This is a genomic window from Desulforhopalus sp. IMCC35007 (assembly GCF_005116575.1).
Lineage (GTDB): Bacteria > Desulfobacterota > Desulfobulbia > Desulfobulbales > Desulfocapsaceae > Desulforhopalus_A.
Map to the genome: position 1 here is coordinate 115,343 of NZ_SWCN01000001.1, position 115,343 is coordinate 230,685.

104 protein-coding genes (2 of these 104 running past the window's edge) are annotated in these 115,343 nt (G+C 45.4%); 68 read left to right on the forward strand and 36 right to left on the reverse strand.

The window, feature by feature from the left end:
* Positions 1-1,133 carry the 5' portion of a ubiquitin-conjugating enzyme E2 gene (locus tag FCL48_RS00505; RefSeq protein WP_169309015.1) on the reverse strand. Its footprint begins 1,273 nt before the window's first position, so only the first 1,133 of its 2,406 coding nucleotides appear in the window; it begins with the start codon at positions 1,131-1,133; the stop codon falls past the left edge of the window.
* 253 nt (positions 1,134-1,386) lie between these two features.
* Between FCL48_RS00505 and FCL48_RS00510 the strand changes: the two genes are divergently transcribed.
* A complete protein-coding gene (locus FCL48_RS00510) occupies positions 1,387-2,451 on the forward strand; it encodes a DUF4388 domain-containing protein (RefSeq protein ID WP_169309016.1) in 1,065 nt (354 codons plus the stop codon).
* 32 nt (positions 2,452-2,483) lie between these two features.
* Here the strand turns inward: FCL48_RS00510 and FCL48_RS00515 are convergent, their stop codons facing one another.
* The 7 genes from FCL48_RS00515 to trxA all read right to left on the reverse strand — a co-directional run bounded on the left by FCL48_RS00515 (position 2,484) and on the right by trxA (position 9,690).
* Positions 2,484-3,107, reverse strand: a complete 624-nt coding sequence (locus FCL48_RS00515) for an HAD family hydrolase (RefSeq protein WP_136870280.1) — start codon at positions 3,105-3,107, stop codon at positions 2,484-2,486.
* 60 nt (positions 3,108-3,167) lie between these two features.
* Positions 3,168-3,908, reverse strand: a complete 741-nt coding sequence (locus tag FCL48_RS00520) for a YkgJ family cysteine cluster protein (RefSeq protein ID WP_136870281.1) — start codon at positions 3,906-3,908, stop codon at positions 3,168-3,170.
* Between the two features lie 10 nt (positions 3,909-3,918).
* Positions 3,919-6,486, reverse strand: a complete 2,568-nt coding sequence (gene secD, locus FCL48_RS00525; protein ID WP_136870282.1) for a protein translocase subunit SecD — start codon at positions 6,484-6,486, stop codon at positions 3,919-3,921.
* Positions 6,487-6,650: 164 nt separating this feature from the next.
* The gene (gene larB / locus FCL48_RS00530) at positions 6,651-7,403 is read right to left on the reverse strand and encodes a nickel pincer cofactor biosynthesis protein LarB (RefSeq protein WP_136870283.1); all 753 of its coding nucleotides are present in this window, start codon (positions 7,401-7,403) and stop codon (positions 6,651-6,653) included.
* Between the two features lie 99 nt (positions 7,404-7,502).
* A complete protein-coding gene (gene bamD, locus FCL48_RS00535) occupies positions 7,503-8,330 on the reverse strand; it encodes an outer membrane protein assembly factor BamD (RefSeq protein ID WP_240744696.1) in 828 nt (275 codons plus the stop codon).
* Positions 8,331-8,349: 19 nt separating this feature from the next.
* A complete protein-coding gene (gene trxB, locus FCL48_RS00540) occupies positions 8,350-9,279 on the reverse strand; it encodes a thioredoxin-disulfide reductase (RefSeq protein ID WP_136870284.1) in 930 nt (309 codons plus the stop codon).
* A gap of 84 nt (positions 9,280-9,363) precedes the next feature.
* Positions 9,364-9,690: a thioredoxin gene (gene trxA / locus FCL48_RS00545; protein ID WP_136870285.1), complete on the reverse strand. Its 327-nt coding sequence runs from the start codon at positions 9,688-9,690 to the stop codon at positions 9,364-9,366.
* 326 nt (positions 9,691-10,016) lie between these two features.
* On the opposite strand from trxA, the gene hemL reads away from it, so the two are divergent.
* From hemL to rimO, 7 genes are all read left to right on the forward strand, one after another.
* Positions 10,017-11,309, forward strand: a complete 1,293-nt coding sequence (gene hemL / locus FCL48_RS00550) for a glutamate-1-semialdehyde 2,1-aminomutase (protein ID WP_136870286.1) — start codon at positions 10,017-10,019, stop codon at positions 11,307-11,309.
* An 85-nt stretch (positions 11,310-11,394) separates the two neighbouring features.
* Complete coding sequence (locus FCL48_RS00555) at positions 11,395-11,646, forward strand: AtpZ/AtpI family protein (RefSeq protein ID WP_136870287.1); 252 nt, start codon at positions 11,395-11,397, stop codon at positions 11,644-11,646.
* Between the two features lie 8 nt (positions 11,647-11,654).
* Positions 11,655-12,074 (forward strand): ATP synthase subunit I, encoded by a 420-nt coding sequence (locus tag FCL48_RS00560; RefSeq protein ID WP_136870288.1) that lies wholly within the window; start codon positions 11,655-11,657, stop codon positions 12,072-12,074.
* An 8-nt stretch (positions 12,075-12,082) separates the two neighbouring features.
* A complete protein-coding gene (gene atpB, locus FCL48_RS00565; protein ID WP_136870289.1) occupies positions 12,083-12,805 on the forward strand; it encodes a F0F1 ATP synthase subunit A in 723 nt (240 codons plus the stop codon).
* A 106-nt stretch (positions 12,806-12,911) separates the two neighbouring features.
* Positions 12,912-13,163 (forward strand): ATP synthase F0 subunit C, encoded by a 252-nt coding sequence (atpE, locus tag FCL48_RS00570; protein WP_136814690.1) that lies wholly within the window; start codon positions 12,912-12,914, stop codon positions 13,161-13,163.
* Positions 13,164-13,284: 121 nt separating this feature from the next.
* Positions 13,285-14,019 carry a nucleoside phosphorylase gene (locus FCL48_RS00575; RefSeq protein ID WP_136870290.1) on the forward strand — a complete coding sequence of 245 codons (735 nt, stop codon included), beginning with the start codon at positions 13,285-13,287 and terminating at the stop codon, positions 14,017-14,019.
* 8 nt (positions 14,020-14,027) lie between these two features.
* Positions 14,028-15,362 carry a 30S ribosomal protein S12 methylthiotransferase RimO gene (rimO, locus tag FCL48_RS00580; protein WP_136870291.1) on the forward strand — a complete coding sequence of 445 codons (1,335 nt, stop codon included), beginning with the start codon at positions 14,028-14,030 and terminating at the stop codon, positions 15,360-15,362.
* Positions 15,363-15,432: 70 nt separating this feature from the next.
* Here rimO and FCL48_RS00585 read toward each other — a convergent pair whose 3' ends face one another.
* The 5 genes from FCL48_RS00585 to FCL48_RS00605 form a co-directional block, all read right to left on the reverse strand.
* Positions 15,433-15,714 (reverse strand): HU family DNA-binding protein, encoded by a 282-nt coding sequence (locus FCL48_RS00585; protein ID WP_136870292.1) that lies wholly within the window; start codon positions 15,712-15,714, stop codon positions 15,433-15,435.
* A gap of 225 nt (positions 15,715-15,939) precedes the next feature.
* Positions 15,940-16,656 (reverse strand): pseudouridine synthase, encoded by a 717-nt coding sequence (locus FCL48_RS00590; RefSeq protein WP_136870293.1) that lies wholly within the window; start codon positions 16,654-16,656, stop codon positions 15,940-15,942.
* Positions 16,657-16,684: 28 nt separating this feature from the next.
* The gene (locus tag FCL48_RS00595) at positions 16,685-18,466 is read right to left on the reverse strand and encodes a UbiD family decarboxylase (protein WP_136870294.1); all 1,782 of its coding nucleotides are present in this window, start codon (positions 18,464-18,466) and stop codon (positions 16,685-16,687) included.
* 3 nt (positions 18,467-18,469) lie between these two features.
* The gene (locus FCL48_RS00600) at positions 18,470-18,721 is read right to left on the reverse strand and encodes a hypothetical protein (protein WP_136870295.1); all 252 of its coding nucleotides are present in this window, start codon (positions 18,719-18,721) and stop codon (positions 18,470-18,472) included.
* 21 nt (positions 18,722-18,742) lie between these two features.
* The gene (locus tag FCL48_RS00605) at positions 18,743-19,150 is read right to left on the reverse strand and encodes a secondary thiamine-phosphate synthase enzyme YjbQ (protein ID WP_136870296.1); all 408 of its coding nucleotides are present in this window, start codon (positions 19,148-19,150) and stop codon (positions 18,743-18,745) included.
* 416 nt (positions 19,151-19,566) lie between these two features.
* Between FCL48_RS00605 and FCL48_RS00610 the strand changes: the two genes are divergently transcribed.
* The 4 genes from FCL48_RS00610 (at position 19,567) to FCL48_RS00625 (ending at position 27,228) form a co-directional block, all read left to right on the forward strand.
* On the forward strand, positions 19,567-21,204 hold the full coding sequence (locus FCL48_RS00610; RefSeq protein ID WP_240744697.1) for a glycogen synthase: 1,638 nt from the start codon (positions 19,567-19,569) through the stop codon (positions 21,202-21,204).
* Between the two features lie 201 nt (positions 21,205-21,405).
* Positions 21,406-22,410 (forward strand): type I glyceraldehyde-3-phosphate dehydrogenase, encoded by a 1,005-nt coding sequence (gene gap / locus FCL48_RS00615; RefSeq protein ID WP_136870297.1) that lies wholly within the window; start codon positions 21,406-21,408, stop codon positions 22,408-22,410.
* Between the two features lie 150 nt (positions 22,411-22,560).
* Positions 22,561-26,838 (forward strand): PEP/pyruvate-binding domain-containing protein, encoded by a 4,278-nt coding sequence (locus FCL48_RS00620; RefSeq protein WP_136870298.1) that lies wholly within the window; start codon positions 22,561-22,563, stop codon positions 26,836-26,838.
* A gap of 165 nt (positions 26,839-27,003) precedes the next feature.
* A complete protein-coding gene (locus tag FCL48_RS00625; RefSeq protein WP_136870299.1) occupies positions 27,004-27,228 on the forward strand; it encodes a hypothetical protein in 225 nt (74 codons plus the stop codon).
* Between the two features lie 7 nt (positions 27,229-27,235).
* Here the strand turns inward: FCL48_RS00625 and FCL48_RS00630 are convergent, their stop codons facing one another.
* Positions 27,236-27,451: a DUF2892 domain-containing protein gene (locus tag FCL48_RS00630; RefSeq protein ID WP_136870300.1), complete on the reverse strand. Its 216-nt coding sequence runs from the start codon at positions 27,449-27,451 to the stop codon at positions 27,236-27,238.
* 46 nt (positions 27,452-27,497) lie between these two features.
* Complete coding sequence (locus FCL48_RS00635; protein ID WP_136870301.1) at positions 27,498-27,785, reverse strand: metalloregulator ArsR/SmtB family transcription factor; 288 nt, start codon at positions 27,783-27,785, stop codon at positions 27,498-27,500.
* A gap of 402 nt (positions 27,786-28,187) precedes the next feature.
* Between FCL48_RS00635 and FCL48_RS00640 the strand changes: the two genes are divergently transcribed.
* From FCL48_RS00640 to FCL48_RS00680, 9 genes are all read left to right on the forward strand, one after another.
* The gene (locus FCL48_RS00640) at positions 28,188-28,769 is read left to right on the forward strand and encodes an isochorismatase family protein (protein WP_136870302.1); all 582 of its coding nucleotides are present in this window, start codon (positions 28,188-28,190) and stop codon (positions 28,767-28,769) included.
* A gap of 78 nt (positions 28,770-28,847) precedes the next feature.
* Positions 28,848-31,502 (forward strand): alanine--tRNA ligase, encoded by a 2,655-nt coding sequence (alaS, locus tag FCL48_RS00645; protein ID WP_136870303.1) that lies wholly within the window; start codon positions 28,848-28,850, stop codon positions 31,500-31,502.
* 283 nt (positions 31,503-31,785) lie between these two features.
* Positions 31,786-32,211, forward strand: coding sequence for an ATP synthase F0 subunit B (locus FCL48_RS00650; protein ID WP_136870304.1), 426 nt, complete (start codon positions 31,786-31,788; stop codon positions 32,209-32,211).
* Positions 32,212-32,213: 2 nt separating this feature from the next.
* Positions 32,214-32,918: an ATP synthase F0 subunit B gene (locus tag FCL48_RS00655; protein WP_136870305.1), complete on the forward strand. Its 705-nt coding sequence runs from the start codon at positions 32,214-32,216 to the stop codon at positions 32,916-32,918.
* Positions 32,915-33,460: a F0F1 ATP synthase subunit delta gene (locus FCL48_RS00660; protein ID WP_136870306.1), complete on the forward strand. Its 546-nt coding sequence runs from the start codon at positions 32,915-32,917 to the stop codon at positions 33,458-33,460. The genes FCL48_RS00655 and FCL48_RS00660 overlap by 4 nt, the downstream gene beginning before the upstream one ends.
* On the forward strand, positions 33,461-34,984 hold the full coding sequence (gene atpA / locus FCL48_RS00665; protein ID WP_136870307.1) for a F0F1 ATP synthase subunit alpha: 1,524 nt from the start codon (positions 33,461-33,463) through the stop codon (positions 34,982-34,984). It begins immediately after the preceding gene.
* 17 nt (positions 34,985-35,001) lie between these two features.
* Positions 35,002-35,871, forward strand: a complete 870-nt coding sequence (gene atpG, locus FCL48_RS00670; RefSeq protein ID WP_136870308.1) for an ATP synthase F1 subunit gamma — start codon at positions 35,002-35,004, stop codon at positions 35,869-35,871.
* Between the two features lie 49 nt (positions 35,872-35,920).
* Positions 35,921-37,336, forward strand: coding sequence for a F0F1 ATP synthase subunit beta (gene atpD / locus FCL48_RS00675; RefSeq protein ID WP_136870309.1), 1,416 nt, complete (start codon positions 35,921-35,923; stop codon positions 37,334-37,336).
* A 100-nt stretch (positions 37,337-37,436) separates the two neighbouring features.
* Complete coding sequence (locus tag FCL48_RS00680; RefSeq protein WP_136870310.1) at positions 37,437-37,850, forward strand: F0F1 ATP synthase subunit epsilon; 414 nt, start codon at positions 37,437-37,439, stop codon at positions 37,848-37,850.
* A gap of 108 nt (positions 37,851-37,958) precedes the next feature.
* On the opposite strand, the gene FCL48_RS00685 is transcribed toward FCL48_RS00680, so the two are convergent.
* The 4 genes from FCL48_RS00685 to FCL48_RS00700 all read right to left on the reverse strand — a co-directional run bounded on the left by FCL48_RS00685 (position 37,959) and on the right by FCL48_RS00700 (position 43,914).
* The gene (locus FCL48_RS00685) at positions 37,959-39,848 is read right to left on the reverse strand and encodes an N-acetylmuramoyl-L-alanine amidase (RefSeq protein ID WP_136870311.1); all 1,890 of its coding nucleotides are present in this window, start codon (positions 39,846-39,848) and stop codon (positions 37,959-37,961) included.
* 411 nt (positions 39,849-40,259) lie between these two features.
* Positions 40,260-42,917 (reverse strand): DNA mismatch repair protein MutS, encoded by a 2,658-nt coding sequence (gene mutS / locus FCL48_RS00690; RefSeq protein ID WP_136870312.1) that lies wholly within the window; start codon positions 42,915-42,917, stop codon positions 40,260-40,262.
* Positions 42,914-43,420, reverse strand: coding sequence for an HIT domain-containing protein (locus FCL48_RS00695; RefSeq protein ID WP_136870313.1), 507 nt, complete (start codon positions 43,418-43,420; stop codon positions 42,914-42,916). The genes mutS and FCL48_RS00695 overlap by 4 nt, the downstream gene beginning before the upstream one ends.
* Positions 43,417-43,914 (reverse strand): metallophosphoesterase family protein, encoded by a 498-nt coding sequence (locus FCL48_RS00700; RefSeq protein WP_136870314.1) that lies wholly within the window; start codon positions 43,912-43,914, stop codon positions 43,417-43,419. The genes FCL48_RS00695 and FCL48_RS00700 overlap by 4 nt, the downstream gene beginning before the upstream one ends.
* Positions 43,915-44,346: 432 nt before the next feature.
* Between FCL48_RS00700 and efp the strand changes: the two genes are divergently transcribed.
* From efp to FCL48_RS00720, 4 genes are all read left to right on the forward strand, one after another.
* The gene (gene efp / locus FCL48_RS00705) at positions 44,347-44,910 is read left to right on the forward strand and encodes an elongation factor P (protein ID WP_136870315.1); all 564 of its coding nucleotides are present in this window, start codon (positions 44,347-44,349) and stop codon (positions 44,908-44,910) included.
* Between the two features lie 4 nt (positions 44,911-44,914).
* On the forward strand, positions 44,915-45,832 hold the full coding sequence (gene epmA / locus FCL48_RS00710; RefSeq protein WP_136870316.1) for an EF-P lysine aminoacylase EpmA: 918 nt from the start codon (positions 44,915-44,917) through the stop codon (positions 45,830-45,832).
* Positions 45,833-46,320: 488 nt separating this feature from the next.
* Positions 46,321-47,292: an ExeA family protein gene (locus FCL48_RS00715; protein ID WP_136870317.1), complete on the forward strand. Its 972-nt coding sequence runs from the start codon at positions 46,321-46,323 to the stop codon at positions 47,290-47,292.
* 25 nt (positions 47,293-47,317) lie between these two features.
* Positions 47,318-48,166: a CpsD/CapB family tyrosine-protein kinase gene (locus FCL48_RS00720; protein ID WP_136870318.1), complete on the forward strand. Its 849-nt coding sequence runs from the start codon at positions 47,318-47,320 to the stop codon at positions 48,164-48,166.
* Between the two features lie 26 nt (positions 48,167-48,192).
* Here FCL48_RS00720 and FCL48_RS00725 read toward each other — a convergent pair whose 3' ends face one another.
* From FCL48_RS00725 to FCL48_RS00735, 3 genes are all read right to left on the reverse strand, one after another.
* Positions 48,193-49,992, reverse strand: coding sequence for a YgiQ family radical SAM protein (locus FCL48_RS00725; protein WP_136870319.1), 1,800 nt, complete (start codon positions 49,990-49,992; stop codon positions 48,193-48,195).
* Between the two features lie 23 nt (positions 49,993-50,015).
* Complete coding sequence (gene nhaD, locus FCL48_RS00730; protein WP_136870320.1) at positions 50,016-51,437, reverse strand: sodium:proton antiporter NhaD; 1,422 nt, start codon at positions 51,435-51,437, stop codon at positions 50,016-50,018.
* A 162-nt stretch (positions 51,438-51,599) separates the two neighbouring features.
* A complete protein-coding gene (locus tag FCL48_RS00735) occupies positions 51,600-53,747 on the reverse strand; it encodes a SulP family inorganic anion transporter (protein WP_169309035.1) in 2,148 nt (715 codons plus the stop codon).
* 375 nt (positions 53,748-54,122) lie between these two features.
* On the opposite strand from FCL48_RS00735, the gene FCL48_RS00740 reads away from it, so the two are divergent.
* Complete coding sequence (locus FCL48_RS00740) at positions 54,123-54,872, forward strand: response regulator transcription factor (RefSeq protein WP_240744699.1); 750 nt, start codon at positions 54,123-54,125, stop codon at positions 54,870-54,872.
* A 240-nt stretch (positions 54,873-55,112) separates the two neighbouring features.
* Complete coding sequence (locus tag FCL48_RS00745; RefSeq protein ID WP_136870322.1) at positions 55,113-55,388, forward strand: HU family DNA-binding protein; 276 nt, start codon at positions 55,113-55,115, stop codon at positions 55,386-55,388.
* Here FCL48_RS00745 and lgt read toward each other — a convergent pair.
* Genes lgt through FCL48_RS00760 form a run of 3 tightly spaced genes read right to left on the reverse strand, consistent with a single transcriptional unit; the run spans position 55,382 to position 59,021 of the window.
* Positions 55,382-56,197 carry a prolipoprotein diacylglyceryl transferase gene (gene lgt / locus FCL48_RS00750; protein WP_136870323.1) on the reverse strand — a complete coding sequence of 272 codons (816 nt, stop codon included), beginning with the start codon at positions 56,195-56,197 and terminating at the stop codon, positions 55,382-55,384. The two genes, FCL48_RS00745 and lgt, sit on opposite strands and share 7 nt — an antisense overlap.
* Before the next feature lie 9 nt (positions 56,198-56,206).
* Complete coding sequence (mnmG, locus tag FCL48_RS00755; protein WP_136870324.1) at positions 56,207-58,108, reverse strand: tRNA uridine-5-carboxymethylaminomethyl(34) synthesis enzyme MnmG; 1,902 nt, start codon at positions 58,106-58,108, stop codon at positions 56,207-56,209.
* Positions 58,109-58,145: 37 nt separating this feature from the next.
* Positions 58,146-59,021, reverse strand: a complete 876-nt coding sequence (locus FCL48_RS00760; protein WP_136870325.1) for a class I SAM-dependent methyltransferase — start codon at positions 59,019-59,021, stop codon at positions 58,146-58,148.
* Positions 59,022-59,331: 310 nt separating this feature from the next.
* On the opposite strand from FCL48_RS00760, the gene rpmH reads away from it, so the two are divergent.
* The 9 genes from rpmH (at position 59,332) to FCL48_RS00805 (ending at position 66,926) form a co-directional block, all read left to right on the forward strand.
* Positions 59,332-59,469, forward strand: a complete 138-nt coding sequence (rpmH, locus tag FCL48_RS00765; protein ID WP_136870326.1) for a 50S ribosomal protein L34 — start codon at positions 59,332-59,334, stop codon at positions 59,467-59,469.
* Entirely contained in the window at positions 59,429-59,827 is a 399-nt protein-coding gene (rnpA, locus tag FCL48_RS00770) for a ribonuclease P protein component (protein ID WP_240744700.1), read from the forward strand. The genes rpmH and rnpA overlap by 41 nt, the downstream gene beginning before the upstream one ends.
* 1 nt (position 59,828) lies before the next feature.
* The gene (yidD, locus tag FCL48_RS00775; RefSeq protein ID WP_136870328.1) at positions 59,829-60,056 is read left to right on the forward strand and encodes a membrane protein insertion efficiency factor YidD; all 228 of its coding nucleotides are present in this window, start codon (positions 59,829-59,831) and stop codon (positions 60,054-60,056) included.
* Positions 60,057-60,124: 68 nt separating this feature from the next.
* Positions 60,125-61,798: a membrane protein insertase YidC gene (yidC, locus tag FCL48_RS00780; protein WP_136870329.1), complete on the forward strand. Its 1,674-nt coding sequence runs from the start codon at positions 60,125-60,127 to the stop codon at positions 61,796-61,798.
* Between the two features lie 65 nt (positions 61,799-61,863).
* Entirely contained in the window at positions 61,864-62,853 is a 990-nt protein-coding gene (locus FCL48_RS00785) for a Jag N-terminal domain-containing protein (protein ID WP_136870330.1), read from the forward strand.
* Between the two features lie 70 nt (positions 62,854-62,923).
* Entirely contained in the window at positions 62,924-64,309 is a 1,386-nt protein-coding gene (gene mnmE, locus FCL48_RS00790) for a tRNA uridine-5-carboxymethylaminomethyl(34) synthesis GTPase MnmE (RefSeq protein WP_136870331.1), read from the forward strand.
* A gap of 186 nt (positions 64,310-64,495) precedes the next feature.
* On the forward strand, positions 64,496-64,924 hold the full coding sequence (locus FCL48_RS00795) for a peptidylprolyl isomerase (protein ID WP_136870332.1): 429 nt from the start codon (positions 64,496-64,498) through the stop codon (positions 64,922-64,924).
* Positions 64,925-65,213: 289 nt separating this feature from the next.
* Positions 65,214-65,564, forward strand: coding sequence for a hypothetical protein (locus FCL48_RS00800; RefSeq protein WP_136870333.1), 351 nt, complete (start codon positions 65,214-65,216; stop codon positions 65,562-65,564).
* 90 nt (positions 65,565-65,654) lie between these two features.
* A complete protein-coding gene (locus FCL48_RS00805) occupies positions 65,655-66,926 on the forward strand; it encodes a molybdopterin molybdotransferase MoeA (RefSeq protein ID WP_169309017.1) in 1,272 nt (423 codons plus the stop codon).
* Positions 66,927-66,935: 9 nt separating this feature from the next.
* On the opposite strand, the gene mutM is transcribed toward FCL48_RS00805, so the two are convergent.
* The gene (mutM, locus tag FCL48_RS00810; RefSeq protein WP_136870335.1) at positions 66,936-67,766 is read right to left on the reverse strand and encodes a bifunctional DNA-formamidopyrimidine glycosylase/DNA-(apurinic or apyrimidinic site) lyase; all 831 of its coding nucleotides are present in this window, start codon (positions 67,764-67,766) and stop codon (positions 66,936-66,938) included.
* A gap of 289 nt (positions 67,767-68,055) precedes the next feature.
* Here mutM and FCL48_RS00815 point away from each other — a divergent pair, with 289 nt between their 5' ends.
* Positions 68,056-68,637 carry a CvpA family protein gene (locus tag FCL48_RS00815; protein WP_136870336.1) on the forward strand — a complete coding sequence of 194 codons (582 nt, stop codon included), beginning with the start codon at positions 68,056-68,058 and terminating at the stop codon, positions 68,635-68,637.
* A gap of 203 nt (positions 68,638-68,840) precedes the next feature.
* Complete coding sequence (locus tag FCL48_RS00820; RefSeq protein ID WP_136870337.1) at positions 68,841-69,194, forward strand: PilZ domain-containing protein; 354 nt, start codon at positions 68,841-68,843, stop codon at positions 69,192-69,194.
* Positions 69,195-69,222: 28 nt separating this feature from the next.
* Here FCL48_RS00820 and rfbD read toward each other — a convergent pair whose 3' ends face one another.
* A complete protein-coding gene (gene rfbD / locus FCL48_RS00825) occupies positions 69,223-70,104 on the reverse strand; it encodes a dTDP-4-dehydrorhamnose reductase (protein WP_136870338.1) in 882 nt (293 codons plus the stop codon).
* Positions 70,101-70,994, reverse strand: coding sequence for a glucose-1-phosphate thymidylyltransferase RfbA (gene rfbA, locus FCL48_RS00830; protein WP_136870339.1), 894 nt, complete (start codon positions 70,992-70,994; stop codon positions 70,101-70,103). The genes rfbD and rfbA overlap by 4 nt, the downstream gene beginning before the upstream one ends.
* A 139-nt stretch (positions 70,995-71,133) precedes the next feature.
* Here rfbA and FCL48_RS00835 point away from each other — a divergent pair, with 139 nt between their 5' ends.
* Together FCL48_RS00835 and FCL48_RS00840 are read left to right on the forward strand one after the other, a co-directional pair.
* Positions 71,134-72,492 (forward strand): phosphomannomutase, encoded by a 1,359-nt coding sequence (locus FCL48_RS00835; protein WP_136870340.1) that lies wholly within the window; start codon positions 71,134-71,136, stop codon positions 72,490-72,492.
* 48 nt (positions 72,493-72,540) lie between these two features.
* Complete coding sequence (locus FCL48_RS00840) at positions 72,541-73,956, forward strand: mannose-1-phosphate guanylyltransferase/mannose-6-phosphate isomerase (protein WP_136870341.1); 1,416 nt, start codon at positions 72,541-72,543, stop codon at positions 73,954-73,956.
* Between the two features lie 70 nt (positions 73,957-74,026).
* Here the strand turns inward: FCL48_RS00840 and FCL48_RS00845 are convergent, their stop codons facing one another.
* Both FCL48_RS00845 and mtnA read right to left on the reverse strand, forming a co-directional pair.
* On the reverse strand, positions 74,027-74,389 hold the full coding sequence (locus FCL48_RS00845) for a PilZ domain-containing protein (RefSeq protein WP_136870342.1): 363 nt from the start codon (positions 74,387-74,389) through the stop codon (positions 74,027-74,029).
* Between the two features lie 26 nt (positions 74,390-74,415).
* Positions 74,416-75,534 (reverse strand): S-methyl-5-thioribose-1-phosphate isomerase, encoded by a 1,119-nt coding sequence (gene mtnA, locus FCL48_RS00850; protein WP_136870343.1) that lies wholly within the window; start codon positions 75,532-75,534, stop codon positions 74,416-74,418.
* Between the two features lie 379 nt (positions 75,535-75,913).
* On the opposite strand from mtnA, the gene FCL48_RS00855 reads away from it, so the two are divergent.
* The 6 genes from FCL48_RS00855 to cysS all read left to right on the forward strand — a co-directional run bounded on the left by FCL48_RS00855 (position 75,914) and on the right by cysS (position 84,999).
* A complete protein-coding gene (locus FCL48_RS00855; protein ID WP_136870344.1) occupies positions 75,914-77,137 on the forward strand; it encodes an ammonium transporter in 1,224 nt (407 codons plus the stop codon).
* A 291-nt stretch (positions 77,138-77,428) separates the two neighbouring features.
* Positions 77,429-77,767, forward strand: coding sequence for a P-II family nitrogen regulator (locus FCL48_RS00860; protein ID WP_136870345.1), 339 nt, complete (start codon positions 77,429-77,431; stop codon positions 77,765-77,767).
* Positions 77,768-77,770: 3 nt separating this feature from the next.
* Positions 77,771-80,353, forward strand: coding sequence for a [protein-PII] uridylyltransferase (gene glnD / locus FCL48_RS00865; RefSeq protein WP_136870346.1), 2,583 nt, complete (start codon positions 77,771-77,773; stop codon positions 80,351-80,353).
* A 181-nt stretch (positions 80,354-80,534) separates the two neighbouring features.
* Entirely contained in the window at positions 80,535-81,863 is a 1,329-nt protein-coding gene (gene glnA / locus FCL48_RS00870) for a type I glutamate--ammonia ligase (protein WP_136870347.1), read from the forward strand.
* A 193-nt stretch (positions 81,864-82,056) separates the two neighbouring features.
* Positions 82,057-82,539 (forward strand): DUF721 domain-containing protein, encoded by a 483-nt coding sequence (locus FCL48_RS00875; RefSeq protein ID WP_169309018.1) that lies wholly within the window; start codon positions 82,057-82,059, stop codon positions 82,537-82,539.
* A gap of 129 nt (positions 82,540-82,668) precedes the next feature.
* The gene (gene cysS, locus FCL48_RS00880; protein WP_136870349.1) at positions 82,669-84,999 is read left to right on the forward strand and encodes a cysteine--tRNA ligase; all 2,331 of its coding nucleotides are present in this window, start codon (positions 82,669-82,671) and stop codon (positions 84,997-84,999) included.
* Between the two features lie 532 nt (positions 85,000-85,531).
* Here cysS and FCL48_RS00885 read toward each other — a convergent pair.
* The gene (locus FCL48_RS00885; protein ID WP_136870350.1) at positions 85,532-86,605 is read right to left on the reverse strand and encodes a D-alanyl-D-alanine carboxypeptidase family protein; all 1,074 of its coding nucleotides are present in this window, start codon (positions 86,603-86,605) and stop codon (positions 85,532-85,534) included.
* Positions 86,606-87,086: 481 nt separating this feature from the next.
* Here FCL48_RS00885 and FCL48_RS00890 point away from each other — a divergent pair, with 481 nt between their 5' ends.
* From FCL48_RS00890 to FCL48_RS00950, 14 genes are all read left to right on the forward strand, one after another.
* A complete protein-coding gene (locus FCL48_RS00890; RefSeq protein WP_136870351.1) occupies positions 87,087-87,560 on the forward strand; it encodes a MarR family winged helix-turn-helix transcriptional regulator in 474 nt (157 codons plus the stop codon).
* 89 nt (positions 87,561-87,649) lie between these two features.
* On the forward strand, positions 87,650-88,855 hold the full coding sequence (locus tag FCL48_RS00895; protein WP_136870352.1) for a multidrug effflux MFS transporter: 1,206 nt from the start codon (positions 87,650-87,652) through the stop codon (positions 88,853-88,855).
* A gap of 133 nt (positions 88,856-88,988) precedes the next feature.
* Positions 88,989-89,564, forward strand: a complete 576-nt coding sequence (gene rbr, locus FCL48_RS00900) for a rubrerythrin (RefSeq protein WP_136870353.1) — start codon at positions 88,989-88,991, stop codon at positions 89,562-89,564.
* Positions 89,565-90,198: 634 nt separating this feature from the next.
* Positions 90,199-92,370, forward strand: a complete 2,172-nt coding sequence (locus FCL48_RS00905; RefSeq protein WP_136870354.1) for an HAD-IIB family hydrolase — start codon at positions 90,199-90,201, stop codon at positions 92,368-92,370.
* Positions 92,309-93,205 carry an HAD-IIB family hydrolase gene (locus tag FCL48_RS00910; RefSeq protein WP_136870355.1) on the forward strand — a complete coding sequence of 299 codons (897 nt, stop codon included), beginning with the start codon at positions 92,309-92,311 and terminating at the stop codon, positions 93,203-93,205. Before FCL48_RS00905 ends, FCL48_RS00910 begins: the two co-directional genes overlap by 62 nt.
* Positions 93,206-93,478: 273 nt before the next feature.
* On the forward strand, positions 93,479-95,431 hold the full coding sequence (locus tag FCL48_RS00915; protein ID WP_136870356.1) for an alpha-amylase family glycosyl hydrolase: 1,953 nt from the start codon (positions 93,479-93,481) through the stop codon (positions 95,429-95,431).
* A 403-nt stretch (positions 95,432-95,834) separates the two neighbouring features.
* Positions 95,835-96,005, forward strand: a complete 171-nt coding sequence (locus tag FCL48_RS24885) for a hypothetical protein (RefSeq protein ID WP_169309019.1) — start codon at positions 95,835-95,837, stop codon at positions 96,003-96,005.
* Between the two features lie 521 nt (positions 96,006-96,526).
* Positions 96,527-96,898 carry a pyridoxamine 5'-phosphate oxidase family protein gene (locus FCL48_RS00920; protein WP_136870357.1) on the forward strand — a complete coding sequence of 124 codons (372 nt, stop codon included), beginning with the start codon at positions 96,527-96,529 and terminating at the stop codon, positions 96,896-96,898.
* Positions 96,899-97,080: 182 nt separating this feature from the next.
* Complete coding sequence (locus FCL48_RS00925; protein ID WP_136870358.1) at positions 97,081-97,656, forward strand: flavodoxin family protein; 576 nt, start codon at positions 97,081-97,083, stop codon at positions 97,654-97,656.
* A 61-nt stretch (positions 97,657-97,717) separates the two neighbouring features.
* A complete protein-coding gene (locus tag FCL48_RS00930) occupies positions 97,718-98,194 on the forward strand; it encodes a pyridoxamine 5'-phosphate oxidase family protein (RefSeq protein WP_136870359.1) in 477 nt (158 codons plus the stop codon).
* Between the two features lie 354 nt (positions 98,195-98,548).
* Complete coding sequence (locus FCL48_RS00935; RefSeq protein ID WP_136870360.1) at positions 98,549-98,824, forward strand: hypothetical protein; 276 nt, start codon at positions 98,549-98,551, stop codon at positions 98,822-98,824.
* A gap of 146 nt (positions 98,825-98,970) precedes the next feature.
* Entirely contained in the window at positions 98,971-99,558 is a 588-nt protein-coding gene (locus FCL48_RS00940) for a glycine zipper 2TM domain-containing protein (RefSeq protein WP_136870361.1), read from the forward strand.
* A 44-nt stretch (positions 99,559-99,602) separates the two neighbouring features.
* Entirely contained in the window at positions 99,603-100,289 is a 687-nt protein-coding gene (locus FCL48_RS00945) for a DUF6515 family protein (protein WP_136870362.1), read from the forward strand.
* Between the two features lie 87 nt (positions 100,290-100,376).
* Positions 100,377-100,754, forward strand: coding sequence for a hypothetical protein (locus FCL48_RS00950; RefSeq protein ID WP_136870363.1), 378 nt, complete (start codon positions 100,377-100,379; stop codon positions 100,752-100,754).
* Between the two features lie 132 nt (positions 100,755-100,886).
* Here the strand turns inward: FCL48_RS00950 and FCL48_RS00955 are convergent, their stop codons facing one another.
* Both FCL48_RS00955 and FCL48_RS00960 read right to left on the reverse strand, forming a co-directional pair.
* The gene (locus tag FCL48_RS00955; RefSeq protein WP_136870364.1) at positions 100,887-102,167 is read right to left on the reverse strand and encodes a citrate synthase; all 1,281 of its coding nucleotides are present in this window, start codon (positions 102,165-102,167) and stop codon (positions 100,887-100,889) included.
* A 289-nt stretch (positions 102,168-102,456) separates the two neighbouring features.
* The gene (locus FCL48_RS00960; protein WP_169309020.1) at positions 102,457-103,794 is read right to left on the reverse strand and encodes an acetyl-CoA carboxylase biotin carboxylase subunit family protein; all 1,338 of its coding nucleotides are present in this window, start codon (positions 103,792-103,794) and stop codon (positions 102,457-102,459) included.
* A 554-nt stretch (positions 103,795-104,348) separates the two neighbouring features.
* On the opposite strand from FCL48_RS00960, the gene FCL48_RS00965 reads away from it, so the two are divergent.
* Positions 104,349-105,161, forward strand: a complete 813-nt coding sequence (locus FCL48_RS00965) for an alpha/beta fold hydrolase (protein ID WP_136870366.1) — start codon at positions 104,349-104,351, stop codon at positions 105,159-105,161.
* A gap of 98 nt (positions 105,162-105,259) precedes the next feature.
* Here the strand turns inward: FCL48_RS00965 and FCL48_RS00970 are convergent, their stop codons facing one another.
* Positions 105,260-106,681: a glycosyltransferase family 2 protein gene (locus FCL48_RS00970; protein WP_136870367.1), complete on the reverse strand. Its 1,422-nt coding sequence runs from the start codon at positions 106,679-106,681 to the stop codon at positions 105,260-105,262.
* A gap of 433 nt (positions 106,682-107,114) precedes the next feature.
* Complete coding sequence (locus FCL48_RS00975; protein ID WP_136870368.1) at positions 107,115-108,644, reverse strand: sensor domain-containing diguanylate cyclase; 1,530 nt, start codon at positions 108,642-108,644, stop codon at positions 107,115-107,117.
* Between the two features lie 152 nt (positions 108,645-108,796).
* Between FCL48_RS00975 and FCL48_RS00980 the strand changes: the two genes are divergently transcribed.
* Positions 108,797-109,588, forward strand: a complete 792-nt coding sequence (locus tag FCL48_RS00980; protein ID WP_136870369.1) for an ABC transporter substrate-binding protein — start codon at positions 108,797-108,799, stop codon at positions 109,586-109,588.
* Positions 109,589-109,752: 164 nt separating this feature from the next.
* On the opposite strand, the gene FCL48_RS00985 is transcribed toward FCL48_RS00980, so the two are convergent.
* The gene (locus FCL48_RS00985) at positions 109,753-110,052 is read right to left on the reverse strand and encodes a hypothetical protein (RefSeq protein ID WP_136870370.1); all 300 of its coding nucleotides are present in this window, start codon (positions 110,050-110,052) and stop codon (positions 109,753-109,755) included.
* 513 nt (positions 110,053-110,565) lie between these two features.
* Between FCL48_RS00985 and FCL48_RS00995 the strand changes: the two genes are divergently transcribed.
* From FCL48_RS00995 to FCL48_RS01020, 6 genes are all read left to right on the forward strand, one after another.
* Positions 110,566-111,717, forward strand: a complete 1,152-nt coding sequence (locus FCL48_RS00995; protein WP_136870371.1) for a site-specific integrase — start codon at positions 110,566-110,568, stop codon at positions 111,715-111,717.
* 119 nt (positions 111,718-111,836) lie between these two features.
* Complete coding sequence (locus tag FCL48_RS01000; protein WP_136870372.1) at positions 111,837-112,304, forward strand: sigma 54-interacting transcriptional regulator; 468 nt, start codon at positions 111,837-111,839, stop codon at positions 112,302-112,304.
* A gap of 649 nt (positions 112,305-112,953) precedes the next feature.
* On the forward strand, positions 112,954-113,697 hold the full coding sequence (locus tag FCL48_RS01005; RefSeq protein ID WP_136870373.1) for a hypothetical protein: 744 nt from the start codon (positions 112,954-112,956) through the stop codon (positions 113,695-113,697).
* Positions 113,698-113,870: 173 nt separating this feature from the next.
* A complete protein-coding gene (locus tag FCL48_RS01010; protein ID WP_136870374.1) occupies positions 113,871-114,086 on the forward strand; it encodes an AlpA family transcriptional regulator in 216 nt (71 codons plus the stop codon).
* A 645-nt stretch (positions 114,087-114,731) separates the two neighbouring features.
* A complete protein-coding gene (locus tag FCL48_RS01015) occupies positions 114,732-115,211 on the forward strand; it encodes a RadC family protein (protein WP_136870375.1) in 480 nt (159 codons plus the stop codon).
* 40 nt (positions 115,212-115,251) lie between these two features.
* A protein-coding gene (locus FCL48_RS01020) for a general secretion pathway protein A (protein ID WP_136870376.1) crosses the window boundary here: on the forward strand, positions 115,252-115,343 show its 5' end (the start). Its footprint extends 277 nt past the window's final position; only the first 92 of its 369 coding nucleotides appear in the window; the start codon lies at positions 115,252-115,254; the stop codon falls past the right edge of the window.

Here is a 115,343-nt window from a genome sequence, read left to right on the forward strand (position 1 = left end):
TTGGCCTGCTTGAATTGGGAGCTTTTCATACTTGCTTCACACTGGTTGAAATACTGTTGGCTCTGGTTAAGAATAGATCCAGTGTAGGAATAGTATAAACCAATGGCTCCCACAGCGCAGACTCCAAGAGTGATCAGTACACCTGAAAACAATTTACTTTTTTTCTCAGTACTGTCAAAAAATGAATCCCGATGTCTCGGTTTTTTAAGAGGTTGTTCCTCTTGAGTATCCTTCTTCTTTTTTTGTGCCTTGTCTGAGACTCCTTTCTCCATTTCGGGAAGTTGGTGGGGGCCATCAAATTGATCAGGATCAAGATCACTGAGGAGCTCCAGGGTCTGTTTCACCCGTTTAATATCGGCCTCTATGGATGGGTAGTCAGAGACCGTATTTTGCACGACCTCAAAGCGTTTTAGAGCCTTTGCAGCGCTGCCAAGATTTTCAAGATTTTTGGCTTCTCTGTATAAACTTTTACACTTTTGAATTTCCTGGTCGGCAACTTCCTTCAGCTCTGCTAATTCTTCAGAGGAATGAGATATCGTTCTCAGTTTTCGTAAAAGTTCGTTGAACCTTTTTTGAAATTTTAACTGACGGAGCAGATCAATATCTTCATGCTCCTCAGAATTTGTACTCGAAAACGTGGATTCGGGACTATCGTCAACTTCATCATCTAAGGTTAAGTCAAAATCACTTTTTAGATCATCTTCGTTAAGAATGTCTATCTGGTCATCGCTTCTCCCCGATCGTAATCCAGATTCTCCACCCCAGGTAATCTTGTTTAATGGAAATCTATTGCTGTGCTTCTTGTACCAGGTGGCAGCCTCATCGTTAAAGGCGTTTTTGGCAGAAAATATTTCACCATTGATCATTTTACCTATATATAAAATGACATTGGCAAGAGTGGCATTCTGCTCCCATGCGTCTCCAAGACAGATGGCCGCCGGGTCAAAATCAGGATGAAATATCTCACTTTTGGGCTTGCAACTGGGGGGGAAATGTGGAAAACCGAAAGGAATTGATAATTCAATAATATGTTTTTCCGACTCGACCACATCGCCTTCGGCCGTCTGTTGCAACCCGGTCATGGAGTAGGTAATCGTGTACTGGTCAGGTGGTTCGCCTTTCGTAGGTTTCACTGAAATAACCGGATGCCCTTGAAAGTAGCTTTGTACCTGTTTATATACTTCTGCTAATTGATCTGAAGAACCTGACATGGGAGTTGTGGGTAAAAGTTGTCGATTTAAGTACGTTATTTAGTAGTATAACAAGTTATTTAAGCAACACCAAAAAAAAACTGATAATTGTGATCAATAGTTGTCTGAAATGACTGGTCATCTCGGACGGTTCAAGTTCGACCCTAATACTAACAACCACCTCGCTTGTTCTTTGATGAAAAATTTTAGCGCATTATTTACGATTATTGAAGAGAAAAATTGTCCCTTGTATCGAGCGGGCGAAGAGCTTCATCTTTCCGACAAGACCATCGGCTGTCCCAGGGATAAAGAGGTCTGTCTTATTCTTGTTCGAGATATGACACAGATTCTCTTTCAGATGCTGCCAAACGCCGGAAAAGTAGGTGCCGCAGATGATTTTCAGGTATACAACTGTAGCGGATGTACCGGGTTGATCAAGTTTCAGCTTGACTCAAAAGGTAATCAGGCTGGTAAAGGAAAAGATGGTACGGATGTACAGATTGATCCCGCGATGCAAATCCTCTATGACCAGGTTAGCAGTTCCGAGCTGTTTCAGTCTTTTTCAGAAAAAGAACTTTTACAGATCCTCACCCATTTCAGGGTGATTGATTTTGTGCAGGAGGGGCTCATTATAAAAAAAGGGGAACTCAACCTGAATTTGTATATGGTTGTTGCGGGAGAACTTATTGTTGAAGATGAGGGGGTATCTCTTGCTGTCCTTAAAAAAGGAGAAATTTGCGGGGAGATGAGCTATCTCGGTGCCGATGTTGCGGTATCGTCGGTGAGAGTGAGAAAACACACCAAGGTGCTGGCCATCGAGGGGAGTGATTTTGGCGAGATCATGGGTGAGAGTACAGCAGTTCAAAATTATATGGCAAAGCTGCTCGCCAGACGACTTCGTAAAACCAATGCCGCAAGAACCCGTGATTTTGAATCTTGTATGAGTGGGCGGATTGACCAAATTGCTCCGGCAGAGCTGTTGCAGATTTTTCATATGCATCAGAAAACAGGTGTGCTTTCTCTTGATTTGCCTGATGGGGAGGCACGCATCTCATTTCGAGAGGGCTGTATCATCAATGCCAGATATGGGAAGCATGCGAGTCAGGAGGCAATCTTTTCCCTGCTCGCTGAAAAAAAAGGAGTTTACCGGTTTACAACGGGCCTATCCGCCAGTGAGATGAAGGCTGCAGAAATCGGTGATTTTATGATGCTCCTCATGGAAGGGGTAAAGCGGGTAGATGAGGAGCACGGCGAGGAATAAAAAAGTTTTATTTCCCGGCCTTGATGCGTTTGTTACCGTTTAAAAGGCTTGAGATCCAGGATTTCCATGAAACTTGATACATGAAAAGTAGTGTGGAGCTGTCGATTTTTAAAGGCAATGAGGTCCACCTGACAGGCTTTTGCCTGTTGTTCATCAAATATCGAATCTCCGATAAAGATCGCCTCCGATGGGGAGCATTTGAAATGGTCGAGTATTTCAAGTAGACCATCAGGGGCCGGTTTCGGATTTTTGACGGTGAGTGCGGTCACGACTTTATCAAAATAGGATTCCAGCTTATGCTCATGCAGAAGTGGAATCATGGTGTCGGAGCGGTTCGTCGAGATGGCGAGTTTAAACGATGGTCGCACATACTCTAGAAATTCAATAAGATCTGGTTCCATCTTCATGTACTGTAAAAATGGTCCATAGCCTATCTTCGCCTGATATTGACGGATATGTTCAATCGGTATATTCGGCGCTTTTCCGAAGATATGTTTTATGGAATCTGCCACACTGCTCATGTGCACGAACTCAATCTCCTGCTCATTCATTGGGGTAAGCGAGAAATGTTCCAAGAGGTGATTGTAATAATTAATGTTTGCCTCTTTAGAGTCAAACATGACTCCATCACAATCAAATACAATGAGCTTTAACATAGTTTTCCCTGGACAGCCAAAGATGTTGTATGGCTTTTTTTTGAAGTAATTTCAGGTGGCTTATTTGAACGGAGAAAAGAGAAGTTGTTTTACCCATGCAATACTTTGTTCGAGTAAGTATTCGTCATCGGAAAGCTTGACCGCCATAATCTCTTCTGCTGAGGATAAATTGATGGCACCATCAACGACCATCTCACGAAACCGATCAAGGTCATAGAGAGCCAAGGTAAATAATTCTATCTGTTTTTTTGATGGGATAAAACCTTTGCCTATCGAATCGTGAAGGAAGATACCAGCCATCAGATCATTGAATCGATTGTAGCTGTGCAGTTCCTGGTCCGCTGTGTATTCGATGGGTGACTGTTGGGTTTTTTCAAAAAAACCCCGGCAGTGTTCTTCCTGCACAATGACGAACTGTTCCTTGAGGCTTCCGTCGCTTTGTTTTTGCACAGCCCTTCCAAGAGGATAGGTTCGGCATGCTGCGGGTCGATCCTTGTAGACAGTACAGCCGTCAGCTGAAACAAAAACACAGCTGGCCCGACCATCATCAATCATGGTGAGATAGAATCGGGGAAAGGGTTCTGCTGGCTCCTGTTCCATAATAACAAACTGGTCCAGAAGTTCAGTAGAACTCTTGCCCGTGGATTTCCTGAGACGTAAAAGGTCATAGGGGCTGAGTGCCAGCTCAAGCATTCTGCAGCACTCAGTGAAACAGGAGACCCCTTTGTGACAGGAAAAGACAAAGGGCTCTTCTGCCTGAATATTCCTTGTGCTAACTGCTAGCGGCGTATCATCGATCATAGTATTTTTCTTATGCAGTTTTTTTTGCCCACATGGTGAGAAGTGGACTTGCTATGAAGATAGATGAATAGGTTCCTACGATGACTCCTGCCAGTAGTGCGAAAGCAAAGTCATGGATAACTGTTCCACCAAGAAAATATAGGGCGAAAAGGACTATCGCGGTTGTGAGGGACGTCACAATGGTTCGACTGATGACCTGATTGATACTGTTGTTAATGGTGTCTTTCAGAGAGGTGCTGTCGGGTTTGTTCAGATTTTCACGTATTCTGTCGAAGACGACAACGGAGTCATTGAGTGAATATCCGGCGAGGGTGAGCAGTGCTGTTACAATGAGAAGGCTGATCTCAATGTCGAGCAGATAGCAGAGCCCCAGGACCACCAGTACATCATGGAAGGTCGCAGCAGCCGCTGCCAGTCCAAATCTTAAATCAAAACGGAATGCAAGATAGATGATGACTCCGGCAAGAGATATAAGAATTGCCTCGATGGCCTTATTGCGCATCTCACCACTTACCGAGGAACCGATTTCCGATTGACTTTCGAGACTAAACTCGTTGTTTGGCATTTCTGTAGAGAGAATAGCTTCTACTTTTTCTCCGAGATTGCTGACAATCTCTTCTGACTTTTTGATTTTTACAATGAGACGCTGCTCGTTTTCCACCCGTTGCAGGTTGACCTCTTTCATTCCCTGAGCCTGAAAGGCCTCCCGAACCTCGGCCATGGTAAACTGTTCTTTCGCTTGATATTGAAGAAGTGATCCTCCGGAAAAATCAACACCGAGGTTACCTTCTCCACGGGTGATCTGAATAAAAGCAATGAGGCCAATACCTACCAGAACCCCTGATATGGTGTAGGTTATATTTTTTATTTTGAGATAATCGATATTAGGCTTTTTGGCAAATTGCATGAAGTTAAGTTTCTTCATGGGCTTTCTCGAATTGATCAGATCAAATACCAGGCGGCTGAAAAAGAGAGCAGCAAAAAGGTTGAAAATGATACCAAGAGAGAGAGTGACGGCAAACCCTTTAATTGGACCGGTTCCAAACATAAAGAGTGCAAGAGCGGTAATCAGGGTCGTTACCTGAGAGTCGACGATGGTGAGAAAGGCCTTGCCGAATCCTCCTTCTATACTGGAACGCACTGATTTACCTAAGACATACTCTTCACGCATTCTTTCAAAAATCAGAACGTTGGCGTCAACCGCCATACCAATGGAGAGGATGATACCTGCAATCCCTGGAAGGGTAAGTGTTGCATTGAGGATAGCCAGACCGGAAAAGAGCAGGAGTATATTGAGAATTAATGCAGTGTTTGCAATAATGCCTGAGAGCCTGTAGTAAATCATCATAAAGCCGAGGACGATGAGCGCTCCAAAAACACCTGAAGAGAGACCTTTATTGATGGAATCCTTTCCAAGGCTGGCCCCAACGGTCATATTCTGAATGATATCAACAGGTGCTGGCAGTGCGCCCACACGCAATACAATAGCTAGGTCCGCAGCATCTTCATGGGTGAAACTGCCACTAATCTGTGCCGATCCTCCAAGGATTCTTTCTCTGATTACAGGTGCTGAGCGCACGACATCATCAAGCACGATTGCCATCCTGCGGCCAACGTTCTTTTCCGTGATATGGGCAAAGACCTTACCACCACGGCTGGTCATGTCCAGGCTGACATATGGCTCATTAAAGTTACCGCCTATACGGACCTGGGCATCTTTTACCATGTCACCCGTCATCAGCACCTTGTTTTCGAGCAGCAGTGGGATCAGGGTTTCCTGGTTGGTTTGTTTGTCGATTTCTTTCTCAAAATAAACAGAGGTGTTCTCGGGAAGCTGCCCTGCAAGTGCACGGTTGAGTTTGAGCATTGATTCGCCGTCGTGCCATTGTTTGTTGTTTTGGGCAGTGGCGATGAGTTCTCTCAGATTTATGCCTGCAGCTTCAGCCACGACTTTAAATTCAAGTTGTGCAGTGTCTCCGAGCAACTTCATTGCTCTTTTGGGGTCTTTTACACCAGGCAGCTGGATGACAATTTCGTCCGCCCCTTGACGGATGATAACAGGTTCAGCGACACCGAATTGATCGATTCTGTTTCTCAGTATTTCAAGGGACTGTTCAACCGCATTGGTTTTGATATAATCAATTTTCTCTTGTTTGAGATTAAGGAAAATCCGGGGAAAAGTCCCTTCCTTATCTTCAACCCGGACATCAAGATCGGGGAAATCTTCAGAGACAAGCGTCTGAACCTTATCAATAGCACTGGTATTTGGCAGGGTGAAGATAATGGTGTCTTTGACCGTGGAAGATGTACGTACAGCACTTATAGATTGCTCGGCGAGGGTGTCTTTGAGGTCTGCTGCAGCAAATTCAAGGGTGTTTTCTTCCGCTTTCTGCAGGTTCACCTTCAAAACCAGGTGCATTCCACCCTGGAGATCAAGACCGAGACGCAGCCCCTCCGGCGCCATATAGTTTTTCCACCAACTGGGAGTTCCTGAGTAAAAAGAAGGAACAACAGTCATTATGGCCAGTAGGATGACGGAAATGAGAAAGGCGAGTTTGAGTTTAAGTGATGTATTCATTGAAATCCCTGAAGTTATCTATATCTAGAACCGGTAATTGTCTGATGACTGAGAAATTGATGTCAAACTTTGCGATTATACCCCAATGCCTGAATCTTGCAAGGCCATCACGGTTAAAATCGGCAAATACGCGGCAATAAATGAATGATGCCCTGAGGTAAGGCTTATAAACGATTGATTGCCTCGGCCATGCAGGCAGCACCAAAGCCGTTATCAATGTTGACGACGGCAACACCGGGTGCGCAACTGTTAAGCATGCCAAGAAGTGCTGCGATACCGCCAAAGCTTGCGCCATAACCAATGGAGGTGGGAACGGCGATAACGGGTGAGGTTATGAGTCCTGCGATAACACTGGGAAGCGCACCCTCCATTCCTGCCACGACAATAATGGTAGAGGCTTCGAGAAGTCGGTTTCTGTGCTGAAGGAGCCGATGTAGTCCAGCGACCCCGACATCGTAGAGTTTTTCAACAGGGTGACCAAGGGTCTTGAGGGTGAGTCTGGCTTCTTCTGCAACGGGTATGTCAGAGGTGCCGGCTGATACTATGAGAGTCTTACCCCGATATTTTTCAGGGGATAGCGCAAGCGGTGAACCAGATATAACCTGACAGTCCGGTCTATATTCCAGCTCAGGGAGGGCCTCAAGGACAACTGCGGCCTTGGCTGAACTCACGCGGGTGGCCAGGACCGGCCCTTTTTGCCGTAACATTGTTTTTGCGATGAGGATAATCTGTTCTGCTGTTTTTGAGGCGCCATATATGACTTCAGGGATTCCTGTTCGTTGGAGTCGCTGGTGGTCAATGCAGGCATCCGTGATTGTTTCAGCATGCTGATTGGCCAATTGCTGAACGGCATCTTCAATCGAACAATCGGAGCTTTTAACCTTTGTGAGGAGGGACGCAAGTTCTTCGGGGGTCATTGATATACAGAATGTATGAATTATGTGAAAGAGGACCTGCTTCTGCAAGCATAAAAAACAGCACCGCTGTTTAACTCAGATAAACAGCGGTGCATGCATTTAACGCTGAGTTGGATCTACAGTGGTGTTTTCAGCGTCATCTCTACCAAATAATGTCCAGTCTGGCAGATTTACCTTTGGAAACCAGGATGTGAGTCTTGATCGCGGAGGGTCACCTGCTTCAATGCGGGCAAGGAGGTCTTTTGCCTGAGACGCTACCAAGGAATCGGGGTAGGCACTAAGAAGGTAATTAATGCGCACCTTTGCCTCGTCGTATTTTGCAGTTCTTGTGTAATACTGAATCACGACAAACTCGTGGTTTGCGAGAAACTCAGTGGCATTCTCAATCCGCGATTTTGCTTCCTCTGTGTAGGGAGTGTTTGGGTAGGCTTTTAGGAGCTGGCGAAAAAGTGCTATCGATTTTTCAGCTCCGGTTGTGTCCCTGTCCACACGGTCAATCTGCTTGTAATTGCACATTGCCTTTTGGAACATGACATAGGGAATGCTCTCGTTTGTAGGATGCCTGTTTTCAAACTCTTCATAGAGAAGAAGTGCCTCTGCATATCGGCCGAGATAATAGCTGCAATCGGCTGCTTTCAGCTCAGCAAGTGTTGCTTCCTTGCTGAAAGGGAATTTGTTGAGAATCTCCTCAAAAAATTCTATGGCTGTAAAGTATTTTCCCACCTCGTAATCAGCCATTCCCTGTTCTATGAGTTTTTTGGCCGGAAGATTAATGTCGCGGCTTTGTATCTCGTTACCGTCTTCATCAATGGAGGTAAAGTTGAACGTTTCTTTCAATGATGCACATCCCCCCTGAAGAATGAGAGCGGAAATGACACAGAAAACGGCCATTGCTTTGCGTGATAAAGAGTATCTCAATTGCATCATTGACCTGTTTAGACGAGGTTTATTTAGAACTTTGTAAATACGCTTCCGCTGACAATACCGCCACCGCTGCTTCGCCTGCGGCATTTACGATCTGGCGTACAGCTTTGCTGCAGATATCCCCTGCCGCCATTACTCCAGGAATGCAGGTGCGGGACTCCGTGTCTATAGGGATAAAACCCCATTTATCTGCGTTGAGTTTTTCAAGAGGTAGTGCGTCGCTGTTGGGAGTAACACCAATAAGCACAAAAACACCTTCTACTTCAAGCGTTGAGGTCGTCCCGTCTTTTTTCAGGAGCTGTAAGCGTTCTACTCCATTTTCACCTTCAATAGATGTAACGGTCGTATCCCAGATGAATTCGATTTTTTCATTGGCAAAAGCAATTTCCTGAACAATTTTTGTGGCACGAAGTTCGTCGCGTCTGTGAATAACGCTCACTTTGCTTGCAAATTTTGTCAGGTATTCAGCCTCCTGGACAGCAGTGTTACCTCCACCGATAACGGCAACGTGCATATTTCGATAAAAAGGTGCATCGCAGGTGCCGCAATAGGAGACACCTTTGCCACGCAGTTCCTGTTCTCCGGGAACATTGATAGTGTTGGCACTTGCTCCGGTACAAATAATCAGCGCACCACAACTCACCTGACTGCCATCGTCAAGAAAGAGGATTTTTTTATCTTGCTGGTCGAGATCCATTTTAGTGACGCAGGCAGTTTCTATGTTTAGATCAAAACGTTGAGCATGTTTGGTCATGTTCTCGATGAGGTCAAAACCGGACAGGCCTTCAGGAAATCCTGGATAATTGTCTACCCAGTCGGTAAGCAGAACCTGACCGCCGGGGGCGCCTTTCTCAATGAGTACATGGTCTAATCGCGCGCGTGCTGCATAGAGACCTGCCGACAAACCAGCGGGTCCTCCGCCGAGGATGATAAGCTCGTAATGTTCTTTCATTTTGTGTCAGTCGAGTTGTAACGAATAAAAAAGGCTGTACTTCACTCCGAGTTACTACAGAGCAAAAAGCACAGCCTAGACGTCTTAGTTAGCTTTTTCAATCAAGGCGACGAGCTGGGATTTTCCAACAGAGCCAGTGATCTGGTCAACAACCTCACCACTTTTGAAAAGAATAAGTGTGGGGATAGCACGAATGCCAAATTTACCTGGAGTTTCAGGGTTGTCATCAACGTTCATCTTGGCAATGGTAACTTTTCCATCATACTCATTGGCAAGATCCTCAATGACTGGTCCGATTGCTTTGCATGGCCCACACCACGGTGCCCAAAAATCCACTAATGTGGGTTGGTCGGATTGAATGGTGCTATCAAATTCTGCATCGGTTAATTGCAGGACTTTATCATTTGCCATTATTTACTCCTTTCATGCGAGATTTGTTTGGTATGAATTTGATGGTGAATACGTTTCCAACAGGTAGATACGCATCACCTACTTTACCTTCTGACCAATAAGCTGACAAGCACAAAACTGCGATTGTCTTGGGCAAAATGGCAGAACTTACGCGAATTCGTACATTGTGCATCATAAAAAAAAAATCAAGGGTCTCTGTTTGACAGAAAATCCTCGTCCGTGCTATATTAACCGTTTGCTCAATCACATCTAATATCTCTCTTTTGCCGTGTCATAAGATAGAGTTACAAACGAGATCAGCTGCGGCTGATATTTAGGAGAAAGTAATGAACTATACAAAATCTGTCCAGCTGTTTTCCAAGGCCAAACAAGTAATTCCTGGTGGGGTAAACAGCCCGGTACGTGCCTGCAAGTCAGTTGGCTGTGATCCTGTTTTCATCAAAAAGGCTCAAGGCGCAACACTCACTGACGCGGATGATAATACTTATATTGATTTTGTCAGTTCCTGGGGTCCGATGATTGTCGGCCATGCACATCCTGATGTTGTAGGAGCTATCCAGAAGACTGCCGTGTCTGGGACGAGCTTTGGGGCTCCGACACCCCTTGAAATCGATTTGGCAGAAATGGTGGTGGAGGCTGTTCCTTCAGTCGAAAAGGTCCGTTTTGTTAATTCCGGAACTGAAGCTACCATGAGTGCGGTTCGTCTGGCCAGGGGATATACCGGAAAAAAAATAGTTGTGAAATTTGATGGGTGCTACCATGGTCATGCCGATTCCTTTCTGGTCAAGGCTGGTTCAGGGCTTATAACTCTTGGAATTCCCGGTAGCCCGGGTGTACCAGATGATATTGTAAAAAATACAGTTTCCATTCCATATAATAATGTGGAGGTCCTCGAAAAGACCCTCCGTGATGAAACCTTGGATATTGCCTGCGTTATAGTGGAACCGGTGGCGGGTAATATGGGTTGTGTTCCCCCGGCTCCTGGTTTTTTACAGACTTTACGACGTCTTACCAGTGAGCTTGGTATCATTTTGATCTTCGATGAGGTAATTACCGGATTTCGTTTGAGTTATGGTGGTGCGCAGCATTATTTTAATATAACTCCCGATCTCACCTGTCTTGGGAAAATCATCGGCGGCGGTTTGCCGGTGGGGGCTTATGGTGGAAAGGCTGAGATTATGGACTGTGTGGCGCCCGATGGGCCCGTCTATCAGGCGGGTACTCTTGCTGGAAATCCACTGGCCATGGCGGCAGGTATTGCAACTTTGAAGCTTCTGCAGCGGTCTGGGTTTTATAAGGAGCTGGAGGAAAAATCTGATAAATTTAGTGATATGCTGCGTGGGGTTGCTGATAGAACAGGTATTCCTGTTCAGCTGAACCGGGTTGGCAGTTTGATGACAGGATTTTTTTGTTCCACTCCTGTCACAGATTTTGATTCGGCGATGCTTGCAGATGCCTCACGATATGCCGTACATTATCGTCAAATGCTTGGGCAGGGGATTTATCTTGCTCCCTCGCAATTTGAAGTCGCTTTTATAAGTGATGCCCTGACGGAAAAAGACCTTGAGCTGACAGCGAAAATGACTGAATGGTCATTCAAAAAAATGCTCGAAAAGTGAAAAAATATTGACTATAGTAGGGAGTCGTGCTATCAAACTCCGTTATATTGTATAGATTGTTGTACCTAAGACGCAGGTGGGGCAAATGTCGGGTGTTAAAAAAGAATTTGTTCAACTGCTTGCCAACTATGGGCACATCGGTTTTACCTTTGCGGCTGCAATAATGATTGGATTGGCTGGTGGTATTTATCTCGACCAGAAAGTTTTTGATGGCCGGACAGCTCCATGGTTTACCTTCATTGGTCTGGCGTTTGGTATTGCAGCGGCCTACAAGTCTCTGTTGGAGGTGCTTTGGCGCAACAAAGACAAAGATGAGAAGAAAGACCAGGATAAGTAGAGGGAAGTTTGACTGAAGGCTCGTTGTCTCTTGAAAAAATGCAGGTTGTTGGTGCGTGTATTCTCGCAGTAATGATCCTTGTGGCAGCGATGTTTGTTTCCCTTTGGTTTGCCTGGTCTGTTTTGGTCGGGGGGATTATCTCGATGTGTAGTTTCTGGATTGCAAATAAAGGCATCCTCAAACTTGTTGAGACAGTAACTTCTCTTGGGTCTCCCGAGGATCAGAAGGCAAAGAGCCAGCAGGAACAACGAGGCTATCTGCTCAAATTCTGGCTACGAATTATAATTATAGGTATTGTCCTGACAGTTCTTATTAAGGGGCAGATGGTCAATATCTTTGGCTTGATTTTAGGTTTGTCAACGGTGGTACTCACAGTCACCTTAATCTCGGTTCAGGTGGCCTGGGACTACTTCTTCAGAGGGAGGTAAAAGGCGTTATGGAACATCCGATACTATTTATTTCAATTATTCTTGAGAAAATGGGGTTGCCAGTCCCCCATGGACCGGTCGGGCATTCGTTGCTCGAGCAGTTGTGCGCGCCATATATGACGTACACCTGGCTTGTAATGGCATTTCTGTTTTTTGTAGCCAAGCTTACCCTCGGAGATCTGGAAATGGTTCCAGGTAAAGGGCAGAATTTCTGGGAACTGGTTATCGGCGGTATGGATGATTTTTTTGCCGACAACATGGGAAGGGAAATGACTGACAAGTTCTTTCCAATGATTGCAACTTTTGCGCTGTATATCGCTGTTGCCAACCTTATAGGGCTTATCCCCGGATTTATGTCACCAACCTCAAGCCTCAATACGACGCTTGCTCTTACACTGATTGTCTGGCTCAGCCATCATGTTATCGGTTTTAAGGCCCACGGTCTTGGTTATTACAAGCACTTTATGGGACCTGTCTGGTGGCTGGTACCCCTTCTCCTGCCTATTGAGATTATCAGTAACTTTGCCCGACTGCTTTCACTCTCTATCCGTCTTTTCGGAAACATCATGGCAAAAGAGACCCTTCTGGCAATTCTTTTTATGCTCGCCGGTGGTTTTTTCGCTCCACTGCCAATCATGATTCTCGGAGTACTTGTATCGGTTGTTCAGGCAATGGTTTTTGTTTTGCTTACCGTGGTTTATTTTTCACAGGCACAAGAACACGCGCATTAATACAGAGGTGGTGGCACCAAGCGGTGAGCACCGTCTCTTGTTTATAGTTTAGTAGTTTCGAAATTAGGAAGAAGGCCAAACTCAAAACATTTTTAAGGAGAAAACAATGGAAGGAAATCTTCAGTTAGCTTTGATTTGTGTAGGTGCAGCACTTTCAATCGGTCTTGCAGGTCTAGGCGCAGGTATTGGTATTGGTTCTGTTGGTAACGGTGCATGTCAGGGTCTTGCTCGTAACCCAGAAGTTCAGCCAAAACTCATGGTTTTCATGATTCTTGGTATGGCACTTGCTGAGTCTGTTGCTATTTACGGACTGGTAATCTCTTTGATTCTTCTCTACGCTAATCCACTGCTTGGGTAAGAATGTATTAGGTGATACGATCGCCATTTGATCGTTAAAAGGGACTGCGGATTTGCCGCAGTCCCTTTTTCCGTTTTCAGCCTATATCTCTTCATTTGTTGATGTTAAAAGGTCATTTACTATGAACACAGAAGCTGATCCTGATATCGTTATTTATCCGCGAAAAAATAAAAATGAAAAGGATATTCCAGAAGAGGGGATACTTTTTGTCAACCCTACCGAAGCCTCTATTGAACTGAACAAATGGCAGGAAAAGGGCGCAGAGCAGAGATTCTTATTCAATTCCTCGCTGTATGTGCAGGAAGGTGAAAAATTTATTTGCGGTCCGGCGATAGGTGCCCCCATGGCCGCACTTACCCTTGAAAAACTCATTGCTTTAGGGGCCAAAAAGATTATCCTCTTCGGCTGGTGTGGAGCTCTCTCAAGACAACTGCAGGTGGGCGATATTCTGGTGCCGCATCTGGCTTTATCTGGTGAAGGAACTTCAAGGTACTATGAACTCGCAGGTAGTCCAGCAGGCCCCGATGAGGTGCTACGGTCAAAAATAACAATGCTTTTGAACAAAAATGGTCTGGAAGTTCATGATGGCTGTGTCTGGTCAACGGATGCCGTATATCGTGAAAAACGAAGCTTTTTGACTATCTTGCATAAAGAACAGGGCGTTGACGCCATAGATATGGAGTTTTCCGCTTTATGCAGTGTTGCTCGTTTTAGGGGTGTGAGTTTCGCAGCTGTCCTCGTTGTTTCAGATGAGATCTGGGGTGGTTCCTGGAGACCCGGTTTTTCCAGTAAGGTATTTAAAAAGAGAACGGCTGATGCTCGTCAGCTGTTAATTAATAATATAATTGGCAGGTAGGAGAAATAATGGCAGGTAGTTTTCATCTAATTAGTCTGGGCTGTGCAAAAAATTTAGTGGATTCCGAGGTGATGCTTGGGGCTCTGGCGGCTTGTAGGTATGAACTTGAAAATGAGATTGAACAGGCTGATTTTTTGATTGTTAACACCTGTGGATTTATTCAACCGGCGGTCGAAGAGGCTATTGCGGAAATTCTTGAGTTAGTTGCTCTCAAAGAACAGTTTCCCACAAAAAAAATTGTGGTCGTTGGCTGTCTCGTCCAACGATATGGCAAGAGTCTTGCCACAGAATTGCCGGAAGTTGACCTCTTCATCGGTACCGAAGGGCCTGCACGTATCGGCAAACTCCTTGATGCTTTGGTCAAAGATGATGAAATGGAAAAAGTAGTCCTCCCGGAGAGGTATCTCATGGACAGCAACAGTCCAAGGATTCTGTCAACCCCGCGTTATCGCGCCTGGTTGAAGATTACAGAAGGGTGTAATAATAGATGCTCCTACTGCATGATACCAAGTATCAGGGGAAAGTTAAGAAGTAGAAGAGGGGGTGATCTTATCGCGGAGGCTGTGCATCTGGAAAAAATGGGGGTAAAGGAACTCTCCCTTATTGCCCAGGACAGTACTGCCTATGGGAATGATCTTGGCAAAAGCGACAGTCTTGAAAATCTCATGAATGGACTTCTCAGCTCGACCTCGATTCCCTGGTTTCGACTGCTGTATCTGTATCCGACTGGTGTCACCGACAGGTTACTTGACCTGATTGCCGAGAATGAGCGGATTGTGCCGTATCTTGATATTCCCTTCCAGCATGTGAACGATCGTGTTCTGGGATTGATGAATCGTCCCTATGGCCATGATTTTCTCGTCCGCCTTGTGGAAAAGATACGGGCGAAAATCCCAAATATTGCACTCCGTACTACCTTTCTTGTCGGTTTTCCCGGTGAAACTGAGGCTGAGTTTTTGCAAATAGAGAAATTTTTACAGGAGATACAGCTCGACCATGTTGGTGTTTTTCCCTATACCAACGAAGAGGGTGCGCCATCAGAAAATTTTACAGGTCAATTAGACGATGCTGAGAAAATCAGAAGAATGGAACATCTCCTTCAGATTCAGGCGCCTCTCTCCCAGGCCCTGCAGCAAAAATATATAGGCCAGGTGCTTCCGGTTCTTGTTGAAGGGGTATCCTCAGAAACTGACCTGCTGCTTGAAGGCAGGACGATGTATCAGGCCCCGGAGGTAGATGGCCGCGTCTATATAAATGATGGTATGGCTCAATCTGGAGATATCGTGCAGGTGGAGATCACGGATGCTCAGATCTACGATTTGGTTGGAGGTATTGTTGTCTAGGCAAAGAACAATAACACCAGATGTTGTAAATAAGAGAAGGTCCATCTGGTGTTGTATGTGTTGAAGGCTGTTACTTCCCCTTGTTAACCTTTTCCCTGAGGTCTTTTCCAACCTTGAAAAAAGGCAGTTTTTTAGGTTTTACCTGAATTTTTTTGCCTGTTTTTGGGTTTCGGCCTTCGTATGAATCATATTCTTTGATAACAAAACTGCCAAAGCCTCGAATCTCGATACTCTCACCATTTGCCAGGGCTTCTGTCATGGTATCGATTACCGTGTTGGCAATTGCAGCGGCCTCTCGGTGAGGAACATTAATATCTTGCGCCAATGCCTCGATGAGTTCTGATTTGTTCATACGTTAACTCCTGTTTCCGAAAATCAAATTAAGGGCTTATGCGTTTGCATTTCTCTAATAAAGTTACGTGAGTAGTCAATGAAACATCGGTCTTAGCTGGTGGTCCAGGGTGATAACATGCTGTAATTACAACAAAATACCGCGCCTTCTGTGATCAGTCAAACCTTGTCTGAACCCCTAACTATTTAGATTTAATCAGCTATTTTTGGATTTGTAAAGCAAATTTTACAAAAAGATACGATTTATGTCTGCGCTGCTCAATAACCTGTACTTACCAATACCGAGTTTGCCCAGACGGAGTTTTCCATAGGCGGTGCGTTTGAGTGCAATTACAGGGTGACCAATATGGGCAAACATTTTCTTCACCTGATGTTTTCTACCTTCATGGATGACAATTTCCACCAAAGTGTTGCCCCCTTTCTTTGCCAGGCGCCTGAGCCGGGCAGGTGAAGTCATTTTTCCTTCAATCATGACGCCCTTTTCCAAACGTTGAAGTGCGGAATCATTTGGATTGCCACGGACAAGCGCTTCATAGGTTTTGTCAGTAATGTGGCTGGGGTGTTGGATTTTTTGGGCCAGGTTGCCATCGTTGGTGAGGAGCAGGGCTCCTTCGGTATCAAAATCAAGTCTGCCGACGGGGAAAAGGCGCAATGGGCAGTCTGTGATAAGAGCGGTGACTATGGGACGCCCCTGAGGATCTTTTAAGGTGGTGACATAACCTCTGGGTTTGTTAAGTAAATAATAGACAGGGGGTTCCTTTTCGGCAACAACCTTGCCTTTAAAACTGACCTCTGAAATGCCTGGTACCACAGTAACACCCATTTCATGGATGATAACGCCGTCTACGGTTACGTCACCTTGCTGTATATATTCCTCCGCTTTGCGTCTTGAGCAGATACCACATTGGGCGAGAAATTTTTGCAGGCGTATTTTGTCAGACATTATTTGTATCCTGAAATGGGCATGGGGGCTATGAGCGATAACGTGCCGGTATAATTTTTGAGTATATAGAATCCACCCGGTCCTTGGTCTTTTTGTCCACTTCAAGGATATCGGTGTACCATGGTTTCATCCGGCAATCGATGGCGATTGGAGGCTCGAGTCCCACATGAAACCGGTGTACTGCGGCGGACCTGCCGTGGATATCTGCTGCCGGTTCAAAACGGGTAAAAAACGTCCAGAGAAATTCCTGCATTGATACGGTCGCAGCCTCAGAATTATCCACGAGCAATATGACAGGCCAAAGGCTTAGATCCTGATGTTCGGCGAGTTTTTTGGCAAGATCGGGAGTGTCCGTGTAGTCTGTACCCTGAACGACCAGCGTGCCAGGGAGAAACACCTTTGGGTTGATGCAGTTTGCAGGTAAACTGCCGGTGAACTCACGGGGGAGTTCACGCCTTTTGTCCTTACCAAGACCCATGAGCATTGCTTTTGACCCTTTGTTCACTGAAGGGCCGGTGTAGTCAAGGGTATCCTGGGAGACATTGGCAAAAACAAAGAGATCCTGATTCCATTGGACACGTTCGAGGGTATGGGTCCAGAGCGTGCCGAAATCGGTGATGTCGATATCGCCATCTGATAATATCAGAAATTTGGTCAGCGAGAGTTGCCCCTCGCCTAGAACCCTTAGCCCGCAGGCAAAGGCCTCACGTGGATATCTATTGGACACCTTAGCCGCAGCAAGGCAATGAAAACCTGCTTCGCCGAAGGTTTTTAAGGCTTTAACGCCTTTCATGACGAGAGGGAAGAGCGGCGATAAAAGATCCTGGAGATAGTCGCCAATGAAATAATCTTCCTGTTTAGGCCGACCCACGACTGTTGCCGGATAAATGGCGTCTTTGCGGTGATACAGGTGGCTGACCTGAAAGACAGGGTAGTCGTGCTCAAGAGAGTCGTAACCATAATGGTCACCAAAGGGGCCTTCCGGGTGACGGATATGCGGAGGAACATGTCCCTTGATGGCAAATTCCGCCTGGGCTACAAGACGGTGGCCTCCCCTAGGGTCCTTCGTCATCTGAAGTTTATCTCCTATCAGAAGCGAGGTGAGCATGAGCTCAGGGAGGTCTTCTGGAAGTGGGGCAATGGCTGAGAGCATCAGGGCAGGTGGTCCACCAATGAAAAGGGTAAGCGGCAGGGATTGATTCAGTTTTTCGGCCTCGTGGTAGTGGTAGCCGCCGCCTTTATGGATCTGCCAATGGATACCGGTTGTTGTATCACTATGTTGCTGGATTCTATACATTCCAAGATTGTGGCCTTTGCCTGCGGGGTGTTCTGTGTATACCAGGGGAAGGGTGACGAAAGGCCCCCCGTCGCTATGCCAGGAGGTAAGCATTGGTAGTGAACTGAGCCGCGCTGGGATCTGGCAATTTTCGAGGATAGGGGCGTCCTTGCTTTCTTTCAGGCCGATTTTCAACCCGTCGATAAACAGTTGTTTATTTTCCCAAAGCTTGCCAAAGGAAAGGGGCATGATTGATTCGGCGAGACGAACAACGTCTTTGACAAACTGTTGGGGTTTGTTGCCAAAAGCAAGTTCAAGTCTCTTGTTCGTTCCAAAAATATTGGTTGTTACTGGAAATTGAGAACCTTTTACCCTTGTAAATAACAGCGCAGGGCCTCCATTGGCAATAACGCGTCTATGAATTTCAGCTATTTCAAGATAAGGATCCACCTCCTCGTCTATAATAAGGAGCTGATCCTCTTTTTGAAGGAGGTCGAGATAGGATCGTAAATCATTTAACTTTGGGGAGACCATTTTCTACTCCTTATTATCGTGGTCATGGTGGTGATGATCGTTGAGGAACAGGCGATGGTACTCATTTTCACTGAAATGTTTGCGAATAAGGGCCATGACGTGATCGACGAGTGCGATGGTTTCTTCCTCCGAGACCCGTGTCGAGAGTTCCCGGGCAAATTCAGCTCGACCACAAAGTTGTAGAAAAGTAGAAAGAGACTGTTGATCCAATTCCTCTGTCAGACCAAAGCATATTTTGGAGGCGTCAAGTTTCATAGTAATCCAAGGATGGTTGCGTTAACACGCTGTGTCCGGAATATATTTCCAGTGAAGTGACCGTGTACGTGGCCCGTCATATTCACAGAAAAAGATTCGTTGCCAGGTTCCAAGTACGAGCTCTCTGCCTTCCACCTGAACCATAAGGGAGCTGCCTGTCATGAGGGTCATGATATGGGCTGGAGAGTTCCCCTCTGCGTGACGATATCTAAGCTGCGGGACGATATGGGATAGAGCCGTGATGATATCTTTTTGGACATCGTGATCCGCTCCTTCATTGATTGTAAGTCCGGCGGTGGTGTGAGGATTAAAAAGGTAGAGTACCCCAGAAACTGTAGAGCATTGCGACAGGACAGCAGCTATCTGCGTTGTAATATCCTGAAGCTCCCTTTGGCTCGATGTCTTGATTTTTAGTGAACCCTTATTCATTTTTAAGCTCTAGTTTTTGTGCGTGAATATCTTGATTTTCAGACCGTTGTAAGTCGTGTCGGAGAGGCTATCGCTGTGGAAAAAACAATATAGGGCCTTTTTAATTCTCCGTCAATCATTTGGGTTCAATGGTGGAATTTGGACTGTTTGAAACGGATCATTTACAACAAGAAGTTGAAAGTCTGAAAGAGCGATGGTATATGAAACATAAATATATTTACAATAAAATTAATTATTCTAATATGTTACCTTTTGAGCTGACTGGCTGGTGACGAACTTGACAACCTGAAATTTACATATACTATATGAAACTTAGAGCATTGATGGAAAATTAAGCACTTTCTGATGGTGCGCTGATGTTTAGTGCCATTGAATTGGTTTATTCATTTGATCTGGTAGAACTCGTAGGATAGAAGATGGTGGCAGAAAAAAGTCCCGTAAAAAAAATTTGGATGCTAAGCCGGGAGTATGGGAGCCTGGCAGGGGCCGGAGGGGTAAAAGATGTTGTTTATCAATTGTCAAAGTCACTTGCTCGCTGGAGTGGCCGATCTGTTCACGTGGTATTGCCCCTATATGGCTTTATGTCCCCGGCAAGTCATGGATTCAAACCGCTCAGGGACCCGGTGCTGCCCGAACAAAAACTGCAATTTGCGGTGGAGATGAATCTTCCTGATGAGCAGGTGCAGGAACAGGTGTCCTTCTATTATGCCAAGCTTGAGAGGGTAAATGTCTATCTCGTGGATGCAGAACGGTTTTTAGAAAAAAAATCCGTTTATACCTACACAAAGAAAGAAGAAGCGGATAAATCCTGGCAGGTTGCGTCTACCGGTCACCACGACTATTTTGCGATGAACCTCCTGTTGCAAAAGAGTGCGCTCGAACTTATGGTGATACTTGGCGAAAAACCGGATGTCATACATTGTCATGACGGTCATACTGCGCTTGCTCCAGCACTGATACGCCAACTTGCCGGTTACAGCGCATTTTTTCGAGGTACAGGGTGTCTGACAACGATACATAACGCCGGATACGGTTACCATCAGGAAATTGCTGATATTCCCTATGCATTATCGATCACCGGTTTGCCTCAGGAGACGATTGCAAACAATCAGCTGGAAAATAAATTTGATCCTCTTTTGGTTGCAGGTGCTTTTGGTCTTTTAAACACGGTAAGTGAAAACTATGCTGCTGAACTGCAAAGTTCAGAACATGACCAGCTGACCGGTTGGCTTGGGCATGAACTGAGAAGGCGGGGGATTTTACTCGAAGGGATTACCAACGGGATTGATCCTGCTGATTTTTGCCCCATGGCTGAGAAAATTCCCCCAAAATACAGGTTTGATCCTTGCGATAAAAGCGATTCACTCAGCGGTAAAAAACGATGTAAGCAGTCCTTTCTCTCAAAGCTCACAGAAGATTCTCCATGGTCGGGGATTGAACAGTTTGGTTTTCTTGATGCGGAGGGTGATGGGCCTCTGTTTACCTTTATTGGCAGGTTGAGCGGGCAAAAGGGCGTTGATATTCTTCTGGAAGTCCTACCTGTATTTCTCAGCCAAAACAGTGGGGTGAAGGTCGCCATACTCGGAAGCGGAGAGGCTGAGATAGAATCCAGTCTTATTCACCTTGCCGGTAAAGAGAGTTTTCCGGGCAGAGTCTGCTATCTTAAGGGATATAATCCCCAGGTTGCAGATGAAGTCTACTGTGCTGGGGATTATTTTGTCATTCCGTCAAGATTTGAACCCTGCGGCTTGACGGATTTTATCGCGCAGCTTTATGGCAATATTCCCATTGTTCATCATGTGGGTGGCCTGGTTAAGGTGGTAGATGGTGAAACAGGTCTGGCCTATGGGGGCTCGGATCCCGGAGAGCTGTTACATGCACTTTCCAGAGCTATGGTGCTGGAAAAAGATCCTTTTCGAAAAAGGTCTATCCAGGAAAATGCGGTTGTAACGATAGAGAAAAAGTATACCTGGTCGAAAGTCATGTATAGTTATCTTGAATTGTATAAGAGAAGTTATGTGAGGCAGTTGGAGAATTTGAACGTATCAGTATAGGGCAGCTGAAATCGTATTGTCTCGCTTGTCTTGATTTTCATCGAAATGGCCTATATTAGAAGGGATTTAATATATTATTGAACAACACTGAAAAAATGTGTTTAAGCAGGTTTTACATCTTATTAACAACCGGTCTGTTGGAAAAATGGCTGGGGATAACAGGCGCTGAAAAAACAGAAGCCTGAACTCTAGGAGGAAAATATGGCAGTTAAAATAGGTATTAATGGTTTTGGTCGAATTGGCAGAAATATTTTCAGAGCGCTGTCAAAGGATCCAGCTTTTGCAGATATTGAAATTGTTGGAATTAATGATCTGACCGATAACGCGACTCTTGCTCACTTATTGAAGTACGACTCTGTCATGGGTGTCTACGATAAAGAAGTGGAGAGTAATGAGAAGGGTATCGTGGTTGATGGCAAACAGATCGCTGTCTCTGCGCACAAAAACCCTGCTGATATTCCATGGGGAGCTTTGGGCGTTGAGTACGTTGCTGAGTGTACCGGCATCTTCCGTGACGCAGAATCTGCCCAGGCGCATATCGATGCAGGGGCCTCGAAGGTTATTATTTCTGCTCCTGCCAAAGGAAGCGTGAAAACCTTTGTCATGGGCGTTAACGAAGACGAATACGATGCAACCGTTCATCATGTTGTCTCCAACGCCTCCTGTACAACAAACTGCCTGGCCCCGTTTGCCAAAGTCATTCTTGATAATTTTGGGATCAAAAGAGGGCTTATGACCACCGTCCATGCTTATACCGGTGACCAGAGACTTCTCGATTTTCCGCATTCTGATCCACGTAGAGCAAGGGCTGCGGCGCTTTCTATGATTCCAACAAAAACAGGCGCTGCCGCCGCTGTTTCTCTGGTGATTCCAGAGCTTAAGGGTAAATTTGACGGACTCGCGGTACGGGTACCTACCCCAACTGTATCCCTTGTTGATGCTGTTATGGAAGTGGAAAGAGAGACGACCGTGGAAGAGGTTAATCTGGCGTTGAAAGCAGCAGCTAGCCGCTATCTCGGTTATACTGAATTGCCATTGGTCTCCATTGACTTCCAGGGGGATCCCCGTTCTTCAATCATTGATGCCCAGTCGACAAAGGTTATCGGTTCAACGGTAAAAGTGATGAGCTGGTATGATAATGAATGGGGTTATTCCAACAGAATGCTCGATCTGATTTTGCACATGGAGGCCAATAAGGCCCTGTAGAATGAAGAAGAGTTACTAGCATTATTTCAGCGTCTTTGGAGAGTACTTCAAAGGCGCTTTTTCGTGTTTTATGTGCAGGTAGGAGGTCTGTTTATATCTTGGGCTTTCCGGCTCTGCAGACAAGCAATCTCAATGGGGATGAAGATGGGTATGGACAACAGGACTGAGAATGCGGCGATTGAGTCGGATGCACTAAAGGCTAATCTTCTTGAGACTGCAGGTCAGGTTGTGATTGACCCTGAGCTGTATTTGCTGCTTGAGGTCGTTGAGCCCTATAAGGGGCTCCACTCCACCCTGGAAAAACTGCTGTACGAGGTTTGTCACCCCTTTCGTAACTGGAAGCTGGTTCTTCCGCAGCTCAGAAGTTTTGTCCTGAAAAATATCAATTATTATCGGATACATCCAAAAGGACCAGAGACATTTGGTCTTTTTGCAGGTTTGTTTGTTGAGGCCCTCCACGACACTGCTCGTAATCCACAATTACTTGCCCAGTCGGTGAGTGCTGTTACGACCTGGCTGGATAAAATTCTGCAGAAATTCAATGTGGAGGATATGCGGCGCTTTGGGCCGGAACTGAGCCGTCTTTTTGATACGCTCAGCGGGTTGCGGGAAAAGGATAAGCCTATCCTGATGCAATTTGTCCAAGGTCAGTATCCTCTGTCAAAGCTGTCCAGGCGACTGTTTTCCCTGGGGCTTGGAAAAGAAGATGGTTTTGATTTCACCGCTTTTGCTCGGTTAATTAAAATAACCCAGGAACTCTGCTATGAGTACTGGCTCCATGAAGATGACCCGCTTCTCTGGTTTCTTGACCGCTGTTCAATTCCTGTTGCTGATTCTAAGTCCACCGAGTTGTTCGCAGCAATTTCCCATAAGGCTTTTCGCGAACACTTGGAGGTTTTGCGCCAGCTTGACATCAAGCATGATCCGACAGGCTGTATCGAGGAAATCCTGAACCTTCCCGATCATATTGAAATAGTCAAATATTACCGGGAAATGCCCAACAAGCTTGTGGCTGCTGAAGAGATATTCTGCAAGCTTGAAAATGACTACGATGTCTCAGTTCATTTTTTCAAAGAAAACAGAAAACTGCTTTTTCTCTTTAAAATCATGGACACGGAGGGGTTGTATCTGATTCATGAAGAGACTCTCCGCGAGGTAAACAGAAGTCTGGTGCAGCTGATCCGCCAGCAGAGTTTTGAAGAAATTGAAGAATTCCTGCTTACTACCTTCAAATTGCTTAAAGCCAATGTACAAAAATATCCGCACACATCCCTGCAGTGTATCCAGGTTCTTGGAGGTGAGGTTTTTGATCGTGGAAACAGCAGGATGGTCGAGGCGTTCCTTTGGGGTGTTGTGCGCTTTGGCTTTCAGCATGCCAGCGTGGTAGGGGTTGATGAAAACTGGCAACCTCTTGCAAATCCAGCCCATCTGGCCAATATCAGGGTCTGGCTGCATCTAATCATGCGTGAGCCGAAGTGGTGTTCTACGCTCTTTTCGGCGCTTATTATCCACCTGAAACTTTCCGGTACCTGCATAAAAGATACCGATCTCTTTCAGCGTGATATTACCCAGCTGCTCAATCATCCTATTGAACCTATCTATAACCTCTCCAAACAGTTTACGAAATTGATGCCGGTTTTTTTCAATGAGATCGGCTCAGAAGGAGAGTTGCGTGATGTGTCCACCGAGCTCGATGAGATTCATAAACGAAAAGATCTGCTCATTCATTTTTTACGCAAGCAGGGGCATGTTGAAAGTTCCAACCTCATTGTAGATTTTATTCAGGCAATCATCCTGTTCTGGAAAAGTGGTGACAAGAAGCTTCTTGCCACTTTTTTGCCGGAAGAGATCTACAGTCAACTTACCAGTCATGGTCTATATGTTGATGAACAGTTTGTCCTCAGTGGCAGGTTCTGGAGTGAGATGGGATTGAAGGAAGTTGAGGGTATAATCAGTCTTGATGAACAGCGGATTTCGGCTTTTCTAGAGGAGCAGAAGGATCTTTCGTCCACAGAGGTGCGGCGCTTTGAGCTGTTGATACAGATGTATAAGCTCCTGCATAAAAAATACAATCTTGGTTTTCAGCAGCTGCGAAGTGAGATTAGTCGCGCGGTCAATGATGGTTTTCCGGAGATGGAACCCCTTCTTTCAACCCTTGAGGATTCAGACACTGAGCAATGTCTTGATGCACTGTTGACCGCCCTTGAAGGGCTCAAAGAGATAATTTTGTCGGAAGAGCATTTTGAGGCCCGTGAGGATATCTATTATAAAAGACATATTGCAGTGGACATCCCTTCTGTGTACGGCCGCTACAAGGAACGGAAGTTTGATGCCCTCAGTCTCACCTATCGTCTGGAAAATCTGGCAAATATATATCTTGAAAAACTACCCGAAACGGTCAACCTGTCGATTATCACTCAGGCGACATTTTATAATATTGTTCACTGCATGAAGATGTATATCCGGGCGTTGTCTGTTGATGGAATTACCTCAAGACGGCTTATCGCCTATTTGATGATGCTGGAAAATTCCATAAAGATCCGCCGATTTTCCTATACCCAGTATCTTGATATTCTCCGGGGAATGTCTGATGGGGTAAAAGATATTATTTACGCGTTCTACACCAATATCCATCAAAACAATCTCTCTATCATCATCCCTCAGATTGGTGAAGAGAATATTCTCGACAAGCTGCATCATCTCTATGACAGTGAGGAGATGGGTACGACGATCCAACGTATTTCAGAAGTTTTTCTGCGTGAGTTGATCTCTTCAACCTTTGGTCTGCAACATCTGGATAATTTTATTTTAAGAATCCTGCAGACACTTGAGAGTCAAAAAGATCTTCTCGATCAGAAAAAGCTTGATTTGCTGATGACGTATAATCCGGAAAGAGCACTGTCCATGCTTCATCGGCCAAATCCTTTTACCGATAACCTCATCCACCTGGGAAACAAGGGGTTTAATCTGGCTACTTTAACCCGGCACGGAAAAAAAGTTCCGCCGGCTTTTGTCATAACGACAGAGGTCTTCAGGTGCAGGGAGATAGTTTTTGGCTACACCCACACCCGTGAGGAATTCATGAACCGGGTCAGAAGGGCGCTGTCCGAAATTGAGGAGCTGACCGGAAAGACCTTTGGTTCGTCTGATGCGCCACTCCTGTTATCGGTGAGGAGTGGTGGGGCAATCTCCATGCCAGGCATGATGGCCACGGCTCATAATGTGGGTTTTAACGAAGAAATCATCACAGAGTATGTAGAAAAACACGGTAACGATTATCTTGCCTGGGATAATTACAGACGCTTTCTTCAGTCCTGGGCGATGATTTCAGGGGTTGGTAGAGAGGATTTCCAGGTCCTTATGAATGAAGCGAAAGCCGCTGCCAAAGTGTCGCTGAAAAGGCATTTTTCTCCTGAACAAATGAAGGAACTGGCTCTTTCCTACCAAAAACTCACCAGGGAACGGGGCCTGGGGATACCCAGTGATCCCTGGCTGCAACTGGTTCATGCCATTGAACTTGTTCTTGATTCCTGGGGAACCCAGAAAGCACAGGAATACAGACGTATTATGGATGTTTCGGATGCCTGGGGAACTGCTGTTATCGTCCAGGCAATGGTCTATGGCAATAAAAGCGATCAGTCAGGTGCAGGGGTCGTTTTTACGGCGCATCCTTATCGAAAGGTGCGACGGGTTGCCCTTTGGGGGGATTACGCCTTTGGTGACCAGGGTGAGGATATTGTCTCCGGTCTGGTTTCAAGCTGCGCCATCTCGGTGGAGCAGGCACAGTTAGATGGTCGATCGGTGGAGGATTCTCTGGAGAGGCGTTTTCCGAAAATATACGCTGAACTTCTGGAGATTTCCCGTGAACTGGTCTATGAAAAGCGGTGGAATCCTCAGGAAATAGAGTTTACCTTTGAAGGTCCCGAGGCAGATGAATTGTATCTTCTGCAGACAAGAGATATGATAACCATTAAAAAGAAAGAGCATCTCAATGTTTTTGTTGAAAGTAAAGAGCTTGAAGCAGCTCACCTGGGTAAAGGGGTGGGAGTCTCGGGATCGGCTCTTTCTGGTCTGGCGGTTTTTACCGAAGAAAACATCCGGGAACTGAAAGAACAGAAGCCGGATATGCCGCTTATTCTGATCCGTCAGGATACTGTCCCTGAAGATATTAAGGTAGTGAGTCTCTCTGATGGATTGCTTACCTCCCGGGGGGGCCAGACATCCCATGCATCCGTGGTTGCTGTGCGCCTGGAAAAGACCTGCGTTGTTGGCTGCGGCAGTCTTAAGGTGTATGAAACTGAGCAATACTGTGAGATATCAGGGCAGCGTATTGCTTTTGGGGATCATATCTCAATAGACGGAAGAAATGGTCAGGTGCTTTCTGGAATCCATGAAATTGTCGAAGAGTATCATATTTTGCCAATTTAATTAAAGAGGTCAGTTAAATCGGTTTTTTCATGGCGTTTGACAATAGTCAGCGTTACAATGATTCAACTCATATCTAGAAAATTGACAGGCAAAAACGGCCAAGGACTCGGCGATTAGTGGTCCGGCTGAAATAACATAATGAGGTTAGATATAAGGGAGTATCTGATGTCTGCTGATGCTTTTAAAAAAGGACCAAAGTTGTTTTCACTTGCAAGAAAAAAAGCGATAGCTCTGGGTGTTTCGCAGGAAAAAGGTATTAAACTGGCAGAGCTGATCTGCCGCATTCAGGAAAAAGAGGGGAACGAGAGTTGCTATCGCAAGAGACCTGTTTGCCGGGAGACGGGGTGTTGCTGGCAGGCCTCATGCGGTGCTGAGATCATTGCTGGCTGATTAAGATTTACTGGCTTCTTTCTTCCGCGACACCAAGTTTTTTTAAGATAAAAGCCATAGGGCAGAACTTTGTCAAGCCGAACTGAAAGAGATTTAACCCAACGAATGCTGTGAAAAACAGCCAGTAACTGCTGTGGTAAATCGGACTTGCCTCCACTCCTAATAAAAGACTGAAAAGAATAAAAAAACCGGCAATTGTGTGTATCCAATCTGTAACAATCATAGTAATTTCTCCACAGTCAGTTCAAACATGATAACCATTTTTCTGCCTAAAAATTAGGACAGAAAAGTGTTCGCATTTTCTGAATCAACTCTAAAATTCTCTTATCTACTATTTTGTTGTAGATAAAATTCGCATCTTTACGAAAATCAATAATACCCTGGCTTCGAAGGATATTGAGATGCTGTGAAACATTGGCGTTTGTCGTTTTTACCTGGTCTCTGATCTCTCCCACTGAAAGCTCTTTATCCTGCAAGAGACAAAGAATTTTTAATCGAATGGGGTGGGACATTGATTTGAGTAATTTGGACATGGCATCAATTTGTTCGTCTTGCATCCTCTCACCTGAGTAAGTATTTCATCTTTTAGTTTAATAGCTGTTTCGCTTTTGTAAAGCATTTTTCTATATTAGTATCTCTGGTACCTGGAAACTGTCTGATAACATTTCATAACAACGAATTGACAGTACAATACAGCTCAAGGCAGGGATCGTGCAATATAAAAAGACGGTGGTGATTCTTTGAATTCTGGTGCCCTGTACCATCGGAGGGGAAGCGATTGGTGTTCTGTTGGAAAACTTCTCTGGCTATTGATTTCATAATTGCAGTTTTAAGGGTATATTGCCAGCTAGGGTTCATTTTTTTGACCATTTCGCACGATTGACTTGAATCTGCAAAGAGAAAGGAGTTTATTTACGGAACTTTTAGCTTTATAAGGAAACTGTCTGAGGAGGCGAGTGATGGAAAAAAAACGACTTGAGTCCGAATCGGTGTGCCTGCATGTTGTGGATGTTCAAAAGAGTCTCATGGCCAAAATAAACCGGGCTGAGGCCGTTGAGCAAAACATTGGTCTGCTCATCCAATGCTTTAAAATATTAAAGGCACCAATTCTTTCAAACACTCAGTACTTGAAAGGGCTTGGACCTTATCTGGCATCGCTGCAAGCCCTTGTGGCAGATGTTCCTCAGTTTGACAAGGTCACCTTTAGCGCTGCAGCCGACCCTGCGACCATGAAGCATCTGAACAGTCTGAAACCGGCTCTGAAGACTGTTGTTTTGGTGGGAGTTGAAACCCATATCTGTGTATATCAGACGGCGATGGATCTCATCGATAGTGGTTTTTCCGTCTGGGTTGTAGAAGATGCAGTCTCGGCCAGAAATGTATCTGATCATAAGACTGGGCTCATGCGCATGCACAGTATTGGAGCTGCAATCGGCTCAACTGAAATGCTCATATACGAACTTTTAGGTCGGGCCGGAACCAGTCAGTTTAAGGAAATACTACCGTTTATTATTGAGCGGGATAGAAATGCATCCCACTAAGAAAATTAAGCGCTACTTCCAGGGGAATCAGACTGCGAAGTGGTAGAAAATGAACATTATCATGTCTTGTAGAATATTATGAAAGGAAATGAAATTCGCAGCAGGTTTCTTGCCTACTTTACTGAAAAAGGTCACACCGTAGTAGATAGTTCTTCGCTTGTGCCAAAAGATGACCCGACACTGCTGTTTACCAATGCGGGTATGGTACAGTTCAAAACCGTTTTTATGGGTGAGGATAAACGGGATTACAGCAGGGCGGTGACGAGTCAGCGGTGCGTTCGCGCAGGCGGAAAGCATAACGATCTTGAAAACGTTGGTTACACTGCAAGACATCATACTTTTTTTGAAATGCTTGGGAATTTTTCTTTCGGGGATTATTTCAAAGAAGACGCTATTCGATTTGCCTGGGAATTTTTAACCCGTGAGTTGGGTGTTGACGCCTCTAAACTCTGGGTCTCGATTTTTGAGGACGATGATGAAGCTGAAGAGTTGTGGAAAAAAATTGAAGAGTTACCCAAGGGACGTATTGTCCGGATGGGTGAAAAAGATAATTTTTGGGCCATGGGTGATACGGGCCCCTGTGGACCATGCTCTGAAATTCATATAGATCAGGGTATTGAAGCGGGTTGTGGCCGTGCCGATTGTGCCCTTGGTTGCGATTGCGACAGGTTTCTTGAGCTCTGGAATCTGGTATTCATGCAGTTTAACCGCGCAGAAGACGGGACCCTGACCAGGCTGCCAAAGCCAAGTATTGACACAGGTATGGGCCTTGAGCGGGTTGCAGCGGTGCTTCAGGGGAAATTCAATAACTATGAATCCGATCTTTTTACCCCGATTATTGGCCGTCTTGAAGAATTATCCGGCAAAAAATATGGCGACAGCCCCCAGTTCGATACAGCCATGAGGGTTATCGCGGACCATGCGCGGGCAACAACATTTCTCGTGTCAGATGGTGTTCTGCCATCCAACGAGGGGCGAGGATATGTCCTGCGAAGGATTATGCGCCGTGCGGTTCGTTACGGTAAATATCTGGGGCTTGAGAAACCATTTTTGGAAGATGTCACCCGTGTTGTTGTCGCTGAAATGGATCATGCCTACCCCCAGTTGCTGACGACGGATTCGCTGTTGGTAAAAGTTGTCAACAACGAGGAGGAGCGTTTTCGGGAAACCCTGGAGCATGGACTGGCTCTTCTTGATGAAGAAATGGCCCGTTTGCGTGGGGCTGGAGAAAAAACAGTTTCTGGAACATTTATTTTTAAACTGTACGACACCTTTGGTTTTCCCTTTGATATTGTTCGTGATATTGCTCTCGAAAAAGGCTACGGCTTTGATGAAGAAGGTTTTCTCAAAGAGATGGAAAACCAGAGAACCAAATCAAGAAAGTCGCGAAAAGGCGAGGGGGTGAAACTTCTCGGAGAAGGAGTGAAGAGTATTGCCGAGGCAGGCAAACGTTCATCGTTTACCGGATACAGCGAGCTTGAGGAATGGTCGACGGTCAGTGCCTTACTGGATGCATCCGGTGCTCGGGTAACGGAGCTTAAAGCAGGAGAAAAAGGACAAATGTTTGTAGATGTGACTCCTTTTTATGCGGAATCTGGTGGCCAGGCTGGCGATGTTGGAAATGTGAGTTGGGATGGTGGACGAGCACTGGTGAAAAACACCTCTGTTGAAGGTGATAAAATCATTCTCCATAGCATCGAAGTCGAGGAAGGTGTTCTTGGCGTGGGAATGAAGATCAACCTTAAGGTCTCCGTCGAGATTCGAAGAGCCTCTGCAGCCCACCATACCGCGACACATCTACTCCATGCAGCTCTTCGTCAGGTGCTGGGAGATCATGTTAAGCAGGCAGGTTCTCTGGTTGGCCCGGAACGACTACGTTTTGATTTTACCCATTTCTCTCCGGTGTCCGCCGAAGAGCTCCAGCAGATTGAATTATTGGTCAATCAGAAAATCTGGGAAAACCAGCCAGTAAATACCCGTCTGCTTGACCGTGAGGAGGCCCTCCAGGAAGGAGCAATGGCCCTATTTGGAGAAAAATATGAAGAAAAGGTTCGAGTAGTCTCGGTGTCTGACTTCAGTAAAGAGCTTTGCGGTGGAACCCATGTCAGCGCAGCAGGTGACATAGGTGTTTTTAAAATTCAGTCGGAGGCGGGGATTGCCGCTGGTGTAAGACGGATAGAAGCACTCGCGGGAAAGGTTGCTTTTGAAGACATACAGCGTGTTTATGCCGGTCAGAAAAAGGCGGTGGAACTCCTCAATGCGCAAAGCAGTTCGGATGCAGTAGCCAGGGTTGAGCAGTTGCTTTCCCATGTAAAAGAGCTGGAAAAACAGGTTGCTGGCCTGTCAAGGCAACTCGCAAGTTCAGATCTGGATTCTGTTTTGGCGGGGGGAGAGGATATTGATGGTATCAAAGTGATCGCAGCAGAGATCCCCCTCGATAGTTCCAAAACTCTTCGTGAGGTTGGAGATAAGTTGCGTGAGAGCCTTGGTTCAGGAGTGGCGGTGCTTGGTGGAGCTATAAACGGCAAAGCCGCTATTCTTGCCATTGTCAGTAAAGATCTCACTTCCAGAATTAAAGCGGGTGAACTGGTGAGTCGTGTAGCCCAGGTGGTTGGCGGTAAAGGCGGAGGGCGGCCGGACATGGCACAGGCCGGAGGACCCATGGTTGATAAACTGTCTGAAGCAATAAAGTCAGTGCCTAGCGCGGTAAAGGAGATTCTTTCTCAGAAATAATAGAAAGACTTCACTGGTTGACCACCCATGGTTGGAAAGTGCGGTATCCGCAAAACAGAGTATGGGTGGTTATCTGTAGAGCAGGGCTTGAAAGAGATAAAATAGTTGACAGAATTCTATATCTACAGTACTAATTTTTTGCTATTGTGAATGGTGGTTCATTTTATTGACAGCCATAGAACCCTCAGATATTTATCGATTTAGACCACGCGCGGTTATCATTCATTTGACGTAAATGGATGTTTAGTTTTTTTCGTTTTCTTAGTTAACTAGGAGTACTAACATGATTACGACGGATATCACCTTAGTTATTCAGATTGTTAACATGATTGTTCTCATGTTTATCCTCAATCGGGTTCTTTATACGCCAGTAAGGAACATCCTGAAAGAGAGATCTGAAAAGCTACGGGGCATGCAGGAAGAGATCTCTCTCTTTGAGAAGAATGCAAAGCTCCGACAAGAAGAAGTTGATGCGAAAATGGCACAGGCCTCTGGCAAGGCCAAGGCAGCCCTTGACTCAGCAAGATCTGAGGCTCAAGCGGCTGGAGACGCAAAATTGGCGGCAATCAAGGCGGATGCCGATGCAGCAAAGAATGAAAAACTTGCTGCACTCAGGGCTGACATCGAGAGTGCTAGAAAGAGTTTGCAAGACGGGCTTGATGATTTTGCAAATCAAATGGCAAGTAAAATTCTTGGGAGGAGCCTGTAATCATGATTGGAGTGAAAAAAATCGCGGGCCTCGTGAGCCTGCTGACATTGACACTTTGGTTTGCTCTGTCCTTTGGAACAGTGTTTGCCTCAAGTGAAGCTGTCCACGCACCGGCAGCCGCAGATCATGCGGCGGTTTCAGCTGATACTCATGGTGACGCTGCACAAGCTGCAGAGGCCACAGATGCTCATGCAGGTGGACATGCTGTATCCAATAGCCTTTCCGGAGCAAAGCTGAAAGATCTCGGCTGGAGGATTGTCAACTTCATTGCCCTGATGATCATTTTAGTCAAGTTTGGCGCAAAGCCTATTGGCTCTGGTCTTTCTGCCAGACGTACCAAAATTAAAGATGAGATCGAGAGCCTGGAAAGGAAAAAAGTCGAGGCTGAAAAATCATATAATGATTTTCAGACGAAACTGGCATCTGTCGAGTCTGAGATTGACAAGGTGGTAGATCGCGCGATAGCCCAGGCCGAAGTAGAAAAACAGAAAATTCTCGACAAGGCAGAGCAAGGTGCGGAAGAGATAATGCGCTCTGCTGAAATGGCTGTACAGAATGAAATTACACAGGCCCGTCGCATTCTCAAAAACGATGCCGCTGAGCAGGCAGCTGTGATCGCTGAGCAGCTTATCATCAAAAATCTTACCGCAGATGATCAGGTAAAGATTATTGAAAATTATTTAGATAAAGTGGGGGCCGTACAGTGAAACAGACAATCCTCGCAAAAAGATATGCTAAGGCAATTTTCACGATAGGACAGGAACAGGGGAATTATGAACAGTACCATGAGGTGCTGCAGGGACTTGCCGGTCTCTTCGCCGAAACCCCCGAATTTGCAGATGCCCTGACCAATCCCCTCTACCCCATGGAAGTAAAAGAGAAAGTGATGACAGGTATTGTCGCCTCGATGGGAGTCGATACGGTCATGGGGAACTTCCTGAATCTTTTAGTTCAGAAAAAGCGAGCAGAAATATTGCCGGAAATAGCAGACGCCTATAAGACCATGGTTGATGAAGCGAAAAACATCAGTCATGGCAATGTTATTTCAGCGGTTGAGCTGAGCGACGAATTGAAAGCCAATATTCAAACAGTTTTAGAAAAGTTAACAGGCAAGAAAGTTGAACTCTCTATAAGCGTAGATCCTTCAATCATTGGTGGTATGGTCGCCAAGGTTGGTGATCTGGTTTTGGACGGGAGCATTAAAACACAGCTTGCAGGTTTAAAAGATTCCATTAAGGGGAGAGAATAGATGCAGATCAAAGCCGCAGAAATTAGTCAGATAATCAAAGATCAGATTGGGGCCTACGAAACCAGCGTTGATCTCAACGAGACTGGAACGGTAATCTCAGTAGGTGACGGTATCGCACGTGTTTACGGCGTGCAGAATTGTATGGCTATGGAGCTTCTTGAGTTTCCGGGAGGAATCATGGGCCTTGCACTTAACCTTGAGGCAGACAACGTAGGTTGTGCTGTACTTGGTAATGTTTCAGGTATCAAGGAAGGCGATATTGTAAAACGTACCGGTAAAATTGCAGAGGTTCCTGTAGGGCCCGCAATGGCAGGTCGTGTTGTAGATGGTCTCGGAGTGCCAATTGATGGTCTTGGACCAATCAACTCTGAACTTACCTCTAAAATAGAGGTGTTAGCTCCTGGAGTTATTGCTAGAAAAGGTGTTCATGAACCATGTTACACCGGTGCTAAAGCAGTCGACGCCATGACACCTGTTGGTAAAGGACAGCGTGAGTTGGTTATTGGCGATCGCCAGATCGGAAAAACAGCTCTCTGCGTAGATGCTATCATCGCTCAGAAAAATACTGATGTTCACTGTATTTATGTCGCTGTTGGACAGAAAAAATCCACAGTTGCCCTGGTTGTTGAGGCGCTCAGAAAGCATGGTGCCATGGAGTACACCACCGTCGTATCAGCTTGTGCCTCCGACCCAGCTCCAATGCAGTACATTGCACCTTTCGCTGGTTGTTCCATGGGTGAGTACTACCGTGATAACGGAATGCATGCCCTGATTATTTATGATGATCTCTCCAAGCAGGCTGTAGCCTATCGTGAACTTTCACTGCTTCTCAGACGTCCACCAGGTCGTGAAGCGTATCCTGGAGATATTTTCTTTAACCACTCCCGTCTTCTTGAGCGTGCTTCAAAAGTAAATGATGAGCTCGGTGCTGGTTCACTTACCGCACTGCCAATCATTGAGACCCAGGCGGGTGATGTTTCCGCTTTTATTCCTACAAACGTTATCTCTATTACAGATGGCCAGGTTTACCTTGAGCCAAACCTGTTCTTTTCTGGTGTCCGTCCAGCCATTAACGTTGGTCTTTCTGTTTCCCGTGTTGGTGGTTCCGCCCAGGTAAAAGCCATGAAGCAGGTCGCCGGTACGCTCCGTCTTGATCTCGCACAGTATCGTGAGCTCGCAGCGTTTGCGGCTTTTGGTTCAGATCTTGATGCTTCCACCCAGGCAAAACTTACCCGTGGTGAGAGGCTCGTTGAGATTCTCAAGCAACCACAATATCAGCCACTGCCAATGGAAAAGCAGGTTACCATTATTTATGCGGGTTCCAATGGATACCTGGATACTCTGCCTGTTGATACTCTGGCTGATTATGAGAGCGAGCTCTATAGCTATATTGAGTCCAATGAGCCATCAATCTTCTCTGATCTGGTAGCAGAAGAAAAATTCACTGATGCAATCAAAGAGAAACTCAACAAGGTACTGACCAGCTTTGGTGATACTTTCAAGGCATCTAAAGGTCTAAAATAATCTGAAAAGGTCAAGATATGGCGAGTCTAAAAGAAGTAAAAACAAAGATCGCAGGCGTCAAAAAGACGGCCCAGATCACCAAAGCCATGAACATGGTCGCCGCGGCAAAGCTCCGCGGTGCCCAGGAAAAAATGGAATCCTTTAGACCTTATACCGCTAAATTCAACGATGCGATGTCCAACCTTTCTGGTGGCGCCAATACAAATGCATTTCCTTTGATGGAAGAGCGTGCTGTAAAGGCCGTCGAACTTGTGGTTGTAACCTCGGATCGTGGACTGTGCGGCTCGTTCAACGCGAATATCGTCAAGCTGGTAATGAAAAAGATTGACGAATATGAGTCTGAAGGAAAAACCGTTAGCTTGGTCTGTGTCGGGAAAAAAGGACATCAGCTTCTGAAAAAAACAGGAAAAGTCAGGAAAAGTTACCGTGATATAATGGGTAACTTCCAGATGTTCAATGCACGTGAAATTGCAACTGATCTGACCCAGCAGTTTCTTGGTGGTAACAGCGATAAGGTTGAGATCATTTATGGCGCTTTTCAGTCTGTAGCGCGACAGGTTCCAGCGATGTCCTCATTTCTTCCTGTTCAACCCGTTGAAGCGGAAGAAAATGCTGCGCCCAAAATATCCGGTGATTACATCTATGAGCCTTCAACTGAAGAAATTATGGATGTTCTGCAGCCACTGTATCTCAATGTCGTTATCTACCACGCCATGCTCGAAGTTGGTGCATGTGAACACGCAGCACGTATGACTGCAATGGACAATGCAACCAGCGCATGTAAAGACATCGTGGCTAATTTGACTGTTGTGTACAATAAGGCACGACAGGCAGCGGTAACAAATGAGCTTATGGACATTGTTGGCGGTGCAGAAGCCCTTAAATAATAATTTATCATATTGATAATCTAAGACTTTTTAGGAGGGGTAAGGCCCAATGAGTGAGCAAAGAATAGGAAAAATTACACAGGTTATCGGACCTGTAGTAGATGTGGAGTTTGAGCCCGGCAATCTGCCTTCAATCATGAGTGCATGTCTGGTAACCAATCCAGGTATAAATGATGTCGAGGGTAACCTTGTTATAGAGGTTGCTCAGCACCTTGGTGACAATGCATGTCGTTGTATCGCCATGGACCAGACCGATGGTCTTGTTCGCGGTATGGTCGTAACCGATACCGGTCTGCCGATCACTATTCCAGTAGGTGAAGGTGCACTCGGACGTATTATGAACGTTGTTGGACGTCCGGTTGATGGCCTTGGTGAAATTAAGTGTGAAAAGACCATGCCAATTCACCGCGAAGCGCCTGCATTCACCGAACAGGATACTGAGGTTCGTGTTCTGGAAACCGGTATTAAGGTTATTGATCTTCTCGTTCCATTCCCACTTGGTGGAAAAATGGGACTGTTTGGTGGTGCCGGTTGTGGTAAGACCGTTATCATGATGGAGATGGTTAACAACATCGCCATGCACCACGGTGGTATTTCAGTGTTCTGTGGTGTTGGTGAGCGTACCCGTGAAGGTAACGATCTCTACCATGAGATGAAAGATTCTGGCGTTCTGCCAAAAGCAGCTCTTGTTTACGGCCAGATGACAGAGCCTCCAGGAGCACGTGCCCGTGTTGCGTTGACTGGTCTTACCGCCGCTGAATATTTCCGTGATGAAGAAGGTCAGGATGTTCTTTTCTTTGTTGATAATATTTTCCGTTTTACCCAGGCTGGTTCCGAGGTTTCCGCCCTTCTTGGCCGTATTCCTTCAGCTGTTGGTTATCAACCAACTCTGGCAACTGACCTTGGTGCTCTTCAGGAACGTATTACTTCCACTAAGAAAGGTTCTATCACCGCCGTACAGTGCGTATACGTACCTGCGGATGATTTAACCGATCCGGCTCCTGCAACGACCTTTGCTCACCTTGACGGAACCGTTGTTCTTTCCCGTCAGATTTCTGAGCTTGGAATTTATCCTGCGGTGGATCCACTGGATTCAACGTCCAGAATTCTTGATCCAAACGTCATTGGAGAAGAACACTATCAGGTTGCTCGTGGGGTTCAGGTTTCGCTTCAGAAATATAAAGATCTTCAGGATATTATTGCAATTCTTGGTATGGACGAGCTCTCGGAAGAGGATCAGCAACTTGTTTCACGTGCAAGAAAGATTCAGAGATATCTTTCCCAGCCATTTACAGTTGCAGAGGTTTTCACCGGTATGCCAGGAAAATTTGTAAAGGTTGCTGATACCGTTCAAGGTTTCAAAGAGATTCTCGAAGGAAAGCATGATGAGCTCAATGAGAACTCCTTCTATATGGTTGGTTCCATTGAAGAGGCGGTAGCTAAAGACGCTGCGGCTAAAAAGTAACAGGCAAACCGCTATAGGTACCTGATTCAGATGATTTACCCTGTTCGCTACAGGTAAATCATCTTAGGGTGCTCAATTTTTTGCTAAAGAGGACAGTTCGATGGGACAACAGATAAGACTAGAAGTCGTAACACCGACAGGTGCTAAGGTTAACGAAGACGTTGATATCGTTAATGCGCCAGGTTTCGGTGGTGACTTTGGTGTACTTGCAAACCATGCACCTTTTCTGTCGACAATCAAAATTGGTACTCTGACATATGAGAATGGTAATAAAAGAGAATCCCTGATGGTCAGTGGTGGATTCTGCGAGGTCTCAAATAATAAGATCACCTTTCTTGTTGAGAGTGCTGAAAAAGGATCAGAAATTAATGTTGAAAGGGCAATGAGAGCCAAGGAAAGAGCGGAAAAACGCCTTGCTCAGGCTGCCCACCAGGCAGAAGATTTCAACCGTAAAAGAGCAGAAATAGCTCTGCAACGGGCCCTTGTTCGATTGAAAGTGGCAAAGAAGATCTGATACATTTTGTATTTTCGGTAGTTAAAAGGGGTTACTCAGTTTACTGAGTAACCCCTTTTGTATTGTGTCAGGTTGATTGCAACGAACTTGGTTGGCGGCTCGGTTTATCTACATCGCCTCGGCGCCTGAGTCCGCTTCATCCTGAGTAAAATTAAACGCCTGAAATTGAGCTGTAGTTGAGCTGACATAGTTGTGTATGCCATCGGCAATTTCCTGGGTGAGTAGTCTGATAAAGGCAGGGTCGTTGAGATTTTGAACATCATCTTTATTGGTGATAAAGGCGAGTTCGATGAGGATTGCTGGCATCTGGGCCCCGATGAGAACGTAAAACGGTGCCTGTTTTACACCCAGGTTTTTGATATCTGCGTAGCCTTTGGCTGCTGCCTCATCAAGAATTGAGTTGTGAACCTGTTGGGCAAGCCTGGAAGATTCTTCAATCTTGGAGTTTTTCATGATATCTGAGAGAATATCCTGCAAATCACTCATCTGATGGGTTGAGGTCGCATTTTCAAGTGCTGCAACTCGCATCGCTTCGGCATTGGTAGTAAGGTTCAGATAGTAGGTTTCCAGACCTCGAACCTTTTGGGAAGGATGGGCATTGACGTGTAGTGAGATGAAGAGGTCAGCATTTTCAGTGTTTGCGATAGCCGTGCGTTCTTCCAGTGAAACAAAGACGTCCTTATCTCTGGTGAGGATGACTTCACAGCCGAGCGCTTTTTCAAGTACCGGTGCTAACGTTTGTGCAACTTTTAAAACAATATCTTTTTCTTTGAGCTTAAAAGCCATGGCTCCCGGATCTTTGCCGCCATGACCGGGATCGAGAACAATCTTTTTAACTCCAAGGCCAAGTTGCTGAGCCAGGGACAGTGGATTAGTTTTTGGATCGTTCCTGGTATCCTTATCCTTTTTAGCCACAACTGAGCTGGGGGTAGTGTCACTCTCGGAAACAGTTACCGCTTTTTTCTTGCTCGGTTTTAGGACAACAATCTCCGAACTGGAAGGAGTCTCAAGTTTTGGCTTATTTTTTTGCTGTTCTTGTTCAATCTTTGGTATTTCCGTAACCGCCACCTGTTCCAAATCCTCGTGCCCTTTGCCTCGCACATCGATGACTACACGGAATGGATCCGGAAGGCTGAAGATCTTATAACTACCGATGGATTCGATATCAAGGACAACACGTACTGTATCAGGGCTGAACTGCCCTGTTCTGATCTGTTCAAGTAGTCCGTCTTTGATGGGCACTGGGGCCCGGTATTGGGGTTCGATATAACTATCTTTAAAATCAATGTAGAGTCGTCTCGGAGTATTTTTCGTCTCTTCCAGAAGAACTTCTTTATAGTTGACCGGGCCTGAGGCCATGATGACAACCCTGGTGTAGTGATCCGAAGACCAGTATTTCACAGGCAGTACGTAACTAAGGTTGTTATCTCCAGTTGCAGAAACCATTACCTTCGGCAGTGCGATGTCGTGCTCTTTAGAGAGCACTTTGAGCATATCTTCAGCTTGGGAGTGCATATCTCCATTGCTGTAATTGGTGACGATTTCCACGAGATACTCAGCAGCTTTTTTCGGTTCATTTTTCTTTATAAAAATGGAGGCAAGTTGGAAATATGCGTCGTCAGCTAATTTGTGTTGGGGAAAAAGACGAACGATATCCTTGTAGTAGGAAACAGACTCGTCGATGTCAATTGGCAGTGTAAATGCCTCAAACATGTCTCTATAGAGGCGTCCAAGCATGTACAGACAGGCTGGCGCGAAGGTTGATTTTGGGCTCGAAAGGTATATACGTCGGAAATTTCGGGTGCCCTTGAGCCAGTTATCCCGGGTGGCAGAAAGTTTCGCGTTGGTCTGCAGTTGGTTGTAATAGAATTTTGCCTCGTCATAGCGTTTGGAGACCAGTTGGGAACCTTCCACCTTAGGCTCTGCTGCTAATGAAACACCTAGAACAAAAAATATGTGGATGGTGATGAGGATTGTGATGAGTAAGGTTCGATGCATTATTTTTATATTAAACGAATCTTATGACAGACCCCGAACTGATTAGAGGACAAAGTAACATATTGAATGAAAACTAAAATAGTATACAGGAAAGCTAGGCGCATGGCAAAATTAATTGGATTGTACGCTTATTTGAAAAAAGTGGAAAATGCTGTGTACAGGCCAATGGGATTGTACGGAGTGCCTTATTGTTTTGGTGTAAAATTCAATCTGTCTTCAAATGGATTATACACCTGCGGTACGCCCGTTGTCTAACGTCTCAAACCAGGTACTTAAATGTGGATCCATCGCGAGTGGTATGACCATAAATTAGAGTTGCGGGCATGAAGCCTGTTAAAACTGCAATAACTGTTCAATAAGAACACGATGGATGAGGTGTAAATTCAAGGCGTCTGGAGCAAAGCAACACAATCAGGTATTAAGCATTTTCTTGAGCTCATAGAGGGTATCCAGTGCTTTTTTGGGCGAGCAGTCATCAAGGTCGATTTTTTTTAGCAGCAGACGAATTGGGTCTTGAGGCGGGGCAAAAAGCTGCAACTGGTCTGGATGTCTTTTGGGGGTTCCAGTAGGCGTGGATCTTTTCGATCTTGTTGTGCCGTCAAATTTACCCTGTTCAATGTCTTTTAGAATCTCTTTTGCCCGGAGGACAACCTCTTCAGGGACTCCGGCCAATGCGGCAACTTGTATACCATAACTCCGGCTTGTCCCACCTTTAACGAGTTTGTGTAAAAAGATTATGTTTGATTGCCATTCCCGGACGCCGATGGAATAATTTTTTACTCGTTTATTATTTTTGGCAAGATCAGTCAGTTCGTGATAGTGGGTGGCAAAGAGGGTTTTGACGCCAATGTTCTTTTTGTTGACGAGGTTTTCAGCGACAGCCCAGGCAATGGACAATCCATCGTAGGTGGAGGTCCCGCGTCCAATTTCGTCGAGGATAACGAGGCTGCGCTCAGTAGAGTTGTTGAGAATATTTGCCGTCTCACTCATCTCTACCATGAAAGTGGACTGTCCTTGTCTCAGGTTGTCCATTGCCCCTACACGGGTGAAGATCCTGTCGACGATACCGATGGATGCCTCCTGTGCTGGCACGTAACAACCCATCTGTGCCATAAGAACAATCAGTGCCGTCTGGCGCAGGATCGTTGACTTCCCAGCCATGTTCGGTCCTGTAATAATGAGCACCTCATCACTGGATTGATCAAGGTGCACGTCATTTGGTACAAATTTGCCGCTGGGCAGCATCCGTTCAATGACCGGATGGCGTCCCTCAACAATTCGGATGGTATCGCTTTCGCCCACCTCGGGACGCAGGTAATTATACTTGTGTGCCATTTCAGCATTGCCGAGGAGAAAATCGAGCTGGGCGATAATATTTGCGGTTTTAAGGATACGACTGCTGGCTTTGGCGAGTTTTTGGCGTATTTCGCTAAACAGTTCATACTCAAGATCAGTCCTTCTTTCTTCTGCTCCGAGGACCTTATTTTCAAATTCTTTAAGCTCCGGGGTGATGAAGCGCTCCGCATTAACAAGGGTCTGTTTGCGGATATAGTGTTCTGGAACCTTTTCAGCCTGTAGCTTACTTACCTCGATAAAATAGCCAAAAACCTTATTGAAGCCGACCTTGAGTTTTGCAATGCCGGTCTTTTCTCTTTCCTGGTTTTCGAGATTAAGTATCAATTTCTTTCCGTCTCGAAGGATTGTGATAAGGTCATCAAGCTCCGCGTTATAGCCAGCCTTAATGAGATTTCCTTCCCTCAGGGTGATTGGCGCATCATGATGAATTGATGAATCGAGGAGTTCATGAATATCTGAAAGGGTGTCGAGGTGGTCTCTCAAAGAAATCAATTTTCGGGTATTGCAATCTTTAAGGCTTATGAGAATCTGGGGCAGCCTGGCAAGTGAGTTCTTCATGGCGAGCATATCCCTGCCGTTTCCAGTACCAAGGGTCATACGACTGTTGAGCCGTTCAAGGTCGTATACCTGCTCGAGCAAGGTTCTGAGGCTCTTTCTAGGACCGCTTTCCTTGAAAAAGTATGTTACAGCATCAAGCCTGTTGTTGATCCTCTCTTTGCACTGAAGTGGAAAAAGTAGATTGTGTTTGAGTAGCCTTGCTCCCATTGGGGTACACGTATGGTCAATGACAGAAAGGAGAGAACCCTGTCTCTGCCCACCCGCAAGGGTCTGGGTGAGTTCGAGATTACGCCTTGAAGATTCGTCAATGTGAAGGATATTTTCCGATTCAATGGGAGTGAGACTCTCGATATGGTCGATGGCTGTTTTCTGGGTCTCATGGATGTAATCGAGGAGGACTCCTGCTGCTGTGATCCCCACAGAATAATTTTTACAGCCGAATCCATCAAGGCTGAGTAACCCAAAATGATCAAGAAGGGTTTCTTTGCAGTTTTCAAAGCTGAAGTGGTCCCTGTCTTTGACAGTGATACAGATATCAGAAAGCAGGTTTTCGATATCTTTTGTAAGTGCCTCCATCTGGACTGCATGATTGTCGGGAAGGAGAAGTTCTGAAGGAGTAAGGCGGGTGAGCTGGTCAAGCACCTTTTCTTCATTATTGCCGTTTGCCTGGTATTCGCCGACCAGAAACTCCCCTGTGCTCACATCGAGAAAACTGAGTCCGTAGATCCGTTGTGTGCCGTTGTCTTTATAGCTGAGAGAAGAAATATAGTTATTACTTTTGTCATCTAACAGGTGGTCATCTGTGATTACACCTGGAGAAACAATCCTGACAACCTCTCTTTTGACGATGCCTTTTGCCTCAGCGGGATCCTCGGTCTGTTCACAGATAGCAACCCTGCAGCCAGCCTTAATGAGTTTAGACAGGTAGGTCTGTGCGGCGTGATAGGGAATACCACACATGGGGACCTGAACGGTATCAGTATTCTTATTCCGTGAGGTAAGGGTGATACCGAGGATTTTTGATGCTTTTATCGCATCATCAAAAAACATCTCATAAAAATCCCCCATTCTGTAAAAGAGAATTGCATTCTCATGCTGCTGTTTAATTTCAAGGTATTGCTGCAGCATGGGGGTAAGTTTGGTTATTTTGCTCATGGATTTTCTTGTAAAAAAAGAGAGACGAAGTCCGGTAATAACGTATCAAATGTAAGGTCTATATGTTCAGGAATGGTTCTGATTTCAGATATGACTGTAATAAAATTATGGTCTCCATTCCACCGTGGAACAATATGATAGTGGAGATGGTCCGCTATACCTGCTCCTGCAATGGAACCAAGGTTGCACCCGATGTTAAAGCCATCGGGGTTGAGATGCTTTTTCAGGATGAGCACGGATTGCTGGGTGAGAAACATAATGCCTTGATTTTCCTGTTCGGTCAAAGAAGTCAGGCAATCAATATGTCTTTTGGGGGCAATCAGGAGATGACCGTTGGCATAGGGAAATCTGTTGAGCAAAACGATGCCGTTTCGTCCACGGTACAGCAGAAGGTCGTTTTTTGAAGATGTGCTTTCGCCTGGGGGCTCAAAGATACAATGGGGTACTTTGGGAGCCTTGCCAAGGACATGGTCTATGCGCCATGGGGTCCAGAGTGTGTTCATTGTAATACTGGAAGGTTATGGAGAGACCCATGCAATCCGTTGCTGTCAATTTGTAAAAGAGCGTATGTTCCGGGGCCACCATACCGGCTAGTGGACTGAAAACTCCCGGGATTTATCAGCAGGGTAGTCCCATAATAATGACAAACCGGGATGTGAGTGTGCCCGTATATAATACAATCAGCCTCCGGGAACATCTCATATACGCGCTCCTCGATATTGTGTCGGGGACCCGCACCGTGGCTTATACCAATGGTGTAACCTTTAATAGAGACTGTTTTTCTCTCAGGCAGTGTTCTCTGGGTTTGCAGGTTACACATATTTCCACGTACAGCATAGACCGTTTTACCTGAAAAAACCGAGAGTATGGAATGGTCTGTCAGGTCGCCGGCATGGATGATCGCGTCACAGTTTTTAAAAGCGTTGACACAGTTTTCCAGAAAAAAATGATCGGGCTGTTGGAGATGGGTGTCTGAAATAATACCGATGGTGTACATTTGATTCTCTCGTTAAAAGTCAGCTGTTACTCTACACAAGTGACATGCCATAGCAAAGAAATAAGTGAAATTGTGCTTGGAGCATTGTCTGGTCCGGTGAGCGCCAACCCACAAAGTGAGCAGTTTATCGTTATTTTGGTCATACTCTGCAGTATTAACAGTTGCACTCGTGAAGCAAAGGCAGGTATACTGCAATGTTGTATTTTAACATAAATAGCGTTTATTGCCCCTGTTGGAATGTCGTATTGTAGTATTTTATTCTTTTTCACTTACTGTAACACGCAAAGTTTGTCATGCGGTAGTGGTCGTCGGCTGTCTGTTCTATTGCGGCATGGCCATCGGTTTTGGAGCAGGTTATTTTTTGAAAAAGGGGCAATACGATAATAGATTGCCGGTACGCCGGTTCACACCAAAAAAGAATGGAGAAGTAGGATGCTAAGTGCCTCTGATTTACGTAAAGGTCTAAAAGTACAAATAGATGGAAATCCGTATATAGTAATAGATTTTGAATTTTCCAAACCGGGAAAGGGCCAGGCCCTGTATCGCTGTAAAATGCGCAATATGATTTCGGGCAACCAGCTGGTTCAGACCTATCGTTCCAATGATAAGTTTGATAAGCCTGATCTGGAAGAGAGAAAGATGCAGTATCTGTATAATCAGGATGATGAATTCCATTTTATGGATACTGCAAATTTCGAGCAGATTTTTTTAACCCGGGAGCAGCTCGGGGACAACATCAACTATCTGATCGATAATATGGATGTGGAGATGTTGTTTTTTGAAAGCCAACCCATCGATATAACGATGCCTATGTTTGTCAACCTGGATGTTACCAAGGCTGATCCATGGGCAAAAGGTGACACCTCCGGCAACGATACAAAGCCCGTGACCGTGGAGACAGGGTATGTACTTCAGGTTCCGCCGTTTGTTGAAGAAGGTGATAAAATTCAAATAGACACCCGTACCGGGATATATGTCACCCGGGTAAAAGAGTAACCCAGTGCTGCACTCTCGAAGATTGCGCCAACGTGCAATCCTCATGAGCAGTTTACGGTCCTTTTTTGCCGCCCGGGGGTTCCTTGAAGTTGATACTCCCATACGGCAGCCCGTTATTATCCCGGAGCGCAATATCGAGCCCTTACGTTCAGGAGATGCTTTTCTGCAGACATCTCCTGAGCTATCCATGAAAAGGCTGCTTGCTCAGGGTTGTTCAAAAATATTCCAGATCTGTCCCTGTTTCAGAAAAAATGAAAAGGGGCGGCGTCACCTTGAAGAATTTACCATGCTGGAGTGGTATCACTCTGGGGAAAATTACCAGAAGCTCATGGAAGACTGTGAGCATTTGCTTCGTCATGTCCTGCGGGAGTTGTCCGCTGCAGACGCTTTGGAGGATGCTGTCGCACCATTTTTTCCGGGTTATGATCTGCAGAAGGACTGGGAGAAGATAACAGTCAAAGAAGCCTTTCAGCGCTATAGTCCCTGTAGTCTGCAGCAGAGCCTGTCAGACAATAGCTTTGATGAGATCCTGGTTGAATATGTTGAACCCCACCTTGGTATGGGATCACCTGCTTTTCTCATAGACTATCCTTTAGAGCTTGGCTCTCTTGCAAGAGCCAAGGCAGACAACCCACACGTTGTCGAACGATTTGAGCTCTATCTTGGAGGCGTTGAGCTAGCAAATGGTTTCACGGAATTAACAGATGAAGGGGAACAGAGAAGGCGGTTTTGTCAGGAATTGAAAGAAATAGAAAATTCCTGGGGGCCTGATCTTGTCATGCCCGAGCGCTTTCTTTTCGATCTTGGCCGATTGCAGGGAGCTGCAGGGATAGCCCTTGGGGTTGATCGGCTCCTCATGCTTGCCCTGGGCATTGATGATATCAATGATGTTGTGACATTTTCGCCAGCTGACTTTTTTTAAATCCCTTCATTTAGGGTATCCTGCTTTGCTGGTTGGGACGAACAGGTTTTTTCAGGTGTGGCAAGAGTACCCCTGATTCCGCGCATCATCCCGATGAGCTGACGATGGGATCGAGTACGGATCAACAGATTGCAGTTACATCGCGTGTCAAACTAGTTCCTGGTTCGTTTGCTGCAGGAAAACATGTGATCGCTGAATTGAAATATACGGATGGATGTTCTATAGTTAAGCTCCTTTTATGCTCAGGCGCTTTCCTGTGATTTAAGTAACAGGACTCCATTGAATTTATGACGGAACTGCAAATAGTGCGTCCCACGCCACAGGGATCACAAGACTACAAGGGCAGTATAAAGACTGTCGAGTATATATGATGAAAGGCTTATAAAGGCTTTGTTGATGCAGGGGTGTTGGCTGCCAGGCTCAGGAATGCATAATATTCCACAAATAATGTAATTGGGTTGATGGTAATTGAGGTAGAATAAACAGACATGTATAGAACGCATTTTGGGCTGCATAAAAAACCGTTTGAGCTGACCCCGGATACCAAATTTCTCTTTTTAGGAGAAACCCATAAAGAGGCGCTTGGCATACTCAAGCGCGGGGTTGTTTCCGATAAAGGATTCCTTCTTTTTACGGGTGGCGTTGGCACAGGAAAAACGACACTTATCAATGTGTTATCCAAAACTCTAGAAAACCCAGGATATTTGTGTGTTATTTCTAACCCAACCCTGGAAATCGATGACTTTTTCTACTATTTTGCAGCCCAGCTTGGTCTTCTTTTTGATGGAAACAAGGCTAAATTTCTCTTTTTATTTTCGAAACTTCTCGAAGAATGTAAAAAGACCGAAAGAAAAGTACTGCTGATCATTGATGAAGCCCACGCCTTGCCCACAGATCTCCTCGAAGAGTTACGTTTGCTGGTGAATATGGCCGCGGAGATTAAGGGGGTTTTGAGTGTTTTTCTGGTTGGACAGCCGGAATTACTGGATCGATTAAATGAGGAACAACTTTCGCCTCTTGCCAAGCGCATCGCTGTTCGTTATCACTTAAGTAAATTGTCAAAGCAGGACGCCCTCCAATATATACAGTTTCGCCTGAAAAGAGCAGGTGCCGATAAGAGATCTATCTTCACTGAAAAAGCGCTCGAGCTGATTTATCTTTCAACTTCCGGTAACCCCCGTCAGATAAATATCATTTGCGATAATGCACTTCTTGCTGCCTATTTAAAAGAGGAGGACGTGGTTGAGGCGTCTGTCGTCCGTAAATGTGTTGAGCAGCTCGCAATCCCAGGTGACAACCTCTATTACCTGCCACCGGAAAAAAAGCTATGGAAACGCTGGTGGGTCTGGTTAATTATAGGAGTCCTGCTTGCCGAAATAGTTTTTGGCATTTTTGCCTGGCGACAGGGATGGCTGGATTCGTTGTACAGTTATTTGTTAAAAATTCTGCATCTGGATTGAATGACAAATGGGAAAGCTGTCGAAAATGCTAGAAAAATCCGGTTATTCCACTGACCTGGATGCATTTGTCGAGCCGGATGATGTTAAGTTCGATGCCGTTGAAGACAGTATCGCCCTCGCCAAAAAGGATACAGTACACTATGCGCGGGCTGATAGCCTTCATGGGTACCCTCTCCCCCGTGTTCCTGGAGAGGGGCAAAACAATCACCCTGAGGTCTTTTGTAGCGCTCAAAAGTTATCCGAGTCATTTCGCTTGTTGTGCTCCAAGATATTTGAGCCGGCAAACAATAAAAATATTCCCCGTTCCATAATGATAACATCTGTTGCGCCAGGAGAAGGCCGGTCGTATGTCGCTGCCAATATCGGGATGTCTCTTGCTCAACATATCGACCAGGAGTTACTGTTTATCGATTGTGATTTACGACGGTCATCGCTTGCAAATGTTATTGGTGTCACTGCAGAGGCCGGAGTGTCTGATTATCTACTCTACAAAGGGGAGCTTTCAGCCCTTATTCAGCAGACACCAGTGGAAAAAGTGGGTATTCTTCCAGCGGGCACACCACCTGATAATGCATCGGAATTACTCGGATCGGTGCGCATTCATGACCTGGTGGAGGAACTTGCTGCCAGCTACCCTGATCGCTGTTTTATTTTTGATACCCCGCCAATGGAGGTTGTTCCAGAGTCGTATGTGCTATCCCAGGCAGTTGATGGGGTGGTTCTTGTTGTTTGCCCAGAGCGTTCAGATGAGGTGAGATTGCAGCAGGTAATCTCTGATATTGGAGCCCATAAAATCCTGGGAATTATCTCGAGGGATGACGGTGGTGCCGACTGTCAGTCGCAGAGCTCCTTCAGCTTTCAGGAGCTACCATAAAGCTGTTGTTTTATCGCCGCAGTTTGCTATCTGCTGTTCTTCTTATTTCGCCGTACATTTTTCCGAAGCAATGTGTTTTTGTGAAATTCCTGCTCGATAATTTTTCGTGCCGCAAGTCGTTCAGCCTGACCTTTGGCGATTTCAATTGGTTTTTTGCTTTCTGGGGCGATTCCTGATACGTACATTGCCGTTGAGAGCGAGCCTGGGGTGGGGGTAAAATCCTGGAATTTTCGTATACTCAAGCCAAGTTTTTTCATATCGCGGACCAGTCTTACATTACTGGCCGGAGTAGATCCGGGGTGGGATGAGATAACATAGGGAGTGAGTTGAACGTCTCTGCTTCTGTTTTTTCTGCTTATTTCACGACACCTTCTGACAAATTCCACAAGCAGTTCGTGGGGCTCTTTGTGCATGAGTTTCAAGGTCTCCGGGTCGGAGTGTTCCGGTGCTATTTTAAGAGATCCCGGGGTGTGGCGGCCTATGATACGTTCCATAAGCCTTGGAGCTTTGAGCAGAAGTTCCATTCTCAAACCGGAAGAAACGAAAAGGTGCTTTATCCCTTCAATGTTTTCAACATCTTTTAACAGCTGCAGAAAAAGGTCTTCATCAATTTTTAAATTGCTGCAAACCTTTGGATAGAGACAGTCTCTCTTTTTGCAGCCTCCAATGGTGCAGGATGTGCCGTAAAGATTTGCAGTAGGCCCTCCAAGATCACTTATCGTCCCGGAGAAACCCGGACATGCCGCAATATGCTGGCATTCCTCAACAATGGATTTGCGGCTTCTGGAGACAATGGCAGGGCCCTGGTGCCGGGTAATGGAGCAAAAAGAACAGTTGCCCGAGCAACCTCTTACTATGGTCACAGAATCCTTAATCATCTGGTATGCAGGAATCTGTTGATTTTCGGGGTATGGTTTTCGGCTGAAAGGAAGTGTGTAAAGGGCGTCGAGTTCGTCTGGAGAAAGGGGGGCCGGTTGTGGATATTGAATAACCCAGTGGCTCTGCTGGCGCTGGAGCAGTATTCTTGGAGAATAGGCTCTGAGATGTTTGTCGATTTCAATTTCGGCTTCTAAAAAGAGGCGTTTGTCCCCAAGAATTTGAGCGTAGGAGGGCAGGCGGAGAAACTTACGGGCAAGTGTCAGTTCCTGCTCATCAAAATTTTCCAACAGCTCCCTGTCGGTCGCCCGGATACATGTTCCGGCTATTCCTGTGAGTGGTAGATTCTCCGTGCGTCTGCGGGCGATTTCAAGAACAGCCTTCTCGCCCATGCCATAGACCAGAAGATCCGCTTTGGCATCGGTTAAAAATGATGCTCGCAACTTGTTTTGTTTATAGTCAAAATGGACAAAGCGCCGCAGCGATCCTTCAATACCACCAAGTACAATCGGTACTGATCCATAAGCGGAGCGAGCAAGGCTGGTGTAGATGAGAGAGGCTCGGTCAGGTCTTCTTCTTTCCCCTTTTTCCCGGGCATTGCCTCGCCAGGGATTGCCATCTGGAGAGTAGGAGTCGGTGTCCCGGACCTTACCGTTGCCGCTGTAATTCGCCACAATTGAGTCAAGGTTTCCTGCTGTGATACCACAGAAAAGTCTTGGAGGTGGATAGGTCTTGAAGTCGTCTGCGTTATCAAACCTGGGCTGGGAAAGAATGGCAACCCTGTAGCCTTGTTTTTCAAGCAGGCGACCTATCAGAGCAATACCAAAGGAAGGGTGATCAATGTACGCATCACCTGTAACAAGAAGCACGTCCAGGCTCTGCCAGCCCCTTGTTTGACACTCCTCCCAGGAAACAGGCAGGGGAGGAGTGGTGGTATTGTTTGTTTGCATCAGTGACTTACGCCTGGTCTCACTTACATTTTTGCGGAATTGACAAAGAGATGGCAGAAAATAGATGCAGCATAGCCAAGTGCAATAATGGGGGTCCATTTGAGGTGGGCATTAAAGGTGTAGACCCCTCGTGCCGCACCCATGAGAGCCACACCTGCGGCGGAACCAATAGAAAGAAGGCTGCCGCCAACGCCTGCCGTCAGCGTTACCAGGAGCCATTGACCGTGAGACATGTCAGGGTTCATGGTGAGAACTGCGAACATAACGGGAATATTATCAACAATTGCTGAAAGTATTCCTACCATAACATTGGCTGTAGTTGCCCCAAGGTCGAGGTAGAGGAATTTGGAAACTAATGCCAGATAGCCAAATTGGGAAAGGCCGCCAACACAGAGAACAACGCCATAGAAAAACAGTAAGGTATCCCATTCAGCCCGTGCAACTTTTCTAAACAGATCAAAAGGATCTGGTTTTGCGTGGTAGGTCTGATGCGCAAGCGGGTTATCGTCGATATCGTAGTTTCTGTGCTCTTTCTTTTTCAGGTAGTAGGAAAAAAATCCAAGGTAGCCAAGTCCAAGCATCATCCCAGCCGCAGGTGGGAGGTGGAGAAAGTTGTGAAAAGAGACCGCCGTTGTAATGGTACAGAGGAAAAGTAATATAATTCGCTTTGCTCCCAGTTTCATAACGTACTGATCTTTGCTCGGCTGCGGCGTTTTTTTGCTGATGGCAAAATTCATGAAAAATGCAGGAACCAGCCAGTTAACAAGGGATGGAAGAAAAATTGCAAAGAATTCTGAAAATTGGACAAGGCCCTTTTGCCATACCATAAGAGTGGTGATGTCTCCAAATGGAGAGAAGGCGCCACCGGCATTCGCGCCTATGACAATGTTGATGCAGGCGAGTGAAATGAATTTCTTGTCGTTTCCACCAACCGCCATTGCCACAGCTCCCATTAAAAGAGCAGTGGTGAGGTTATCGGCTACAGGGGAGATTATAAAAGCAAGAAAACCGGTGACCCAGAAGACGGCTCGTAATGAAAACCCTCTCGTAACCAGCCAGGAACGAAGTGCCTGGAAGACATTTCTTTCATCCATGGCGTTAATATAGGTCATGGCAACAAGGAGGAAAAGAAAGAGTTCGGCGTATTCTATTATGTTATGACGTATGGCAATTTCAGCAGAGTGGGTATCCCCCATTCGAGAAAATGTTATAGCAACGAGTACCCAGATAAGCCCTGCGGCCAGCAGTACCGGCTTGGATTTTCGCAGGTGAAGCTGTTCTTCCAGAATAACCAGTGAGTAGGCAGCTACAAAAAGAAAAAGAGACAGAATTCCGTAAAATGATCCGGTAAGATTGGCCACTTCATGGCCTTTGGCACCACCACTTGCAAGAGCAATGGTCGCAGGGATCAGCGCGACACATAGGGCAAAGATCAATTTTTTCATTATAACTTTTCCTGGGTAGAATTTACTGGGGAAAGGGACAAAACTCGGGCAATTATAACAGCAGGAAAAGGGCATGGCAAGAAGTGTCCAGTGGTATGAATAAATACCACTGGACACTGGAGATCACTCCCTCTCGGTTGAGGGAGCATCTGAGGGAATATTTTAATCTGCAGCAGGGATATATTTTGTAAGCGGACAATTGTCGCAGCCCGCTTTTGGTAAATCAGTGCCGTTATGAATCCTTTCAATCAGGGCGGCTACGGCAGTCTTACTGTCAGGAAACATATGCTGTTTTCCAATCTCATCAATGAGTCCCGTTCGGTTCATGACATTGAGAACCTGCATTTTGACTCCACACATCGCAAAGCCCATGTGAGCGCTGCGTATGCGTTTAACGAGCATTTCGAGCGCCTCTTCGCCTGAAGCATCCATGTCATTAATTCCACGGGCATCAAGGAGAATGTAGCGCAGGTCTGGTTGTTCTGTTCTGAATTTCAGAACCTGTTCGTCAAGATAACTGGCGTTGGCAAAAAACAGTGCACCGTCAAAGCGCACAACAGAAATATGACGACAACCTTTCAATCGATAGTCTTCCGCACTTTTGAGGACGTTATCTTCACTCAAAGAGAGGGTCGCGACGACGGGTCTCATTGATTTATAGAGAAAGACGAGCATGGAAAGAGCCACACCAACCATGATCCCCTTATCCAGATGCGGTGCGAAATAAAGGGTAACGGCGAAACTTAATACGGAAATAGCACCATCGTACCATTGGGCCTTCCAGGCGTGGATAAAGCCTTTGACGTTCACAAGGCCGATAACAGCCATCATGATAACCGCAGCAAGGACCGCCTGTGGAAGATGATAGAGCAAAGGTGTAAAAAATAGCAGTGTTATGACGACCATGACAGAAGTGACAACAGAGGATATACCGGATACGGCTCCTGCCTGCAGGTTTACAGCAGATCGGGAAAAAGAACCGGATACGGCATAACTTGAGCCTATTGAGCCGAGCATGTTGGCAAGGCCCTGACCTATCAGCTCCTGATTTGGATCAAGCTTCTGCCCGGTCTTTGCGGCCATTGCTTTTGCAATTGCAATTGCCTCCATGAAACCCAGCAGTGAGATTATAATGGCAGTGGGAAGGAGTTTTAAAAATGATTTGAGATTGAGTTCCGGGATGGTGAATTGGGGCAAACCTTCGGGGATCTTGCCAACGACCGCACCCCCTCCCATAACAAGAAGCTTGGTGGTATCGAGTTTGGTATTTCCCACTTTAAGGCGCCAGATGTTGTTATCCGTGGTGATGCCTTGAGGAATCTCGGTCAGATTATAAAAGGTGAAATTGTCGCCGTCTTTTACACCTTCAAATTTGAGGTTACGAAGCTCGCTGCGTATAGCTTGATTTTCATCTTTTCTTTCGACAATCTCAAGCGCAAGGTGAGCGAGCTGACTTTTAAGTTCAATAAGATCAGCTGTTGTATGGTGATTCTTTTTTACTTCTTCGTCTACTTTCAGACCAAGTTCAGCTCTTGCTCTTCCAAGCTCTTCTATCTCGGTGACGGTTTTGTTGAACGCTGTAATTTTCTCAGTCAGGCCATGGGATTTGAAGGCAGCCAAATCCACACGGACATCATTGTTGTAGTGGGTGAAATATGAGATAATGGTAGTAATTGCAACTGCAATGAGGACATTCGGGATGCGCGGATTTATTTTTCGTAAAAATACCATTATAGCAACGGCAGCAACCCCATATATCAGTGTGGGGATATGGGTGTAGTCCATTGCCGCCTGCGCCACTCGTATCATTGTTTCGTAGTGGTGCGGCGCATTGTCAACGTAAACTCCGAAGAATTTAGAAAATTGAGAAGAGGCGATGATAATGGCAGCGGCGTTGGTGAAACCGTTAACAACAGGGTGTGAAAGAAAGTTCACCACAAGACCAAGCCGCAGAACGCCGAGGCTAAATTGGAAAAGTCCAACGGTTAAGGCAAGAGCGATAGAGTAGGCGATAAATTGAGAAGAACCGGCTGTGGCCAGAGGTTCAAGAGAGGCTGCTGACATCAAAGAAACAACAGCAACAGGCCCCGTTGCCAACTGGCGGCTGGAGCCAAAAAGAGCGGCGACCATCGGTGGCAGGAAGGCCGCGTAGAGACCGTAATAAGCGGGCAGGCCAGCGAGCTGGGCATAAGCCATGGACTGTGGAATTAATACCAGGGCTACCGTGAGTCCTGCAAGAAAATCCGTTTTGAATTTTCCGCCACTGTAATCTTTAAACCAATCAAGAAAGGGAAAAACTTTAAGAATCATCATGTCACCTGTTTTTGTGCAAAATACATTAAGTTAGGTGGCAATACTAAGACATATCTTTCTATGTTTTCGTGTTAGCCATATTTTCAGTAGGATAGAGCGGTTGTACAGATTCTCTGCCTGATTCGTTTATGGAGTTGGCTACGGGCTAATTTCAAAAGTTTGTTCATGGTAATGCTCCTCGTAAAATATGTTAAAATATGCACAAAAGGGATTGTAACCCTTAGGTTTGTGAAGGTTGAAAAAATGCTGATAAAAAATGAATCAACGTTCATATTTAATTGGATTAATCAAAGCGTCTTTTACTATAAAGTCAAGAAAAATTGGTGATTCCCCTTTCCGACCGGAGCACTAAATTGCATTTTTACAGAAAATATGGTTATCAGGATAGCTGGTGGATTGGAGAATTTCGCTCAACTCATGGGTGATCTGATTGAGATGGATGATGGGAGAGGAAACATGCTTTCGGATAAAAATCAGTGTGCGGTTTTGCTGGCAGACGATCATGTGTTAATTCGGCACGGAATAAAAAATATTATAAAAAAAGACGAGCGAATTAATGTTGTGGGCGAGGTGGGGAACGGTAAAGAGCTCATGGGGTTGCTGGAAGAGTTTGACGTTGATCTGATCATTCTTGACATTTCCATGCCAGATATTGGTGGCATGGAGGCCATTGGCCTTGTTAAGGAGAAATATCCCTGGATAAAAATTCTGATGCTCACCATGCACAAGAATAAGCAATATTTTTATAACGCCATGGCAGCTGGTGCGGATGGCTATCTGATGAAAGATGATTCCGATGATGAATTACTGATAGCCATTGAAAAGGTGTTGGCCGGGAAGTGTTACATCTCTCCTTACATGACTGATGAGTTTGCCGACGATGTTATAAGCATGTATCGAAATGACCGACGAAGCCCCTTTCAGGAACTCACCAAAAGAGAGAAAGAAATTCTTCAGTTTGTTGTACAGGGCCTCACCAGCAGGCAGATGGCTGAACAACTGAATTTGAGCCAACGTACTGTTGACCATCATCGATCGAACCTGTTACGTAAATTTGACCGTAAAAATAGTGTAGAACTTGTCCATTATGCAGTGCGCAATGGTTTCGTCAGCAGTGAATAATAAAGGATTCGGTAAAATATTTTGTATACCAGTACTGCAGGTTTTTATCTCTGATCTTTTTTGTCTATGTAACTCTTTTAAATTATTCAGTTCTATAAAATTCACTTTGATAACTAGGTATATATACCCAGTTATCTGTTGGGTATCAGCACCGATTGCAATTTTTACTGAAGAGGCTAGTAATACTGTCAGTTTTTTTAGTCCCTATCACGATTAACTGTACAACGAGGTGTGCCCCCTATGAACAAAAGTGAACTGGTAGCTACAATTGCTGAGACAGGTAACATGACGAAGGTTCGTGCTGCCGAGGCGTTAGATAAGGTCCTTGCCCATATGGCATCGGCCATGGAAAAGGGAGAGCGGGTGACCCTGGCCGGTTTTGGCTCATTTAAAGTTGTGGAAAGAGCGGCGCAGAAGGGAAGAAATCCCCAGACAGGCAAGGCCATAATCATCCCTGCCCATAATGTCGTGAAATTTAAGCCGGGCAAGACCCTCTCTGAAAAAGTTCGTCATTGATTTTTGTCTACAATATGGCTTCTGCGTTTGCGTAGAAGCCACATAATCAAGCCTGCTGTAATCATCCCACTGCTGAGTAACTGTCCCATGGTGATGCTGTTGTAGATAAAACCAAGCTGCTGATCCGGTTCCCTGAAGTTTTCCACAATGATTCGCACGACTCCGTAGCAGATAAAGAAGAGAGCGCAAATGGAGCCATGGGGCCAGAATTGTCTTTTTTCCCATGGCCGTTTTCTGAGACTCCAGAGTACGGCAAAAAGGATAACCCCCTCAAGAAAGGCCTCGTAGAGTTGTGAGGGGTGCCTTGGCGAAGGACCTCCGCCGGGAAAGATCATACCCAATGGTGAGTCGGTTACCCTGCCAAAGAGCTCCCCATTGATAAAATTACCGATTCTCCCAAGGCAGAGGCCAATCGGTATGGTCGCCACATAGATATCAGCTGTCTTCCAGAAATCAATGGCCTGTTTTTTACAAAAGAGCCAGCCTCCGAGAAAAAGTGCGATACAGGCACCGTGAAATGACATGCCGCCGTTCCAGGTTGCTGCAATTTCGAGGGGATGTTTCATATAGTAGGGTAAATTGTAAAAAAGGACATAGCCGAGGCGTCCTCCGATAATAACGGAAAGGATGAGGACCATGTTGAGGTTTTCAAAATGAAGAGACAGGGACTCAAATTTGAATTCCTTTATCTGCTTTTTTACAAGCATATAACTGGCAATAAAACCAATGACATACATTAGCCCATACCAGCGTATGTGTAATGGGCCCAGGCTGAAAATAATGGGGTCTATTTCGGGAAAAGTGAGCATGTTTTTCTGCTAGTCCTGTCTTGTTTTTTGCATTTTCTTTAAGTGCACCTGGAGGATGGAGATTGCCGCAGGAGTAACCCCGGAAATTCTGGAGGCCTGACCAAGAGAGTGAGGTTGTATTTTGCTGAGCTTTTCCACCACCTCATTGGAAAGCCCCGACAAGCTGGCATAATCCATATTTTTTGGCAGGATGACGGATTCGATTTTCTTAAATCTTGCGACCTGTTCGTATTGCCTGTCAATATAGCCTTTAAATTTAACCTGAAGTTCTATCTCGGGCTGTACCTGACTATGGGTAAGCGCCTCAATCTGTGCGTGTTCTTCGTCCGTCATGGGAAGGTCGCAGAAGGCCTTCAGGCTGAGTTCCGGACGACGCAGCAGTTCAGCAAGGTGGGATTTCTGTTTAAGGTCACTGGAACCAAGATTATTCAGGGCAAGATTGACCTCAGCACCTGGTTTAATCCAGATATTTTCCAGTTGGCGAATCCCGTCCTCAACCGCCGTCTGTTTCTCATGGAAAGAGATGTTTCGTTCCCTGGTGACAAGGCCGATTTTGTAGCCAATATCAGCAAGACGTACATCTGCATTGTCTTCCCGGAGCAGCAGCCGGTATTCAGCCCGTGAAGTAAACAAGCGATACGGTTCCTTGGTCCCGCAGGTAACAAGATCATCTATAAGAACGCCTATGTAGGCCTGCGACCTGTCGAGAATAAGCGGTGGGGTTCCTTTGATATAGTTTACCGCATTGATACTGGCCATCAGGCCCTGGGCCGCCGCCTCTTCATACCCCGAAGTTCCGTTAATCTGTCCGGCCAGAAAAAGACCTCGTACCTTTTTCGTTTCAAGGGAAGGTTTGAGACCCAGTGGATCTATATAATCGTATTCGATAGCATAGCCGGGCCTGATAATTTTTGCATTTTCAAGCCCTTTAATAGAGTTGACCATCTTCTGCTGGGTTGCAAGCGGCAAGCTTGTGGGGATGCCGTTTGGGTATACCTCTATTGTATCAAGGCCTTCAGGTTCAATAAAAATCTGGTGCCGGTCCTTTTCGGGAAAGCGCATGACTTTGTCCTCAATGGAGGGGCAGTATCTGGCGCCGATACCTTTTATGACACCTGCGTACATTGGAGACTGGTCTATTCCTTCTCTAATGATCTGGTGGGTCTTTTCGTTGGTGTAGGTAATGTAGCAGGGAAGTTGAGGCAGAGTGTAATTGCCCTCCGATGAAAATGAAAAATGTGCGGGAGGATTATCGCTGTGCTGATCTTCAAGATCCTCATAGTTTATTGTGTTGGCATCAAGGCGTGGTACCGTACCTGTTTTCATTCGGCCAACCTCAAAACCATTTTCCCTGAACCAGCGGGCAAGCCCTTTTGAGGCGGCGCAACCGAGCCGGCCTGCCGAGAAGTTTTTCATACCGATGTGGACAAGCCCGTTGAGGAAAGTACCCGTTGCCACAACAACGGCTTTTACAGGGATTTTTTCTTCGATTGAGGTGGTAATGCCTGTGATTGCCCCATCCTCAACTTCAAGCCCGGTGACCACGGTCTGCTTGATGGTGAGGTTGGGCTGGTTTTCTATGACCGACTTCATTCTAAGGCGGTAAAGTAACCGGTCTGCCTGAGCTCTTGAAGAGCGTACTGCCGGACCTTTACTTGTGTTGAGTTTACGAAATTGAATAGAGGTGGCGTCGATGTTTTTGGCCATTTCTCCACCGAGTGCATCTATTTCCCTGACCAGATGCCCTTTCGCAAGCCCTCCGATTGCAGGATTGCAGGACATGGCACCAATGGTATCCACATTGATTACTGTGAGAAGAGTCTTAAGGCCAAGTCTTGCGGCAGCAAGAGCGGCTTCACAACCAGCGTGACCTGCTCCAATAACTGCTATATCGTAGTGTTCTGAAATCATTTGAGATATGTCTGTGTTTTTAAATTATTAATGGAGATCACCTGATCAGTATCTCGTCCGGAGCTATAGATCGGAGCGGCGTGTCTTGTTTCTGCCACCAGATCAAGGCCCACTGTATAGGGCTGTTGCGTCGGACGCTGATGCCGTTATCTGAGGTCTTGATGATATTTTGTTCTACATATTCGAGAAGAAGCTGTTCTTCTGTTGTGCTGAGATCCTGAAACATCCAGCGATAGGATGCAAGGGCTTCTTCAATTGACCCATATAATGTTACAGGATTGGGACGAAGTACAGTGATGTTTGGATAAATTCCGATCTTGTAGAGCAGATTTACGGTGTAAATATAATCAGGGCCTGGATCAAACGGTCGGCCTATTGCCCGGAAGGCCTCGGCCTCAAAAGGAGTTGCGCCGATGCGATCACTTATAAAAACATATTTTTTGGCAAAGGCGTTGATTTTTTTGAGTGAGGACTCAAGATCCTCGACCCCAACCGACCGTGAGGCGATGGCTATGTCATGGGAGGTAATACCTTTTGCCTGCCAATCATCTTCCCAGGCACACTGGATAGTTTCAATATTATAAATGTTTTCTTGTGCGGCATTTTGATTGAGGATTTCTAGCATACCGGGCGAAAAATCAATAGCCGTCACTTTCTGGACCTGATGGGCGATGGGGATGGCAAGGGTGCCTGGGCCAGCACCAATATCAAGGACGGAGTAAGACTGATCCAGGGGAAGCTCACGTATAAAATGGTCTACATAATCATTTTTTTTTATGCGACTGGAAAAAGAACTGGCTTTGGAGTCCCATTCCTTGGGGCTTTTTCTTTTCCAGCCTTTTCGGGCCATTGCATTTTTTCGGAGCAAGGACCAGTCGATGTCTTCGTAGGTCTGAGTAGTTGAATGAACCATGAAATAAAACTCTTATAAAAATAAAACGACGTAATAAGTGAAAAAATAATGATATGAGAATAGCACAGCCCATGGGGATTAGCAATAAACCCATGGCGGGCCACAGCAAAAATGTTTGACACATTGAGGTGGATATGGTTAATATTCTCCTTTTGTAATTTTGTAATTTCACAGGTACATGTGGTGTGCTTGTGAGAGAAGTTGACTTTAAGGAGGCTAACAAACCTTCAATGAGAATATTCTTAAAGTCTCTAGAGTATAACCAAAGTCCATGTATCTATCATGGGTTCTACAGATGAGGATGTAAACAATGAGTAAGCGAACTTTTCAGCCAAGCAGAATCAAGCGTGCACGTACCCATGGATTTCGTGAAAGAATGAGCACCCGTGCCGGTCGTGCGATTATCCGTGCCCGCAGAGCAAAGGGTCGCAAAAGACTCTCAGCTTAAGTTGACGAGTCTACGGCTTTTGAAAACTTCCCTGCTCCGTAAGGGGTGGGAGTTTGAAAAAGTTTACAGCAGGGGAAAGCGTATACACGGCAATGGCTATACTCTTATATGTCTGGAAAACGGCTCAGTCGACAGCAGACTCGGTATAAGTGTCCATCGGAAAGTTCGTGGTGCAGTGAAGAGAAACCGCATTAAACGAATTATCAGGGAGTCGTTTCGGCTTGAACGAAAACAATATCCACAGGGTGTTGATATTGTTTTTGCTGTGCGTCCAGAGTTCTCCTGTAAGCATCCGGGTGATATTTGCAGAGCTGTAGGAGAAACTACAGCCAGATTCGCTTGTGGGCAGAGCAGATGAAATGAAAATAACTCGATTACCTGGAAAAGCATTTGTCGGATGTGTGAAAGGGTATCAATATTTGATCTCACCTCTGTTACCACCGTCCTGTCGTTTCACTCCCTCCTGTTCCACATACACCATCCAGGCAGTTGAAAAATATGGCCTTCTACTTGGGGGCTTAAAAGGGTTGTGGCGCCTGTTGCGTTGTCATCCATTTTCACGAGGCGGTTATGATCCGTTGCAATAAACAGGTCTTCCGCCATTTTTTATTAACTGACATTTTAACCTTCTTCGTCATTTATAAACGGACAGTTCATGGACACATATAGAGCCTTTTTGGCAATAATCATCTCCTTTGTCATCCTCGTCGGTTATCAATATTTCTTTGTTGGCTTTGATCAGCCAGCGCCCGTTGAAGAGCAAACCACACAGACTGCTACATCGCAGACCACCGCAGCAGAGCCCGTTGCAAGCGCGCCTGCCCCGGTGGCGGCACCTTCTCTGAATCCTCCGGTTAAAGCCGTCAGCTATGATAGAGAACCAAAAAATATCAGCATCGAAACAGAGTTGTATCGTGCCACTCTGTCTGAAGATGGTGGGATGATTACAAGCTTTGTCCTAAAGAATTACAAAGAAACCCATGATGCTGATTCACTTGGAATGCAGCTGGTTAAAACGGATAAATCAGAAGGTTTTCCTCTACTGTTTTCCTGGGGGAGCGCTGTAAACGAGAGGATTCTTTACAGCAGTGATGTCAGCTCTGTGAAACTTACCAAAGATCAGGCCAACGCTCAGCTCGTGCTAACGGCCGATGCAGGTAACGGGCTGACTGTCGTGCGGACCTACACATTTAACAACGATACCTATCTGTTAGATCTCGGTGTTAAAGTGATTAATGCATCCGGCGCTATTCTTCAGGGTGTTCCACAGATCAGTCTAGTCAACAAACGCTTTGAAATAAGTGAAAGCCCTGCAAAACGATTTCTTTTTGCAGGTCCTGCTGCATATATCAGCGGCCAGCTGAATGAAGTCAAAGCCAGCGAATTTGAAGAGGGCCCTAAGGTTCTTCAAGGAGCCATTGACTGGGCTGGGTATGGGAGTAATTACTTTCTGTGTGCTGTCGTTCCGATGGATGGAAATGGTGCATCTTTTACCATGAGTGGAAATGATGAACTTGCCAGGACGCAGCTTGCAGGAAATCTTGACACCATCCAGGCAGGTACGGAAAAAGAGTATGCATATCATGTCTTTTTCGGGCCCAAAAAACTGAAGATGTTAAAAAATATAGGCTATAATCTGGACAGTTCAGTGAACTTTGGCTGGTTTGATGTTATCGCCAAACCTGCATTGTGGCTTTTGAATACTTTTAACAGTTTTTTCCATAACTACGGCATTGCCATTATTCTTGTGACGGTACTCTTTAAAGCTGCTTTCTGGCCGATTTCCCAAAAAGGTATGAAGTCGATGAAGAATATGCAGAAACTTCAGCCCAAGATGGTAAAACTAAAAGAAAAATATAAGAATGATCCAACCAAGATGAATCAGGAGGTAATGAATCTTTATAAAACCTATAAAGTCAATCCTCTTGGTGGATGCCTGCCGATGGTTTTACAGATTCCCGTGTTTTTTGCGCTCTATAAAGTACTGCTCCAGTCTATTGAGCTTCGCCATGCTCCCTTTATGCTCTGGATTACTGACCTTTCAGCGCCGGATAGATTGTATATGGGCTTTGATTTACCGTATCTTGGAGGTTTGCCCGTGCTCACATTGTTGATGGGAGCATCGATGTTTTTTCAGCAAAAACTCAGTCCCACCACTGCTGATCCTACCCAGGCTAAAATCATGATGTTTTTGCCAGTGATTTTCACGTTTATGTTTCTTAACTTTGCTTCTGGTCTTGTTCTCTATTGGTTTGTTAACAATCTGCTCTCTATTCTTCAGCAGGTATTGATCAACAGAGATACAAAGAAATCAAGTGCAGCTGCCTGAGATGTCGGGTACAGCTCAGCTTTTCGAGACCGTAAAAAGTGAGATTCAATAAAAAAGGTAATCCAATGTCTTTAGCAAAAAAAGATTTCTACGGAAAAGAAGTTACCGATGCCATCAAAAAGGCATGTGATAATTTTGGAGTCGCGCAGGAAAAACTGGAAATTGATGTCATAGAAACAGGTTCCACAGGAATATTTGGGTTAATTCGCAAGAAAGCGCATATCAGGGTGAGTCTCAGACAGGAGACTGAGGAAGAGAAAAATGACTTTTCCATGGAATCTCTGCTTCCAGCAAAGGAAAAACCTGTGCGGGCCAAGAAAAAAGCTTCCCCTCGAGTTGAAGTTGAGCCCCAGAAGCATCCTGAACCAGAGAAATCTGCCCCTGCTCCGGTAGTTGAAAAAAATATTCAACAGGAGCAAGTAACGGAGACTGTTGAACAAACGAAACAGGCTGATCGAAGCGTGGTTGTTGAACAGGTGGTTCAGAACACTGAAGAACCTGTTGAAGTGGCTGTAAGTCAGGAAAGCCTTGAGATCGTAAAAAGTGAGTTGAGTCAGATTGTTGCTTTGATGGGTTTTCCATCCACAATTGAGCTTGAGGTAGAAGGCTTGTCCGTTGCCTGTGTACTTCGAGGAGATTTTGAAGAAGAGTTGACAGGCGTCGATGGAAAAGTTCTTGACAGTATTCAATATATTCTTCGTAAGATTGTAACCAGAAAGGTGTCTGAGAAATTAAGAATCTCTATAAACGTGGGAGATTTTCGCGAAAAACGTCTGGAAAACCTCAAAGACAAGGCCATTGAACTGGCGGGCCAGGTAAAAGAGGATGGTAAGACCCAGGTCCTGCCCGCCCTCAATCCTTCAGAGCGTCGGGCAATCCATATGATTCTCCAGGAAGATAAGGAAATCCGCAGCAGATCTGTTGGAGACGGCCTTTTTAAGAAAATTCTTATTTATAAGCCAGGTAAGAATAACCGTGGTGGACGTAAAAAAACACAGGGCAAGGGCCGCCAGAACAAAAGCTCAGAGAACTCAGAACCTCAAAGTGATTCCTGATACGCGAGTTTCTGCTATTTCTCTTCGCCCTTGCCTGAAGATTTCATAGAATCAGGAGACTGGTGATATTATGAATCTATCAGCTGTTGAAGAAACAATCGTTGCCATATCTACTCCTCCCGGTGCCGGGGGGATTGGTATTATCCGCATGAGCGGTTCCCGATCCGTCGAATTCATACAAGGCATCTTCACTCCTAAAAGTCCCACCTGCTCTTATAAAAGCCATCGGTTTTATTACGGCCATATCCATCACCCTCTAGACGGGAAACTTCTCGATGAGGTTATGGTTGTGACAATGAAGGCTCCCAACTCCTATACAAGAGAAGATGTTGTTGAGATTCACTGCCATGGGAGTTTTCTCCTCCTGCAGAATATTCTCGATACTATTGTGTCCCAAGGTGCGACACTTGCCGCACCAGGTGAATTTACCAAGAGGGCCTTTCTCAATGGCCGTATTGATCTGACGCGGGCTGAAGCAGTTATTGATATCCTCTCCGCCAAAACCAGAAAAGGCATTGATCTGGCCCAGGAACAGCTTGCGGGTGCCCTCTACCGACAAATTGAACCCGTTCAGAAAAGCCTTACCCAAATGCGGGCTGTTGTTGAAGTGGCGATAGACTTTCCCGATGAGGATCTTGATATTGTTGATCGTCAAAAATTGAGCGCCCAGCTGGAAGCTGAGGTCAAAGCGCCATTAATGAAGCTTTTGGGTAATGTTTCCCGGGGACGCTTATATCGTGAAGGTATTTCTCTTGTGATTGTGGGCAGGCCCAATGTCGGTAAATCGAGCTTATTGAACACTCTTCTTCAGGAAGAAAGAGCTCTTGTTACTGCGATACCTGGTACGACCAGAGATTCGATTGAGGAAATCATTGATATCGAAGGTGTTCCTGTACGTATTATTGATACGGCAGGTATCAGAAGTGGAGCCGAAGAGGTTGAAGAGCTTGGAATCATGCGGACCAAAGAGCTGATGAACAAAGCGGATCTTGTCCTGTTTCTGATCGATGGCTCCACTTCACTTTCCCGGGAGGATAACGCTCTTTTTCAAGAGGTCTCCCATAAACCTGTTTTAACTGTAGTGAACAAAAGTGATTTATATTCTGGGCCAAGGCAGGAAGTCACCCTCTGTCAGGATGGGAGATGGGTTGAAATTTCAGCGAAAAGCCAGCTTGGCATCGACGCACTGAGAAAAGCAATTTTTGAGAAAATAACAGGCGGGAAAGAACAATGGGAAGAAAATGGTTGTTCTCCTAACCTCAGACACAAGGTTGCATTGCAAAAAGCGATATCTGCAAGTGGGAGTGCCATTGAGACGCTTAACACGGGACTTACGAACGATCTGATAGCTGTCGATTTACAAGAGTGTCTTGATTGTCTTGGAGAAATTGTCGGCGAGACAACAACGGACGATATTCTTGATGTCGTTTTTGAACAGTTCTGTCTCGGTAAATAATCTGTACATATTACGTTAGAGGTTCCTGTCTCAATCAACCTGTGAAAAGGATTGGAAAATCCATGCACAGCTATTTCGAGCAGGACCCTTTTCACCGTCACCCTGTTGGTGACAGGAGAATCGTAATACACGAGAGGAGGGGTGTTAGCCCTCATTTTTTAATTATATATTTTGATGGAGTAAAACATGGCTCAAATGCAAAACGGAGATAAAATTTCCGTTCACTATACAGGTAAACTTGCCGATGGAAGTATTTTTGACTCTACAGCAGGAGAAGATCCTTTTGTCTTCACTTTAGGTGAAGATGATCTTATTGACGGATTTCTAACTGCAATCCAGTCAATGAATGTCGGCGAGAAAAAAACCGTCACTATTGGTGTTGAGGATGCCTACGGAGAGTGGCATGAGGATATGGTTATTGAGGTTCCTCGTTCTGAAATGCCAGCTGATCTGGACCTTGAAGTTGGTGATGAACTTGAAGTCACCGATGAAGAAGATGAGCCTATGATTGTAAGTGTGAGTGAGATTACAGACACTACTGTTACCTTGGATGGCAATCCTGCGCTTGCAGGTGAGGTGTTAACATTTGACCTTGAGCTGGTGGCTATTAATTAGTCCCTGTCAGGTTGTCAAATAAGAAGCAAAAAAGGGGAGGTCCGGAAGGATCTCCCCTTTTTTGTTGTAATGCTCAGGCAACAAACCATTTTACTTCGATAAAGCAATAAAATATCGAGCCATGATGCTTAAAGAATTTGTTGGAAAGATCACGAAAAAGATCACCATGGCATCGACAACAGTGAGTAAATAAGGTATCCATTTATGTTGTTACTGTAACTGGTATTACGTAATTGTTATCGGTAGTGTGATCGTTTCGATGCTGTCTCACCCCACAATGGAAAGTGCGATGAACTGTAAACATCTGAGCCTGGAAGCTAGCGGTATACTGATTAAAGCGAGAAAAATTTCTCAATATCTTGCATGCGACTTTGAGAGGTTGGTTGCTGAGAGTCCCTGTGAGAGCGAATATCTCACGAGAGCCTGTTGCCTGTTAGAAGAGATAGTCCTTGACCCTGTGCAATATTCAGATGACTGGCTGCTGGAAGAGTGTTTTGATGAAAGTAAACTGAGAGAATTACTCCAGTATTCTAAAGCTGTACAACTGATGCCACAGACCGTCAAAATCTATGATAGCGGTTATAAGCAGTTGCACACTACAATTGGTCCTGCAGATAAACTTTCTGGAGTGATTGAGTAGGCCGTAATCTGGCACTAGGTGTGGGCAAGAAGCGCGCCTTGTAGGTTTTTTGAGGTTGGCTATTATTGAAATTTTAAATGCATGGTTCTGATGAAAAAGGTTCACCAAGAGGCTGGAGAAGAAGCCGCTGTAGCAACGGAAAACACTCATCACTCTGCCCATGCCCAGCTTTTCGAGATCAGGCGAAGGATCTTTTCGCTTCCCATGGTTCTGAAGAGAAAAGAGGATGTCCTCCTTCGAGATGCCATCTCGAGGGTCGCTGCTGAAAATCTACAGGCGAAGCTTGATGTGCCACTCTTTGATGAATCTCTTCGCGATGGTTTTGCCATTTCTGCCGGGGAAAAGGTTGCCTGTGATGGTGAAACATGTTTTCAGATCGCCGGTGTAACTGGTGCTGGAGATGTTCTTGATAAAGCTCTGAAACCGGGAGAAGCCTGGTTGGTTATGACCGGAGGCAAGGTTCCTGGAGACTGTACACGTATTATTCCCAAGGAGTGGTGTGCGGTTGAAGGACAACGGGTAACAATCCGATCAAAATATCTTACAGGCCCCTCCTATATTAAAAGAAGGGGGGAAGAACGTCAAAAGGGAGCGATTCTTGTAGAGGCCGGAGAGGTTATTACTCCTGCATCGCTTGTAAAAATTGCCGAAGGTGGATGGCATAAGCTTGCAGTCTACAGGCGTCCAAGGGTCAGCTTTTGCTGTACAGGAAAAGAACTGGTTGAGTCCGGAGTATTACCCGAAGATGCGCAGAAGATTTCTTCAAATAAATACCTGTTGGTTGCCTTGATTGAGCAGTGCGGCTGTTTAGCCCATGACTACGGGATCGTCACGGATGAGGAAAAGATGGTAGGTCAGTTTTTTACGGACTGTCTTGATGGTTCCAGTGATCTTGTTCTTACAACCGGTGGCACAGGGGGAGGGGATTTCGATCTTGTCGAGAAGGGTTTTTTAGATGCCGGTGGCACCTTGACGTGCACATCTCTTGATCTGCGACCTGGAAGATCAACGGTTGCAGGAGAAAAAAATGGAGTTTTATATGTCGGACTTCCTGGACCACCAAAAGCCGTGCACACTGTTTTTCTTGAGGTTGTAGCCCCATTGCTGCAGGAGATGAGCGGGGTTCGACCTGCTGGACCCCGTTGTATTGAGGCTTTTGCTGGTGAAGATATTACAGCTAAAACCAAAGGGGCACTGCTTATTAAGGAAGGTGTGTTGTCTTGTATAGGAGGGCAGGTTCTGGTTCAAAGGGCCACCAGAAATGAGCATCCTAACTGCAATATCCTCATTGCCCCTGGAAGAGATCATATCAAAAAGGGCGAAATCGTTGAGGTGCATCTGCGCCAACCTTTATGGGGCTGACCATCGCGGCTATTTCTGGCAGTGCTTGCAATAAAAAGTGGCCCGCCCTCCGAGCTTTGATTTGAGTAGAGGTGCACAGCAATGGGGGCATGGCTGCCCATCTTTTCCATAGACTGTAAAATTCATCTGGAAATAGCCCTGCTGCTGGGAGGCGTTGACAAAGTCGCTTATGGTGGATCCGCCACAGTCAATGGCATGATCGAGGACCTTTCTGATTGTAGCTATGAGATGCTGCCATTGTGGTTTTGTAAGGGAGCTGATCTTTTTCTCAGGCGAAATTCCCGCTCGAAACAGGCTTTCATTGGCGTAGATATTGCCAATGCCGACAACAATTTTTGAATCCATTATACACTGTTTGATGGTAAGACTTTTTCCTTTAGACAGGTTGTAGAGGTAGTCGGGAGAAAAACGATCATCAAAAGGCTCAGGCCCACTTGTTGTAAAAAAAGTCTTTTCCCGCTCTTTTGCCTCAACAGGTGAGAGGATATGAATCGAGCCGAAGCGGCGGATGTCATGGTAGCGGAGCTGATTTTCGTCCCCGAGCAACCATTGAAGGTGATCATGCTTTGCCAGGGGGGTGTGTTTGGAAAATATTCCGAGGTTTCCGGTCATACCGAGATGGATAATCAACACAGCGCCACTGTTCATGTGTATCAGAATATATTTGGCACGGCGCTCTACTGCAACAATTGTCTGTAGAATGACTTCTTTTCTGATGTTGACAATATCAACGGGTTTGCGCAGGGATTTTTGATTGTAAAAGACCTGGGTGATCATCTGGCCAATGAGATGTGGTCGGAGACCTCGGCAAATGACTTCCACTTCAGGGAGTTCGGGCATTTTGGTGTCTTGTCTGGCAGAAATTTATAGAAATAAATATTGTAATAACTCTATCTTATAACCTTAAACCGTTGTCTTCTGTTGGCAAGGTGGATTGAGATTTCTACTCTTTATATCCAGGCAATGAGCGCGGCAACCATGTGATGGCTCACTATATTTAACAGTTCGAAATTGATGATTTTTTTCTTCCAAGAGAAAAAGCTTGCAGTTTGTGGGCTTCTTTCTCATTATTACTTCATTCGCATAAAGGATTAAATATTTTTCTATACTCGTAATAGCAGGTGAATGAATGGATGGATTTGGAAGTTTGACACCATACGACATGGTCATTCTCGGACTGTTTGCCGTTCTGATTGGCCGGGGCATCTGGTTGGGGTTGTTAAAACAGGTCACAGGTCTGGTTGCTCTTTACCTAGGGTATTTTTCGGCCAGCCAGTATCATGATGTTATTTTCCCTGTTCTCAAAAATGTATCGGACAATCCTAAGGTTGTTTTTCTCACCAGTTATGTCCTGCTGTTTGTCGTCACCTATGTTGTTGTTATGCTCTTTGGCAAGGCGCTTGGTTATGTGATAAGTCTTACGATCACTTCCTGGTTTGATAAAATTCTAGGCGGGTTGGTCGGTTTTGCCAAGGCGCTTATTTTAGCTGTGATGCTTCATATGATCCTTGGAACAGTTCTGGCACCTGAGAATCAGATGTTGAGGGCATGTATGACCTGCGATGCACTCAATGAGGCGGCCGATTTTACCAGAAAATTTATTCGTGATGAGAATGTACGGCAGTCCCTGCTCCAGCAGGAACCCGCAATTGCGATTGACTCCGTGAAAAAGTATCTTACCCCCACTCCAACAGATGAAAAAAGTGAGTAAGTTTTTTAGTACCAGCGAGCTGTACTTGATGGTATCAAATTAGTAATTGCGGCTAAGATATTTTTATTTCTTTACAGGTTAGAGGTGGCAAGGCTTTGCTTGTATCAAGGCAATAGTCTTGTTATCGGCAAGAAAACGTGTGTGTAAAACAAAGGCAAAGAGAGTAAAACCGGCTCATATCTCGGATAACAGGGTGGAGAACAATGGATTTACGGCTGGCTGATCGTAAGTATCTGGTTTTTTATCTTAGAGTTTTCGATGGTACAGGTAACAAGATTCTTGGCCATCTGGTAGATATTTCGGAAAAAGGTGTTCTGCTCATGACAGATGAGTTGGTGGCACTCAATGAAGAACATCTGCTGCGTCTGCGTTTACCCGCTTTCATTCGTGACAGAGAAGAAATCCTGCTGCAGGGTACCTGTCGCTGGTGTCATAAGGACACGAATTCTGATTTTTTTCTTACCGGGTTTCAGATACATGATGTGGATGCATCAACAAAAGAAGTTATTATACATCTGATGGCTGAGTTGGGATATAAAGAAGCCACAATCAAGTGACTCCTTTTCTGTGGTATAATCTTTACGGTTATCCCTGTCTGGCCTCTGCGAGTAACTGCTCTCTATATTGCTGCACAAAAGTCTTTATATCTTCTTTCCAGTCGATAAACGTCGAGAGTCCGGCGTCTTTTAACACCTTATTTTCAAGAATAGAGTTTGCCGGCCTGTGAGCGGGTGTGGGGTATTCTTCTGTCGTGCAGGGTCGCATTTTGTAGGGCACTTCCATGGTTTCAAGAAAATAGCAGGCGGCTTCATACCAGGTTGAGTAGCCTTCGGAGGTGGTGTGAACAATCCCTGTGAGATCAGAATGGAGAAGTTTTTTGATCTGCAGAGCGAGAGTATAAGACCAAGTCAGAGAACCGTATTGATCGTTTACTACCTTGAGTTCTCGAGCAGGGTCTTGGATAACCAGCCTGAGGATGGTTTTGAGAAAATTTTTGCCCGTGGCTGAATACAACCATGCCGTGCGCAAAATAACATGGTTGCTGCAGTACTGTGCAACAGCTTCCTCCCCTGCAAGTTTACTTTTTCCGTATTGTGAAAGTGGATTTGGTGTATCTGATTCGTAGTATGGTTCAGGGGCTGTTTTTTTGCCATCAAATATGTAGTCTGTGGAGACCTGTATGAGGCGGGCACCGATTTTCTCTGCACCTTGAGCGAGATATTTAGGGCCTTCTGCATTGACCTTCCAGGACAAATCAAGTTGAGATTCACAGCCATCAACCGCTGTGTAGGCCGCACAGTTGATAATGACTTCCGGTTTCATCTCATTCAGACAGACATCGACGCTTTCTTTGCTGCTGATATCCACTTTGGGAAAATCGCAACCTTTAGTCTCGTTGTCTGGGGCAAGCAGTGTGCAGCAGTCTGATCCTAACTGCCCTCCTGACCCAATTATCAATAATTTCATTTGTTTCTTCTATCCTTTTCTTTCTGTTCCGCTATGAAGTCTGCGAGATATTGACCGTATTGATTTTTTAACATATCAGAGGCGAGATGCTTCAGCTGCTCAAGGTTTATATAGCCGAGATCATATGCAATTTCCTCGATACAGGCCACCTTGAGGCCCTGACGCTCCTGTACTGCCTGAACATAGCTGGAGGCCTGCTGGAGTGATTCGTGGGTACCTGTGTCGAGCCAGCAGAAACCGCGTCCCAGCGGTTCGACTTTAAGCTTTCCTCTTCTAAGGTACTCGTTGTTTACATCGGTGATCTCAAGCTCTCCCCTTGAAGAGGGCTGGACCGCTTCAGCTATGGAGATGACATCATTATCGTAGAAGTAGAGGCCAGGTACGGCATATTTTGACTTTGGTTTGTCGGGTTTTTCCTCAATCCCGACAACCTGCCTGTTGTTGTCAAATTCAACAACGCCGTAGCGTTTGGGGTCCTTGACCAGGTAGCCAAAGATAAGTCCTCCCTCTTCAAGCTTGGCGCTGGTTGTGAGGATCCTGGAAAAGCCCGGGCCAAAGAAGATGTTGTCACCTAAAATCAGGGCAACGGAATCACCGCCAATAAATGATTTCCCTATGATAAAAGCCTGAGCCAGGCCTTCCGGACGCGGTTGAACTTCATAGCTGATGGCCAGGCCAAGCTGTGAACCATCGCCGAAGAGCTCTTTGAAATGGGGCAGGTCATGGGGGGTTGAAATGATAAGAATATCCCGGATACCAGCAAGCATAAGGACGGAGAGTGGGTAGTAGATCATGGGTTTGTCGTATACCGGAATCATCTGCTTGCTGATGACTTTGGTCAGAGGATAGAGACGGGTGCCGGAACCTCCGGCGAGGATTATTCCTTTCATAGGAGTATTCGAATCGTTTATTGAGGAATTTATTTGTTTGGCTGTTGATGTTATCAGCCGAATAATTTACATTTTGGCACTTATACGAAAGCAGCAAAGAGACGAATATAACGAAGCGCTATGAAAAAGGAAATAAAAAATGAGCCAGCATCTTCTTCCATGTTTTAAGGCCTATGATATCCGGGGACGTGTTCCGGATGAACTTAACCCTGATCTTGCACGAAAGATTGGTCAAGCCTTTGCTTTAGTTTATGATCTGAAAAAAGTGGTGGTGGGCAGAGACATCAGGTTGTCCAGTAACAGTTTGGCTGCAGCTCTCATAGACGGTCTTTGTGATACGGGATGTGAAGTGCTGGACCTTGGCCTTACCGGTACTGAAGAAATATACCATGCCACGTTCAGTCTGGAAGGTGAGGGGGTGGACGGCGGAGTGGTTGTTACCGCAAGCCATAACCCTGCTGACTATAATGGAATGAAATTTGTAACCCGGGGGGCCCGGCCTGTTACCGGAGAGTCGGGGCTGCAGGCCATGTCGGGGATGATCTCAGGTGGTAGGTTACCCGCTTTAGGGGAAGTTCGTGGAAGCTGCCAGGATTTCGATAATAAAAAAAACTATGTCCAGCATCTCTTGGGTTATGTTGATGTGGAAAAACTTAAGGCTCTGAAAATTGTCGTGAACAGTGGTAACGGCTGTGCTGGTGCTGTGGTCGACCTTTTGGAAAAACACCTGCCCTTTACCTTTATAAAGGTGCAGCATGAACCGGATGGAACCTTTCCCCATGGTGTTCCCAACCCTCTGCTTGTGGAAAACCGTGAAATAACCACCAGGGCGGTGAGGGAACATAATGCCGATCTGGGTATTGCCTGGGATGGTGACTTTGATCGCTGTTTTTTTTGGGATGAACATGGTGATTTCGTAGAGGGGTACTATATTGTAGGTCTGCTCGCAAAGGCTATGCTGCAATGTGAACCTGGGGCGAAAATCCTCTACGATCCCCGTCTTACCTGGAATAGTCAGCAGGTAATAAACGAAAATGGTGGTGTTCCTGTAATGACCAGAACCGGGCATGCCTTTATTAAAGAAAGGATGCGTCAGGAAAATGCCCTTTACGGTGGCGAAATGTCTGCCCATCATTATTTCAGAGACTTTGGTTACTGCGATTCCGGAATGATTCCCTGGTTGTTGGTGGCATCGATGCTAAGTGTTGCCGATACAACGCTGTCATCTCTTGTGTCTGCGCGAAAGGCTGCATTTCCGGTTTCGGGAGAGATTAACCGCAAGGTGGGAGACGCGGATGCAGTAATTTCCGTCATCGAGAAACACTATGCAACCGGAACGAAAGATTATACCGATGGACTCTCCGTCGAATTTAAGGACTATCGTTTTAATGTCAGAAAATCAAATACAGAACCGCTGTTGCGATTGAATGTGGAAACCCGTGGCGATGTAGAGTTGCTCCAGGAAAAGACCCGCGAACTACTGTCTTATATGCGCTGATAATATTCATACAGTTTTAAGTTCAATACTATTTAATACGAGGAAAACGTGACGAAAATACAACCCGTTATTTTAGCAGGTGGAACAGGATCAAGGCTCTGGCCTCTCTCTCGAGAGTTATATCCCAAGCAATTGTTGCGCTTGACGGCCAACACCTCACTTTTACAGACAACCCTTCAGAGAGTAGCCAAAATCCCTGATGTGTTGCCGCCTGTCATCGTTGTAGGGGAAGGCCATAGATTTATCACTCTTGCCCAGGTGGAGGATCTCGGTGATGTTGACTCATTTTCAATTTTATTGGAACCCGAGGGCAAAAATACGGCTCCGGCCATATGCGGGGCGGCTCATTTTTGCAAAAAGACCCATGGGGATGTAATTCTTCTGGTTTTGCCGGCGGATCATGTTGTGATGGATGAGGTCGGCTTTGTCGAGGCGGTAGGGCGTGCAACCGAACTGGCAGCCAAGGGGGCGGTGGTGACTTTCGGTATCCAGCCAATATCCCCTGAGACCGGATATGGATATATTGAGCAGGGTGAGGGGGTGCAGGTCGCTTCTTTTAAAGAAAAACCCGATGCTGAAACGGCCAGGAAGTATGTTGAGCATGGGGGCTATTATTGGAACAGCGGGATGTTCGCCTTCTCCCTTCCAACAGCGCTGGGTGAAATTGAGAAGTATGCACCGGATATTTATAGAGCAATGGAAAAAGCTGTTGCAGACGGCGAGTATGACGGGCATTTTTTCCGTTTCGAAAAAGAGGCAATGGCCACTTGCCCAAGCGATTCCATCGATTACGCCCTCATGGAAAAAACAGACAAGGCTGCCGTTGTTGTGGCGGATATTGGCTGGAGTGATATCGGTTCCTGGAAAGCATTATGGGAGGTGATGGAAAAGGACACGGATGGCAATGTTACAACAGGAGATGTTCTTTTAACCGAGACCAGAAACTGTTTTGTCAAGGCTGAAAGTCGTCTTGTCGCAACGGTTGGAATGGAGGATACCCTGGTTGTGGAAACGGCCGATGCTGTGATTGTCTCTCCGCTTTCTCGATCTCAGGATGTTAAAAAGGTCGTGAAGAAACTCAAAGAGCAAAACCGTGAAGAGTATAACGTCCATCTCACGGTATATCGTCCGTGGGGAAGTTACACCGTTCTGGAGGAGCAGAGTCGATTTCAGATTAAAAAAATAACAGTCACTCCTGGTGCAAAACTTTCACTGCAAAAGCATCATCACCGCAGCGAGCACTGGGTCGTGGTACGGGGAACGGCTGAGGTGACCAACGGTGATGAAGTGCTTCTGCTCCATGAAAATCAATCCACCTATATTCCGGCCGGAACCATGCACCGTTTGGGTAACCCAGGGGTGATTGAGCTCGAATTAATCGAGGTGCAAAACGGCAGTTATCTTGGAGAAGACGATATTGTACGTTTTGATGATGTGTACGGCAGGGAAAATGACCAGGTGTGAAAAGTCTGTCTTTATGTCAAAATGTAGCTTTCTGCGCCCCCTCTTCTTTAAGTGGGGGCGCTTCTGATTTTCAGGCGCTCAATCGTTCGTTTTGCCGCTGACGGAAGGCTTCAACGTATTTTGCAAAGATGCGTCGTCCTTCTTTGCTTATTTTGACAAAGGTTATTCCCGAGAGAAAGCGGCCATTAAATGGGCGGGCATGGGTCGTCCGGCCCTGGAGTTCAATGAGGTCATCCTCAATACCTACGGTTACAGCGAGCTGGGTGTTTGCTTTCAGGGGCTGTGATGTTTCCAGTTTTAACCCATCTACACTGACATCTATTGTTCTTCCCATTGAATAGACGCCCGGATTTCCCTCATCGTCAAAAACCAGGTAATCCAGAAGATGAAGGGAGTCATACCTGATAAATTTTCGATGTTCTGCTGGTGTCATCTTTCTCTCCAAAGTCTTTATTACTGTTACAATGCTGTTTGGCCCTGGGCGAAAAGGCCGTGTATTTTTTCTTTCTCTGCCGCTACCACACCTCTTTCTGTAATAAGTCCAGTGACCAGACGAGCCGGAGTAACATCAAATCCATAGTTTGCGGCTCTTGTTCCAGGAGCACAGAGTTGGACCGTTGTTATTTGCCCTTCATCATTGAGACCCATAACGCTGGTAATTTCTTCCTCCTCTCTTTGTTCTATAGGAATATCATGGCCTTTGTCAAGTTCCCAATCAATTGTAGATGATGGTAAGGCAACGTAAAATGGAATATTGTTGTCTTTCGCTGCGACGGCTTTGAGATATGTTCCTATTTTGTTGGCGACGTCTCCGGTATGGGTGGTACGATCGCTACCCACAATGATCATGTCGACCAGGCCATGTTGCATGAGATGGCCTCCGGTGTTGTCACATATCAGGGTATTGGCAATACCTTCCTGTTGAAGCTCCCATGCGGTCAGCCGTGCACCCTGATTCCAGGGGCGGGTCTCATCTACCCAGACGTGTACTGGAATGCCTGCATTTCTTGCAGCGTAGATTGGGGCGGTGGCACTTCCATAATCAACAAACGCCAGCCAGCCGGCGTTGCAGTGGGTGAGGATGTTGACCGGCTGTCCCTTTTTTTTCTCACTTATCTTTTGTATCAATCCCAGGCCGTGTTCTCCAATTCTTCTGCAGAATTCGGCGTCTTCATCTGCTATCTCAGAGGCCGTTGCAAATGCAATTCTTCGTTTATCGTCTGAATTTTCTGCGCCAGCCATTGCCCTGATGATCCGATCGATGGCCCACTTCAAGTTTCGGGCAGTTGGGCGGCTATTGTTGAGGATTCTGGCATAGCCCGCCATGTATGCGTCAAATTCAGCCAGGTTGTCCGGTGCACTGATACTTGCCAGATACATGCCAAAGCCTGCTGTTGCACCAATTAAACCGGCTCCACGCACATACATATCTTTAATTGCCTTTGTTGCCTGTTCTTTTGTGACAAGTGTCTCTATGGACACTTTATGGGGCAACAGTCTTTGGTCGATGATGCAGATCTCTCTTGGGTTTTTTGGGTTGGGCCAAATGGTACGGTGTGGAATTCCGTTAATTTTCATAGTGAGGTTGTTCTTGGTTGATGTTGAGTGGCGCAGCACTGGTTTTGATAACGAATTCAAAGAGCCTTTCGTTAATAAAATATTCTTTTTATGGCCTATTGTAAACAGGGCCTTCTTTTTTTTGGTCGGGTCATCTTTCGCCATTTCTGTATATGAAATCGACATAAATGTAATAAATCGCCACAAAAAACACAAAAATGTAACGCATGGGGTTCGTTGATTTGCCCGGAATTCTTTGGTGCTGTGAATATGACTAAGTGCAGAGAGGATAAATGATATGGCACGAAGGTTGTAACGGAAGTATGAGAGCAATTTTTTATAGAGACAAGGATACAGGAAAAGATGGTTGCACTCTGACATTAAATTTAAGGAGAATTAGATGAACAAGGCGGATACCGCATTTATCCTGGCCGCAGCAGGGCTTGTACTGTTAATGACCCCGGGACTGGCTCTTTTTTATGGAGGAATGGTTCGAAGGAAAAATGTTCTGGGAACCATTATGCAGAGCTTGATTCTCATTTCACTGATCACCGTGGAATGGGTTTATCTTGGCTACTCTATGTCTTTTGGCCCTGATGTCGGCGGAATTGTCGGAGATCTGTCCTGGTTTGGCCTTGCTACGGTGACCAATGAGCCTAGTATCGATTATGCGACGACTATTCCGCAAACAGTATTTATGATTTTTCAATGCATGTTTGCCATCATTACTCCGGCGCTGATCACAGGAGCATTTGCCGAGAGAGTACGGTTTGTTCCGTTTCTGATTTTCACCTTTTTCTGGTCAATTCTTGTGTACAACCCTGTCTGTCACTGGGTGTGGGGAAAGGGGGGCTGGTTAGGAGGGCTTGGCGTTCTGGATTTTGCCGGGGGGCTTGTTGTTCATGCAACCTGTGGAGCTGCAGCACTTGCAGGTGTTCTGGTGCTCGGCAGCCGTAAAGGTTACGGGAGGGCCAGTTTTATGCCTCATAATCTTCCAATGTCTATGCTGGGCACAGGAATTCTATGGTTTGGCTGGTTTGGCTTTAATGGTGGTTCTGCTCTGGCTGTGGACGAGGTTGCGGTAACGGCCTTTGTTGCAACCCATTTGGGTGGGATGGCTGGTATGTTTATGTGGGTAGTTATGGAGTGGCTTACTCAGAAAAAGGCAACAACTCTTGGCGCTGCTTCCGGGGCCATTGCAGGTTTAGCGACCATTACCCCCACGGCTGGCTTTGTTGGCCCGAACAGTGCAATACTTGTTGGCTGCCTGGCGGGTGTTGTCTGCTACCTTGCCGTCAATGCCAAATCCAGACTGGGACTCGATGATTCTCTGGATGTTGTGGGTATTCATGGTGTCGGAGGGGTTGTTGGAACATTGTGTCTTGGTCTTTTTGCCTCAACGTCAGTGAATCCTGCTGGAGTGGATGGGCTGTTTTTTGGTGGTGGGGTAATTCAGTTTTTCAAGCAGCTTTTTGGTGTACTTGTGGTAAGTGGCTATACCTTTATCGTGAGCTGGTGCCTCTTTAAACTGATCAATAATTCTCTGCAAATGAGAATGGGAGAGGATGCCGAAGTGGAAGGAATGGACTCTACGGAACATTCTGAAACTGCTTACAATAACTGAGTCTGGTCGGAGAGAAAGAGGCGAGGATATGAGTCTTGCTACGAACTTCAAGTTGTTGATGTTAATACTACTCTTAGTTTTCTTCATTTTAAAAGGAGTGTTCTGGTGTAAGCTGTTAAACCGCTACTTGCGGTATGCAGATTTTGATCTATTATGTTACCTTTACTTGAGAGGGAAGGACGGTTTATGTTCTGTGTAATGGTAATGTAGTTTTTCGGCTGCAGAACATAGGTCTTGTTTTTTTGCGGAGTTTACGCAAGAGAAAATCATCTTAACCACGAGAAGGAATGTATGAAAAAAATTGAAGCGATCATTAAACCATTTAAGCTAGATGATGTGAAGGATGCACTTAACGGCATTGGTATCACAGGCATGACCATCTCTGAGGTGAAAGGGTATGGGCGTCAGAAAGGTCATACTGAAATTTATCGAGGAGCCGAATATGTAGTTGATTTCATTCCGAAAATAAAAATTGAAATCGTAGTGGGAGCGGATCAGGTTGAACAGGTTGTCGAGACGATACGTTCTTCTGCCAACACTGGTAAGATTGGTGATGGTAAGATTTTTGTTTTACCGATAGAGCGTGTCCTTCGGGTTCGTACAGGAGAAGAGAATCGTGATGCGGTGTAATGGATGATAGAGGAATTTCGTGCTAAGCGTCTCGCATTACAAAAAAAATGGGAGCAAGGTCTGGGGGCTGGGCATGTTCTTTGCGGGCTCTCGGATATTATCGATGAGTATATAGAAAATATTTTTCACTCTATTTCTGTTGACGGAGTAGAGGATGTTGCTCTGGTTGCTCTTGGTGGGTACGGACGAAGGGAGTTTTTTCCCTCTTCTGATATCGACCTGATGATCCTGTACCGTCCTAAGGTAAAGAAACAAATTAGCAAAATTTCTGACTCGGTTCTGTATCCACTCTGGGATACAGGACTTGACGTCGGTCACGGCGTACGAACCGTGGCTGAATCTATTGTCCATGCAAAAGAGGAGTATTTCTTTCTTGTAGCCCTTCTCGATGCCCGTCTAATCTGTGGGAGTAAGGACCTGTTTGATGAACTTGTCGCCCAATACAGAAAGAAATATATAGATGGGCATCGAGAGCGTTTTGTCGAAACCATGAAGGAGTACCGGGTGGATCGGCGGGATCGGTTTGGCAGTCATAGTTACCTGCTTGAGCCTCACATTAAAGAGGGGCGCGGTGGGATGCGTGATATTCAGGCCATGATGTGGACAGCTCGGGTGGTTTTTGGCCTGAATGGTCTGGAGGATATTCAGGGGGCTGGCCTGCTCATAGAAGACGAAAAGAAAGAATTTCAAGAGGCAAGAGATTTTCTGGTTAAACTGCGCTGTGGGCTGCATTTCATTGCCAAACGGAAAAATGATCAGCTCTATTTTGAGCAGCAGTCTGAAGTGGCCTTGTTGTTTGGCTACAAAGACAAGCCGCACCTTCTGGCTGTAGAACAGTTTATGCGTGATGTCTATGGTGCTCTTCAGTCCGTTACTGTGATCACAGATCTGTTCTTTGACCATGTTGATGAAGTCCTGGGCTTTGTTGGGAAGGGGCGGACGGAAAAAGATAAGGTCATTGAAAAAGGAATCGAAGTCAAAGCCGGAAAAGTTCACCTGACCGCTTCAGAGCAGGATCTCCGGGCCAGGCCTCAAACTCTTCTCCGGGTTTTTCTGGCAATGTCCAGGACCGGGCTTGCTCTGCATCATCGCTCCCGTAAGCTGGTAGCATCCCATGTCGATATCATAACAGATAAAGAACGAACATCACCACGTCTGGCCAAGACGTTTTTCACCCTGTTGATTGAAGCGAGAGATATTTTGAATGTTCTGGGCACGATGCTTGAGACAGGGGTGCTTGAAGCTGTTATCCCTGAATATGCCCGTATTAACCGTCTTGCCCAGCACGATTTGTATCATATCTATACCGTCGAACGGCATTCGCTTCAGGCTGTGGCTGAGCTGCATGAAATTATCCAAAATCGGCAAACCGTAGTCCAGGACGTTTCAGAACTCAAGGTTCTTTATCTTGCCGCACTTCTTCATGATATTGGAAAAGGTTCCGGCAGGGACCATTCCCTGGAGGGGGCTGAAGTGGCCGCCGCCATAGGAGAAAGGCTGTGTTTGACAAAAGAGGAGTGTGAGGCGCTTTGTTTTGTGGTCCGGTATCATCTGTTTATTCCGGAAAACGCCTTGCGCCGTGATCTCAATGATACCATCTTCATCAAGAGGTGCGCTGACACGATTGGTGATCTTAATCGTTTGGCAATGCTCTATCTACTCTCTGTTGCTGACTCCAAGGCCACTGGGCCGTCTGCCTGGAGTGACTGGAAGGCAACGCTCATGGAAGAGCTCTATCTGAAGGTGTTTCCCCATCTTGATCATGGTCACTATGATGTTTCTGATGTGGATGCCCATGAAGAGCAGGGGGTAGAATGGTTACGGGAGCAGATACGACTACAGCTCAAAGGGCATAAAGACCTGAAAATTGCCTATGAAGATCTGAGTGCAGACTATGTACTGACATTTTCTCCTGAAGTCATCGCAGGGCATGTGTTAACCCAACGTGATAATTACCAGCGCATAAGGCAGAAATCACTTGTTGTGGTCGACAAAAATTCAGATGGTGATGGAAGTTGGCGGTTGCTGGTGATGACTGTGGATCGTCCTGGTTTACTGGCGAAGATCTTTGGTGTGATGACTCTCAATAATCTCACGGTTTCAAAAGCTCAGATTTTCACCTGGGATGATGGTACGGTTGTGGATGTTGTTAATGTTCGTCCAATAGATGGCCTAAGTTTTGCAGAAAGAAACTGGGAAGGGTTGAATGATCACCTTGATCTGACAATTGAACATAGAATGGGATTAAGTCATCGTCTCTATACGAAGCTATCGTCGGTATATGGAAGGCGGGCACAGATAGTGGCAGATGTCTCGTCTAAGGTGGTGATTGATAATGATGCTTCGGATTTATATACCGTCATAGAAGTGTATGCTCCTGATACTCCGGGTCAATTGTACTATGTGACACAGACTATGGCGGATTTTGGTATCAACATTTTTAAGGCATATATTGCAACCGAAGTCGAGCAGTTGATTGATGTATTTTATGTGCTCGACGCTCAGGGTAATAAACTTGTTGATGATCATTTTTGTAAGGAAATAACACAGGGAATACTCCACGCCATACAACGTCAGGGTTTATAAAGAAATGAATGTTAGAATTTGTAAAGAGGTATGTTACGCCGCAAAAATGACAAACATGTAATGAAAATTCATTTGTCTATTGCAAAAGATGTCAGAAATGTTATTTTGCTGCAAGTGAAGTGCTTGTCGTAGAATAACTAACAATGGGAATACTATTACCGAATAAGAAGGAGATGTGCACATGACTAGAGAAGAAATAATGCAAATCATTGAAGACGAAAATATTCAGTTTTTTCGTCTCCAGTTTGTCGATATCTTCGGATTTATGAAAAACGTAGCGCTTCCAAAAAGCCAGATCGAAAAGGCACTGGATGGCGATATGATGTTTGATGGTTCTTCCATTGATGGGTTTGTTCGCATCAATGAATCAGATATGTATCTGAAGCCAGATTACGACACCTTCACAGTACTTCCATGGAGAAATAAACTGGGTGTTGCCGCTGCTCGAATTATCTGTGATGTTCATAAGTCAGATGGGACCCCTTTTTCAGGATGTCCACGCGTTAACCTGAAACGTGTTCTGGCAGAAGCAAAAGAGCTTGGTTACACCATGAATGTGGGTACCGAAGCTGAGTTTTTCCTCTTTGAAAAAGATTCTGATGGTTTGGCAACGACCATAACCAACGATGTTGCGGGCTATTTCTCACTTGATCCAGAAGATACGGGAAATGATTGCCGTCGTGAAATTATCGAGACCCTCGAGAAAATGGGATTTGAGATTGAGGCATCCCACCATGAGGTTGCAGAAGGTCAGCATGAGATAAACTTTAAATATGCTGATGCTCTTACAGCCGCTGACAACACCGTAACTTTTAAGTGGGTTGTAAAATCAATTGCTGCTAAATATGGTCTGCACGCGACCTTCATGCCAAAACCGATTTTTGGTATCAATGGTTCCGGTATGCATACCAACCAGTCTCTGTTTAATCTCGATGGTACCAATGCATTTTTTGATGAGTCTGGTCCTTTGAAACTCTCAAAGACCGCATATTCATATATTGCTGGTGCCTTAAAGAATGCACGTGCATTTGCCGCAGTAACGAATCCGCTGGTAAACTCTTATAAGCGTCTTGTCCCAGGTTATGAAGCCCCTGTTTATTGTGCATGGTCTGCTTCCAACCGTTCAGCGCTGGTTCGTATTCCAGCCGCTCGTGGGCTTTCAACCAGAACTGAGATCCGTTGCCCAGATCCAACCTGTAATCCATATCTGGCCCTTGCAATGATGTTGAATTCAGGGCTTGATGGGGTGAAAAATAATCTGACCCCACCAGATGCGGTAAATAAGGATATCTTTAAAATGACCCCTGATGAGATGGCAGAAGTTGGTATTGTTGTATTGCCCTCTAATCTGAAAGAAGCGATCGAAGAATTAAAGGTCAGTCAAATTGCCAAGGATACCCTTGGTGACCATATTTTCGGTAAATATATTGAAGCAAAAGAAAAAGAGTGGGATGCATACAGAACTGCTGTAACCGACTGGGAACTTGACGAATATCTTGGTATATACTAATTAATTCGTATCATTAGTTGCTTTATTGCCCGAATTCTTCATTTGAGGAATTCGGGCTTTTTTGTTTGATCATTATGGCCAATCTTGCCAATGGTTTTTTTTTTAGGTAGAAAGAGAGATTGTCTTTTGGATGCAATCCGTCGAGGTGACAAAAAGAGACTCCAAAGCGATTGGGAAAACAGGTGACAAGGTCATGGTTGGAAAGAAAAAAAATAGTGCGGCAAATGTGGCGGGCTTGCTCCCTTCACTGTTGCGACAAAAGGGTTGGGAAAAACAGCTCGATTTGCATTCGGTCTTTCCCAAATGGAAAGACCTTGTCGATGAGGATTTTGCAGGGCATGCTGTCCCGCTGAAAATAGAAAGAGATGTTCTCTGGCTCGAAGTGGAGAACTCTTCGTGGTTGCAGCAACTGCAGTATGGTAAGTATGAACTTTTGGCTGATTTGAATGATTTCCTGCGGTTAGGCCAGTTGAAAGATATCAAGATGGTGCTTCCTTCCCCAAAAGATAAACTGTCATTTGATCCTGATGATAAAGGTCCGCCCGTTTGTTTTGAACGTCCTTCTCCTGAAAAAATTGCATCTTTTCAAAAGCAGGTGGACTGTATTGGAGATGAAGAATGCAGGGAGGCTTTGATGCAGTTCTGGTATCTCGCCAATGCCTGCAAGAAGAAGTAATGAGTAAAGACAGTTTTTGTTAACGGCTGTTTTGCCGTTTGCTGTCAGTTGTTGAGTGTTGACTTGCTTCTGCAGGTGAGTTGCAGGTGTAAAATTCTGAATTTTTAAAAGGGCTTGTCGGGTTAGATAATGTTACACAAAAATATTCTCAGTGCCATCGGTGAAACACCTCTGGTAAAGATCAACCGACTTTTTACAAGTGAAAAGGTTGTTCTTTACGGCAAGATTGAATCCAGTAATCCTGGAGGTTCGGTCAAAGAGCGTGTTGCGCTTTCCATGATAGAGGCTGGGGAAAGGTGCGGAGAACTCACAAAAGATAAGATCGTACTGGAGGCAACCAGTGGTAACACCGGTATTGGTCTTGCCATGGTCTGCGCCGCCAAGGGGTATCGTTGTGTACTGGTGATGCCAGAATCGGCGAGTATAGAGCGAAGAAAGATCATGCAGGCCTATGGCGCCGAGATTCTGCTCACTCCTGCAAACCGGGCGACCGATGGAGCCATTGAAAAATCCTATGTGATGGCCCGGGAGTTTCCCAACAGGTACTTTTTAACCGATCAGTATAACAATGAGGCGAACTGGAGGGCACATTATGACCATACAGCACCTGAAATCTGGAGACAGACAGAGGGAAAGCTCACACATATAGTGGCAACCCTTGGTACCTCCGGTACCGTGATGGGACTTTGCGCCTGGTTTCATCAATATCAGCCCCATGTGAAAATCATAGCGGTTGAGCCACACCTGAACCATAAAATTCAGGGGCTTAAAAATATGAAGGAATCCTATAAGCCCGGGATTTTTGATAAATCAGTGCCTGATGAAATCGTCCTGGTGGAAGACGAGGATGCCTTCCACATGGCAAGGCAACTTGCAAGCCAGGAAGGTCTGCTTGTTGGGATGAGCAGTGGTGGCGCCATGTCTGCTGCTATTGATTATGCAAGAAATCTGGAAGAAGCGATGGTGGTTGCAATTCTTCCTGATGGTGGTGAAAGGTATCTGTCCACACCTTTATTTACCCCCCCTGAAAAAGAAGATCTGAAGAAGAACCGGTTGCGTTTCTTTAATACGATGACCAAGAAAAAAGAGATCTTCAAGCCTCAAAAAGAAAAGCAGGTCACCTTTTATTCCTGCGGGCCTACCGCCTATGAAGTAGCCAACTTATCCCTGTGTCGCAGATTTATTGTTTCTGATCTTATCACCAGGACCCTTGAGACAAAGGGTATGCAGGTGGATGCCTATATGAACTTTACAGACATCGATGACAATACCATTGCTGGTGCTGAGAAGGCAGGGCAGGGCCTCACCGAATTCACTGAAGGTTATATAAAAGGCTTTCTTGAGGACATGGACACCCTCGGGGTGAAAAGGGCGAAGGGTTATCCGAAAGCCTCTGAAAATGTTGGTTCAATGGTCGAGATTGCCCATGAATTGCTTCACAAGGGTTACGCCTATGAAAAGCATGGTTCCATCTATTTTGATATTTCCAAGTTTAAAAAATATGGCAGACTCTCCGGCATTGATCTCGGCAAAATTCAGTTGGGCAAAACCGTCGATCTGGATAATTATGAAAAGGATAATCCAAGAGATTTTACCTTGCTGAAACGCTCAACACTTGGAGAATTGAAAAAAGGCATCTTTTATGAGACGGATTGGGGGAATGTGAGGCCAAGCTGGCATGTGGAATGCTCCGCCATGGCCACCAGAAACCTTGGCTCAACCATGGACATTCACACTTCTTCCCGGAACCTCATTTTCCCGCACCACGAGAATGAAATTGCCATAGCCGAGGCTTTGACAGGTAAACCCCTCGCAAACTACTGGCTTCACTCTGAGTTGGTTCTGGTTGATGGTAAAAACATGTCCAGTGACTCTGGCAATAATGTGACCTTAAAAGAGCTGCTGGATAAGGGGTATACCGGGCGGGAGGTCCGTTTCATGCTGCTCTCTGTCCATTATCGCAAACCGCTGAATTATTCGATAAAAAGGCTCAATAATGTACGAACGGCCCTTCGAAGAATCGATGAGTTTACCTGTAAATTAAACTGCCTGCCCTCAGGGCGGCCCCATCCGGAAGTTACGGCCTTTGTCTCTCTTATGCAGGAGCAGTTTTTCAAGGCTATGGATGATGACCTGAACGTCTCACAAGGTATGGGGGCGGTTTATAATTTTATAAAAAAAGTTAATCCTATTTTGCAGATGAATAATCTGGACAAGGATCAGAAAAATTATATCCTTGAAAACCTTGAAAAGGTGAATCAGGTTCTGGGTGTCTTCAGGCTTAAAGGGTGTCCGCTTGCACCCGATGTAAACGCTCTCATCCAGAAAAGGGAAAAGGCAAGATATGAAAAGGATTGGGTGGCCGCTGATCAGGCAAGAGAAGAGCTTGCCGCAAAAGGTATCGTGGTGATTGATACAATTAACGGCCCTGTGTGGAAAAGAGTAACAGATATTGAGTAGTGGATAAAATCTGGTTGCTTTTTGAAAATCTTTGAGTATTATGTCCTCCTTGAATTGATTTTATCATTCAAGAACAAAAATAGTCCTATGCGCCAGTAGCTCAGCTGGATAGAGCAACGGCCTTCACAAGGAGTGCCTTTGGGGAAACCCAAAGAGTAGAACCAGCCAAATTCGGGGAAACCTTCACTGCTCATGGCAGAATGGCAATCCCGAGCCAAGCCCAACAGAAATGATGGGAAGGTGTAGAGACTAGACGGTTGGCACCTAAACTCAGTATGTCACTGAGTATGGTGAAGGGATAGTCCAGACCACAAACTTGCCAATATGGGCAAGGCGGTGAAATCCGAAGTGGTAAGCTAAGCCGTAGGTCACAGGTTCGAATCCTGTCTGGCGTACCAATATAAAAAAGCCACCTTCTTTTGAAGGTGGCTTTTTTTTGTGCCGACCACACACACAATTTCTTTCTGTTCAGGATGTTGTTTCCTGCTGATAGCCTGCACCATCTATTGCGATAACCTGTCTTTCAGCAGGCTTAAATATACCTGCTTGATCGTTTATTACTTCTTTTCATCCTGGTGATAACAAGAAACAGGAATGGCAGGAGTCCTACGCCGACACCGAGGAAAAACTTATACCAACCATTTCCTGTCTGTTCTTTTTCTTTTACCTCTTCTTTTACGGGTAGAGCAGCTTTGGTCTCTTCTGGTTGGGGAAGTGGTTGAGCCTTTTGAACTGCTGGCTCTACTGTAACTTCCGGCTCGGGTCTTTGGGTGACTTGACTGAAGCCTACTGTAAAGAGTTCCTGGGCTTTCGCGTCCCTTACTTTTCTGTCTTTGCTGCCGAGGACCACCACGATTAAGCGTACACCTTTTTGCCGGGCGGTTGCGACGATTGAAAATCCTGCTGCCCTGAAATACCCTGTTTTAAACCCATCACATCCAGCAACACTTTCCAGAAGATGGTTATGGGTTCGCATAATAAACTCCCCACTTCGAAATGCCTTCTCCTTTGTTCCGGTAAATTGAAAGGTTTCCTGCTTTTTTGCAAGGGCCATGGCAAGAATCGAGAGATCTCTTGCCGTGGTTGTATCCACCTGCTGTCCCTTTGATGGAGGCAAGCCATGTACGGAGTGAAACTGGGTGTCGTTCATTCCTAGAGCAGCCGCTCTTTCATTCATGAGCTCAATAAAATTCTCCTTAGAGCCTGAGATATGAACAGCAAGGGCCACAGCTGCATCATTTGCTGACTGGATCATGAGGGCATAGAGGAGATCCTCCACGGAAAACTGTTCCTTAGGATCAAGGTAGACCTGGGAACCGCCCATACGAGCGGCCTCTGGGGTCACCTGGACCATATCTTTTAAATCCAGAGCATCTTTTTCTATCTGTTCGAGAACCACGAGCAACACCATCATTTTCAAAACTGAGGCGGGGTAGGCTTTCAATGTGCTATTTTCATCTATCAGGGTTTTCCCGGTATCAGCATCTATTACAAGGGCTGAAATATATGGATCCTTGGAGATATCCTCGATTTCTTCTCGAGCGGCCCATGTTGATTGGGCAATAAAGATAATACAGAAGATAACAGGGAGCAGACGACGTTTCATGATTGTTCCTTATTTGAGATTTTTCATATTGAAAAAGTATTAACAACTGTTCCGATCAAAATGGAGAGCCAGCAGGCTGCTCTTTGATTTCCTATTGGCTTTTTTTACCATTTATCTTTCCTACATGATATGAAATTTACTCATCTCACATAAAACTCACAAGGAAAACAAAGGGTGTTTCCAGCTGCCAAGGGGGCTCCTTTTTTTCATGCCTTTCTAAAAACTAGAACAGCAGCTGCTCTTTGGTGGTCTGGTTGTTTTGAGAGTTTTTCTCATTGTATGCTCTTTAAGCCCTTGTTTGTGCTGAGCCATAATTTTTGCACAATATTTTGATAGCCTTCCTGGGCTGTCAAAGATCAGGGTGAGATGCCGTTTTATATCTGGTAGACGAAAGTAATCCAACATTTTTAAGTCAAGAAGCGCTCTTCTGATATGTATTGGATTGACAGGCTTTGTCGATATACTTATCTAGTTAAGCATTATGCCAAATCTAAAGAACATAAATGACAATCCCAATCAAACCTATGACGTGGATGAATCTTTCCCTATATTGATGGCTACCTGTGTTAAGTACATGCGGGAGGCGCTCAATGCAAGTTTTGCGGAGAGAGGATATGCGATCACCTCAGAGCAGTGGATATTGTTATGTCACCTTGCCAGTCAAGATGGGGTTTCACAATTGGAACTCGCCAGACGTTCTGATAAAACAGAGGTTTCGACTCTGAATCTGCTCAAAAAATTAGAGGTAAATGATCTGGTGATTCGACGTCCTGATCCTGTTGATGGACGCAGCAGGCGGGTTTATCTGACAAGTAAAGGGCGTAAGTTACAAAAAACACTCATTCCGATGGCGAAGGGTAATATAATAAAGATGACTGAAGGTCTTGATGTAAAAGATATTGACCATCTCAAAACGATTCTTCGAAAAATTACTGATAATTTGAAAAATAAATAATTCGACCTTTATGCAGAGGGTGCTAAGCTTATTCCGTCGTCTTTTTGTGGTTAGTGCCTTAAGTATTTTACTAAAAAAAATGTGTCTCAATGAAACGAACTGATCTTAAAATCTTAATGTTACTTGCGTTGCTCTCGGCTTTTCCTCCATTGTCAACGGATATGTACCTCCCGGCCTTGCCACTGTTGCAGCAAAAATGGCAGCAGACTATGGCCGCGATAAATCTGACCCTGGCGGGATTTTTTATCGGCTACTGTGTCAGCCTGTTGTTTTACGGTCCTCTTTCTGACAAGTATGGCAGGAGATATCCCTTGCTTGCAGGGGTATCGATTTACATAATAGCGAGCCTGATGTGTGGAATCTCCACGAGTGCAGAAAGTCTTACTGTATTTCGCATCATTCAGGGAATTGGCGCTGCCTCTGGATCTGTCATTGCCATGGCCATCACCAAAGACCTGTACAAGAGCTCTGAGCGACAGAAAATCCTTGCCTATATGGGTGTTATAATGGCACTTGCACCCATGTTAGCCCCAATAATCGGTGGCTGGATCATGACCCAGCTTTCATGGCCATGGGTATTTCTTTTCCAGGCTTTGTTAGGCTCAATCGCCTGGGTCGGGGTTTACCGCCTGGAAGAGCCTATACAGGAACGCAGCGAGGTGAGTCTGCTGGGTACTGTGGGAATGTATCTTGAGCTGGTTCGTAACAGAAGATATATAGCCCTTGTTCTTCTTTTTTCTCTGGTCGTTTTCCCTCATTTTTCTTTTATTGGCTCTGCTGCTGATACATACATCAAGAGATTTGGGGTCTCTGAGCAGATATTCGGTTTCTTTTTTGCACTCAATGCCTTGGCAATTATGGCAGGTTCTTTCTCCTGCGCACGAATCCAAAAGTACATTCAGGCTCGAGAAATTTTAACGGCGAGTTTTGCAGGAATATTGGTGAGTGGAATTGTGATGTTTCTTGGGGTTATCCCTGGTCCCTGGGGGCTTGCTCTGCCAATGGCTTTTGCTTCGTTTTCTTTTGGCCTCAGTCGACCCACAAGCAATCATATAATTCTGGAGCAGGTTGACAAGGGGGCAGGAGCGGCCTCTTCATTCATGATTTTTATTTATTTTATCATGGCTTCCTTTTCCATGTGGTTCATCTCCATTGGCTGGGGAGATACGATTAAAACAATTTCTGTCATAGCGATGTTCAGTGGGGGCAGTGTACTTGCCATATGGTTGTTGCTCCCCTGTTTAACCAGCTCAAACAGGGATACGCCTTGTCTTGGAACAACAAAAAATGAGTAAACGCGTAAATATGGGGCTGTTCCCCTACAATTCGAGACTTTAGGCCTCAAATATATAGTTTTAGAGTGCCGGTATGGAGAGAATGTGGCCGGTATTATTATCAATTCATAACGATTAGAGGAGTATAGAAACAATGTCTGACCTTAAAGGAAGTAAAACAGAAATAAACCTGCTGACCTCTTTTGCCGGTGAGTCCCAGGCTCGAAACCGTTACAACTATTTTGCTTCACAGGCAAAAAAAGAGGGATTTGTGCAGATTTCTCATATCTTTGAGGAAACGGCCAATCAGGAAAAAGAGCATGCAAAAAGGTTCTTTAAGTTCCTCAAGGGTGGGGAGGCGGTTATTTCCTACCCCTTTCCTGCTGGCATAATTGGCACGACCCTGGAAAATCTTCAGGCGGCAGCTGCCGGAGAAAAACACGAGTACGATGTAATGTATCCGGAGTATGCAAAAGTAGCACGGGCAGAAGGTTTTGAGGCAATCGCCTCGGTGTGGGAGTACATCTCTGTTGCCGAGAAGCAACATGAAAAACGGTACCTGGATCTTGCCGCAAATATTATGGCAGACAAGGTATTCAAAAGAGATACACCGGTTGTCTGGCGCTGTCGAAACTGCGGCTATATCCATGAAGGCGAAGCGGCGATAATGATGTGTCCAGCCTGTGCGCATCCCCAGGCCCACTTTGAACTGCTTGCTGAAAACTGGTAAAATCGAACCCTTCGAACCCTCTTTACTCATCAGACCTCTAGGGCGCCTGGTTATCTGATGGAGACTTCTCTGTCAGATAACGGCATCCTTTTTTGCCGATAGTGTATATGCTGAGTGATGAGGTTATGGGGTATGAAAACTGGGCTGTAACACCTTATGATATGGGAATATATGGTCAACAGCGATCTTCCGGTAGGCCCTGCCATTTCATCAGCGAATATAGTTCGATTCTCAGATGATACTTATCCAAAATACCAGATGGCTCCGAGATAAATCCAGCTCTGGGGTAAAGGGTTTGGGGTGAGTGGGTTGTGATCGCCATGATGGCGGGTCTCCCCCAGTTGTGCAGCACCATGTGAAGGTGTGTAAAATATTGAAAGATTAGCTGGTTGAGGTAGCCGTTTTTAGCATTGTGTATTAGAGAAAGTATTTGAAATGATGACCTTAATTTGGTAGGTTCCAGGTTGGATGTACGAGTACGTCTGCACATGCGGCGTTTCTTACCCACCTCCCGATAGTTTATCTATCTTATAGGCAACAGATTTTACACCGTGGTGTTTTCTCCCAGAGCTGACATTTTCTCTTTACGCGGATGACTCCGGGGGAGTGATAACAGCCAGTAAAAGGGGAATTAATGATTGATCAAACAGAAGGTTTTTACATCGCCCTGCTGAGTATTCACGGACTGATTCGCTGGCATAATCTGGAACTGGGCCGGGACGCAGATACGGGTGGGCAAACCCTATATGTTGTAGAGCTGGCACAGGCTTTAGCCGTTCAGCCGGGTATTCGTAAAGTCGACCTGATAACCCAGCGGGTGGTTGATGAAAGTATCTCGCCTGACTATGCCCAGCAGATAGAGCAACATGGAGATAACCTTCGAATCGTGCGCATTGATGCAGGTCCGGAGGAGTATCTGGCCAAAGAAAGACTTTGGAATCATCTCGATTTTTTCACCGACAATCTCGCCCGTTTTTTTCGCGAAAATAATTCTATTCCAGATATCCTCCACAGCCATTATGCCGATGCCGGATACGTTGGTTCTCATCTTGCCCGTTTGCTCGGAATTCCTTTAATTCACACAGGTCATTCCCTTGGCCGCGTTAAACACAGTCGGCTGTTGGCAAGTGGTGTCAAAGCAAGAGAAATAGACAATCGTTTCAATATGAGCCGTCGTATTGAAGCAGAAGAGCAGACCCTGGCTACCGCTGAACGTGTGATAACGAGTACGCATCAAGAAATTACCGAGCAATACGAGCTTTATGATCATTATCAGCCTGATCTGATGCGTGTTGTTCCGCCGGGGACCAACCTCAATAAGTTTAAACCACCAACGGGTGAGGAACTACAGTCTCCATTGTTTGAAAATTTGACCCGTCATCTCAAAGATCCGGATAAACCCATTATTCTGGCTCTGTCCCGTCCGGACGGTCGAAAAAACATTGTCGCTCTCGTTGAGGCCTTTGGGCAATCATCGAAGCTTCAGGAGCTTGCAAACCTGCTGATTATTGCTGGCAACCGTGATGATATTGATGACTTGGAAGACGGTGCACAGGAGGTCTTCCATGAACTGCTGGTCGCAATCGACCGCTATGATATTTATGGGAAAGTATCCTTGCCTAAGCACCATAAGCGCGATGAGGTGCCGAAGATTTATCGAATTGTTGCGGCATCAGGGGGTGTTTTTGTCAATCCGGCACTTACAGAGCCTTTTGGTTTGACCCTGATTGAAGCCGCAGCATCGGGTTTACCAATCGTTGCCACGGAGGATGGTGGCCCCCAGGATATCATTAAAAACTGTAAGAACGGTTTACTCATTGACCCACTAGAGTCAGAAACGATAACTCAGGCACTGTTGAAACTGTTGTTAGATCCGCAACTCTGGCAAAAATATTCTGCTCAGGGTTTGCGTGGTGTAAAGGAAAACTACTCATGGCAGGCACACGCGCAACGCTATCTAGCAATAATAAAACCAATTGCTGAACGTTCAGAACAATTGCTTAGAAAAAGTGTTAGGCTGCGAACGGGTCTGTATCGTGACCGGGCGATTGTAACCGATCTCGATCAAAATTTGATTGGGGATGACAGTTCTCTGAAGACCCTGGTGCAGCTTCTTCTAGAGCAGCGTACTAACAGTTATTTTGTTATCGCTACAGGAAGACGTCTTTATTCTGCTTTAAAGTTGATGAAAAAGCATAAAATTCCGCAACCGGATGTACTCATTACCAGTAGTGGCACCAAGATTTATTATGCTCCCAAATTAGTAGCAGATACAGCCTGGGTAAAACATATTGACCATCATTGGTCACCTCGCACAATAAAGAAAGTATTGGCGAACTATCCTGGACTTATAGCTCAACCTAATACGGAACAGAGTTACTATAAGCTCAGCTACTATATCGATCCGGAAGAGGCCGATATAGAGGAGATTAAGCAGCTGTTGCACAGGGAAGAGCTGTCGGCTTATGTGCAGATGTCTTTTGGCCAGTTTTTAGATATCCTTCCCTTGCGCGCTTCAAAAGGCATAGCTTTACGCTATGTTGTCCAGCAACTCAACATTCCACTTCAAAAAGTCTTTGTTGCAGGGGGATCCGGGGCTGATGAGGATATGATGCGGGGCAATACCCTGGCTGCAGTTGTGGCAAACAGACATGGTGAAGAACTGTGTCAGCTGGTCTCCAATGAGCGAATCTACTTTTCTCAACAACCCAATGCGGCTGGAATTATGGAAGCGCTTGCATTTTATGATTTTTTCAACAGCTGTAGAGATCCCAGGGAGGACAACCAGCGTGAAGAGACCCGCTAGATTGCTTCTATGCACAGACATGGATAGAACGATTATTCCCAATGGTTCCCAGCCGGAATTGTTATCTGTTCGCAAGCAGTTTGCAAAATTTTGCAGTCTTTCACAGCTGTGTCTTGTCTATGTTACCGGACGCCATCTGCGATTAATGGAAGAGGCGATTGAAGAATACAATCTTCCCGAACCCGATTATGCCATTACTGATGTTGGTACAAAGATCTACCACCGGCATGAATGCAAATGGCAGGAAAACCTGGCATGGCAAACTATGATTGCAGGTGCCTGGAAAGGTAAAAGCCATGGGCAGTTACAAGAGGCTCTCAATTGCGTGACGGAGCTTATTTTGCAGGAACCAGACAGACAGAATGATTTTAAACTCAGTTATTATCTGCCGCTGGCAGTGGATGAGAAAAGAATTCTTCATGGGGTCCAGCAAAGATTGAAGGAGCTCAATGTCCAGGCCAGTCTTATCTGGAGTATTGATGAAGCTAAAAATATGGGTCTGTTGGATATTTTACCTGGCAATGCCACGAAATTGCACGGTATAGAGTTTTTACAGCAGCAGCTGGGCTATCAGCCAGATGAAATTATTTTTGCAGGTGACAGCGGCAATGATATACCGGTTCTCACCAGTTCAATCCGCTCTATTCTTGTGGCCAATGCCAGGCAAGAAATACAGGCGCAGGCCATAGAGGGAGCCCGGAAAAACGGTAATGCGGCTTCCCTGTATCTGGCTGTAAATACTGAGTCTGGCGTGGACGGGAATTACGCTGCAGGGGTATTGCAGGGGATTATTCATTTTTTCCCGGAAATGAACGAAAAGCTAGAAAAAATGTGAAAGATTGCACTGTACTCTTCTGTCTGTTGAATTACATTCTTGAATCGGCAGAATATGTTGGTGCGTTTGACTGTGTGGTGCAGGTATTAGCTCCCTGACATTACTTTTTTTGTTTTTGTTATACACGCTTTCTTTACGGGTGTTCCTCTGTTTCTTACATTGGACACCTTTTTCAAGGATGCAGATCAACTGTTTTTTCCGGAAATTTTCTAATCTTCTTATCTGCAGCAGAAGAGCAGGTAATTGTCTCAAAGACCAATTTCAAGGTGGTATATGTACGAACAAGTTTCCCACACCCTTTTAAATGACATTTTAAACCGCATTAAGCCTGAAATTTCTGAACAGGATTTGCGACATTTTTATACACGTCTGGGTGCCAATTTTTATGGCATTCACTCACTTTTTCAACGCCTCTATGGCGATCAGGAGGATTTTGTCGAGCAGGCCCAGCGGCTGGTGGAGACAATGGCACAACAATACATTAAGCGTCCGGAAAACCTGCGGCAGCTCGATCTCGTGCGGGAAAAAGACTACAACTGGTTTCTAAGCCAGGAGTTGGTCGGGATGGCTTTGTATTGCAAAGGCTTTGGTGGTACCGTCCGGGGGCTCGAGGAGCGGTTGAACTATTTTCAAGAACTGGGCATTAACCTTGTTCATGTGATGCCGATACTGCGCTGTCCAGAAGGAAGTAGTGATGGGGGGTATGCGGTAAGTGATTTTCGGGAGATTAATCCGGATATTGGGACGCTTGAGGATGTCCAGCAGTTGGCCGTTTCGATGAGAGAACGAGGAATCCTGCTGGTGCTTGACGTTGTGGTCAACCACACCTCAAACAAGCATTTCTGGGCGACGCGTGCCAAAGCTGGTGAGAAGAAATATCAGGACTATTACTATACTTTTGAAAATCGAAACGTTCCTGATATGTTCGAGCAAAGCATGCCGGAAATCTTTCCTGAAACAGCACCCGGCAATTTTACCTGGGATGAAGAGATGGGTCGATGGGTAATGACCGTCTTTAACGATTTCCAGTGGGATCTCAACTACAGCAACCCATCTGTATTCATTGAAATGCTAAATATCATTCTTTTTTGGGCCAATCAGGGAGCTGATATTCTGCGGTTGGATGCCGTTGCGTTTTTATGGAAAAAAATAGGCAGCACTTGTCAGAATGAGCGCGAGGCCCATTTGATCCTGCAATTGCTAAAAGATTGTTGTCAGGTCACGGCACCGGGGGTGGTTTTTATCGCTGAGGCGATTGTTGCTCCCTTGGAAGTGATAAAGTATTTCGGTGAAGATGCTGTTATCGCCAAAGAGTGTGAGATCGCTTACAACGCCACATTCATGGCATTGTTGTGGGATGCCGTTGCCACCAAAAATGCTCGTCTGCTCAATCAGGGAATCAGAAGCCTGCCCGTTAAACTGGAAAGAGCAACCTGGCTTAACTACATCCGATGTCACGATGACATTGGCCTCGGTTTTGACGACAGGGACATTCTGAGCTGTGATTATGAACCTCTGAAGCACCGTAGATTTCTAATCGATTACTTCACAGGCAAGTTTGATGATTCCCATGCGAGAGGTGTGCCTTTTGGTCAAAACAGCAGGACGGGCGACAGTCGCATTTCCGGTTCGCTCGCTTCACTCGCGGGGCTCGAGTATGCAATTGAAACCGACGACAACGAAGCAATTGATGATGCCATTCGACTCATTCTCCTGCTGCATAGCATGATTTTATCGTTCGGTGGTATCCCACTGTTATATTATGGCGACGAACTTGGGACCCTCAACGATGACAGTTACAAAGAAGATCCTTTCAAAAAAGGGGATACCCGCTGGGTACACCGGCCATCAATAGACTGGGACAGGGCGGAAGGTAGAAACACACCTGGAACGATTGAATATCGAATTTACAGCGCACTGAAACGGATGATCGCAGTACGCAAAGAAATTGAGGTGTTCGCCGATTTTAACAACCGTGAACTGATTGAGGTCGAAAATCCACATCTCTTTGTCTTTGGTAGATATCACCCCCAAAGACCCAATGAACAGGTCCTCGTTGTTGCGAATTTTAGCGATAAACCCCAGTATCTCAACCTTGAAAATATTGGCAGTTGGGGGCCGCAGCACCGTCCTCTTGTTGATCTGTATCGTGGGGAAACACCGGATATTTTTAATGAAAATCTCGTGATTCCAGAATTTTGTTTTTACTGGCTGAGTGAAAGATAGTTTGAAACAGGATGGCCAGGTCAAGTGTCAATACATTTTTTTTAGTTTTTTTGTAAGGATTTGGCCTATTTCACAGTTGTACTGAGAAGAACTGTCGAGTGTAAGAAGAGCTGCGAAGAGTAATAATGTCAACGAGTTCTTTTAAGATCATAAGCCTTAAAACTGTTATTCAATACAGTTGTCATTTAATTTTTGATAGTTATTGCTATCATTAAGCTATTTTTTTACTTTGGTTGAAAAAGGTTTGGCCTGCTTTATAGTGTAATCATACCAGAACAACAGGAGCCACTAAGTAAAACAGCACAGATAGGGGTGCTTCTGACGTTCTGGAAGGTTTGGATGGAACTATATCCAAAAAACACAAAACACTTGAATTACACATATAGAGAGGTGGATTATGAGTATGCGAGGTGAAATAATTTCAAAAGAATATCAGGAAATGGTCTGGGCAAAAGATGAAAATGGAAAAGAGTACGTCTGTTATACGAGTGACGTTAAAGATAAGGATCATTTGAGCGAAAGTGAAAAATCCCGTTGTCTCGACAGCAGTCAGGTACTAGGTGACAGCTGGTAAAAGCTCTTGACTGAGAATACTGCATGTAATCTATGGATATGAACTAAGACCTAAAATATTCATGAAATCACAAGGGATCTCAGGGGCTCACAAAAAGGTGTATAACAGATATGTTGGCCCAACAACACAAAGAGTGTCGCTTAACCCATTAATAGAGCATTTATGGTAGTGAATCGGCTGATACTCCTTGGATTTTTTGCAAAATCGAGGTCCGAGGTTTTCTCAATAACCAAAAATAAACAGGGATCTGGATACTTTCAGGTCCCTGTTTTTTTGATGTTTGAGAGGTAGATCCCTCATCTTCAGTTATCAGCTCTGTTTTCAATCAGCTTGTTCAAAAGCGTAGTATGTGAATTCACATGAATAATTATATCAAACGCACAACAACTTATCGTTTACCCCATGCCGTGGCATAAGCCCTTGACACAACTGTCTGAGATGCAGGAACAAGGTGGGGTAAGACTGAGAGAAATCAACAGAATTAAAAAATAACAGCTTAAAACTCAACAAATGGAAACTCTATGACACAACTGCAGGAGTACTTCGAAAACAATAAAGGATTTGGTGTTCTGGCCACTGCCGACAGTAGCGGAAAAGTTGATGCTGCGGTGTATTCGCGCCCGCATTTTCTGGAGGAGGGGACCCTGGCATTTATTATGCGAGACCGTCTCACCCACCATAATCTGCAATCAAATTCATCGGCTACCTTTCTTTTTGTGGAGGAAGGTACGTCATATAAAGGGAAACGACTGTTTCTCACCAAAACTCGTGAAGAAAACAATCCCGAACTGGTGCAGAAATTAAAAAGGCGTACATCCGGTGACAGCGATGAACTCTCTTTTCTGGTTTATTTTACTGTTGATAAGGAATTGCCTCTCATTGGTGGAGAGTAGTTGCCTGTCATCTTTATCTGCCTTGGGAACAGGCCTGAAAAAGTTGGGCGCTTCTAAGTAATGAAGTGCCTTTCTTGCAGCCTGTATGTCGTGTAAGGTGCTAGTATTGTTGTGAGAGCATTTTGCGACATAGAAGAATATTACCAATCAATTTTTTATATAAACCAGCAGGGGAGACCGGAATGAGAGTTGTTGCATTCTGCGGGAGCGGGCGTAAACAAGGGAACACCTCTTTACTCTTGAAAGCCGTTTTGGAACCACTGACTGCTGCCGGGGTTGATACCGAACTGGTGGAACTTGCCGGCAATGAGATAAGAGGCTGTATGTCCTGCTATGTCTGTTTTATGGAAAAAAACGGGACGTGTGTTCTTAAAAAGGACATAGTGAATGAATGTATCGGAAAAATGGCTGAGGCTGATGCGATAATCCTTGGCTCACCGGCCTATTTTGGTGATGTGACAAGTGAGATGAAAGCGCTGATAGATCGTTCCGGTATGGTCAGCCAGGCGAACGGAAATATGTTCAGACGCAAGATAGGTGCATCAGTGGTAGCTGTTCGAAGAGCCGGTGCGGCCCATAGTCTGAATACCATGAACCAGTTTTTTCTACTCAGCCAGATGATTGTTGTTGGTTCGAACGCATGGAACGTAGGGTTCGGTCCGGAAAAGGGTGAGGTGGTAGAGGATGAAGAAGCAATGACGACCATGCGTCAGCTGGGAGAAAATATACTGTGGCTGATGAAGAAGGTACAGCCTTAGCGTTGGTATTTTCTGGGTTTTACAACGGTCATCTTTATGGATTAAGTACACGGCGGGAGAAATGATGTCTGCAACAGAACAGGAAATCACCAAGAAGATACAAGGTCTTCTTGCAAGCCAAAGGTTAGCGGTCTTATCCACCCAGAGGGACGGTCAACCCTATTCCAGTTTAATGGCCTTTGCCTTTACAACGGATCTGGCGAGTATTGTTGTGGCAACAGGCAAATCGACCCGTAAACATCAGAACCTTCTTCAGGAGTCCAGAGTCTCGCTCCTTGTAGATAATCGTACCAATAGTGAGAGTGACTTTCATAGCGCCGAGGCCTTAACTGTCATTGGCAAGGCACAGATGATAGAGGAGGCCGAACGGCTTGGCCTTGAGCAAATCTATCTGCAGAGACATCCATTTTTACAAGAATTTCTCGCCTCCCCAAGTACTGCCTTTCTGAAAATAGCAGTATCCCGTTACCTCCTGGTTTCTCGTTTTCAGGATGTGATGGAATATAAAATTGGCAATATAAATGATCTTTTATTGTAATTTCACATGCTGTCAATTATAGCACAAGCTGATTTTGAAAGAGCTGCCTGCTCCGCAATCATTATGATAGTTCCGCTGTCTGACAAGCCCGCATCCTTGAAAGAAGCACAGCCGTAAATGTGCCGGTTCTTCTCCTTCTCCTGGTCAAGTCCTCATGATTATATAGAAACAAGATAACCATTTATTCTCCTTTTTTTCTCATGCCATCCCTCCTGCTGTAAGAATCATATTTCATCCATATTTTTTTCACAATTCAGCGCTATTTATCAATAAAACGCATAGCGAAGCCCGGTGAAGAGAACCGGGCAGTTATACCGCAGATTGTTTGTTTGATAACCTCAATGGAGATGAAATATGAAGAGTTTTTTGACAATTAAAATTGTACCCGGCATAGCATTGCTGGCTCTGCTGATGTGCACAGGTTGTGCAAAGGACGATGAGCATTCTGATAACCGGCATCAGGGTCCACCACCGGAGGCACTTCAAGCCTGTAGCGGCAAGCAGGCGGGGGACACCGTCGAGTTCAAAGGCCGCAGAGGAGAAACAGTCACCGCGGTCTGCAGGGAAATGAACGGTGCGCTGGTAGCAGTCCCTGAAGGGGCCTCCCCGAAAGGAGCGAGAAACGATTAAAAAGATTTGGGTTGAGACAGTGGCAACAGGTTGCTGTTTGTCCGGTCTGAGCTGATTTTTACCACAGCTTTGATGGTGAATGTCCTTTTAACTCGAAAGACCTCATATAGACGCTTAAAAATCTTTGCTAAGGTGAGAGTGTAACTATGACAATGAAAGTAAACCAAAAATCCCAAAAGGTACGGATGGTTTTGCCGGTATTACTCCTGACCGGTACTATGCTCCTTTCATCCTGTGCGACAAGGCAATATTCGGAAAATATTCAACTTTCTGATCAAGCCGAAACGTACGTGCCAAGGACAATACATTTTTATCCCAATCAGGGGCAGGATCCGGTTACCCAGGACCGAGACCGCTATGAGTGCTCTATCTGGGCTGTGGAGCAGTCAGGTTTTGATCCCAGTTCAACTGAGTTAGCTCCACATCAACGGGTAGTCGTTGAAACCAGAAGCAGCCAAGGACAGAACACTGTTTTAGGGGCAGCTACCGGTGCAGTACTCGGGGCGGTTGTCAGTGCACCGCACCATGCGGCCGGCGCTGCAGCTGTCGGGGCTGTTTTCGGGGCTATGGTTGGCGCAATAACTGACGCCTCGATAAATGATCAGGCAGACGCCTTGCAGGAAAGTTATGACCAGGAGGCAGAACGCAGGGCTGCCGTAATACAACGACAGGCGGATAACTACAATCGCGCGTTACAGGCTTGTATGGAAGGTCGTGGCTATAATGGTCTGTGAGTCGTGGTCAAGATAATTTGTAGAGAAATTATGGGGATAACGCTATGTTAAAAGTCAAAAAACAATTGTGCTGGATTTTACTGATAGGAAATATTTTCTTTGTCTCTGGTGCCGTCTTGGCTGGTCCCGGAGGAGAGGGGCGGAGGGGCGGACCGTCGTCACCAGGGCCGGGCTATATGTTCGATCAGCGCTATCAGCATAATCACTATTATCCAAGGCCAGGGGCCATGGTCAATGCTCTGCCGGGGGGCTATCGTTCTGTACCTTTTCGTGGGGACCACTATTTTTTCCATGGTGGGGCCTGGTATCGACCTAATGGACCAGGATTTGTAGTCACCGCTCCACCGATCGGTCTGGCTGTTTCATTTCTGCCCCTTGCATATACGACGATCTGGGTAGGCGGTATTCCTTACTATTATGCTGACAATACCTACTATACCTGGGCTCCTGAGAGAAGGGTTTATGTCGTAAGTGAACCGCCTCCCGATTCTGAAGTTATCGAAGATCCGGAGATGCCAAATAAGATATTTGTCTATCCAAAGGAGGGACAGTCTCAGGAGCAGCAGGCTACCGACCGTTATGAATGCCATAGCTGGGCCAAAGGACAGACCGGTTTTGATCCTACTCAGCCCGTTGGTGGTGTTGCTGCGGCTCAGAATAGTGCAAAACGTCAGGATTATAACAGAGCGATGCGGGCCTGTCTTGATGCACGAGGATACAGCACCAAGTAATGTCTCGACAGGGGAGAGTCCCGGCCAGGTGAATTGGCTGAACAGATCCCGAGAAAAAACTGCCATAAATTTTTTACGAGAGAGAATATGAACCAGCAGAGAATAAAGAAATTCGTATCAGCCCTGGCAGTAATAGCTATTCTTCAACTCGCCGGCTGCGCTGGAACTGAAACCAGTGATGACAACCGCAGCGAGGGGCCAGCTTCCATGGGCCAAAATGGTGGTGGAGGCAGATCTGGAGGACCACCTATGGGGGGCGACAGGCGGGGTGGTTCTGAAAAGAGGCACACTAACGAAATATCTGTTGAAGCCATCGATGCGTGTGTCGGAAAAGATGTTGGTGATTATGTCGAGTTCACCGATTCAACAGGTCGAACAGTTAAAGCGACTTGCCAGGATTATGATGACCATCTGGTAGCGCTACCTGAAAAGATGGAGGATCAGAAGAACAGACCTCAGCAATAGTTGAGGGAGTTGGTTGGCGTGGTTTCGCTGGGATAGGGCCCTGATGTTTGTTGGAGCTACTTCATATTTTTTTTTATGTACCTCGATATTTTCTCTCAACTCAAGAACATGTTCTTGAGTTGAGAGAACTTCTTATCTGGCGTGGATGGGAATGTAATCGTATTCCAGATTTCCTGTATAAATCTGTCTTGGACGGCTGATTTTCCAATTCGGATCGTCTGTACTTTCCTTCCATTGGGCAATCCAGCCGGGGAGCCTTCCAATAGCAAACATTACTGTGAACATATTGGTCGGGATACCGATGGCTCTTAGGACAATGCCGCTGTAAAAATCAACATTGGGATAGAGGTTGTGGTCGATGAAGTAGGAATCTTTGGTTGCAAGCTCTTCCAGTTCCCGTGCAATATCAAGAAGAGGATCCTTAATATTCATGGATTCCAGCAGCTCATCGCACATTCTCTTCATTATTTGAGCACGTGGATCGTAGGTCTTGTATACCCGGTGACCAAAGCCCATAAGCCGAAATGGATCATTTTTGTCCTTGGCGCGCGCAATGACTTGTGCGCAACTTTCGCTTCCGCTCTCGATTTTTGAGAGCATCTCAATGACTGCCTGGTTGGCACCACCATGTAATGGTCCCCAAAGGGCAGAAATTCCAGATGAAATGGCGGCATAGAGATTGACCCTTGCGCTACCCACTACACGAACAGCAGATGTTGAACAATTCTGCTCGTGGTCAGCATGGAGGATCCAGAAGGTCCTGAGAGCATTGACGGCTTCTCTTTTGATCTCATATGGCTTAACCGGGGTGTCGAACATCATATTGAGAAAATTTTCACAATAGGTCAGGTCCGGCCTGGGTAAGACAATTTCGTGGCCCCTGGAAATCTTGTAGGACATCGCCGCCATGGTCCGGACCTTTGCCAGCAGTCGGGTCATAGTGAGAGTCATCTCTTCTTCCTGGTTACCGAGATCAGGATAAAAACTTTTCATGGCGTTGACCATCGAAGAAAGAATTCCCATGGGGTGTGAACCCCTTGGAAAATTCTGATAGAACGCCTTGAGGTCGGTATGAACGAGGCTGTTATCGTTGAGCATAACTGAAAACTGGGTCAGCTCATCCCTGTTAGGTAGTCTGCCGTTGATCAGCAGATATGCGGTCTCTTTAAAAGACGCATGTTCCGCCAGTTGTTCTACAGGAATTCCACGATAGCGCAGGATACCTTTCTCGCCATCCATGAAGGTAATGGAGCTTAGGCAGCTTCCGGTATTACCGTAGCCGGGGTCAAGGGTGATGAATCCTGTTTCCGCTCTCAGGCGGGATATATCAATGGCTTTTTCCCCTTCACTGCCAGTTATGACTGGAAGCTGTAATTCTTTTCCATTGTACGTAAGGGTTATAAAATCGTCCAAAATATCTCCTTTTCTCTATGAATTCCAGGCCGCAATGAACCTGTTATAGTGTGTGACAGGGAGGACAAAGTGTTCCTGGCAAACCGATTTGGTTCCTGACTCTGAAGTTACCAGAATATTGGTATATTTATCAATAGTTGATATCTAGCTGGGTATCAGATTGTTGCAGGATTGAAGACTTGTATTTAAAATAATCGATATGAGACATATGATCAATACCTAACATTTTGCAGTCATTTTTCCATTGGCCTGTAAGTCGTGTTGATTGCAGCATGTGTTTGATATAATTTTATTTCTTTATATCCAGATCTAGCATTTGTCGCAGTTCCAGGCATTGTTCTTCTACTGGTATTCCTGGCACTGGACGAAAAAGGACATAGCCCAGATACCACGAATCATAATCATCTGGAGGCATTGTAATCAGGTGACCTGCTGAATGAACAATATTAATCTCCCGGGTTCGTGGATCCTGGTAGAGACTGTTGGTATTTATTTTTACAATCTCTCCAGATGTCTCGGCATGAAGACGCAGGGCAATAAGCCCGTTCCCTGAGATTTTACTTATTGGAGCGGGAGCCTGGTTCCCGGCAAATTCAAGGGCTCGGCTTAAAATGTCAAATCCTGTGGCGCGAAAGAGAAGCGCGGGTATGCAGTCTCCTCCAGGTCGGGGCGACATTTCGAGCAGGAATATCTGCTGGTTGTTTACAATGAAATCCACCATACAGAGAGCGTTGCTAAGCCCCAGAGCATCTGCAGCTTTAAGGAGTATGTCGGCAAGTATGGTCTTTTGCAGGCCGGCATCCTGCCAATCGCAAATCATATACGCATCAATGGTGCCAAAGGGCTTGCGGGTGAACTTGATTTTTCTGGTGAGTCTTAGAATTTCAACGGCCCTGTCTCTGATGGTGAAATCGCAACTGAATTCCTCACCTGCGATATATTCTTCTGCCAGAAAAGATGACACAGGCCTTTTTCTATAGAGACGGATCGCTTTTCTCTCCTGAAGACCTTCTTGAATTATTCTCGAAGATTTGTCGCATTCTTTGCGATTTGTACAAAGGAAAACCAGATCACTCCCGCTTCCAGCCAGAGGTTTCAATACACAGGGGCCTTCTATTTCCTGCCAGAAATGAAAGACCTCTTCAGCAGAAGTAACCTTTCTATGGCGGGGACAGGGCAGACCGTTTTGACGCCAGAGTTTTTTGGTAATATTTTTATCCCGGCAGTGGCGGATACTTTTTGTGGAAGGGTAGGGAAGCTGGAGTTTTTCAGCCAAAAAAGCGGCAAGTTCCAAAGAGTCACAATCATAGCAGACAATTCCGCCGAAGGAACTTTTCCAGGAGCTGATATGATCCTTTAAGGCCTGGAGGATATTTTCACCATCGTCTTCAAGATCCCAGCTGAGTTCCTCCCACTCTTCAATGGTTGTATCCATCTGCTTATTTCTTTCAGCTTGAGCCGTGAGAAACACAGCGTGCCCAGGATTGGAATGACGAAGTAATTCTATGTAATCGGTATTGGAGCCCACTACCAGTATTTTAGGGGCACTGATGGGAGGAAGAACTTTTCGATTTGTTTCGTCGGGTTGATTATATGTTACAGTTGAAAAAAGGTCTAGAGTGGTCATCGTGGCAATATCTGACTGCATCCCGCGGGTGAAGGGTAGCTTAGTAGCTGTGGGTCAGCGGAACTGGTTGTTTGTTGAATGTATATGGGAGTGGAGAGTCTGCATTTCATTCTCGCTTATTAATGCATTTTCTACCCTGGAGAAAAGCATTATTTTTAAAGATATCTCATATTTTATATTTCCCATGGATGTGACGTATTGTAACCAACGATAATTGAGCATCTCTGCTGAGGCATGCAGGTCCTTCTGGAGTTGGAAAAGAGGGCATTATTTTTAAATGACCGGCTCAGCACGTGTCTTGTACATACCAGAGGCAGATTTTTACGCAGACCTTGACCTTAAACGGTAGAATGAAGTAATCAGAGTAGTCTTACACGAATCTGTTACACATTACTCCAGGCACTAATGACTCTGAAGGCTCCTCTCTTTTTTATGTATGTGAACGTTCTGAATATGACAAGCCGATAATATATCTTTTGTGAAAATCTAGGCCTGGTAGCAGAGCTGCCGACAACGACATCTACCAAAATTCCTCTATAGAGAGCTTTTACACCTTGAAATTATTTTTCCGTAAGATCGGCCATGGTCAGCCGGTTGTTATTCTCCATGGTCTTTTTGGTATGTCTGACAACTGGTTGACCATCGGGCGGGATCTTTCCAGGCAGGGCTTTGCCGTCCATCTCCTTGATCTAAGAAACCACGGGCAGTCCCCCCATGGGCCATCCCATACCTACGAGGAGATGTGTGCCGATCTCTTGGAATATTTCCAGCAGGAAAACATCACGAGAGCGGGTCTTATCGGACACTCAATGGGGGGGAAATGTGCAATGTATTTTGCTCTTCTTCATCCTGAAAAACTGTACGATCTTGTGGTCGTTGATATTGCACCCTCGGATTACAAAAAGCAGAACCTCGCCTACCATACTAATATAATTTATAATCTTATGGCCATTGATCTTTTGCTACACCAAAGTCGACAGACTCTTATCGAAGAGATAAGACACCGTCTCAATGACTCCAGGCTGGCGATGTTTCTTGGGAAAAGCATTATGCGAAAACAAGATGGCAGGTTTTGCTGGAGACTGAATTTGCCGGTGCTCCTTGAAAGTTTGACATCTCTTTCAAGGGGAATGGATGAGCTGGAACAACATGCGCCCTGTCTGGTGCCGACCCTGTTTGTTCGAGGTGAAAAATCGGATTTCATTCAACCCCGGCATGAGCCTGACAGGGTAAAGTATTTTCCCAGGTCTGAAATGACCACCATCGTTCACGCAGGGCACTGGCTTCATATGGAACAACCAGACAGGCTTCTGGCTGTTCTGCTGGAATTTTTGAGGAGAAATGAGTCTCGGTGTTGCGGCTTGTGAAGCGAAGATGTCCTCAAGCCCCTTTTGGTCTGAGGGGCTTTTTTCGCCTGCTCTCCATCATGTGATGAAGAGCTCAGGCGATAGAGGAGAGGTGAGCCTTATTTCGGCATTACTGCAAATACACCATTATTTTCAGGTGCTACAGCCTGTATGTGCGCAACGACAGGCTCCACAGCCAAGTCACGGGTTAACCAGCCTGTCTGTTTCACCGTAAAAATGGCATAGGGTGTAATCCAGGCCAGGGCGCAGAAATGAAAGACGCCATAACTGTATGCCCAGAAGGCGTCACGGTTGCGGTAACGGCTGGCATAGAACAGGGCTGAGATAGTACTCCACATGGTTCCTCCTCCGACGCTGACGACCAGAAAAGGCACGGGGAAGAGAGCAATCAGGGAGAGTGTCATCAAGAAGAAAAGTGGAGATGAGGCAGTCCACATACACTGGATGATCCATAAAATTCTGGCACTGGTTCGGTGGTGTGTCCGGAAGTTTTTAAACACAAAGGTACCCATTTTAATGCTTTCCCTGACGTTGCTTCTCCCCCAGCGAATCAGCATCTTACAAAGGCCCTGATATTTTTCCGGAACATTGGTGTAGACCATTGCGTTACGTTGAAAAAGTACACTTTTTCCCTGACGCAGGATCAGGTTGGTGAGTGCCCGATCTTCACCGATATTGGCTTCACGGCCGAGAAATGTCTGGTTGAGCCACTCATCAAGAACATTTAGTACGAGATCGGTCCTGTAGGCCGCAAGTGCTCCAGGAGTGCAGAATACCGTACGCAGCACACTTTGAGCAGATCGGACAAACTCAAAGCTGAAGACGAAACTTACCTCAAGCATACCGGGAATTGCCGATTTACGGTTCAGAACCCGCACGTTGCCGGCAACTGCGCCGCAATCTGGGTCATTTACAAACGGACTGGCAAGATTTCTCAAAGTATCTTTGTCGACAATCGAGTCACTGTCTACCGTTACCAGAACTGTGCCTGTGGCCTGCCTAAATCCTTCATACAGAGCTTTTCGCTTACCGCCGTTTTTGGGTTGACGGATGGCGATTATCTGTCCCGGAAATTCTCTCGTTGCATTTTCAATGTAGGTCCAGGTGTCATCTTTGCTGCCATCGTCCACGGCGATGAGCTGTAATTTTTCAGGTGGATAGTCACTGGTGGCCAGACTGCGCAGGGTCTGCTGAACGAGAGCCCCTTCGTTATAGGCAGGCACAACAACAGTGAGAGTTGGCAGATCTTGATCCGCGGCACCAGGGACAGGCTTATAGCGGAAGGCGTTGAAAGCGAGCCATAAATAAAAGAGTGCGGTGGCTGTTGCAATACAAAAGCCCACTTGGCTGAGAGGATGTATCCATGGTGAGTGGGCGACTGTAGCCCGGAGATCTACCATTTCATGCGAAAAGAGCACCATCGCGATGAATCCCGAAATAGAAAAGAGAAAAACTGAGTACTTGAGAATGCTAATACGATGTTGTTTAACTCGTGCAATACAGGATGCAATACTATGCATGCGCCACACTCCTTGATCAATATGATGTAAAAAAATTTTAATACAATCGTGAAAACAGCTATATAAAAAAATAAAGGTTCTTTTCGACAGCAGCTGAAGATAAATATAAAAAGATCAGTCTGTTATCAAAATTAACCTTGCCGATATACATAAGCATTTTCCATGCCATTGTAGAAAATAAGCGTAATTGCCATGTAGAAGAGATATGTGGCCTGTTTGTTCTGCTGATCAGGACTGAATTTTGCGCTAAAGTGTGCAAAAATTGTGCACCGCGAACGGCTTTTATGTGTCAGGCTGGCCAGGGGCTTTTCCGTTCGGGAAAAACAGGAAAAGATATGTGGATCAGGGGAGCAAAACGGGTCGATGAGAAACAGCTCGGTGGGCAGAATTTCGAGGTGTTGTTTTGACTGATCTCCATGGCGAATGAGGTGAGTCAGCCAGCTTTCAGCTCAGTATTCCCGGCTATAACATACTGGTTTTTACCGTTTTTCTTTGCTTCATACATTGCCTTGTCGGCTGATTTGATAAGCTCTTCCGCAGATGTTCCATGGTCTGGATGAAGTGCAATGCCGATACTTGCACTGACAGATAAATTATCCTTTTTCCAGTGAATATCCATTTGTATGGCTTGAATGATCTTCGTACTGATTTTTCCTATAATTGAGACATTTCTTATCACGGGAAGTATGATCAGGAATTCGTCTCCACCGAGTCGGGCAACAGTGTCCATTTGCCTTACATTCTTTGTGAGCCTTGAAGCGACTACCTTAAGGACATGATCCCCGGCCTGGTGGCCATGATTATCGTTAACGAGCTTAAAGCCATCAAGGTCTATGAAAAATACGGCCAACAGAGTCTGGTCCCGCTGTGCTCTTGATAAAGCAATGGAGAGCCGGTCCAGGCAGAGTTGCAGGGCAGGAAGGGAGGTGAGGGTGTCATGATGGGCTTCGATCAGTTCCTGAGCCATTTGCTCCTGGGCGACATGCTGGCGGTATACCATCACCGCGAAAATAAATAATATGATGAGGCTTGTCAGCATAAGCATGGAAAAATCCCATGCATCACGTTTCCACGGTTCCAGAGCTTCATCTTTGTCTATGGCTACGCTGACGAGCAGTGGCCATCTTGAGGTGGCCCGATAACTGACAATGTAGGTAGAAGATCCGCTAACCTGAGGCTGTTGGACGAATGTTCCCCATTCCCGCAGTGGAAGATGGTCGGTAAAGAGTGTTTGGTGAGCATGATTTGCATCATCAAGGTGCAGGGATTTTTGGTCGCTTGCCACCAGAAGTTGTCCATCATACCGGTAGTAGGCGACATAGCTTTTGCTGCCGATATCAAGGGCTTGAATTTGTTCCTGAAAAATTCCAGGATTTACCACAGCAAGAGCAACCCCTGCAAATTGGTTACTCTCATCAAAAACTGCACGTGCCATGAGGAAGTGCCATAGTCCGGTGATGGGACCATCAGGGGTAGCCTCGCCAAGTAACCGGCCTTTGCGGGGAGAGCTGATATACAACTCCGGCAAATGTTCTTCACGGGCTTTTGAAAAAAAAGATTCATCTGCGATACTTAGATCGTGGGGCATGTCTTCCCGTGACATGGCGATGATTCTGCCCATCTGGTCTGCAAAGGCAATCTCCCGGACCTGAGGCGCTTCATCAAGTAATGATCGCAGAAACAGGTCAGGATTATGGTCTGCAGCCCATATACCCGGCTTGACACTTATTGACACATTTGTGAGTAGAATATCTATGGCCTGGATGGTTCTGTTGTTGGCCTCTTCGATAAAGCGGACAAGATTTGCTGTATTTTTCTTGGCTGAAGTAATGGCACGTTCTTTGCCCTGCAGGAGCTGGTAGCACCAGATTCCAATGAAAAACAGACAGAACATTACAGCCAGGAAAAACACCCCGCTCCGTCCGCTTAATTTTAGTGTTTGTCTGGTAACCTTTCGTGGCATCTTCCCATTTTTAACAGTTATTTTTACAAGAGCCTAAAGATGAATTGGTCTTCTTTTGAGCTGAAAAGATTGAGGGAATTTATAGTGATTGGTATATCATTGATAGCATAAAATGACAAATCAACGGTTCATGTTAACTGAAAAGGGGAAAAATGAAACTTTATTTACCAATTATTATCGCGCTCGCTACTTTTTTCTGCTCTTTTTCGAAAATGGTCGAAGCCGGACATTTGGATAGTATTAGGACTGCAAATCTGCTTCGGGTATGCCACTGGCCGGCCTATTATGGTATTTCTTTTGTAAACAATAAAAGTGGTGAGCTAGAAGGCATTGATATTGATCTTGCCCGAGAGTTGGCAAACGATCTTGAAGTTAGCCTGGAATTCGTGCAAACGAGTTTTGCCACTTTTATTGAAGATATCAAAGAGGACAAGTGTGATATTGCAATGTTTGGGGTTGCAATCACCGGCCAGCGGGCGGAGCATCTGGATTTTAGCAAGCCGTATCTCAAAAGTGACATTTATGCCGTAACCACCAAGGCGCATCCGACCATCAAGTCCTGGAAAGATCTGGATCAGGAAGGACATATCATTGTGGTGCAAAAGGGAACCTGGATGGAGGATGCTGCGGTGGCATTCCAACATGCTTCCATTCTCTCGGTAGTGAAGTTCCAGCAAAGAGAAAAAGAAGTCCGCTCCGGACGTGCAGATGCTTTTCTTACCGATTATCCCTACGGAACAAAAATTTTAAACACCTATGACTGGGCCCGTCTACTGGCGCCAACTGAGTCGGTGTATGAAATGAACTATGCCTATGCAGTCAACAAAGGCGATGCAGAGTGGTTGTTTGTTGTTAATAATTTTGTGACACGAATTAAGATCGATGGCAGATTGAAAAAATATGCCGAAAAAAATGGTCTTCTGCCTATCGCATATCTAGAGTAGAGATTCTGAAAACATCACTGTTATTTTCTTGGAGAGAAGCTGTGTACTTTTGAGTGATAAAACAGTGCGGTTATCAGATTATAATCTATAATTGATCGGATAACCGCATAACAAATCTAAGTTGTTAATTTCTGTTGTGCAGTTCAATGTAAGTTCTTGATTTGCTAATCCCCCATGCCAATTTGCTTCTTTGCCAGATATTTGTCGAGCATATCAATTGCTTGAGCTTTTTTCTCCTCTTTACTGAGATTGGGGTTGCTGTAGATCTTTTCTAATGATTCGGAGATTGCTTCGGCCGTTTTATCAAGATGAGTTTTTAAATGTTTTTCGTATTGAGCATGTGCCGCCGGATCAGAGCAATACCAGTCTTTACCGGTATCTTGACCGTTCGAGAGAAGTGGAGCGGCAAAAGCGAGAACAAGGGTAAGAGTAAAAACTATCCTGCTGTTTTTTCTTTTCAACATAATCAAACTCCCCATATGCATAATTGAACAGCTTAAAATCCCGGGGTTTCGATACGCCACCGTAACCGGGATCTTGTATCTTACATTATTTGCATATACTTACTACGTGTATTTATTGTTAGCCAATAGGGGGTTGTTGTGTCAAGGCAAAACAGCTGGTTCTGCCTGGCATCCGAATATAATTAAAGTGAAAAAGACTGTGCCCTGGTGAGAGCTGGGAGGTGTAACAACGTCGTGGCATATAAAAAAAGGCACGTTGCTCATTACTGAGCAACGTGCCTTTTTCGTATCTTGGTAGCGGGGACAGGATTTGAACCTGTGACCTTCGGGTTATGAGCCCAAACATTTTTACTTCCCTTGTTTTACTTCATTTTATGTTACTCACTGTAAATATTGATGTAATATGTTTTTCCCTTCCGTTGACATACTTTGTTTTACCTAGTATTATATCACTTATGCGGGGAATAGTGCGGGGAATAGTACGGGGAAAGAAAATGGATGGAGAGCAGGCGGATGGCTATAAAAGAAAGGTTTAAGACAAATTATCCAGGTGTTTTTTACATCATCGGGCAGTCGCTAATCAAAAATAAGCCGGAAAAAATTTATTACATAAGATTCCGCAAGGATGGTAGAGAGACGGAAGAAAAGGCCGGGCGTCAATTTCAGGACAATATGACTCCGGCCAAGGCTAACACCCTCCGCGCTGAAAAAATAAACGGTACAAAGCTAACCAACCAAGGTAAACGGGCTGAGATTGAAGCGATCAAGGAAGCTGAAGCGGGTCGGTGGACGATTGAGAGGCTTTGGGCTGAGTACAAACGATGCAAGTCTAATCTCAAAGGCATTATAACCGACGAAAATCGTTATAAACTCTACCTTTCTGCTCCTTTTGGTGATAAACAACCATCAGAGTTGCTATCTCTTAATATTCACAGGTTACGCATTTCCCTTCTTAAAAAGAAATCACCCGGCACCGTTAAGAATGTTCTTGAACTTCTGCGGCGTATATTAAATTTCGGAAAAAAAAATAGACTCTGCGAAGGTATCAATTTCATAATTGAGATGCCTGAAGTGGATAATGAAAAGACGGAGGATTTATCTCCAGAGCAACTCTCTTCTCTTCTGCAAACCTTAGATGAATCTACGGACATAATTGCATCGAATATGATGAGAATGGCCCTTTTTACAGGTATGCGGCGAGGAGAATTGTTCAAGTTGCAGTGGGATGATATAGATTTTGGCAGGGGATTTGTATTTCTTCGTGATCCTAAGGGGAATAAAGGACAAAAAATACCCCTGAACGATGGAGCAAGGCAGACACTGGCCATGATGCCAAAAACGAGTACGTATGTGTTTCCTGGCAAGTCTGGCGGTCAAAGAGTTGATATAAACAAGGCGGTGAACAAGATCAAGAGAGCAGCAGGTCTTCCTGATGACTTCCGTCCTCTTCATGGTTTAAGACACACTTATGCCTCTATGCTGGCCTCAAGTGGTAAAGTTGATATCTACACTTTGCAAAAATTAATGACGCATAAATCGGCGGCAATGACACAACGGTATGCACACTTGAGAGATGATGCTCTGAAACAAGCTTCAGATTTGGCAAGCGATCTGATAGATCAAGCCTTTGATATAAAAATATTAGCTGCGGAAATTGAAGAATGATATCCAGTTTTGGTAACGGAGAATAATTGTCATTGCAGATAAGAAGGTTTGGTTAGACACTCCTGGACTGAAGGATGTTCTCGAACAAGAAGTGCCATTGGCCGGAAAACTCTTGGTAAATGGAGATTATCCTTGTTAGAGGGGCACCTCGAACAGGAAAAAGTCATATTAGAGACAAAGTTTGGGAAAACAGTGGGCTAGAAAAAATACAAGAAGGTGTGATCAACTGTGCTGCCATACCCAGCGATTTAGCTGAGAGTTTGCTTTTTGGACACAAGAAGGGGGCATTTACCGGAGCAATTAAGGATAAAACCGGACTGCTTTTTGATGATTCAGTTCCTTCCAAAATTGTACTTCTTGAAGAGATTGGCGAATTACCTAAGTGGATACGCCGTTTATCTAAATATGTCCAGGCAAAGCTTTTATTATTTTTTGACACTGGTTCTATCATGCCCGTTGGTGCAAACTGGGGCGAGGGAGAACGATCTACCCTGAAAATTATAGCAACTTCAAAAGCAGAAAATGATATATTTCTGCTTGACTTCTTGGCTCAGTTTTGGGAGATAAAAGCTCTACCCCATTCATGAACGAAGAAAAAATATATCTTATTTGATGCTTTGATACAAGCGGCAGATCTGGCCGGGGACATAATCAATGATGCAATAAATCAAAATTGCACAACAATAGTCCGACTTGCAAAGAAATTAAATAATGAATAATCAACGAGGATTCAAATCTGAAATTATTATGTTTATTCCAGAATGAAAGAGTGAGCGATAAAAGCTTCTTGCTTATCATGGGATAAGCGCGGAAGATTTTTTCTGGTGCACCACCCAGCAACAGGAGGTGGACTATGTTGAGGAGAATCAATCTGAGCTTTTTGCCTGGGAATTCAAATGGAATATCAGGGCAAAGGCCCGTTTCCCGAAGACCTCTGTAGAAACCTATCCGCAATGCAGAACCGCCATAGTGACTCCTGATAATTTCGAGTCAAGTGGATTACTTTTATTGAGCAATGAGAGTAAGAAATCTTTGCCATGGTTTTTTTGATAATTGAATTGACAATTTGTTCACGTAAGGGGTAATGGGGCTCAAGAAGGGTAACCAAAAAACGACCCATTATAATCAGTTTTCAAACTGGATAGGGCAGGTAGGACCCGAAAAGCCGTAACCTTGACGGCCTGTCGGTTGATTTCTATATCAAGGGAATGATCTAAATAGAAGGATTGGGGTACAGTGTATTTTCTCAAAGAGACAGCCGATAAAGTACAGACTACCGAGAACGATATTTTACGCAGAGCGATGCTCAGCAAGCATGGTATTTCTTTTTTCAGCAACCACGCAGATGTTTACTTGTCAATTTGGTATACAGGTTTTCTTTGGAAAAGAAGTACAGAATATGTTTTGGGAGGTCTCAGGGAATGGAATGGCCTCCTTGATATTCGTCCTGTTGATGTGCCAGTGATTTTATCAAATTTGAAGCCTGTCTACCTTTCCTCTTTTATAGAAAAACGCGATCAATATATAGCATTGGAATCGCGTCCTACTGGGCAATCATACGAAATAGATCCATATATCAATACCAGAGAGACAAATGAGGGAGTTAGGTCTCGCTTGCTTGAATGTCCTGAAAGACTTGTACCTTTGCTTAAGAAAGTGGAAGTTTCAAGAGATAACATTTTAGTTAATGACTGGAATTTTAATCTGTTAAAAATGTTATGTTCAGGTAATACAAATTCAAAATCTTCATTTCCTGTTGATCCTGTCGCCCAAAAAGATATGTCCGTCATATTGAGGGAAGAAGAAAAACCATTGCGAACCATAGAGACGATAGCGAAATACTGTGGAGTCCACGCAAAAACCATTAAGCTTTGGAGAAAGCGTGATAAGGATTTTCCCGCGTCGTCAGTCGGTACCGGTACAGTGACGGCATTACCGTCTGAATTAAATGCTTGGATGTTGCGAAATAATAAAAAATAACCACACTCCCTTATCTTCCCCAATTTACCCCTAATTTCCCCCTGTATCACCTCTCTGTTTTCCCCCTATTTATCCCCGTTTTGCTTCTGCAGCTTTTTTCTGATTGTGTAATTATTCCCGCATATCCAATAGGGTATTGGGTGTTATTTTATTCAATAGAAGGAGAATATGTGATGGCAGAAAAAAAATGGATTAGTGAAAAAGAAGTTGAGGCGATGACAGGACGGAAATTACAGACCCTACGGAACGATCGGTTTCATGGACGTGGTTTTCCTTACGTGAAAAATGGAAAATCAGTGAGATATTTGGTCGATGATGTTGTGGCATTCATGGAAGCGAGGCGGGTTTCTACCTCAGATGACCCGCAGAAACAAAATGTGCCTCTTTAATGACCGGACACGAAAAAGCGACTTCCCTTGAATTGGCTGGCAGGCCGGTAGTCGCTCTCTCACAACAGAAATATCATAGCATTATTCATCTACAAAAACGACCAGATAAACTTTTTTTCACATGGACAGGTGCGCCTGGCCGTGAAAATTGCGAGAAAACGCAAGGAGGTCAACCATGACCATAGTAGCGATTTATCAGGGTGCATGGATTTGTAATTGTATATTTAATTACATTCATCCTGCTACTGCGCAAAACAGAGCGTAGCGACAATTCGGATTCTATTATCACGAAGGTTGTTGTTCAGGTGACTATGCACATGATCTTGAAAACAGCATTTTACAGCGGGGTAAACTCCCCTGCTGTGGGAAGTCTTGCCCTTATTTTAGTCAATCTAAAGGAGGCAAGGCGATGGTTATAAACCTGATAAAAAAAAAGTGGATCACAATAATGCGAGCCGGCTCAAAAAAACTCAAAGCCAATCACATGCTATACAATCCATCAAACAAAACAGAATCACGACTGAAAAATATCACAATTGCAAAAAATACGCATAATAAGCAATTTCAAATACATACTAGTCGGAACACAACATTTTTCTTGTCATTGACATGGTCTTTTACTTCGATGCCTAATGAGGTGAAGCCATGATATTGTTTGTCCAAAACGAACAGGGACAATATACCCCTGCAACGTCAAAAATCATCATCAAAGAAGGTCTTTCTCACACTCGTGCTGCTTTGAAAAAAGGAACTGACTATATTGGATCGACAGAAGATGCAAAGGAGGCGATCTCCACCCTTCTCATAAAAAAACAGCGTGAGGTCTTCGGCTGTCTGTTTTTAGACTGTAACCACAGAATTATTAAATGGACAGAAATGTTTTTTGGTACTATCGATTCTACAGTTGTCCACCCTCGCGAAGTGGTCAAAGAAGCACTACGTTTAAATGCCGCCTCGGTAATTTTGGCCCACAACCATCCTTCAGGGAGTAGTAATCCAACACGACAAGATATTGAGATCACACGTATTTTGAAAAATATATTGTTGGTTGTAGATGTTCTGGTGCTGGATCACATAATCGTAGGAGATGACGTGACATCTCTTAGCGACAAAGGACAGTGTTAATCTCTTAGATCTGAAATCCTCTCTCGACGAAGCCCAGGAAATGTTGACCGGTTCCCTTAATGAGCTGAGTTTGCTCGGCAGTGCCAACTTCGATTCCCAATGTTTACTTACCACCGTCCTCTGCGGCGATAC

Coding starts and splice junctions, on each gene's coding strand:
- FCL48_RS00950 (WP_136870363.1), top strand. CDS start 100,377: ATGAACCAGCAGAGAATAAAGAAATTCGTATCAGCCCTGGCAGTAATA.
- trxB (WP_136870284.1), bottom strand. CDS start 9,279: ATGAAAGAACATTACGAGCTTATCATCCTCGGCGGAGGACCCGCTGGT.
- FCL48_RS00740 (WP_240744699.1), top strand. CDS start 54,123: ATGGTTATCAGGATAGCTGGTGGATTGGAGAATTTCGCTCAACTCATG.
- FCL48_RS00855 (WP_136870344.1), top strand. CDS start 75,914: ATGAACAAGGCGGATACCGCATTTATCCTGGCCGCAGCAGGGCTTGTA.
- FCL48_RS00700 (WP_136870314.1), bottom strand. CDS start 43,914: ATGTACACCATCGGTATTATTTCAGACACCCATCTCCAACAGCCCGAT.
- FCL48_RS00845 (WP_136870342.1), bottom strand. CDS start 74,389: ATGACACCAGCAGAACATCGAAAATTTATCAGGTATGACTCCCTTCAT.
- bamD (WP_240744696.1), bottom strand. CDS start 8,330: ATGATGCAATTGAGATACTCTTTATCACGCAAAGCAATGGCCGTTTTC.
- FCL48_RS00625 (WP_136870299.1), top strand. CDS start 27,004: ATGTCTGCTGATGCTTTTAAAAAAGGACCAAAGTTGTTTTCACTTGCA.
- FCL48_RS00925 (WP_136870358.1), top strand. CDS start 97,081: ATGAGAGTTGTTGCATTCTGCGGGAGCGGGCGTAAACAAGGGAACACC.
- FCL48_RS00555 (WP_136870287.1), top strand. CDS start 11,395: ATGTCGGGTGTTAAAAAAGAATTTGTTCAACTGCTTGCCAACTATGGG.
- hemL (WP_136870286.1), top strand. CDS start 10,017: ATGAACTATACAAAATCTGTCCAGCTGTTTTCCAAGGCCAAACAAGTA.
- FCL48_RS00655 (WP_136870305.1), top strand. CDS start 32,214: ATGATTGGAGTGAAAAAAATCGCGGGCCTCGTGAGCCTGCTGACATTG.
- FCL48_RS00515 (WP_136870280.1), bottom strand. CDS start 3,107: ATGTTAAAGCTCATTGTATTTGATTGTGATGGAGTCATGTTTGACTCT.
- FCL48_RS01015 (WP_136870375.1), top strand. CDS start 114,732: ATGATATTGTTTGTCCAAAACGAACAGGGACAATATACCCCTGCAACG.
- FCL48_RS00970 (WP_136870367.1), bottom strand. CDS start 106,681: ATGCATAGTATTGCATCCTGTATTGCACGAGTTAAACAACATCGTATT.
- FCL48_RS00995 (WP_136870371.1), top strand. CDS start 110,566: ATGGCTATAAAAGAAAGGTTTAAGACAAATTATCCAGGTGTTTTTTAC.
- lgt (WP_136870323.1), bottom strand. CDS start 56,197: ATGCTCACTTTTCCCGAAATAGACCCCATTATTTTCAGCCTGGGCCCA.
- FCL48_RS00695 (WP_136870313.1), bottom strand. CDS start 43,420: ATGAACACACTCTGGACCCCATGGCGCATAGACCATGTCCTTGGCAAG.
- FCL48_RS00930 (WP_136870359.1), top strand. CDS start 97,718: ATGATGTCTGCAACAGAACAGGAAATCACCAAGAAGATACAAGGTCTT.
- FCL48_RS00720 (WP_136870318.1), top strand. CDS start 47,318: ATGCTAGAAAAATCCGGTTATTCCACTGACCTGGATGCATTTGTCGAG.
- larB (WP_136870283.1), bottom strand. CDS start 7,403: ATGACCCCCGAAGAACTTGCGTCCCTCCTCACAAAGGTTAAAAGCTCC.
- FCL48_RS00985 (WP_136870370.1), bottom strand. CDS start 110,052: ATGTTGAAAAGAAAAAACAGCAGGATAGTTTTTACTCTTACCCTTGTT.
- FCL48_RS00800 (WP_136870333.1), top strand. CDS start 65,214: ATGAACTGTAAACATCTGAGCCTGGAAGCTAGCGGTATACTGATTAAA.
- glnA (WP_136870347.1), top strand. CDS start 80,535: ATGACTAGAGAAGAAATAATGCAAATCATTGAAGACGAAAATATTCAG.
- FCL48_RS01010 (WP_136870374.1), top strand. CDS start 113,871: ATGGCAGAAAAAAAATGGATTAGTGAAAAAGAAGTTGAGGCGATGACA.
- FCL48_RS00575 (WP_136870290.1), top strand. CDS start 13,285: ATGAACACAGAAGCTGATCCTGATATCGTTATTTATCCGCGAAAAAAT.
- yidC (WP_136870329.1), top strand. CDS start 60,125: ATGGACACATATAGAGCCTTTTTGGCAATAATCATCTCCTTTGTCATC.
- FCL48_RS00600 (WP_136870295.1), bottom strand. CDS start 18,721: ATGAAACTTGACGCCTCCAAAATATGCTTTGGTCTGACAGAGGAATTG.
- FCL48_RS00860 (WP_136870345.1), top strand. CDS start 77,429: ATGAAAAAAATTGAAGCGATCATTAAACCATTTAAGCTAGATGATGTG.
- FCL48_RS00875 (WP_169309018.1), top strand. CDS start 82,057: ATGGTTGGAAAGAAAAAAAATAGTGCGGCAAATGTGGCGGGCTTGCTC.
- FCL48_RS00805 (WP_169309017.1), top strand. CDS start 65,655: ATGAAAAAGGTTCACCAAGAGGCTGGAGAAGAAGCCGCTGTAGCAACG.
- mutM (WP_136870335.1), bottom strand. CDS start 67,766: ATGCCCGAACTCCCTGAAGTGGAAGTCATTTGCCGAGGTCTCCGACCA.
- atpA (WP_136870307.1), top strand. CDS start 33,461: ATGCAGATCAAAGCCGCAGAAATTAGTCAGATAATCAAAGATCAGATT.
- FCL48_RS00905 (WP_136870354.1), top strand. CDS start 90,199: ATGATTGATCAAACAGAAGGTTTTTACATCGCCCTGCTGAGTATTCAC.
- atpE (WP_136814690.1), top strand. CDS start 12,912: ATGGAAGGAAATCTTCAGTTAGCTTTGATTTGTGTAGGTGCAGCACTT.
- mnmG (WP_136870324.1), bottom strand. CDS start 58,108: ATGATTTCAGAACACTACGATATAGCAGTTATTGGAGCAGGTCACGCT.
- rpmH (WP_136870326.1), top strand. CDS start 59,332: ATGAGTAAGCGAACTTTTCAGCCAAGCAGAATCAAGCGTGCACGTACC.
- FCL48_RS00680 (WP_136870310.1), top strand. CDS start 37,437: ATGGGACAACAGATAAGACTAGAAGTCGTAACACCGACAGGTGCTAAG.
- FCL48_RS00895 (WP_136870352.1), top strand. CDS start 87,650: ATGAAACGAACTGATCTTAAAATCTTAATGTTACTTGCGTTGCTCTCG.
- atpG (WP_136870308.1), top strand. CDS start 35,002: ATGGCGAGTCTAAAAGAAGTAAAAACAAAGATCGCAGGCGTCAAAAAG.
- cysS (WP_136870349.1), top strand. CDS start 82,669: ATGTTACACAAAAATATTCTCAGTGCCATCGGTGAAACACCTCTGGTA.
- FCL48_RS00620 (WP_136870298.1), top strand. CDS start 22,561: ATGGACAACAGGACTGAGAATGCGGCGATTGAGTCGGATGCACTAAAG.
- FCL48_RS00610 (WP_240744697.1), top strand. CDS start 19,567: ATGGTGGCAGAAAAAAGTCCCGTAAAAAAAATTTGGATGCTAAGCCGG.
- FCL48_RS00960 (WP_169309020.1), bottom strand. CDS start 103,794: ATGACCACTCTAGACCTTTTTTCAACTGTAACATATAATCAACCCGAC.
- FCL48_RS00945 (WP_136870362.1), top strand. CDS start 99,603: ATGTTAAAAGTCAAAAAACAATTGTGCTGGATTTTACTGATAGGAAAT.
- rfbA (WP_136870339.1), bottom strand. CDS start 70,994: ATGAAAGGAATAATCCTCGCCGGAGGTTCCGGCACCCGTCTCTATCCT.
- FCL48_RS00715 (WP_136870317.1), top strand. CDS start 46,321: ATGTATAGAACGCATTTTGGGCTGCATAAAAAACCGTTTGAGCTGACC.
- FCL48_RS00510 (WP_169309016.1), top strand. CDS start 1,387: ATGAAAAATTTTAGCGCATTATTTACGATTATTGAAGAGAAAAATTGT.
- FCL48_RS00940 (WP_136870361.1), top strand. CDS start 98,971: ATGACAATGAAAGTAAACCAAAAATCCCAAAAGGTACGGATGGTTTTG.
- FCL48_RS00650 (WP_136870304.1), top strand. CDS start 31,786: ATGATTACGACGGATATCACCTTAGTTATTCAGATTGTTAACATGATT.
- mnmE (WP_136870331.1), top strand. CDS start 62,924: ATGAATCTATCAGCTGTTGAAGAAACAATCGTTGCCATATCTACTCCT.
- FCL48_RS00520 (WP_136870281.1), bottom strand. CDS start 3,908: ATGATCGATGATACGCCGCTAGCAGTTAGCACAAGGAATATTCAGGCA.
- FCL48_RS00590 (WP_136870293.1), bottom strand. CDS start 16,656: ATGTCTGACAAAATACGCCTGCAAAAATTTCTCGCCCAATGTGGTATC.
- FCL48_RS00820 (WP_136870337.1), top strand. CDS start 68,841: ATGGATTTACGGCTGGCTGATCGTAAGTATCTGGTTTTTTATCTTAGA.
- atpB (WP_136870289.1), top strand. CDS start 12,083: ATGGAACATCCGATACTATTTATTTCAATTATTCTTGAGAAAATGGGG.
- rimO (WP_136870291.1), top strand. CDS start 14,028: ATGGCAGGTAGTTTTCATCTAATTAGTCTGGGCTGTGCAAAAAATTTA.
- gap (WP_136870297.1), top strand. CDS start 21,406: ATGGCAGTTAAAATAGGTATTAATGGTTTTGGTCGAATTGGCAGAAAT.
- FCL48_RS00975 (WP_136870368.1), bottom strand. CDS start 108,644: ATGCCACGAAAGGTTACCAGACAAACACTAAAATTAAGCGGACGGAGC.
- FCL48_RS00725 (WP_136870319.1), bottom strand. CDS start 49,992: ATGCAAACAAACAATACCACCACTCCTCCCCTGCCTGTTTCCTGGGAG.
- FCL48_RS00935 (WP_136870360.1), top strand. CDS start 98,549: ATGAAGAGTTTTTTGACAATTAAAATTGTACCCGGCATAGCATTGCTG.
- FCL48_RS00910 (WP_136870355.1), top strand. CDS start 92,309: ATGATTTTTTCAACAGCTGTAGAGATCCCAGGGAGGACAACCAGCGTG.
- FCL48_RS00760 (WP_136870325.1), bottom strand. CDS start 59,021: ATGGTTCATTCAACTACTCAGACCTACGAAGACATCGACTGGTCCTTG.
- FCL48_RS00885 (WP_136870350.1), bottom strand. CDS start 86,605: ATGAAACGTCGTCTGCTCCCTGTTATCTTCTGTATTATCTTTATTGCC.
- FCL48_RS00815 (WP_136870336.1), top strand. CDS start 68,056: ATGGATGGATTTGGAAGTTTGACACCATACGACATGGTCATTCTCGGA.
- FCL48_RS24885 (WP_169309019.1), top strand. CDS start 95,835: ATGCGAGGTGAAATAATTTCAAAAGAATATCAGGAAATGGTCTGGGCA.
- FCL48_RS00605 (WP_136870296.1), bottom strand. CDS start 19,150: ATGAATAAGGGTTCACTAAAAATCAAGACATCGAGCCAAAGGGAGCTT.
- FCL48_RS00685 (WP_136870311.1), bottom strand. CDS start 39,848: ATGCATCGAACCTTACTCATCACAATCCTCATCACCATCCACATATTT.
- FCL48_RS00745 (WP_136870322.1), top strand. CDS start 55,113: ATGAACAAAAGTGAACTGGTAGCTACAATTGCTGAGACAGGTAACATG.
- secD (WP_136870282.1), bottom strand. CDS start 6,486: ATGAATACATCACTTAAACTCAAACTCGCCTTTCTCATTTCCGTCATC.
- FCL48_RS00920 (WP_136870357.1), top strand. CDS start 96,527: ATGACACAACTGCAGGAGTACTTCGAAAACAATAAAGGATTTGGTGTT.
- FCL48_RS00980 (WP_136870369.1), top strand. CDS start 108,797: ATGAAACTTTATTTACCAATTATTATCGCGCTCGCTACTTTTTTCTGC.
- mutS (WP_136870312.1), bottom strand. CDS start 42,917: ATGAGCAAAATAACCAAACTTACCCCCATGCTGCAGCAATACCTTGAA.
- rfbD (WP_136870338.1), bottom strand. CDS start 70,104: ATGAAATTATTGATAATTGGGTCAGGAGGGCAGTTAGGATCAGACTGC.
- FCL48_RS00585 (WP_136870292.1), bottom strand. CDS start 15,714: ATGAACAAATCAGAACTCATCGAGGCATTGGCGCAAGATATTAATGTT.
- FCL48_RS01000 (WP_136870372.1), top strand. CDS start 111,837: ATGGAGATTATCCTTGTTAGAGGGGCACCTCGAACAGGAAAAAGTCAT.
- FCL48_RS00630 (WP_136870300.1), bottom strand. CDS start 27,451: ATGATTGTTACAGATTGGATACACACAATTGCCGGTTTTTTTATTCTT.
- efp (WP_136870315.1), top strand. CDS start 44,347: ATGCTAAGTGCCTCTGATTTACGTAAAGGTCTAAAAGTACAAATAGAT.
- FCL48_RS00795 (WP_136870332.1), top strand. CDS start 64,496: ATGGCTCAAATGCAAAACGGAGATAAAATTTCCGTTCACTATACAGGT.
- FCL48_RS00635 (WP_136870301.1), bottom strand. CDS start 27,785: ATGCAAGACGAACAAATTGATGCCATGTCCAAATTACTCAAATCAATG.
- FCL48_RS00915 (WP_136870356.1), top strand. CDS start 93,479: ATGTACGAACAAGTTTCCCACACCCTTTTAAATGACATTTTAAACCGC.
- alaS (WP_136870303.1), top strand. CDS start 28,848: ATGAAAGGAAATGAAATTCGCAGCAGGTTTCTTGCCTACTTTACTGAA.
- yidD (WP_136870328.1), top strand. CDS start 59,829: ATGAAAATAACTCGATTACCTGGAAAAGCATTTGTCGGATGTGTGAAA.
- atpD (WP_136870309.1), top strand. CDS start 35,921: ATGAGTGAGCAAAGAATAGGAAAAATTACACAGGTTATCGGACCTGTA.
- glnD (WP_136870346.1), top strand. CDS start 77,771: ATGATAGAGGAATTTCGTGCTAAGCGTCTCGCATTACAAAAAAAATGG.
- nhaD (WP_136870320.1), bottom strand. CDS start 51,437: ATGAAAAAATTGATCTTTGCCCTATGTGTCGCGCTGATCCCTGCGACC.
- FCL48_RS00595 (WP_136870294.1), bottom strand. CDS start 18,466: ATGGTCTCCCCAAAGTTAAATGATTTACGATCCTATCTCGACCTCCTT.
- mtnA (WP_136870343.1), bottom strand. CDS start 75,534: ATGAAAATTAACGGAATTCCACACCGTACCATTTGGCCCAACCCAAAA.
- FCL48_RS00735 (WP_169309035.1), bottom strand. CDS start 53,747: ATGATTCTTAAAGTTTTTCCCTTTCTTGATTGGTTTAAAGATTACAGT.
- trxA (WP_136870285.1), bottom strand. CDS start 9,690: ATGGCAAATGATAAAGTCCTGCAATTAACCGATGCAGAATTTGATAGC.
- FCL48_RS00890 (WP_136870351.1), top strand. CDS start 87,087: ATGCCAAATCTAAAGAACATAAATGACAATCCCAATCAAACCTATGAC.
- FCL48_RS00835 (WP_136870340.1), top strand. CDS start 71,134: ATGAGCCAGCATCTTCTTCCATGTTTTAAGGCCTATGATATCCGGGGA.
- FCL48_RS00640 (WP_136870302.1), top strand. CDS start 28,188: ATGGAAAAAAAACGACTTGAGTCCGAATCGGTGTGCCTGCATGTTGTG.
- rbr (WP_136870353.1), top strand. CDS start 88,989: ATGTCTGACCTTAAAGGAAGTAAAACAGAAATAAACCTGCTGACCTCT.
- FCL48_RS00785 (WP_136870330.1), top strand. CDS start 61,864: ATGTCTTTAGCAAAAAAAGATTTCTACGGAAAAGAAGTTACCGATGCC.